The sequence below is a fragment of the Stenotrophomonas sp. 17(2023) genome (assembly GCF_030345315.1).
In the GTDB taxonomy this organism is placed as follows: Bacteria; Pseudomonadota; Gammaproteobacteria; order Xanthomonadales; family Xanthomonadaceae; genus Stenotrophomonas; species Stenotrophomonas acidaminiphila.
The window spans coordinates 57,501-171,390 of the sequence record NZ_CP128405.1 but is presented as its reverse complement, the minus strand read 5'-3'; the positions used below and the strand labels follow the sequence as shown (position 1 = coordinate 171,390).

Genomic DNA, 113,890 nt, shown 5'->3' with positions numbered 1-113,890 from the left:
CGCTACGGCAAGTCGCCGCTGCTGTACGACGCGGTGCGCCAGTCGTTCCTGGCGCGCCTGCGGCGGCGCGCGCCGCTGGCCGCCGCGCTTGCCGGCGATGCCCAGCTGCAGGCCATCGCCGACCACCTGCGCTGGCCCCTCGAACGGGTGCGGCTGGCGCTGCAACTGCCCCCGTCACGCGACGACGCCGCGCTGCGCGAACGCATCGCCCTGCTCATCCAGATGAGAAACCAGCTATGACCGACCTGCCCGCTCCGCCCGCCCTGCCCGGCGATGCCCCCACCCCGGCGCCCGCCCCCGGCAACGTCGAACTGATCGAACGCGTCGAACGCCTGCGCGACGCGGTCGGCCAGGCCTTCATCGGCCAGGCCGAGGTGCTGGACCAGATCCTGGTGGCGCTGCTGGCCGGCGGCCACGTGCTGATCGAAGGCGTGCCCGGCCTCGGCAAGACCCTGCTGGTGCGCGCGCTGGCGCAGGCGCTGGAGCTGGACTACGCACGCGTGCAGTTCACCCCCGACCTGATGCCCAGTGACGTCAGCGGCCATGCGGTGTACGACCCCAAGACCGAGAGCTTCAAGATCCGCCGCGGCCCGGTATTCACCCACCTGCTGCTGGCCGACGAGATAAACCGCGCTCCGGCCAAGACCCAGTCGGCGCTGCTGGAGGTGATGCAGGAAGGCCAGGTCACCATCGAAGGCCGCGCGTTCCCGCTCAGCCCGCCGTTCCTGACCCTGGCCACGCAGAACCCGGTGGAGCAGGAAGGCACCTACCCGCTGCCGGAAGCGCAGCTGGACCGGTTCCTGCTCAAGGTGCTGATCGACTACCCGCAGCTGGAAGACGAGAAGCGCATGGTCGCGGCGATCACCGCCGGCCGCAGCGCCAGCGATTTCGACCTGACGAAGGTGCCGCGGGTGATGAGCGGCGCCGACGTGGTGGCCCTGCAGCAGGCGGTGGCGGCGATCATCGTGGACCCGCAGGTGATCGACTACGCGGTGCGCATCGTCGCCGCTACCCGCAAATGGCCGGGCATCGCGCTGGGCGCCGGCCCGCGTGGCAGCCTGGCGCTGGTACGCGCGGCGCGCGCGCAGGCGGTGCTGGCCGGGCGCGATTTCGTCACCCCCGACGACGTACGCGAGATCGCCAGGCCGGCCCTGCGGCACCGCATCGCGCTGGCACCGGAGCTGCAGATCGAGGGGCAGTCGGCGGACGATGCGCTGACAGCGCTGCTGGCCAAGGTGGAGGCACCGCGCAAGTGAGCCTGCGTGGCGGCCAGGCGGCTTGGATCCCGGCACCTGCGTACCCGGCGCGATGGGCGGGCCCGGGGTGGGCTGCTGTTGCCGTCATTGCGGTGCATTCGCCCATTGCGGCGGCCGAACCCGCAGGAACTGCTGTTGCTGTTGCTGTTGCTGTTGCTGTTGCTGTTGCTGTTGCTGTTGCTGTTGCTGTTGCTGTTGCTGTTGCTGTTGCTGTGGCTGTGGCTGTGGCTGTAGCTGTAGCTGTAGCTGTAGCTGTGGCCGTTGCCGTTGCCGTTGCCGTTGCCCGTGATTTTGCTTTTGCCTCCCGGCTTTTGACCCTTGTCGCCGTAGAGCGGGCCGAGCACCGCAGCGGGACGAGGGGCGAAGAGGCGCACGTGTCTGAGCGGAGCGAGTTGTGCGCCGTCCCCTCGGCACGCGAGGCGCGCAGGGAACCGATGCGGCGTAGCCGCGTCGGATCGCGTCCGGCGCGTGTTTCTCTTGGTTACTTCTCTTTGCACGAGCAAAGAGAAGTAACTCGCTCCTGCGAAGCAGGAGTGAAAGCCTTGCCTTCGAGCTTCCGCTTTAGCTCCATGCCTGGGCTGCTATCGTTTTGCTTCAGGAAAGCCAAGGCAATGGCAGGGACAGAATCAAGAGCTTTCGCTCCCCTTCGGGGCGCGAGCTACTTTTCTTTGCTCGTGCAAAGAAAAGCTAGCCAAAAGAAAGCACGCCCTGCCTGCGCGCCCGACGCGCTACGCGCGCCGGGTCCACTCCACCAGCGGGATTTTTCTACGCGACATCCATGTCCCGTAGAAAAACGGCGTGCATCCCTGCACATCGCCCTTCGGGTTTTTCCCACTGGCTCCGCCGCTGCGGAAGGGGACCCCGAAAGTCAAAAACCAAAAGCAACCGCAACCGCAACCGCAACCGCAACCGCAACCGCAACCGCCAGAATCTTCGCGCCTGCGCATCTGCCTGCAGTCAACGCACCCGGCATGAGGGCCACCGCATGAGGCCCGCCCCGCTGTTGATCGCACTGCTGGCCGCATGGGGCCTGCTCGGCATCGCCGTCGCCCTGCACTGGCTGCCCACCACCGCCTGGATCGCGGCCGCCTGCGCGATCGCCGTGCCCGCCGTGGCCGACGCGCTGTGGCTGTGGCGCCGGCCCACGCCAAGCGTGCGGCGCGAACTGCCCGAGACCCTGGCGCTTGGCGTCGAGCGCGAGACCTGGCTGCAGCTGGACAGCTTTGGCCGGCAACGCGTGGACGTATTCGACCTGGTGCCCGGCGGCTGGGCCATGCGCGGGCTGCCTCGCACGCTGCGCATGGCGCGGGCCAGCGAATCGCGCTTCAGTTACCACTTCACGCCCGGCGCCCGCGGCATGTTCGATTTCGCCGGCGTGCAGCTGCGCCTGCATTCGCCGCTGCGGCTGTGGCGGCATTCACGCGTGGTCGCGCCGCAGCAGACGGTGCGGGTCTATCCGAATTTCGTGCCGTTGACCCGGCTGGCCCTGCTCAGTGCGGAAATGGCCTCGCGCCTGGTCGGCGCACACCTGAAGCGGCGGCGTGGCGAAGGCACGGATTTCCACCAGATGCGCGAGTACCGCGTCGGCGACAGCCTGCGGCAGATCGACTGGAAGGCCACCTCGCGCGCGCGCAAGCTGATCTCGCGCGAGTACCAGGACGAAAAGAACCAGCAGCTGGTGATGATGATCGACACCGGCCGGCGGATGCTGGCCGACGAGGGCGGGCTGTCGCATTTCGACCACGTGCTCAACGCGTCGCTGGTGGTGTCCTACCTGGCCCTGCGCCAGGGCGACGGCGTGGGCCTGTTCGCCAGCGGCGGCGAAAGCCGCTGGGTGGCGCCGCAGCGCGGGCTCGGCGCGATCGACACGCTGCTGCGCGCCAGCTTCGACCTGCAGCCGCAACCGGTGGCCACCGACTACCTCGCCGCGGCCACCGGGCTGTCGCTGCGGCAGTCGCGTCGCTGTCTGGTGATGCTGGTCACCAACGTGCGCGACGAGGACATCGAGGACCTGCTGGCCGCCGTGCGCCTGCTGCAGAAGCGGCACCTGGTGTGCGTGGCCAGTCTGCGCGAGCGCGAGCTGGACGATGCCCTGGCGCGCGGCGCCGATACCCTGCCCGACGCGGTGCAGGCCGGCGCCATCGCCCGCTACCTGCAGCAGCGCGCAGCCGCGCACGAGGCGCTGCGCAGCCACCGGGTGATGGTGCTGGACGTCACCGCCGAGGAACTGCCCGGGGCGCTGGTGGAACGCTACCTGGCGGTCAAGCGCGACGGGCTGCTGTAAGCGCGCGCGGGCAGCGCTGGCAGGTCCTGGTGGACCCGCCAGCCGCGGCAATCACTCGTGGATCGTGTAGGAGCCGAGCTTGCACAGGTCCTGCGTGTCTTCGGTGATGTCCAGCCCCGAATCCTCGTCGAACTCGAAGCGCATGTCGTACACGCACTGGCTGCGGCCATCGGCAATGGTGACCCGCACGGACTCGCCCGGCCCCAGTACATCGGAGCCCAGCACGTCTTCCTCCCAGTCGTCCACGCCGGCCGGCGAGGTATGGAAGTAGGTCATCACCGCGGAGGTGCCGTTCTTCAGGGTGAAGACCAGGTCCTGGGCCTGGGCCGCCGGTGCAAACGCGAGGGCCGCCAGCAGCGTGCCGGCGAAAAGCTTCTTGTCGAACATCAGGGTTCCTTCATGCAGAGGGGATGGGTGCCCTGGCACGCGGCGCCGTTCTCCCCAACGGCGCCGGTGTATTCATGAATTGGCAGCGGGATTTGAGCTTCGCGGAAGCGCGAAGTCAATCACTATATTTTTCGCGAAGCCGCGTTTTTCATGAAGTTTTCCGCCCCTGTTTTACGGTTGCGCGCGACCACGCCGCGGCCTTCCGGGGCATTCCGCGCAAGGGCGACGCCCGGCCCCGCGCGATGGCGGGGCGGGCCTGCGGCAATGCGCGGGGTCTCAGACGTAGATGCGGGTATTGCCGGCCGGGGCGTCGTCGACGATGGCGTGCGGCAGGAAACGGGCGCTGTCGCGGGTGATGCGGCTGTCGTCCTCGCGCACGCCGATGCCGCAGGCGCGGTCGCCCACCACCCAGCTGCCGACCAGCGGGTAGTTGCCGTCGAATGCCGGCAGCGGATGGAACGCCTGCACGATGCACGGCCCGGCGTAGGGGCCTTCGCTCTCCTGCCAGCGGCCATCGCTCATGTGCATGGCGACGTTGGCGCCTTCGCGCGAGTGCAGCGGCTTGCGCACCCAGCCCGCCGGCAGCGCGCTGCCGTCGTCGAAGTGCGCTTCAAGCAGGTTGGGGTGGCCGCGGTAGCGCTGCCACAGCAGCGGCAGGATGCCCTTGTTGCTCAGTACCGCCTTCCACGCCGGTTCCAGCAGGCGCACGCCGGAACCGGGCAATGCCGCGCCGAATTCCTCGCGCATCAGGTCTTCCAGCGGATACAGCTTGAACAGGCTGCCGATCACCACGTCGTCCAGGTCGGTGAAGCGGCCGTCGGCCGACAGGCCGATGTCCTCGATGGCGATGGCCGCGCCGTGCAGGCCGGCCTGCGCCGCGCAGTCGCGCAGGTAGGCCACCGTGCCCTGGTCCTCCTCGGAGGCCCCCACCGCGCTGAAATACAGCGGCGGCGGCAGCTGCGCCGACAGCTCGGCGAAGCGCTCGACCAGGGCCTCGTGCAGCGAGTTGAACTGGTCGGCCTGCTGCGGCAGCGCGCCGCGGTTGCGCTGGTCCTCCAGCCATTGCCACTGGAAGAACGACGCCTCGTACAGCGAGGTCGGGGTGTCGTAGTTCAGCTCGTACAGCCTGGCCGGGCCATTGCCGTCGTAGGCGAAGTCCAGGCGGCCGTACAGATGCGGGTCGCGGCGCCGCCAGCTCTCGGCGATCCAGTCGCGGAACGGCGCCGGGATCGCCAGCCGCTCCATCAGCTCCTCGCTGGCGACCACGTCGCCGACCAGGTCCAGCGCCATCGCGTGCAGCTCGGCGCTGGGGTCTTCCAGGTCGTTCTCGATCTGGCGCAGGGTGAAGGCGTAGTACGCGGTCTCGTCCCAGTACGGCGCGCCGTCGATGGTGTGGAAACGGAACCCCGCCTCGGCCGCGCGCGCGCGCCAGTTGGAGCGCTCGGCAATGGCTACCCGCCTCACTGCATCAACCGCCGACCGTGGTACGGCTGCCGCTGCGCGCGCCGAAGCCGCCGCGGCTGGCGGTGACGGCGCGGTTGGGCTCGCTGCTGACCGGTGCCAGCCCGGCCTTGCCGGCGCCGATGCCGCTGGCGGTGTTCATGCCGCCGGTACCGGCCGGCTTGGCCCAGCCATTGGCGTTGTCCTTGAACGCCGGCTGCGCGGCCGGCGGCGCGGCCACCGCCCCGGCGCGGCCGCCGTTGAGCATCTGCGACATGAAGAAGCCCATCATCATCGGGCCGATGAACGAGGTGCCGGCGCTGGTGTGCTGCTGCACGCACTGCTCGGCCGGGTACTCCTTGGCGCACGCTTCCTTGCTGGCGTACTTGGGCGCGGCGTCGGCGGCCTGCTGCTGCGCGGCGGCAAAGGCCGTGCGGCAGGCGGACGGATCACCGGTGGCTTCGCTGCAGGCTTCCACCGAGGTGTACAGCCCTTCCTGCACCTGCACGGATTCCTCCTTCTGGCAGGCAGTGAACAGCAGCGGCGCGGTGCTCATCAGCAGCAGCGCGGTGGTCCTGGATCGCTTCATCGTCGTAGCCCCATGAAAGTCGTCCCCGAATGATGCCCGATCCGGCCATGCAGGCGGAAATCGGCCGCGCCACCAACCTGAACGCCGTTTCAGGTAAAGGCCGGGCCGACGGGCCAGCAGCCGGGCCGGCGCAGGCCTGGCAGGCCACACGCCGGCACCGGCGTGCGCGCCGCGATGGTTGCAACAGCAACCGGGTTCTTCATGCAGAATCGATGGCATTGCGTTCCGCTGCCTTCCCCATGCCCGACTACCGCTCGAAAACCTCCACCGCCGGCCGCAACATGGCCGGCGCCCGCGCCCTGTGGCGCGCCACCGGCATGACCGATGGCGACTTCCACAAGCCGATCATCGCCGTGGCCAATTCCTTCACCCAGTTCGTGCCCGGGCACGTGCACCTGAAGGACCTCGGCCAGCTGGTGGCGCGCGAGATCGAGGCGGCCGGCGGCGTGGCCAAGGAGTTCGACACCATCGCCGTGGACGACGGCATCGCGATGGGCCACGACGGCATGCTGTACTCGCTGCCCAGCCGCGAGATCATCGCCGACTCGGTCGAGTACATGGTCAACGCGCACTGCGCCGACGCGCTGGTGTGCATCTCCAACTGCGACAAGATCACCCCCGGCATGCTGATGGCCGCACTGCGGCTGAACATCCCGGTGGTGTTCGTCTCCGGCGGGCCGATGGAAGCCGGCAAGACCCGGCTGGCAGAGCACAAGCTCGACCTGATCGACGCGATGGTCGCGGCCGGCGACGAATCGGTCAGCGATGCCCAGGTGGCCGCCATCGAGCGCAGCGCCTGCCCGACCTGCGGCTCGTGCAGCGGCATGTTCACCGCCAACTCGATGAACTGCCTGACCGAAGCGCTGGGCCTGTCGCTGCCGGGCAACGGCACCGTGGTGGCCACCCACAGCGACCGCGAGGCGCTGTTCAAGCGCGCCGGGCGGCTGGTGGTGGAACTGTGCCACCGCTGGTACGGCGGCGAGGACGCCAGCGCGCTGCCGCGCGGCATCGCCACGTTCGAGGCGTTCGAGAACGCGATGACCCTGGACATCGCCATGGGCGGCTCGACCAACACCATCCTGCACCTGCTGGCCGCCGCGCAGGAAGCGGAAGTGGCCTTCGACCTGCGCGACATCGACCGCCTGTCGCGGCGCGTGCCGCAGCTGTGCAAGGTGGCGCCGAACACGCAGAAGTACCACATCGAGGACGTGCACCGCGCCGGCGGCATCATGGCCATCCTCGGCGAACTCGCGCGCGGCGGGCTGCTGCACACCGGCGTGCCGACCGTGCACAGCCGCACCCTGGGCGACGCCATCGCGCGCTGGGACGTGACCCAGGTGCAGGACGCGGCGGTCCACCAGTTCTACAAGGCCGGCCCGGCGGGCATTCCCACCCAGGTGGCCTTCAGCCAGAGCACGCGCTGGCCGTCGCTGGACACCGACCGTGCCGACGGCTGCATCCGCGACGTCGCCCATGCCTTCTCCAGCGAAGGCGGGCTGGCGGTGCTGTACGGCAACCTCGCCGCCGACGGCTGCGTGGTCAAGACCGCCGGCGTGGACGAATCCATCCACGTGTTCGAGGGCAGCGCCCGCGTCTATGAAAGCCAGGACGCCGCGGTGAAGGGCATCCTCGGCAACGAGGTGCAGGCCGGCGACGTGGTGGTGATCCGTTACGAAGGCCCCAAGGGCGGCCCCGGCATGCAGGAAATGCTCTACCCCACCAGCTACCTGAAGTCCAAGGGCCTGGGCAAGGCCTGCGCACTGCTCACCGACGGCCGCTTCTCCGGCGGCACCTCGGGCCTGAGCATCGGCCACTGCTCGCCGGAAGCCGCCGCCGGCGGCAGCATCGGCCTGGTCCGCGACGGTGACCGCATCCGTATCGACATTCCGCAGCGTGGCATCCACCTGCTGGTGGACGACGCCGAACTCGCCCGCCGCCGCGACGAGCAGGCCGCGCGCGGCTGGAAGCCGGCACAGCCACGCCCGCGCAAGGTCAGCACCGCGTTGAAGGCGTACGCGCTGCTCGCGACCAGTGCGGACAAGGGCGCCGTACGCGACAAGGCATTGCTCGACGGCTGACGCCACGCCCGGGCCCGCTCAGATCGGCTTTACGGCACCCGGCAATCGCTCCAACGGAACCGGCAGACCGCCGGTGCCACGGCCCAGCACGTGCGTGTGGATCTGCTTGGTCGCCACTTCCCAAGGGCCGGGCAGCGCCTGCACCGTGCGGATACCGTAGGCGGCCCCAGCAAGTGCGTGGCGAACGGATACCGCAACGCGCAGTGGGTGGCGGGCTTGGCGATGCACGCACGCGCGTGCGCAACCTTGGATGGCCCACCTCGGGTTTCCCCAGCTACAGGGTGGCGCCCGGCCCGGCCAGTGCGCGGACCGACGGACACGCGCCAGAAGGGAAACAGGTACGGCCAACCCGGCCCGCCATCGGCACCGGGGTACTTGCGTGCCGACGCGTGTGGCAGGTGGACCCGGCCATTGCCGCCGGCCGGATCCTGGCCCTGCAGCACCAGCGACCGCCTGCGCTGCCGCAGCGGCGCCCACGCAGAGATTCCGGCAGGGGCACGCACCGGTCACGGCCGCCCTTGTCACTGTGCCCGCTGATTTCCCTACCGACGAAATCCACGCACTTGATTCGCAGGCGCTGGCGTTCCAGCAGGCACATGCCGGTTCGGTACCGCAGGCGCGCCATCGACTCCCGCTCCCGCTCCGGCAATGCCTGCGGCAGCCGCGCCACTTCCTCCTGCGACAACACCACTGGCAGCCGGCGGAGCCGCCTGCCACGCACCACTTCTGCCATCTGCGGCAGTTCAACCCCCCAGCACCACCCGTTAAGGAAACAGCAACGCCGACAATGCCTGGTTCCGGGTGGCCGCGGCCACATTCGACGTGGTTGCCAGCGAGGTGAGAGACGCCTCGACCTCCTTCGCTCCCAGCGCCCCCGGGCGACGCTTGCCGTTGGCGCTGATGAAACGGCGGCCCCACCCCACACAGGCCCGTCCGGTACCGGCGCTGTAATGCCATAGCCGGATCTGCTCATGCATCCGGTCGAGCAGGCGCGGTGACCCGGATTTCGATACACCGGCGGTTCGAGGGGGTAAACCATGGGCAGCATTCCTGCCCCGTAACGCTGTCATCGTGCAGGCGATACGAAGCCCTCCACCATCACGCAACCCGTTGATGCCCGTCAGGGTTTATCCGGCTCACGAGCCGGATGGAAGCCTGCCATACTTGGAAAGACGCAACTGATAGGCGGCTGAATAGGTGTTGGCTCCCATGATGGCACCCCCGAAGAAATCGTGCCTGCTCAGGCTGTGGTTCCTCGCATTGCTTGCCATATCCTTCAGTGCAAGCGCAATCGTCATTCGTGATGACGTTGATGACTCAAAGTATCGAGTCCCGTCGTCTGAGTTTTCTGCGCTGGTTGACATGCCTGGCGAGGGACACGGCGTGTTGATTGCTCCGCAATGGGTGGTTACCGCCGCCCACGCCGTCACATGGCAATCTGAAATTGCACAGGTAACCATTGCCGGTGTGCCACGAGATGTTGAACGTCTTGTGATACACCCCGGATATAAAAAGCCGCCACAAAATCTGCTTGACCAAGCGCTTGCCACTTGGGATTGGACCCTTTTCAGGGTGCTACTCTCCTCTTCGGATGACATCGCACTTCTCAAACTGGCACAACCCGTAGCTGACGTCTCTCCGGTCGCAATCAACAAGAGCGATGACGAGTTCGGTCAAATCATCAAGGTCATAGGAAAAGGTGCCACGGGCAACGGTGTCACCGGATACGAATTCAGCAGCTCCCATCGCACTGAACTTCGCCGTGCGTACAACAAAGTCACAAGCGCTGATGGTCGCTGGCTCTGCTATATGTTCGACAAACCGTCGGATGCCCTTCTCCTTGAGGGCGGGTCAGGAAGCGGCGACAGCGGCGGGCCGGCCCTGCTGCAGACTGAGAAGGAGTTGTTGTTGGCCGGGGTGACTTCTTGGTCAGATCCACAAAGCATCGACAGAACACCCGGGCGTTATGGTCAAATCACTTGCAATGTCCGCCTCAGCCATTACAAAGACTGGATTGAAAACATTATTTTCAAACGGCCGTAAGTGTCGGCTGGCAATTCGTTCAAGCCGACGCCGCTTCACGGCACGACGTGACTCAGGTGTCAGACCCCATGAACAGCTACGACCTCGCGCCTGACCCGGAAACTCTAGCAACGCTCCACCAGCTCAAGCATGGGGTCGTGTCCGCTGCCACGTGCCGAACGTTCCCGCATCTGGCGAAGTGTACGCAGCTTTTCCTGCAGTGTGCGGATGGCCGCTGGATTGAGCTAAGCGCGCGCGGCGAAGACCTGGAATTCAAGTTTGAGGTCTTCACCCTGCATGTTCGACCTGCAGAGCGCATGAACCCAACAGCGCACCATGAGCTCCTGCTCACCGGCCCAGTGGAAGTGGTTCCACTCCTTACGGAGGACTGGATCGATCCTGCAATTCCGGCCGGGTCAACTCTGGGGTCAGGCCCGGTCGTCCAATGTGCAGGAGCTCCGGGCTCGGCTTCTGCCTCCGCTAGTGCAGTCTGCCGCTACCTGGGCGGCGTTCGCTTCCGTGATGCAAAGGGCGTAGTCCTCCATGTGGCAACCTCGGGTTTCCCGTACGACTTGCACGTAACAGGCATCTCAGACGACCCCGAATTCCGCAAGGGAAATTACGTGGCAGCCAGACTTGGGTCCTGACAACTCTTCCAAGCCGACGCCGCTTCGCGGCGAGACTTCACTCAGGTGTCATGGCCCATGAGACCGACTTTGCGCTGGTTGCTGCTAGGCCCGGTCATTGCGCTCGTCGTCCTGGCGTCATGGTCGCTCTACCCGTTGGGGCGTTTTGCGGCGCTGTCGGCGTGTCCAGATTCATTACGCGTCACTGAGTCCACCACAGACTTCTCACAGCCGGACTATTCTGTGGAATCCATTGTTTGTTCCACTGGCTGGTTCCCGGTTGCAGAGGCCTCGCTCGTGATTCTGGCAATCATTGTGTCATTTCTGGCCGCTGGCGTTTCCGCTTATCGGCTTTCGCCTTCCCATCGGCGGCTGTCGGCGGCACTGTCGTCACTGATAGTCGTTGGGCTCGTAGTCGCGGCGTTTGCATATCAGCCCTAGCAACTCATTCAAGCCGATGCCATTTCGCCGGCCAGCTTGATTCAGCCATCAGGCTTCAATTGAGAGATCACGATGAAATTCAAGACGATACTCCTCGCCACCATGCTCGCGCTCTCGCCGTTCTCCATACGCGCCCAGAGCGCGGCAGAGCAGCCACCAGGGGCAGATACTCAGATCGAGATGCAGAAATTTGAGTTCGAGAAACGCATTGAGATGGAAAAGCTCCACGTAGAGCGGCAGAAAGCATGGATCAGCGGTGCGGCATTCATGGTCCCCCTGATGGTCGCAGCCATAACCTTCGCACTAGGCATCCGGAACCAGGCCGAACAATCACGGCTGCAGCGGGAGTCACAGGAGAAGTCAGCCATTGCACAGTTCGAGTTGAAGGCAGCGGAAATAGTCCTGTCAGAAAAGAACCCGACGGCCCTGAAGAACAAGGCAGCCGCACTTAAGGCTCTTTTCCCGCACAGATTGCCGAAGGATTTCGTTGCTCAATTCGATCCAAAGGACTTTGAAGGGAGTCCTCGTGGAGAGGGCGGGGTCGAACCGAAGCTCAGGTTTTTTGAGATCGCCGCAGAAAATCCAGAGAAGGCGAAAGAACTGGCGGCCCTGTGGGGTGAGTTGTTTCCAGGCGACACCTGGGTCCAACGAATCAAGGCCATGACTTGAAGCCCAACCGTTCATTCGAGTCCATCCCGCCCCACGGGTCGGATTGATTCCACAGTCAGGTACCACATCATGGCCACGAAGTCCGTCAAAGAACTCCTGGATGACGTTCGCCTGCTCGGCGACGAGCAGTTCTCATTGGTTGAGTCCGTTCGCAAGCTCGTCAGGGAGACCATTCCGTCCGTGACCGAGGAGGTCAAATACGGCGGCATTCTCTTCGCCTCAGGCGTGCAGTTCTGTGGCGTCTTCGCCTACAAGCAGCATGTCTCGGTTGAATTTGGCAGCGGCGCCAGGATCAAAGACACTGCCGGCCACCTGGAAGGCGGCGGCAAAGGCCGAAGGCATCTCAAGCTGCGCTCGGCAGATGACATCAGGGCAAAAGCGTTGGCCCATTACCTTCCGTTGGCCCTGGAGGCTGCGAGGAGTGGTGCCTGATGATTCAATCAGGTCGATACCGCTTCGCAACGGGGCTGAATTCGGGATCCAGGCCTACATGAGACTGTTCGTCGCCATGTCCATAGTTTCCCTTCTCTGCTCATGTGGACGCCATGAGCCAGTCGCCTGTCCTGGGAGTATTTCGCCCGGCAGTCGCACTGGGACTGAAGCCGCTGCCATTAGTGATGCCTTGGTACGAAGCAAAGGTCGTTGCGGCCCAAATGCCCGCAACTGCCATGTCATAGCTTCAGAGAGTAACGATGGCCAGATTCTTGTTGGCATACATTTCCTGGTGCCAAACGACAGCTCCGGAACCTGTGCGCAACGCATCGGGGACGAGATCATCTTTGTCTACACAAGGGACGGACACTACCGTGAAACCATTCCAGGGATGTAGACCCATGAGTTCATTCAAGCCGACGCCACCTTCCGGATCGGCATGACTGTGTTGATTGTCATGGGACAGAGATCACAACGTGTCCTCGAGACGGACAAGACCCTTCCCGGTGTTTTGCCGGCATTTGCAGTCGCCGCATTCTTCTTTCGCGATGGAATAGGTCCAATGGCTTTTCTAGGGCTTGCCATCGCATTGCTTGTTCAGATACTCCGGGTCGCGTTCTCGCGTGGGCGCCGCGAGGCGCTTGTCCATATTTTGGGTGTTCCCCGGTGCGCAGTACACACTCCATCCTTTTCATTCGGGCCGGCGCCAGCCAGCGGTCCGGCCTGATGCGGGTGCCTGGCACCTTGGAGAACCGTCGATGGATGCAGACACGCGGGTGGCGCTGTGGGAGGCCTTCTCCGAATTTTTCCTGGATACCGAGCTGGACGAAGCCGTGTATCAGCACGTGGCGCGCGTTGTCAGGGCGTCCGGTGTTACCCGACTGGAAGCGGAAGCGGTCTTGTGGAACGAGGTCTTTCCCGTTCTTCACCGCAATCTGCAATCGGTTGCCGGGGAGTGGGCGGGCTGGAGCCGGGAGTGGCTTGTGGCCAACATTCGCCCCTCGCAGGGCGTGGCTCGCCGAACAGGGCCAACGGTACTCGTCGAGGAAGTGCAGGGTTGCTGGGATGAGGTGCTGATGCACCTGGGCGCAAACACCTGCTAGCCCTTCGCTGCCGACACCGCCGTGCGGCGTCGTTGCCTTGGCACCTGGGTCAGGCCTGCAACCGCCGCGCATTGTGTCGTCCATCAGACGCGCATGTCCTGCGTACCCGGCTTCCTGTCCGAAAGGACCGCGACCAGCGTCTCATTGCCGGCCGGCGGATGCCCGTTGCGTTGAGCCGGCCAGTGCCGCGGTGTCGGGTGCCAGTCTGGTGCGGCGCAGGGCGTCATGGGTGAGAAGATGCGGGCCTGCATCGGCCCGACAATGACCCCGATGATCCAAAGCTGCAGGACGGGTGCAAGGCATGCGAGGATTCGTGGCGGAAGGACAGCGACCGGACGGCAGGCAATGACACTGGCGCGGCTATCCGGGTCATGTGTGGTTTCTGCTGGTCAAAGGTCTGCCTGATCCACCGCATCGCCACCTGGCAATCCACTCGAACTGGGGCCGCCAGGCACCGCAGCTCAGCCCAGGTGCCAGGGATATCGACAGGAGCGTGCCGCATGCCCAACAAGAAGCAGCCGACCACGTTTTGCAGCCCGGTCCTCGTCGCGGCGGGCCGGGCGTTCTCGTTCGCCACGGTTCCACCCGAAGTGAGCAGATCCCATCTGCGACGCGGCAGGATGACGGCCCACGTGTCCATCGGCACAAGTCATTTCGATGCGCGGATGGAGCCCGATGGCAAGCTCGGGCATTGGTTCATCGTCCCACCCGGCGTCATCAGGAAGGAAGCACTGGCGGCGGGAAGCAATGCGCTGTTCACGCTGGCCAAGCTGGATGAGCAACCCGATCCGGCACTGCCCGACTACTTCCAGGTGCTCCTGGACGGAAGTCCGTCCGCACGGGCGACCTGGGCGGGCACGACCACGCTGGCCAGGATCGACTGGGTTCACTGGATGGAATCCGCCAAGCAGGAGGCAACGCGGCACGAACGGGCCGCCAACGCGATCGACATGCTCGAGAAGGGAAAGAAGCGCGTGTGCTGCTTCGATCCATCGGGCTTCTACAGCAAGGCGCTCGCCTGCCCCGCGGAGGAGAGCGGCTAGACATCGGCGCGGGTGCCTGGCATGTCGATCAGGACCACTGTATTTTGTGGCGCCACACGGCCCATGCAGCCGTGTAGATTCCCCAGCGTCAGGACGTCCGCTTCACGCGATGCATCGCTGCAGGTCCATCCATGCGGGCATCGGTAGTCCGGCGCTGCGCGACCAATCTCCAGCAGGTAGTGTGCGTACGACACGAGATCCTCATGACCAACTACTTCGACAGCCCGTTCAAGGGCAAGTTGCTCTCCGAGCAGGTGACGAACCCGAACATCAAGGTCGGGCGATACAGCTATTACTCCGGCTACTACCACGGCCATTCGTTCGACGATTGCGCACGCTATCTGCTGCCGGATCGCGACGACGTCGACCAGCTGATCATCGGCAGCTTCTGTTCCATTGGTTCCGGTGCCTGCTTCATCATGGCTGGCAACCAGGGCCATCGGCATGACTGGGCATCTTCCTTTCCGTTTTTCTACATGAAGGAAGAGCGCGCGTTCTCGAACGCGCACGATGCGTTCCAGCGGGCAGGCGATACGGTGCTGGGCAGCGACGTCTGGGTGGGGTCCGAAGCGATGATCATGCCCGGCGTGCGGATCGGGCATGGCGCGGTGATCGGCAGCCGCGCATTGGTCACACGGGATGTCGAGCCGTATTCGATCGTGGGCGGAAACCCTTCGAAACAGATCAGGAAGCGCTTTTCCGATGCGGAGATAGCGTTGCTGCTTGAGATGAAGTGGTGGGATTGGCCGATCGACAGGATCGAGGCCGCAATGCCCCTGCTGTGCACATCCGACATTGTCGGCCTGCACGCCTACTGGCGCGGCAATTCCGCCTGAACCCCGGCCGGCGTGGATCCGCGCAGACCCACGTGTCCGCCAACAGCGGCCACGTGGCGGACCGGGCCCGCGGCGCCAGGATCGCCACGCCACGGGGCAAGGTGATCCTGCCGCTCCGTCCGAAGTGCGACTCCGCGGCACTCCCGGCCCGACCGCGCAGTGGCGCGCCACCGTGGAGACCAGGCGGGTGCGGCAGCACCATGCAATGCAGCAACCGGCGCAGGGTTTCCTGATTCACAACACCTTTGCGAGCGGCCATACTCGGCCGGTTGCCGCAACGCGCGGCTCGATACCCGCTGCGCATCCGAGGAACGACATGGCCAGACCCCAGAACCGCTCGCAGCTGATGGATCGGCTGGGTGCAGTGCAGTTGAACACCGTGTGGAGCTGGTGCGGGGTCAACGATTCCGAGCGCAAGGTGTATTTCAGCATCTGGACCGACAACAGCTGCACGCACGATGGCGCGAAGGCCTACCTCGTCCAGGGGCCGGAGTGGGGCATCAACGAGCAAGGCGGCAAGTCGCCGGCCAGGAATGACCAGGATGCGAAGCTGGCACTGGTGTTCGAGCAGGGCTACGAGCCGTGGTGCTACTTCATCGAGGCGAAGGACCGCAGTGCGCATCCGCGCGAGATCGGCAGCACCCTGACTTCGTTCGTGCTGCTCCTCAAGCTCGACAGGCGCGCGGACGGGAGCATCGTCGGCACCCCGCTCAAGCGGGTCGAAATCGGCTAGCGCACTGCGCACTTGCATGCGGCGCGATACCCGCGCGGCTGCTACCCAAGGAGAAACAGGCAATGGCGGAAACCGCCGCAATCCTGGCGTGGACCCTGGTGTCCGAATGCCCGGTCCCGAATGACGTGCATGAGCTGTTGGTCGCCGGTGAAACGGCAATCGCCGCATACAAGACCTTCCGCGACGCGGCCATCTTTACCAACAAGCGCCTGATCGTCAGGGATGCCCAGGGCTTCACCGGCAAGAAGGTGGAGATCTATTCGTTGCCGTATTCGTCCATCTACATGTGGTCGTCCGAGAACGGGCACGGCATCTTCAACTTCAACTCGGAGATCGAGTTGTGGACCAAGGCGGGCCACATCAAGGTCAATCTCAACAAGGGTATCGACGTGCGCCGGCTCGACCGGCTGATCGCCGAGGCAGTGCTTCTGGCCTGACAGGGCTGATCCGCCTGCCGGGCCGGTGCCACGTTCCACACCATCGGTCGCAGCACCCGACAACGCAGACACCCCACCATGTCGATCATCGTCCGCCCCGACGACCTGTCCTCGCCGCAGGTCCAGGCGCTCGTCACCGAGCACCTGGCCGGCATGCACGGCAATACCCCCGCAGGCCACGTCCATGCGCTGGCGCTCGACAGCCTGCGGGCCCCGGGAATCACCTTCTGGTCGGCGTGGCTGGACGGCCAGCTGTGTGGCTGCGGTGCACTGAAGGCGCTGGGCGACCACGCCAGCGAGATCAAGTCGATGCGCACGCGGCCGGCGTTCCTTCGTCGTGGCGTCGGCCAGGCGGTGCTGGACGAGATCTTCCGCGTGGCACGCGACAGGGGGCACACCCACCTGTACCTGGAAACCGGAACCGGTGCGCCGTTTGCCGCCGCCCACGCGTTGTACCTGCGCAATGGCTTTGCCTGGTGCGGCCCGTTCGGCGAGTACACGGCCACGGCGTTCAATGTCTTCATGGTCAGGCCGTTGGTTCCGCAGGACAGTACGGCCTGACTTTCCGGCCCACCGGCCGCACCGGTCTGGCGTGCACCGGCCGGTGCAGCCCGCCCCCGCTGGCGCCGCTCCGCGCGGACGCCGTTGCACGTCCACGCAATGCCGGCCACGGTCGCGGACTTCGTCGGCATCCCCGAGGGAGCGGCCTGCCTTGGATCGCATCGGCGGCAGGGTTCGAGGTCCGTGCACGCGCCCCCGGGCAGGCTCTCATCCATGGCGGCCGCAACGGCGGCGCGGCACCGGCGCATGCCGGAGATTCCCACCCGGCGGCTCCCCGGCAGACGACGATGGCGGCGGCGAGGCCCGGCGGGCCCTCATGCCGTCGGCGATGCCGATATCATCCCGATGCGCCCAGGCGTTGCACGGCGCGACGCCCACATAGGAAGGTCCCATGAGCGTATCGAAAGCATTTGCGATGTTCATGCGTGAAGCGCCTGCCGTCGCCGGCGCCTGGCGCGGGGTCGCCGACGCACTGGATGGCAGCGGCGCGCTTGACGGCAAGACCGCCGAGCTGGCCTATATCGCAGTGCTCGCCGCCACCGGCAACAGCTCCGGCATTCCGTTCCACGTACTGTCGGCAAAGGCGCAGGGGGCATCGCGCCAGGAAGTGCTCAGCGCGGTGCTCGTGGGCCTGCCCGCCGCCGGCGCGGTCGTGATCGGCGCGCTTCCGGCCGCCATGGAGGCTTACGATGGGAACGACCAACAAAGCCTGGCATGAGCACAACCGCATGCCACCCAATGCCACGTTCCAGCAGCGCGTCGCCTGGCACCTGGCGCACGCCGCGGCGTGTGGATGCCGCCCGATGCCACCTGCCATCGTCGAGTTCCTGAAGGAACACGGGCCACGCGACAGCGCCTGACGCACCGCCCCGGCCATGCGGCAGCGGCAGCGGCTACGCCCCCTGATTCCGCGCGGATTGGAACATCGCCGCCGGGTCGGTGAAAATGGGCGTTCAGCCCGTCGCCACGCCGTCGCCGGCCCCAGCCAAGAGTCCCCGCATGAATACTGAAGCCTCCTCCGCCCTTCCGCCGCGCGAAGCGATGGAGTTCGACGTGGTGATCGTCGGCGCCGGCCCGGCCGGCCTGGCCACCGCCATCCGCCTGCGCCAGCTGGCAGTGGAGAAGGGCCAGGAGCTGTCGGTGTGCGTGCTGGAGAAGGGCTCCGAGCCGGGCGCACACATCCTGTCCGGCGCGGTGATGGACCCGCGTGCGCTGGCCGAGCTGTTCCCCGACTGGCAGGCCAAGGGCGCGCCGCTGAAGCAGGCGGTGACCCGCGACGAGTTCCTGTTCCTGGACGCCACCGGCGCCAAGGCCACTCCCAACTGGCTGCTGCCCGAGTGCTTCCAGAACCACGGCAACTACATCGTCAGCCTGGGCGAGGTGACGCGCTGGCTGGCGCAGCAGGCCGAGGCGCTGGAAGTGGCGATCTTCCCCGGCTTCGCCGCCGCCGAGGTGCTGTACGACGACAACGGCGCGGTGATGGGCGTGGCCACCGGCGACATGGGCATCCACAAGGACGGCACGCCGGGCCCGAACTTCGAGCGCGGCATGGAGCTGCATGCGCGCTACACGATCTTCGCCGAAGGCGCGCGCGGCCACCTCGGCCGCCAGCTGATCAGCCGCTTCAAGCTCGATGCAGGCAAGGATCCGCAGTCCTACGGCATCGGCATCAAGGAACTGTGGCAGATCGACCCGGCCAAGCACGAGCCGGGGCTGGTGGTGCACGCGGCCGGCTGGCCGCTGGACGACGATACCTACGGCGGCGCGTTCCTGTACCACGCCGACGGCGGCAAGGTCTCGATCGGCTATGTGGTCGGGCTGGACTACCGCAACCCGTGGCTGAGCCCGTTCGAGGAGTTCCAGCGCTTCAAGACCCACCCGTCGATCCGCAAGCACCTGGAAGGCGGCAAGCGCATCGCCTACGGCGCGCGCGCGATCACCGCCGGCGGCATCCTGTCGCTGCCCAGGACCGTGTTCCCGGGCGGCGCGCTGGTCGGCTGCGAGGCCGGCTACCTCAACGTCAGCCGCATCAAGGGCAGCCACGCCGCGATCAAGACCGGCATGCTGGCCGCCGAGGCGGCGTTCGAGGCGCTGGTGGCCGGCCGCTCGCGCGACGAACTGGCCGCCTACCCGGAGGCGTTCGAGAACAGCTGGCTCAAGACCGAGCTGCTGCAGTCCAAGAACTTCAAGCAGTGGTTCAAGAAGGGCCGCACCCTGGCCACGCTGATGACCGGCATCGAGCAGTGGCTGCTGCCCAAGCTGGGCGTGCGCAACGCACCGTGGACGATCCACCGCGCCAAGGCCGACCACGAGTGCCTGGAGCCGGCCAGCAGGCACGCGAAGATCGAGTACCCGAAGCCGGACAACGTGCTGACCTTCGACCGGCTCAGCTCGGTGTTCCTGTCCTCGACCAACCACGAGGAAGACCAGCCAAGCCACCTGACGCTGAAGGACCCCACGGTGCCGGTGCGCATCAACCTGGCCGAGTACGCCGGCCCGGAAGCGCGCTACTGCCCGGCGGGCGTGTACGAATTCGTCGGCGAGGGCGCGGACACGCGCCTGCAGGTCAACGCGCAGAACTGCGTGCACTGCAAGACCTGCGACATCAAGGACCCGACCCAGAACATCGTGTGGGTGACCCCGCAGGGCGGCGGCGGACCCAACTACCCGGCGATGTGATGCGCCACGGCGGCCGGCCCCGGGGCATGGATTCCGTGGCGGCGACGCTGCGGCGCCTGTCGCTGGCGGCGGCGTGCCTGGTGCTCGGCGCCTGCGGCCAGCGCGATGCGTTCAACCACGCCGCCGACGCCACGCCGCATCAACGCGAGCTGGAGCGCGCCTTCGCCATCTGCGCGGGCTGCCACGATACCCGCGCCGACCTGGGCCACCGGGTCGGGCCCAACCTGCATGGCGTGATCGGCCGGCGGGCCGGCACCGCGCCGGGCTACGCCTACTCCGGGGCGATGCGCGCCAGCGGCATCGTCTGGGATGCGCGGACCCTGGATGCCTTCCTGGCCTCGCCGCAGAAGCAGGTGCCCGGCACCCGCATGCCCAACGCGACGTCCGACCCGCAACGCCGCAGGGCGGTGATCGAGTACCTGTCGCAACCACCGCGCTAGCCGGGCCCGCGCGACCACGCCGGAGGCGGATGGTCGCGACCGCGGCCGCGCTCAGCTCCCGATGTGCTCGCGCAAAAACTCCTCCAGCGCGCGATAGAAGGCGATGCTGTTGTCGTCGTTGTAGAAGCCGTGGCCCTCGCCCGCGACCGCCATCCAGCGCGGCGCGTTGCCCGCCGCTACCAGCGCCGCACGCATGGCGTTGGCCTGTGCGATCGGCGTGCGTTCATCGCGTTCGCCATGCACCAGCAGCACCGGCGCCTTGATGGCCGCCGCCAGGTTCGCCGGCGAGTTCGCCAGCAGCTCGTCGTCGCTGCGGCCGATCACCCGCTCCAGGTAGTTGCGCCCATAGGCGCTGTCCTTGATGTCGCCCTTCCTGTACATCATCTTCAGGTCGTAGACGCCGGCCAGGCCCACCGCGCAACGGATCCGCCCGGGTGCGCGCGCGGCCAGCATCATCGCCGAGTAGGCGCCGAAGCTCGCGCCGTACGCGCAGACCCGCTGCGGATCGGCAAGCCCGGCGGCAACCGCATGGTCCAGCCCGTCCAGCAGGTCCTGCTGGATGCGCGTGCCCCATTGCAGGTAGCCCAGGCGCTCGAACGCACGCCCGCGCCCACCGCTGCCGCGGTAGTTGACCTGGACCACCAGGTAGCCGCGGTTGGCCAGGAACTGCGCGTCGGTATCGTAGAACCAGTCGTCGCTGACCCCGTGCGGGCCGCCATGCGGCAGCACCACGACGGGAAGGCGGCGACCGTCGCCGTTGCGCGGGATCGTGAGCATCGCCTCCAGTTCGACCCCGTCGCTGGCCTTGAAGCGCACCGGGCGCCGCTCGGCCATCAGTGCCGGGTCGATCCCGTCGCGCGACTGCAGCACCTTCTCCAGCTTGTTCGTGGAGCGCTTCAACACATACCAGCTGCCGGGGTCGCGGTCGCTGGCGATGTGCACCAGCACCACCTGGCCATTGCGGCTGACATCGACGAAGGTCACGTGCTGCTGCGGCAGCAGTCCCGCCAGTGTCCTGTGCAACTCGGCCTCGGGGCGGCCCGGGTCGAAGTAGACCAGCCGCGGACGACCGCCCTGCGCCGCGGCGGCGAACGGTATCGATGGATGGCCGGTCCACTGCGTCAGGCCGACGCTCGAAAAGCCATCGCCAACGAGCACCTCCGCGTTGCCCCCATCCAGGTCGCTCAACACCAGCTGCGACGGCCCGTCGGCGTGGCTGAGCGCGCCATACACCCTGGTGTTGTCCGCCGAGAACGACATGGGCGTCCAGATGCTTCCGGCCTGCGGCGGCGCCAGCGGCTGCCAGCGCCTGCCATCATCGGACCGGTACAGCAGATGGGTGTCGTCATCATCGCGCCCCCATGCATAGCGCGCGACGCCATTGCGGTCGATCACGAACTCCAGCTGCGGCACGTTGATGTCGGCGATGAGCTTGAACGTCGGGCGCTGCGTATCGACCACGTAGAGCATGGACGAGGTCGGGTTGCGCTTGAGCTGGCGCATGTAGAAGCGGCCATCGTTGCTCTCGGCCACGCTCTCGATGTAGCCGAAGCCGCGATCCAGGCCGGCCGCGGCGTTCTGCTGCTCGTAGCCGTAGATGTAGCGCTGGTTCTGGCCATCGAAATCGCTGGCGATGATCTCGCCGGTGGGCAGCGGCTTCTCCAGCGAGCCGTACTTGCGGCCCTTGGCCACCACCAGGCGCCCGTCACCTACCCACACGATCTGGAACGGGCTTTCGTAGCGCGGCAGGCGCAGTACCGCCATCCGCTGCATGTCCGACAGGCGCAGCACCTGCACGGCGTGGTTGCCCTGGCCGAAATCGGTCGAGAGCGCCAGGTAGTCGCCGGTCGGCGACAGCCGCGGCATCGAGAACGGGCTGGCCTTGGCGAATGCCTCCACCGGCAATGCCTGGGCCTGTGCCGACGGCACCCCCGCCATGCCCGCCAACGTCCCTGCCAACAGCAACACGAGCCCGCACCATCCCCTTCCCATGACAACACTCCAGAAGCCACGTAGTGGGCGCAGCGTAGGCCAAAGACCGGTTCCCGGGAAGGGCGCGGAGGGGCTCAGGACGGTGGCGCATCGCCGGCGCCACCGAGTGCCTGGCAACGGCCACAGAAGAATGTGCGGCGCCGTGTCCTGCCCATGTAGAGCTTGCTGATCGGCCCACCACAGGCCGGGCAGGTCCGGCGGGTATGTACCTGCCAGTGCTTCTTCAGCACGAACGCGCGCTTCCAGGCGAGGAACTCGAAACTGTACCGGCGTGCCTGCGCGATCAGCTGGCCCAGCCTGCGAGGCGGCAGGTCGCCGACGCGGGTAGCCGGATGCACGCGGATGCGGAACAGCACCTCGTTCTTGATGATGTTGCCCACGCCGGAGAATATCTGCTGGTCCAGCAACGCATCGCAGACCAGTGTGGCGGGCGAGGCCTCGAGCTTGCGGCGGGCCAGGGCCGGGTCCCAGCAATCGCTCATCACGTCCGCGCGCCAGTCGTACACCTGGTCCAGCGGCTGCTCGATGAACATCACCGAGCACGCATAGACGTTGAGCTCGCCGTTGTCGAAGCGCAGCGCCACCCGGGGGGCTGCCGGCTTGCGCTGGTCGACCAGCCAGCTGCCGAACATCATCAGGTGGATGCGCAGGCTGAAGTCGTCGAATTCCAGCAGGAAGTGCTTGCCCCAGCTGCGCACGGCCCGCACCCGGCAGCCGTGCATGCGCGCCAGCGGCTGGCGGGAGTTGCCGCCGACCTCGCGCACGGTGCAGCCGGTGAACCGCCCGGCCGCCTCACGCAGCAGCACGATCGACGGCCCTTCAGGCATGGCGCCCAGCGCACGTCCGGGCAGCGGATCCGTACGCTGACGCCAGGCGCCTGCGAGGGGGTAACAGCATCAGACGGAGAGGAATGCGTGGTGACATGGGCGCTCCTGATGCGGAGCGGCTACCGTCCCATCGCGTTTGTCATGCGCCGGTGAACCGGCGTAGGTGCGGGCGTGAAGCCAGCCACTCCGACCACCACCGCCCGTGGCGCCTGTTGCGTGGGCAACGGATGCCGGCCGCGGCGCCACCGCGCGCCGCGCCGTGGGACTCAGCTGTGCTTGACCAGCCGGCGCCGGCCGGTGGCCGCCTGCGCCTTCGGGGTGAGCCTGGCCACGCCCGGGATCAGGAAGTCGGCCACGCTGCGGCCGTGCTTCGTCTTCGCCGCAAGCCAGCGTGGCATCCGGCCGCGGCCGGTCCAGGTGTTGCGGCGATTGTCGGGGTCGCGGTACTTCGGCTCGACCTTGCCGCGCTTGCGCCGGGCGCGGGCCTTGGGTTCCGGGGGCGCCGTGGCGGCGTCGGCCCCGAAGATCTCCTCGATCGCGTACCCGGCAGCGCGTGCCTGGGCCGCCAGCAGGCGCCTGACCTGGGCCGCGGGCGGGCGCTCGGTGAGGGTCGTGTGCCGCGCGCGGGCGTCACGGATCAGCGCGTCCAGTTCGCGGACGCTCAGTGGGGTCAGGTCGATAGGCATGGGGCTAGCCTCAGTTCGGGCCGCACGGGTGTCAAGGAATGATTGCACCTGCACGCAGGGCCCGCTTTGGCTCCCGCCAGGCAGGATCGGTCGCCGGGCCGGCACCGCGGCGGGCGACGCCTGCTCCACGGCGCCGCGCGGCAGCGGCATCGCGTGGGACGCGCGGTCCCGCGGATGCCTTCCTGGAAGCCCCACAGGCGGGTACCGGCCCCACTCATGCCCAACACGACGTCCGCCCCACGGTACCGCAGGGCGGTGCTCGACTACCGGTCATCGCTGCCGGGGTAATCCGCGGTGGCAGCCGCGTGCGGCTTCAATCCAGGGTCTGCACGCCACCGCCGTTGACGAACAGGATCTGCCCGCTGACCCAGCTGGAAATCGGCGCGGCGAAATACAGCACCGCCCCGGCGATGTCGTCCGGCTCGCCCAGGCGCCTGATCGGCGTGTGCGACAGCATCCGCTGCTCGATCTCCGGAGTCAGCACCGTCGCCAGCGCCGCGGTGCGCACCGCGCCGGGGCCCACCGCGTTGATGCGGATGTTGTCCGGGCCGTAGTCATGGGCCAGGTTGGCGGTCATGTGGTTGATCGCGGCCTTGGAGGCGGCATAGGCGCTGATGGCCGGGCTCTTGTTGATCGAGCTCATCGAGGACATGTTGATGATCGAGCCGTAGCCGCCCTTCTTCATGTGCGGGGCGCACAGCTGGGCCAGCCGCCACGCGCTGAACACGTTGATCTCGAACGGCCGCTCGAACTGCTGCACGGTGATCTCGAACGGGTTCTCGCGCCCGGCGCCACCGCCGCCGGCGTTGTTGACCAGGATGTGGATGCCGCCCAGCTCGGCGGCGGTGCGCTCCACGGTGCGCACCAGGTCCTCGTCCTTGAGTACGTTGCATTCCAGCGCCAGCGCCCGGCCACCGTTGGCGGTGATCTCGGCGGCCACGCTCTGGGCATCGGCCAGCTTCAGGTCGGCGATCGCCACCGCCGCACCATGGGCGGCCAGCATCAACGCACTGGCGCGGCCGATGCCGTTGCCACCGCCGGTGACGATGGCGGTTTTTCCAGTGAGATCGAACAACGGGTTCGGGTTCATGGGCGTCTCCTTGCGGGTGAGGGCGCGCGCCCGGTCAGGCCGGGCACGCCCCGCTCAGGCCGAAGCGGTGCCCGGCCCGGCCCGGTCCGGTTGCCGGGCCGGAGCGGGAGGAAATCCGGGGTGAAAGCGCCACCGGCAAGCGCCAGCGGGCCCGTTGCCGCGCACGCCGCGCAGGGGCCCGGCAGTGCCGGTGACGCTGTCCGGCAGCCCAATTGGGGGAACCGCCGGGAAGTTCCCGGCGGCGCCATCTAATTTATGTACTGGTCAGTTTGATATTCAGGGGCGATTCCGTTGGCTAACGGATAATTCACACCTGTCGACCGGCAAGCCGCATCCGCCGGATCGATCAAACCAAAATAAAAAAGGTAATCCGTAATGAAGACTTCCCTGATCGCTCTGGGCCTGCTGGCCGCCCTGCCGTTCGCTGCGTCGGCGACCGATGGCCTGTCCTACAACTACGTGGAAGGTGGTTACGTGAACACCGATGCCAAGGGCGGCGACGCCGATGGCTGGAAGGTGAAGGGTTCGGTGGCGGTGCACCCGAACTTCCATGTCTTCGGCGACTACAGCGCCCAGGAGACCGATAAGTTCAAGAATGACGTCGACCAGTGGCGCGTGGGCGTGGGCTACAACTACGGCGTGGCCCCGAACACCGACCTGCTGGCCCGCGTGGCCTACCAGCGCTTCGACCTGCAGAACGCCCCGACCCTCAACGGCTACAGCGCCGAAGTCGGCGTGCGTACCGCCTTCACCCCGATGATCGAAGGCTATGCGCTGGCCGGTTACGAGGATTACAGCAAGAAGGCCGGCTACAACCCGGACGGCGAGTTCTACGGCCGCGTCGGCGCCGCCGCCAAGTTCAACGCCAACTGGGGCGTGAGCGGCGAAGTGAAGCTGGGCAAGGGCGGCGACAAGGAGTGGTTCGTCGGCCCGCGCTTCACCTGGTAAGCCATCGCGACATCGTTTCAAGGGCGCGTGCTCTCTCTCCCCCGCGCCCCCGGAGCCCGGTCCTCCCCGACCGGGCTCTTTCTTTTGCGCCAGCGCCGCTGACGGCAGGACAGGTCCGGCGAAGCGGGGCGGAATGCGCACTTGCGTCCGGGCCTGCGGGCGCCCGCAAGATGGCAACAAAAAGCCCGGCATCGCCGGGCTTTTTTCTTCATCTTCGCCGATTTCTACTTGAACAGCGTTTCCGGGTACTCCGGCTTCTGCTCGCGTGCCAGCAACTGCTTCAGGCCCTCGGAAGGGCTCAGCTCGCCGTGCAGAACCGACTGCACCGCCTTGGAAATCGGCAGGTCGATGCCGTGGCGGCCGGCCTGGCGCATGACCTCGTCGGCGGTCTGCACCGACTCGACCACCTGGCCGATCTCCTTCACCGCCTCGGCCAGGCTCTGGCCGCGTCCCAGCGCCAGCCCCAGCCGCCGGTTGCGCGACAGGTCGCCGGTACTGGTCAGCACCAGGTCGCCCAGCCCGGCCAGGCCCATCAGGGTCTCGGGCTTGCCGCCGATGGCCGCGGCCAGCCGCAGCATTTCGTTCAGGCCACGGGTGATCAGGCCGGCGCGGGCGTTCAGGCCCAGCTGCATGCCGTCGGCCACACCGGTGGCCACCGCCAGCACGTTCTTCATGGCCCCGCCCAGCTCGGCACCGACCATGTCCTCGCCGGTATAGGCGCGGAACGCCGGGCCATGCATCGCATCGGCCACCTGCTGGGTGAAGTCGGCATCGTCGCCGTGCACGGTGATCGCCGTGGGCAGGCCCAGGGTGACCTCCTTGGCGAAGGACGGGCCGGTGACCACCGCCAGCGGCACGTCCGGGCCCAGCACCTCGCGCGCGACCTCATGCAGGAAGCGGCCGGAGCCGGGCTCGAAGCCCTTGGTCGCCCAGGCCACGCCGGCACCGGCCGGCAGCAGCGGCGCCAGCGCACGCACGGTCTCGCCGAAGGCATGCGACGGCACCACCACCAGGATCCAGCGGGCACCGGCGACGGTGCCGGCCAGGTCGGTGCTGGCGCGCAGGGAATCGGGCAGCGGAATCCCCGGCAGGTACCGGGGATTCTCGTGACGACGGTCGATCGCCTCGACCACGTTCGCGTCGCGCCCCCACAGCACGGTCGGGTGACCATGCCGTGCCAGCAGGCTGGCCAGCGCGGTGCCCCAGGAGCCCGCGCCGAGGACGGCGATCTTTTCCGCGTCGTTGGTACTCATCCGCAGGGATGGACCCGGGTCAGGCGTTGCCGGCCGGCTCGGAGTCGGCCAGCGACGCGCCGTCGGCCTGCTGCTGGCGCTGGCGCAGGGTTTCGGCGTACAGGCCTTCGAAGTTGATCGGCTGCAGGTAGAACGGCGGGAAGCCACCGGCCTGGATCAGGTCCGACACCATCGAGCGCACGTACGGGAACAGGATGTTCGGGCACTGGGTGCCGAGCAGCACGTCGATCGCCTGCGGCTCCAGGCCGATCAGGCCGAACACGCCGGCCTGCTCCACTTCGGCCACGTAGGCGGTCTTGTCGCCGGCCTTGCAGGTCAGGGTCACGCCCAGCACCACCTCGAAGGCGTTCTCGGACAGGCGCTGCACCTTCTGGTTCAGGTTCAGCTGCAGGTCCGGCTGCACGTTCTCGTTGAAGATGGTCGGCGAGTTCGGGGATTCGAAGGAAACGTCCTTGACGTAGATCTTCTCGACGGTGAACGCCGGGCCGTTGTTGGCTTCGGCCGCGACGGCGTTGTTGTGCTCTTCGGACATTTCTCTAGGACTCCAGAACGGTTCGTTCGTTGAATGGGATTGTTACCAGACCTGCGATGGGGGCGCTGCAGCCCCCACACAAGGGCTTAACCTCAAATGAAGGCTCAGCCGCGGCCCTTCACCAGGGGCAGGTCCGCGGCCTGCCAGGCCGGCAGGCCGCCGTCGAGCACGAACACCTGCTCGAAACCGGCCTTCTTCAGCACCTTGGCGGCATTGGACGAGGCGTTGCCGGTGCGGCACACCAGCACCACCGGGGACTGCCGGGCCTGGGCCAGCAGCTTGTGCGACGGGGTCAGCTGGGCCGGCTGCACGTTGCGGCTGCCGGTGATGTGGCCCTTCTCGAAGTCGCTGCCCGCCGACAGGTCGATCACCACCGTGTTGCCGCCGTTGATCAGGTGGGTCAGCTCGGCCGGCTTGATCGATTTGAAGCCGCGGAACAGCCGTGCGATCTCGGTGACGATGATGGCGATGGTCAGGCCGGCGAAGGCCAGCGACAACATCGGGTTTCGGCCAGCGAAGGCCAGCAGCTCTTCGTAATTCACTCGGGTCACGGGTAGACAAGCGGGCGGCGATTGTCGCACAAGCCGGCCGCGGGACGGCCAGCCCCTATTGGCCCTGCCACAGGTCCGGCAGCCCCTGGGCCTGCCACCAGCGCTTGGCTTCCGGGTCCCAGCGCCAGCGCTCGGTCACCATCACCGTGCGTTCGGCCAGGGTGTTGCGGTTGATCACGCCCATCTCCACCCGGCGCTCGATGGCACCGTCCGCGGCCACGCCGGTGGAGCGTTCGCGGTAGTTGGAGACCTGTACCTGGCGGTAGCGCTCGCGCTGCAGGTCGGTCAGCGGATGCGCCTGCCAGTAGGCCGGGTCGATGAACCGCTCGGCGGCCTCGAAGTCGCTCCAGCGCACCGCCGCGACGTAGGCTTCCTGGGTCTGGGTGAGCTTGTTGCGCTGGCCGCGGCTGGGGCCGGCGGCCTGGGCGGTCAGGGCCACGCCCAGCAGCGCGGCGATGGCGGACAGGATCAGTCGTCGTTGCATGGCATCTCCCCGGAACCGGACCATCCTACCCTTTGGCCAGGGCCACGAAGCGCCCTTCCAGCTCGGCCGCGCCGCCATCGATCTGCGCGCAGACGCTGATGCGCGCCCGGCCACGCTTGTCGAACAGGGCCAGGAAGCCGTCCCAGTCCTGCGCCGGGGCCGCGCATGCGCTGGCGTCGAGGTCGGCATAGACCGGCGACCGGTAGCGGATGCTGCTGTCGGCGACGTAGACCTCCGCGTCGTGCCCGGCCAGCGCCAGGCGCAGGCTCACCAGCGCCCAGCCGGCCAGGGTCATCACCGAGGCCAGGCTACCGCCGAAGGCGTTGCCCTTGTCGTTGACGTTGGCCGCCAGCGGCGCGCGCAGGCGCAGCGTGCCGTCGGCGTAGCCGGCAATGCGGATGCCCATGGCCGCGACCGGCGGCATTGCATCGAGGGTGGCCTGCAGGCGCTGCAGCAGGGCGTCGCGGTCGGGGGTATCGGACATGGGGCGTGCGGGAACAGGAAACGGAAAGCGCCCGCATAATGCATGGAATGAACAGCCGCGCCTATGTGCCGGCCGACACGGCCTGGTACCTGATCTCCCTGCGTCCTTCCGGCCAGCACGACGGACTGCGCCGCGCCGCGGCCCGCTGCGGCGCGCGCACGGTGGCGGTTTCGCCGTGGCGGCTGCGCGCCCGCGACGATGCCGCGACCCGCGACCAGCTGCGGCTGGCGCAGGCCTGCGACCGGCTGGTGTTCACCAGTCCGGCGGCGGCCGCGGCCGCGGCGCGGTTGATGCCGCTTGGGCAATTGAAGGCCGGCAGCCTGGTCGCGGTCGGCCAGGGCACCGCCCGCGCGCTGCGCCGCCGGGGCGCAGGCGTCGTGGCGGCGCCCGCGCGCATGGACAGCGAAGGGCTGCTGGCGCTGCCGGCCATGGCCGACCTGCATGGCAAACGGGTGGCGCTGGTCACCGCACCCGGCGGCCGCGGCATGATCGCCGCCCAGGTGCAGGCGCGCGGCGCGCAGCTGCTGCGCGTGGACGTGTACGAACGCGTGCCGCTGCAGGTGCCGGCCTCGCTGTGGTCGCGGCTGCAGGCGCTCGATGCCCCCAGCGTACTGGCGGTCAGCAGCGGTGAGGCGCTTGAGCGCGTGCTGCCGCAGGTACCGCCGGCATTGCGCCGCCGCTGGCAGCAGCAGCCGCTGGTCGCCGCCAGCGCGCGGCTGGCGGAACAGGCGACGGCGCTCGGATTCACCCGGGTGCAGGTGGCCGCAGGCCCGCTGCCGGGCCAACTCGCCAGCGCCGCCCGCAACGCCCTGTTCCCGCCCGACGCGCCCTGAACCGTCCGCGCGGCTTGCAGCCGCGCTGCATCGCGGGTGATGCTTGAAGCGCACCGCCGCCGCCCGCTGGGCGGCCTGCCAAGGATGCCGTACCCCCATGAACGACGATTCCTCACCTTCTTCGCGGCGCCCCATGGCGCGCTGGATCATCGCCATCCTGCTGCTGGTCACGCTGGCCGCGGCCGCCTGGTTCGGCTGGCGCAGCTGGCAGGCGGCGCAGCGCACGGCCGAGTACGCCCGCGCCACTGCCGGCCAGCAACTGACCGCGCTGCAACAGACCGTGGAGGCGCTGCGCCGCGACCAGCGCGCCAACGCCCGCGGCCTGCAGGATGTCGCCGCCACCCACCGCATCCTGCGCGACGAGGTGCTCGGCCTGGGCCAGCGCAACGCGCTGCTGGAGGAGAACGTGGCACGCCTGGCCGACCATTCGCAGCAGGGGGCGCAGGCGGTGCGCCGCGAGGAAGCCGAACTGCTGCTCAGCCAGGCCCAGCAGCGCCTGGTGTATGCCGGCGACCTGGACGGCGCCCGCCACCTGTATGGGTTGGCCGCCGGCGTACTGGAGAGCATGGACAGCCCGGGCTACCTGAACCTGCGGCAGGCGCTGCTGCAGGAACGCAGCGCGATCGATGCGCTCGGCCCCGGCGTGCGGGTACGCACCGCCGGACAGCTCGCGCAGTGGGCCGCGGCGCTGGATTCGCTGCCGGCGCAGGGCACGGAAGTGGTCGACGCGCAGCCGGCGTGGTGGCAGCAGATGCTCTCGCCGCTGGTGCAGATCCGCCCGGCCGACCCGCAGGTGCTGGTGGCCGGCTCCGAACGTGTCGCCGCAGGCGACGCGCTGCAGGTCGAACTGACCCTGGCGCGCGCCGCGCTGGAACGTGGCGACAGCGAGGGCTGGCGGCAGGCGCTGCAGCGCGTGGACGGCTGGCTGCTGCGGCTGTGGCCGGATTCACCGCAACGGCGCAGCCAGCGCCATAAGCTGGCGGAACTGCGCGGCGTCGACCTGCGCATCGCGCTGCCCGAACTGGGCAGCACCCTGCAACAACTGCGCGCCATGCGCGACGGGAAGGTGGCGCCATGAATGCATTCCGTTCGCTGTTGGTCCTGCTGCTGGTGGCCGCCATCGGCATCCTCGGCGCGCAATGGCTGGGACAGGAATCGGTACGCGGCATCGGCGAAGTGATCGTGCGCGCCGGCGGCAACGACTACATCGCCACCCTGCCGCAGGCATTGCTGGCGCTGCTGATCGCCGGCCTGCTGCTGTGGCTGCTGTGGACGCTGCTCAGCGCACCGTTCCGCAGCTGGGCGCGCTACCGCCGCCGGCAGGGCCGGGCCCGGCTGATCGACGGCCTGCAGGCGCTGGACGGGGGCCAATGGCAGCGTGCCGAGAAGCTGCTGACCAGCGCCGCAGGCGAGAAGGAAGTACGCGCGGTGGCACTGGTGGCGGCGATGCGCGCGGCCGAAGCGCGGGACGACAGCGCCAGTGCCGGCCAGTACCTGCAGCAACTGGCCGCGCAGGATGCGACCCTGCACGCACTGCACAGCGCCGAACGCTGGCTGCAGCGCGACAACCCGCAGCAGGCCATCGATGCCCTGGACCTGGCGACCATCCAGCCGCTGCCGCCGCGCGGGCTGTGGCTGCGCACCGATGCGCTGGCCCGCGCCGGCCGCGCCGAGGAGGCCTATGGCCAGCTCGGCGCGCTGCGCCAGCAGCAGGCGCTGCCCGCCGACACCCTGGCCGCGCTGGAAACCCGCCTGGCCCTGCAGATGCTCGACGAAGCCGACAACGTCAACACCCTGGCCGCACGCTGGGAAGTGCTGCCCAAGGCGCTGCGTGCGACCCCCGTGGCGGTGGCGCGCTACGCCCGCCGCGCAGTGGCGCTGAACTGGAACGACACCGCCCTGCACAGCATCGAGCAGGCCCTGGACAACCACTGGGACGACGGCCTGATCCTGCTCTACGGCGAGCTGCCGGTGGACAAGCTCGACTCGCGCCGCGCCAGTGCGCAGCGCTGGCTGCAGTCGCATGCATCGAGCCCGGCACTGCTGCTGACCCTGGGACGGCTGGCGCGGGGCCAGGGGCAATGGACCCAGGCCGAGGAGTTCCTGCACCGCGCCATCGCCCAGGGCGCCGGCGCCGAAGCCTGGGAAGAACTGGGTGAAGGGTTCGCCGCCGCGGGCGATGACGTGCTGGCGCGGCAGTGCCTGCTCAATGCGCTGCACCACCGCCACGGCCGCGCGGCGCAACCGCTGCAGCGGCGCGACCTGCGCCAGCAGATCCAGGACCAGGCGGTGGCCGAGGAACGCGACGCGCACGGCTTCCCGCGCCTGCCGGACTGAGCCCGTAGAATCCGCCGCCCGTTCCTGCCCACGCGTTCCGATGAACATACCTGCCGATATCCACGCCCGCGTCGTGGAACTGACCGACCGCATCATCGACGCCGGCCAGTCCGGCGCGGCCGACGCCGCCGAGGCCGGCTACGACGAACTGCGCCGCTACTGCGAATCGCTGGCCGCCGCCGGCCGCGACCATCCGTTCCTGTGGGAAACCCTGGCCGATTTCACCGGCGATGACCGCCTGGCCATCGCCCTGTACCTGCGCGCCCTGCCGCTGGCCACCGCCGCCGGGGCCGCCGGCTACGCCGCCTCGATCTGCCTGGCGCTGGCCGAACGCCATTCCAACCTGGACGAACTCGACGCCGCCCGCGACTACGCGCTCCAGGCCGACGCCTTCGCCCGCACCACCGACGACCTGCCGCTGCGGCGGGAGATCAGCCAGTTCCTGCTCGACCACTCGCCGGCGGCGGACACGCCCTGAGCGGCCGCGACGGGCACGTTCAGTCGCGCCGGTACGGGTAGCGCGGCAGCCGTTCCAACAGCCGTGGCGAGACACCGCCATAGACCGCCAGCTCCCGGGTGATCCGCCGCGGTTTGAGGATGCGCATCCCGATCAGGCCCCAGAACAGCATCACCAAGAACGCCAGGCTGCCCAGCAGCATCGTGGTGCCGGTCTCCAGCATGAAGCCGCCCATCAACGGCAGCGGCGACAGCCAGGCCATCAGGATGAAACGGCGGCGCTGGCCCTGGTGTGCGGCACACAGCCCGACCTGGTGCTGGCCCTGCCTGCGCACGATCAACGCGACGACCAGGTAGATGATCATCTGCAGCAGGATCAGCAGGTACAGCCAGGGCGAATGCCAGTAGAAGCTGCGCTTGCGGTAGTCCACTGCCGGTTCGCCGCACTTGACGCAGTAGCGTGGCAGGTCGGCCTGCGGCCGCGCCAGCAGGTCGGATCCGTCACGCCAGCAGTTTTCCGTGCCGCCGCTGCCCTCCAGCGCTGGCGGCAGCACCGCGCTTTGCGGTGCCGCGTACGGATTGAACGTGTTCATCCCAGGCATCTCCCTTCACCCCATGATTGACCAGGGCGCAGGCACGCCCTGTCCGAACGCTCAGCGATCCCCTTCGCCGGCCAACGCATCGGCGTTGGCCTCGCGGGCCGCGTCGGCGGCCGCGTCGGCGGCCATTGACGCCGCATCCGCAGTGGTTCCGGCCACCATTTCCACCGGCGATGCGGAAGCATCGGCCGCCGAGGCCGCGTCGGCCGCGGAACCGGGAGCCGGGCCGGCCGCGGCAGCCGCCGGCGCATTGGCATCCACCGCCATCGTCGACCGGCTGTCGCCCGCGTCGATAAGCTGCAGCTGCTGGGCGATCTCGGCGGCGTACTGCCTGGCCACCCGCTCGCGATCCGGCCCGGTCACCAGGGCCGCCACCTGCGGCAGCAGCGCGTTGAAGCGCGCCCGCGCCGGTTCGAACCGCGACAGCCGCCGCTCCCATTCGCCAAGCAGCATCTGGCAGTACAGCCACTGGCCATCGCGCGCGGCCTGGCCATCGGGGCATTGCCGGGCGAACGCGGCCGACGTGGCGGCCACGTAGCGCGGGTACTGCGCCGGTGAGGCCTGCCAGCTCGCCCGCTGCAGCGCACCGGCCTGCTCGGCGGCCGGCGCACCGATCACCCGCAGCAGCTGCGCCAGCCGCCAGTAACTGGTTTCCATGCCGCGCAGGCGTTGGTAGTCATCGCTCTGCACGTAGGCACCCAGCGCCTCAAGCTCGGTCTTGTCGAAGGCCTCGCGGAACAGCAGGAAGCCGTTGCCCGGGCACTCCACCAGCGGCCACGGCGACTGGATGGCGCCATGCGCGCGCCCGTCCAGGAAATGGCCGAACGCCGTGCCCGAGCCCATGGTGCTGGCGCTGAAGCGCTCGCCACCAATCGGGCAGACATACTCAACCGTCATGAACGTCATCGCCGCGGCTGGCGCCGCCAGCGTCGCCAACAGCACGCCCAGCCCCATCGTGATGCGCTTCATGTCCCGTCCCTGGTCTCCGCCGAAGCGCCGACGATAGCAGTCGGTCAGGGAACCCGGCAGGGGGCAGTGGGCGCGGATCAGCGGCGCGCGGCGGCGCGGCCGGACACGCCGGTGCGTCCCCGGCGAGGCGCGCCTGGCCACCAGTTCCGGTCACGCGCTGGAATGGCGGCGCCCCGCTGCCCGGGAGTTGCCTGGCTCCCCGCGCACCCGGGCGACGACAACGCCATCGGCCGGCCGTGGCGGCCGGCGTGGAACGGATTGGTACAGGCCATGGCCGCGGCACGCAGCGCGCGGAAACCGGAGCGGTCGCCAGCGCGGCACGGGGGCTTCCCGGGCGAGCAGCGCTTCGGCCGCGTCGCCGTGGAGCGCCGGCGGCGGATCAGCGCTCGATGATCGCCACCACGCCCATGCCGCCGGCGGTGCAGATCGACACCAGCGCGCGGCCGCCGCCGCGTTCGGCCAGCTCCTTGGACACGGTGGCGACGATGCGCGCGCCGGTGGCGGCGAACGGGTGGCCGGTGGCCAGCGACGAGCCCAGCAGCTGCACGTGGGGATTGATCAGTTCGAGGCCGCCGCCGATACCTGCCCACGGATCGCCTCGCAGTCGTGGCGCAGCGCCACCCGCCCGTCGAGATGGCGGGCATGGAACGGATCGGTACAGGCCACGACCCTGGCACGCGGCGCCAGCACACCGGATGGGCCGTCGGCGCAGCGCGGTGGTTCCAGTGCGGCCAGGTGCCCGGGGCCACGCCCATGTGGACGTTCGCCGGGGAAATCAGCGCTCGATGATCGCCACCACGCCCATGCCGCCGGCGGTGCAGATCGACACCAGCGCGCGGCCGCCGCCGCGTTCGGCCAGCTCCTTGGACACGGTGGCGACGATGCGCGCGCCGGTGGCGGCGAACGGGTGGCCGGTGGCCAGCGACGAGCCCAGCGGATTGATCTTCTCCGGGTCGATGCGGCCCAGCGGCGCGTCCAGGCCCAGGCGGTTGCGGCAGTAGTCCTCGCTCTCCCACGCACGCAGCGTGCACAGCACCTGCGCGGCGAAAGCCTCGTGGATTTCGTAGATGTCGAAGTCCTGCAGGGTCAGGCCGTTGCGGCGGAGCATCTCCGGCACGGCGATGGTCGGCGCCATCAGCAGGCCCTCGCCATGCACGAAATCCACCGCCGCCACCTGCGCGTCGCGCAGGTACGCCAGCGGTTCATGGCCGTGGGCGCGCGCCCATTCCTCGCTGGCCAGCAGCACCGCGGCGGCGCCGTCGGTCAGCGGCGTGGAGTTGGCCGCGGTCAGGGTGCCGCGGCCGGAAGTCTTGTCGAACGCCGGCTTCAGCGTGGCCAGTTTCTCCAGCGAGGTGTCCGGGCGCAGGATGTTGTCGCGCTCGACCCCACGGAACGGAGCGATCAGGTCGCTGAAGAAGCCGCGCTCGTAGGCGGCGGCGAGCTTGCGGTGCGAAGCCACCGCCCACTCGTCCTGCGAATCGCGCGAGATGTTCCACTCCTTGGCCATGTCCTCGCAGTGGTCGCCCATGCTCTTGCCGGTGCGCGGCTCGGCAACGCCGGGGAACTCGGGCTTGAGCTCGGACAGGCGGAACCCGGACAGCAGCGCCTTGACCTTGTCGCCGGTGGTCCTGGCGCGGTTGGCGGCCAGCAGGCGGCCGCGCAGCTTCTTGCCGTAGACGATCGGCACGTCGGAGGTGGTGTCCGAACCGCCGCCGATGCCCGAGTCGATCTGGCCCAGGGCGATCTTGTTGGCCACGGTGATGATGCTGTCCAGCGAGGTACCGCAGGCGCGCTGCAGGGTGATGCCCGGGGTCAGCGGCGACAGCCCGGAGGACAGCGCGGCCTCGCGGCCGAGGTTCCAGTCGCTGGGATGCTTGATCACCGCGCCCATCGCCACTTCGCCCAGCTGCTGGCCGTGCAGGCCGAAGCGCTCGACCAGCGCGCCGAGGGTGCGCACCGACATGCCCAGATTGCCGACGTCCGCGTAGGCGGTGTTCTGGCGGCAGAACGGAATGCGGACACCACCGAGGATGGCGACGGGACGGGCGCTGGACATGCGGTTACCTGGGCTGATGGGGGAAGGCGACGCGGACCTGCCTGCGGCAGCAGGCATAATGGACATTGAGTGTAGCTTCGAGCCTGTGACGGGCCAACCGCGAACCATGAGCAATCCCAACCCCGACATGAACGCACTGGGCGTGATGGCGCTGGAACTGGCCGGCGGCCAGCAGCCGCGGCTCGCCGCGCTGCCCTCCAGCCAGGCCGGCGAACTGGCCGCACTGGTCGGCCGCGACCTGCAGAAGCTGGTACCGCAGGCCAGCGGGCTGGACCTGGTGCTGGTCGCGGCGCATTTCGATCCGGCCGAGGTGCTGCGCCCCGGCTGGCCGGTGCACCGCCGCCTGGAAGAACTGCAGATGCGCGCCCCCGGGCGCAACCAGGGCCCGCGCCTGCTCGCCTTCGGCGCCGATGCGGCGGGCGACGTGCCGCTGCCGCTGCAGGCCGACCCGGCACTGACCGGTGGCGGCCTGCGGGTGCTGCCGTTCGTGCTGACCGGCAGCGACGCCACGCTGCTGGCCGAGACCCGCGATGCACTGGAAGACGTGCTGCTGGCCAACGGCATGGCCCAGGCCGATACCGCCCTGCTGGCGCAGGACGCCTTTGGTGCGCAGGTCGAGCACGCGCGCTATTTCACCGTCAACGACCTGGCCGCGATGATGGCCATGCAGTACGACAACCAGGGCCTGGCCGGGTTGTGGCCGCTGCTGGAGACGGCGATGTTCTCGCCGCAGCGCGAGCAGTGGCTGGACGCGGCACCCGAGCCGCTGCTGCGCTATACGGGCAGCGAAGTGCGCATGGCCCTGTTCGACCCGGCCGGGTGGTGCGCGCACTACGCCCACGACCGCAACGACTGCGACCGCCTGCAGCGCGTGTATGAGCAGTACCTGATGCGCCAGCGGCAGATGGCCGCGGTACTCGAGGCGCATGGGCTGGACGTGCTGTACGTGCACGTGGAGGCCGGCCAGGACGCGCGCGAGGTGATGGCGCACTGATCACCGGCAACCACCGGTGTGCAATGCAGAACGCCGGCTGATGCCGGCGTTCTGCGTTCATGCCGCCGATGGCGTTACTCGGCCTTGGCGATCACCGCGCAGGCCAGGCGCGCGCCGGCGTTGCCGGTGGGCTGGCTGTGGTAATCGTCCGGGTCGGCATGGACGATCAGGCCGCGGCCGATGATGTCGAAGCCATCGCCCTTGCCGGCGTTGACGTTGCTCGACACCGGGCCGTCCACGCGGGCATTGCCCTGCGCGTCGGCGACGATGTTGGGCATGTCGCCGCCATGGTGCGCGGCCGCGTCGATGCTGCCGTGCTCGGCGTTGCCCGGGTTGAAGTGGCCACCGGCGCTGCTGCCGTCCGGCGCGCTGCAGTCGCCCTTCTCGTGGATGTGGAAACCGTGCTCGCTGCCCGGCTTGAGCCCGCTGATGTCGCCGCTGGCATGCAGCCTGCCGTCAACCAGGGTGAAGCGGATGCTGCCCTTGACGGTGCTGTCCTTGGTCGGCTGCAGTTCGGCGGTGGCCACGGCGGCCTCCATCGCCGGCGGCGTGGCCGGGTCGGCGGCTGGAGCCGGGGTGCCGGCCGCAGTCTCGGGCGCGGTACCGGCCGGCGTGGCGGCCGGTTCGGCGTCCTGCTTGCAGGCGCTCAGCACCAGGGCGCTGGCGAGGAACAGGCTGGTGTGGATCAAACGCATCGTCGTACTCCCTTCGTTGAACTGGATCGGCCGGACCACCGCATTCAGCGGGTGACGCGGATCACGCCGCAGGCGACCCGGGCACCGGCGTTGCCCGCCGGCTGGCTGTGGTAGTCGTCGGCGTCGGCATGGACCACCAGGGCGCGGCCGGCGATGTCGTTGGCCGCGCCGCCGCCAAGGGTAACGCCCCGCAGGCGTACGTCCACGTGTACGACGCCTTCGGCGTTGGCCTGCAGGTTGTCCATGTCGCCGGCATGGTGCGCGCCACCGCCGGCGCGGCCGTGCGGCTGGGCCGCAGGATTGAAATGACCACCGGCGCTGCTGGCATCGACCGCGCTGCAGTCGCCCTTCTCGTGCACGTGGAACGCGACCTGGCGGCCGCGCGGCAGGCCGCCGATCACCCCGGTGATGTGCACGCCGCCGGCTTCAGGCACCAGCGCGACGCGGCCGCTGACCAGACTGGCCGATGCCGGTGCCAGGTTCGCTTCGGCCATCTGTGCGGTGCCCATCGCCGGTGGCGCCGGCGGCGCTTCCGGCCGCGCCGGTGGGCGCGTGCCGCAGGCGGCCAGCAGGGTGGTGGTGGCGAGGACCGCCAGCGGGAGGGAAAGGCGCATGTGTCACTCCTTGCAGTGTGCGGCCGGTGCGGCGCCGCTGCGCAGGCGCAGGATCGGGTGCCGGCAGGGCCGCGGTGGTGGACCGCTGCAACGATGCCCGTTCCCTCCGCCCGGGTCGAGCGCCGGTGCGCAGCCGTGTTCAGCGCGCCCCGGTTTTCGCCTGCGCGGCGGCCTCCACCTTGGCCAGGGTGTCGCGCACGTCGCGCAGCACCGCCTGGTTCTGGTCGCCGTAGACCTGGCGCATGACCCGCAGCGATTCGTTGGCGTGGCGGAGGGCTTCATCTGCCCGTCCCTGCGCCAGCACCGCCTCGGCCAGCCCGCGCAGGATCTCGGCGGTGACGTGGTGGTCGCGCCCCAGGGTACGGTCGGCGATCTCCAGGAGCGCACGCTGTTCCTGTTCCGATGCAAGGGCCTGGCCATCGGCCAGCAGCCAGTTGGCATGGTTGTGGCGGGTGATCACCGCGGAAAAGGAATCGGCGCCGTAACGGGTGGCATTCCACTCCATCGTCGCCCGATAGTAAGGGCCGGCCTCCTTCACCTTGCCCTGCTCGCGCAATGCGCTGCCGAGCATGCCCAGGGTGTTCACGGCAAGGCCGTTGTCGGCACCGTACAGGCGTGCGTAGGTGGCGGCCAGTTGCCGCAGTTCCGGCTCGGCGCCGGCAAAATCGCGCTTCTGCAGGCGCGCGACCGCCAGGTCGCGGCGTGCCGACAGGGTCAGGGGGTGCTCGCGGCCATGCAGGACGGTCTGGTGCCGGATCACCTCGGCCAGCAGTTCCATCGCGCGGGCCTGATCGCCGCTGGTGGCCAGGATTTCAGCATAGCGCTTGGCGGCGTCAAGGCGTGCCTGGTCATCGGCCGGGAGCTGCCGGGAGAGTCCGTCGAACGCTTCGCGCGCGAGCCGCATCGCCTCATCCACCCGGCCCTGCACGAACAGCACCCAGGCGCGGCGCGACTGCATGTCCAGGGCCATCCATCGGTGCGCGGCGCCGGCGCGCTGCGCGCGGACGATGCCCTCGGCGAACGTCGCGTCGGCCAGCTTGAGCTGGTCCGACGACAGGTAGGCATGGCCGAGCACCTGCATCGCGCGCAGGCCCTGGAATTCCAGCCTGTCCGGGTGCGCCGCGGCCAGCGCCCGGATCGACTGCAGGTGGGCGATGGCCCGGTCGTACTCTTCCAGGTTGGCCTGGTTGACCGCGACGATCAGTTCCACGTCGGCACGGATGTCCGGATAGGCCGCCAGCTCCCGCGCCGCCCGCTGCGAGGCGTCGTCGAGCACGCGCAGCATCAGGGTCTTGTCCAGGTCCTGCGACACCGCCGGATCGACGCTGTCCAGCACCGAGGCCAGGAACTCGGACGTCACCCTGGCCCGCGCCGCTTCCTGGCGTGCCTCGCGCAACGACCAGGTGGTGGCGGCCAGGCCCGCGACCAGCGCCACGACCACCGCCGATGCGGCCGCCACCGCCAGCCGGTTGCGGCGCACGAAGGTGCGTACGCCCAGCCAACCCACCTGGCCCGCCGCGTGCGGCGGGTAATGCGCGAGCCAGCGCCGCAGGTCGTCCAGCAGCGACGACACCGAGGCGTAGCGCGCGGCGCGTTCGGGCTGCAGCGCCTTGAGCGCGATCGCGTCGATGCCATCGCGCAGGGCGCGCCGCAGCCGGGCCGGCGTGCTGCCGCGCAGCGCGGCCAGTTCCCGTTGCCGCGGCAGCGGCTGCGCCTGCAGATGCCGCGAAGGCGGGACCACGGGATCGTCCGGTGCCGCGCCGCAGGCCAGTTCGTACAGCAGCGCGCCCAGCGAATACACGTCGCTGCGGGCGTCGGTCTCGTTGCCCGGGCGGGCCTGCTCCGGGCTCATGTAGCCGGGGGTACCGCCGCCGGGGGCCTGCTCGGCGGCGGCCGCATCCATGGCGATGCCGAAGTCGATGATCTTGGGCAGGGGCTGGCCGTCGACCGCGGCGACCAGGATGTTGCCGGGCTTCAGGTCGCGATGGATGACGCCCTTCTGGTGCGCGTGCTGCACGCCTTCGCCGGCCTTGACCAGCAGCTCGACGCGCTGGCGCAGGCCCAGCAGGTTCTGGTCGCACCAGGCGGAGATCGGCTGCCCGTGGATGTACTCCATCACCAGCCATGCGCGGCCGTCGTCATCGATGCCGGCGTCGTGGATCTGGGCGATGGCCGGGTGCTGCATCTGCGCCAGCAGGCGGCACTCGTACTCGAAGTGCGGATGGCGGCGCTGGTCCAGCGCGGTGGCGCGCACCAGCTTGAGCGCGACCTGGCGCTCATAGGCGCCATCGGCGCGCCGTGCCAGGTAGACCCGTCCCATGCCGCCGGAACCGATCATCCGCTCCACCGCCCACGGCCCGAACCGGGTTCCCGGCATCACCTCCGCCTCGCTGGCCTGGGCCGCGACCTTGACCGCCTCGCGCAGCGGGCCATGCAGACGGGTGGGGTCGGTGTCGGCGGCAAGCAGCGCCAGCAGTTCGCGCTGCAGCTCCGGATCATCCCCGGTCTGCGAATGGATGAAGCCGATCCGTTCGCTCTCGGGCAGCTGGGTGGCGCGATGGAACAGTTCGCTCAGGCGTTGCCAGGCATCGGCGTTCAACATGGGTGCGGGCGTCGACGATGGCGGGGGAGCCGCGCAGGCGGCGATATCACCGACGGCGGCGCGGCCAGGCGCTGCGCCTGGATGGCCGTGTCCGCAAGTGGCGCCCGCATCTCCATGGGGGGCCGATCATACACGGCCGGCAGCGGCCCGATCCGCCCCGTTCCGGCAGGCGCCATGCCCCCATCGCTCAGCGCTTGCGCCCCGGTCCCAGCTTGCGCGTCACCGTGTTGCGGCCCACCCCCAGCCGCGCCGCGGCATCGCCGCGATGGCCGTCGGTGGCCGCCAGCGCGGCCTCCAGCAGCACCGCGTCCATGCGCTCGCGCACCTCGGCGTGCAGGCCGCTGGCACCTTCGGCCAGGCGTTGCCGCGCCCACTGCGCCAGGGCCTGGTCCCACTGCGCCGGCGCAGTCGCGCCCGTACGGGTGCGGCCGCCCCGGGCCAGCGCCGCCTGCACGTCGGCGGCGGAAATGGTGTCGGCCACCGCCAGCGCGGCCAGCCGCCAGCACACGTTTTCCAGCTCGCGCACGTTGCCGGGCCAGTCGTGCTGGCGCAGTGCCTGGATGGCGGCGCCGGACAGGCGCTTGGGTGGCATGTCGAGCCGGCGCGCGGCGTTGCCCAGGAACGTGGCGGCCAGGGTGGCCACGTCGTCCAGGCGTTCGCGCAGCGGCGGCAGCCACAGCCGCACCATGTCCAGCCGGTGCAGCAGGTCGGCGCGGAAACGGCCCTGCTCGACCAGCGCCTCCAGGTCCTGGTGGGTGGCGGCGACCACGCGCACGTCGACATGGATCAATTCGCGCCCGCCGACGCGGAAGAACTCGCCTTCGGCCAGCACCCGCAGCAGCCGCGTCTGCAGCGGCAGCGGCATGTCGCCGATCTCGTCCAGGAACAGGGTGCCGCCATGGGCCTGCTCGAAGCGGCCGATGTGGCGCCTGGCCGCGCCGGTGAAGGCGCCGGCCTCGTGGCCGAACAGTTCGCTCTCCAGCAGTTCGGCGGGAATGGCGGCGGTGTTGAGCGCGACGAACGGGCCGCGCGCGCGCGGCGATTCGCGGTGCAGCGCGTTGGCCACCAGTTCCTTGCCGGTGCCGGTCTCGCCGTTGATCAGCACCGACAGCGGCGCCTGCGCCAGCCGCCCGATGGCGCGGAACAGCGCGCGCATGGCCGCGGTGTCGCCGATCAGCTGCGGCGCCTCGTCGCCCGGCGCGGGTGCCGCAGCCACCGCCGCGCGCGGCTCGGGCTCGGGCAGCGCGCGGCGCGCCAGTTCCACCGCGTCGTCCAGGTCGAACGGCTTGGACAGGAACTCGTGCGCGCCGCCGCGGAACGCACCGGCGGTGCTGGCCACGTCGGTGTAGGCCGACATCACGATCACCGGCAGCTGCGGATGCGCGGCCTTGAGCTTTTCCAGCAGCACCAGCCCGTCGTCGCCGGGCATGCGCACGTCGGTGAACAGCAGGTCGGGCACCGGTTGCCGCGCCAATGCGGCGAGCGCCGCCGCGGCGCTGTCGAAACCCTCCACCGCATAGCCGGCGTCGCGCAGCGCGGTGGTCAGGACGAAGCGCACCGCGCGGTCGTCGTCGACCACCCAGATCGTCGCCGCCGGGGGGGACACGTCAGGCATCGGTGGCCTCCTTTTCCTCGCCGGCCACCGGCAACGGCAGCAACAGGGTGAACACGGTATGCCCGGGGCGCGAACGGAAGCTCAGGGTGCCGCGGTGCTCGCGCGCCACCTGCTGGGCCAACGCCAGGCCGAGCCCGGTGCCTTCGGCGCGGCCGCTGACCAGCGGCAGGAACAGGTGTTCGGCCAGGTCCTCGGGCACGCCACGCCCGTCGTCTGCCACTTCCAGGCGCAGCGCCAGTGGCGAGGCGTGCTCGGAGGTGCGCACGCCATGTTCGACCCGGGTGCGCAGCACGATGCGCGTGGCGCCGGCCTGGATCGCATTGCGCACCAGGTTGAGCAGGGCCTGGGTCAGGCGGTCGGCGTCGCCGGCGAACTCGGGGATGCTGGGGTCGTAATCGCGCTGCAGCTGCAGGGTCCAGCCGGCCTCGTTCTCGGCCAGGCGCAGCACCCGTTCGAGCGCGGCATGGATGTTGAGCGGCGCGTGCGGCCGCTGCGGCGCCGGCGACAGCAGCTGCTCGAGCAGGGTGTTGAGGCGTTCGATCTCGGCACCGATCAGCTCGATCAGCTCGCCCTCTGCCGCATCGCGGTTGCCCGCGCGGCGCGCCAGCAGCTGCGCCGCGCCCTTCAGCCCGGCCAGCGGATTGCGCAGTTCATGGGCCAGGCCCTTGAGCGCCGCGCTGAAGGCGCCGGGCAGCACCTGCGCCGGATCGGGCGCGGCGAACTCGTCCACCGGGTGCGCCTCCAGCAGCCAGCCGCCGGCATCCAGCGCGGTCAGCCAGCCCTCGGCGAACCGGGCGCGATCACCGGGCAGGGCCAGCGCCAGCCGCGGCAGGCGCACGGCGTCGGCGCCGTCCCAGCCCTGCGCCAGGCGCTCGGCGAGGTCGTCGCCCTGGCTCTCAAGCGACGCCAGCGGCTGCGCCAGCAGGCGCCGCACGCTCACCCCCAGCCAGCGGCAGAACGCCGGGTTGGCGCCGGCGATGCGGCCGTCCGCCGCGGCCCATACCAGCGGCGTGGCCATCAGCTCGGCGGTGGGCGGGGGGACGGTGTCGTGCATTGCACCAATGTAGTGCAAAGCCGCCGGCTGTGCCGCCCCCGGCGGGGCCGGCGGGCAGCGCCCGCCCGGCCCGTCGCGCTCAGGCCTCGTAGGCCGATTCGCCATGGGTACTGATGTCCAGGCCGGTACGTTCGGCTTCCTCGCTCACGCGCAGCCCGACCAGCGCGCGCACCACCAGCAGGACCAGCGCGGTGACCGCCGCGCTCCACAGTACGGTGAAGCCGACGCTGACCGCCTGCACCCACAGCTGGTGGGCGATATCCAGGTCCACCTTGGTTCCGCCCAGCGACTGCGCGCTGAACACGCCGGTCAGCAGGGCGCCGACGATGCCGCCGACGCCATGCACGCCGAATACGTCGGCGGTGTCGTCCGCCCGCAGCAGGCGCTTCAGGCCGGTCACGCCCCACACGCAGAGCATGCCGGTGACCAGGCCGATCACGATGGCGCCCAGCGGCCCCACCGTGCCGCAGGCCGGGGTCACGCCGACCAGGCCGGCGACCGCGCCCGACGCCGCGCCCAGTGCCGAGGGGTGGCCCTTGGTCACCGCCTCCACCAATGTCCAGCCCAGTACCGCGGCCGCCGTGGCCAGCAGGGTGTTGATGAACGCCAGCGACGCCACGCTGTCGGCGGCCGCCGCCGAACCGGCATTGAAGCCGAACCAGCCCACCCACAGCAGCATCGCGCCGAGCCAGGTCAGCGGCAGGTTGTGCGGCTTCAACGCCACGTGGCCGTAGCCCAGGCGCTTGCCGACGAACCAGGCCGCCACCAGTCCGGCGACGCCGGCATTGATGTGCACCACGGTGCCGCCGGCGAAATCGATGGCCCCCATCGCCCCGAGCCAGCCGCCTCCCCAGACGCTGTGCGCCATGGGCAGGTAGCCCAGGGTGAACCACAGCGCCGAGAACAGCAGCACCGCGCGGAAGCGGATGCGCTCGGCGAAGGCGCCGACGATCAGCGCGGTGGTGATGCCGGCGAAGGTGGACTGGAACGCCACGAACAGGTAGTCCGGCAGGCCGGCGACGGGCGTGTTGCCCACCGAGGCCGGGGTGAAGCCCTGCAGGAAGGCGAAGCGGGTGAACGAGCCGAACAGCGCGTTGCCCTCGCTGAACACCACGCTGTAGCCGTAGCCCACCCACAACAGCAGCACCAGCGAGAACACCACCAGCACCTGGCTGAGCACCGACAGTACGTTCTTGGCGCGCACCAGCCCGCCGTAGAACAACGCCAGCCCCGGCACCACCATCATCAGCACCAGCAGTGTGGAGGTGAGCATCCAGGCCACGTCGCCGCGGTCGAACGCCGGCGCCGCGTCCTGCGCCGATGCGGCCAGGGGAAGCAGCGCCAGCGCCAGCCCGGCAAGGGTGGATGACAGGCACGGGCCACCGAACCGGGCGCGCGGCCCGGCGAGAATTTCCATTCGCATTGTCGACTCCGGTTGTGGGGGAAGCGGCCGGCGCCCTGTCCCGTGCCGGCGGCTGGCCGCCACGGCTGCGGGCGTCAGCGGGTCTTCTAGAGCGCGTCGGCGCCTGTTTCGCCGGTGCGGATGCGCACCACCTGCTCGAGCGGGGTGACGAAGATCTTGCCGTCGCCGATCTTGCCGGTGCCGGCCGCCGCCTGCAGGGTTTCGATCACCGCCTCGACGTTGTCGTCGGTGACGGCGGTTTCGATGCGGATCTTGGGGAGGAAGTCGACCACGTACTCGGCGCCGCGATACAGCTCGGTGTGGCCCTTCTGGCGGCCGAAGCCCTTGACCTCGGTAACGGTGATGCCGGACACGCCGGCCGCGCCCAGGGCCTCGCGGACCTCGTCGAGCTTGAACGGGCGGATGATGGCGGAGATCAGTTTCATGCGCGGGTCCCGATGTGGAGGAGACCGGCCGCGGAGGGCCGGCATCGTGTCATCCAGCGGCCGTGGAACGGCCGCTGGCGGTGCGCCGGATGCGCCGCGGGCCGGTGACGCGGGGGAGGAAGGCCTGGCCCGCACGGCGCGTTTCCGGGTTCTCTTGCCACTGCCTGGGTGGTGCCGGGTTTGCCGCCGGGGGCGGCGATGGCGAAAGCGGGAGGGAGGGACTTTGCCATCGCCGCCGTTGCCGGCGGCAAGAGGGTGCGGCGGCCGCGCGCAGGCGGCCGCCCGGCATCAGCTGGCGTAGTACAGCTGGTACTCCAGCGGGTGGGTGGCCGCGCGGAACGCGGTCACTTCCTTCATCTTCAGCGCGATGTAGGCATCGATGAAGTCGTCGCTCATCACGCCGCCGGCCTTGAGGAACTCGCGGTCCTTGTCCAGCGCTTCCAGCGCCTGGTCCAGCGAGGAGCAGACCTGCGGGATCAGCTTCTCTTCCTCCGGCGGCAGGTCGTACAGGTCCTTGTCGCTCGGCGCGCCCGGGTCGATCTGGTTACGGATGCCGTCCAGGCCGGCCATCATCAGCGCGGTGAAGGTCAGGTAGCCGGACTGGATCGGGTCGGGGAAGCGCATCTCGATGCGCCGCGCCTTCGGGTTGGACACCCACGGGATGCGGCACGACGCCGAGCGGTTGCGCGCCGAGTAGGCCAGCATCACGGGTGCTTCGAAACCGGGCACCAGGCGCTTGTAGCTGTTGGTGCCGGAGTTGCTGAAGGCATTGATCGCGCGGGCGTGCTTGAAGATGCCGCCGATGTACCACAGCGCCATCTGCGACAGGCCGCCGTAACCGTCGCCGGAGAACAGGTTCTTGCCCTCCTTCGCCAGCGACTGGTGCACGTGCATGCCGCTGCCGTTGTCGCCGACCAGCGGCTTGGGCATGAAGGTCACGGTCTTGCCGTTGCGGTGCGCCACGTTCTTGATGACGTGCTTCATGCGCTGCAGTTCGTCGGCCTTGGTCACCAGCGTGTTGAACTTGGCGCCGATCTCGCACTGGCCGGCGTTGGCCACCTCGTGGTGGTGCACCTCGACTTCGATGCCGACCTGGGTCAGCACCTTGCACATCTCGGCGCGGATGTCGTGCAGCGAATCGGTCGGCGGCACCGGGAAGTAGCCGCCCTTCACGGTGGGACGGTAGCCGCTGTTGGCGCCGTCATAGTGCTTGCCGGTGTTCCAGGCGCCTTCCTCGGAGTTGATCTTGAAGAAGGTGTGGCCCATGTCGTTGGCGAACTGGACCGAGTCGAAGATGAAGAATTCCGGTTCCGGGCCGAAGAACGCCAGGTCGGCGATGCCCGAGGACTTCAGGTAGGCCTCGGCGCGCTTGGCGATGCCGCGCGGGCAACGGCCATAACCCTGCATGGTGGCCGGGTCGAGCACGTCGCAGGTCAGCACCAGGGTCGGGTCGGCGTAGAACGGGTCGATGTAGGCGCTGGCCGGGTCCGGCATCAGCACCATGTCCGATTCGGCGATGCCCTTCCAGCCGGCGATCGAGCTGCCATCGAACATCTTGCCTTCCTCGAACAGCGACGGTTCGATGATCGAGACCGGGAAGGTCACGTGCTGCTCGATGCCGCGCATGTCGACGAAACGCAGATCGACGAACTCGATCTGGTTGTCCTTGATGAGCTTCTCGATATTTTCCAGGGACATCGGGCAAAACCTCGGTGGAAGTGGCGTGCGCTGTCTACAGCAACTCGCGTGCCAACTTCCGGAGGCAGGCAACCCATTGTTTTCAAAGCGCTGCACCGGCCTGTACCCGGCCGTGATGCACCAATCAGGTGCATGAACCCCAGTCACGCACCATGCAAGTGCATGCGTGGCGATGCTCTATGCTTTGCCGGTCATTCGCCCGTCCATGCTCATGTCCGACCCGATTTCCGCTTTGCTGCTTGGCATCCTCGAAGGCCTCACCGAATTCCTCCCCGTTTCCAGCACCGGCCACCTGCTGATCGCCGAACGCTGGCTGGGCCACCGCTCGGACTTCTTCAACATCGTCATCCAGGCCGGCGCCATCCTCTCCGTCGCCCTGGTGTTCCGGCAGCGGCTGTGGTCGCTGGCCACCGGCCTGCACGAACCGGGCAACCGCGATTACGTGCTCAAGCTGGCCACCGCGTTCCTGGTGACCGCGGCGGTCGGCCTGCCGGTACGCATGGCCGGCTGGCAGCTGCCGGAAACCGTCACCCCGATAGCCTGGGCGCTGGTCTTCGGCGGCGTGTGGATGCTGCTGGCCGAACGCTTCGCCGCACGCCTGCCCGACCGCGACACCGTCACCTGGAAAGTCGCCGTCGGCGTGGGCCTGGCGCAGGTGGTGGCCGGCGTGTTCCCCGGTACCTCGCGGTCGGCCGCGGCGATCTTCCTGGCCATGCTGCTGGGCCTGAGCCGGCGCTCGTCCGCCGCCGAATTCGTGTTCCTGGTCGGCATCCCGACCATGTTCGCCGCCAGCGGCTACGCATTTTTCGAGCTGGCCCGCCATGGCCAGCTCGCGCACGAGGCATGGAGCGACGTCGGCATCGCCTTCGCCGCCGCCGTGGTGACCGGCTTCGTGGTGGTGAAGTGGCTGCTGGGCTACATCAAGCACCATCGCTTCACGGGCTTCGCTGTATACAGGATGGCCCTGGGCGCCGCACTGCTGCTGTTCCTGCCTGCTGGACACTGAATGCGGAAAGCCGCCGGCAACCCCGGCGGCCGGCGCCATGCGTTTGCATCGCTGGCACGATGGCAGCATGCCGCTGCATGCGCCTGTTTCCATCCGCCCTTTCCACCCGCTTGCCAAGGAGTACCCCATGAAGCGCATCCTGCTGCTGGCCCTGCCCGTCGCCCTGATGACGGCCTGCAACAACACCCCCGCCCCGGCCCCGGCCGATGCAACACCGCCGGCCAGCACCGCGCCGGCCGCCGCCGCACCGGTCGACGGCGCGCAGCTTGGCGCCAACCACTGGGTGCTCGACACCGCCACCGACAGCGCCGGCAAGCGCATCGATGCATTGTTCGCGCGCGCCGACAAGCCGGTCACCCTGGACTTTGCCGATGGCCGCCTGGCGGTGGACAACACCTGCAACCGCATGGGCGGTGGCTATACCCTGGCCGGTGACCAGCTCAGTGTCTCGCGCATGGCATCGACGATGATGGCCTGCGCCGACCCGGCGCTGATGGCACTGGACCAGGCCGTGGGCCAGCGCCTGGAAGGCACGCTGAAGGTCAGCCAGCTCGACGCGTCCACGCTCGTCCTGGGCAATGCCGCCGGCGATGTGCTGCGCTTCCGCGGCGAACCCACCGCCGAGACCCGCTACGGCGGCCCCGGCGAGACCGTGTTCCTCGAGGTGGATGCGCAGACCAGGCCGTGCCCGCACCCGCTGATCCCCGACAAGCAGTGCCTGCAGGTGCGCGAGGTGCAGTACGACGACAAGGGCCTGGAGCAGGGCAAGCGCGGCGAGTTCGCCAACTTCTACGACGGCATCGAGGGTTACAGCCACCAGGACGGCGTGCGCAACGTGCTGCGGGTCAAGCGCTATGCGGTGAAGAACCCGCCGGCCGACGCGTCTTCGCAGGCGTACGTGCTGGACATGGTGGTCAGCTCGGAAACGGCGAAGAAGTAACCGGGCTTCGCCGCATCCCGGAAACGACGAAGGGCGCCGCGCGGCGCCCTTCTTTTTTCATCCTGCGGGGTCACGCCAGCGCCGGGTTGAGCGTGTAGGTGCCGTGCAGCGCCGCTTCGGCCAGCACATGGCCGTGCATGGCGCGGTACGCGTCGGCGGCGCTGAAGTCGCCTTCCACCGGCAGCCGTTCCACGTCCAGCGCGAACAGGCGGAAGAAGTAACGGTGCACGCGCGCGTCGTTGAACGGCGGGTACGGGCCGTCGTAGCCGCGATAGACCCCGGCCATGTCCGGGTTGCCGGCGAACCAGGCGGTGTAGTCGTTCACGCCCTGGCGGGCACCGGCCGGGCCCGGCGGCAGCTGCTTGCCGCGCGCGGTGAAGCCCTCGCTGCAGCTGCCGGCGGCGATCTCGCGCAGCGACGCGGGAATGTCCACCATCACCCAGTGGATGAAGTCACCGCGCGGCTGCGCCAGCGGGATGCTCACGTCGTCGCGGCCGACCAGTTCCGGCACGGTCGGGGCATCCGGGTCCACGCATACCAGCGCGAACGAGCGCGTGCCTTCCGGCACCTCGCTCCACGCCAGCTGCGGATTGCGGTTGCCGGCGAAGCCATCGGCGTCACCGGCGGCGAATCCGGCCGGGATCGGCCGGCCATTGTCGAAACTCTGGCTGCTCAGTTTCATTGCCTTCTCCTCAGGTGAGGCGCCGACCCGGGCCGGCGCCTGCCACTACGGGTGGATCGCGTGCTCAGGCCTGCGGATAACCCAGGCGCGCGGCGACCGGGGCCAGGTGCGCGAACTCGGCCGCCAGCACCTGCGCGTACCGGCGCCAGTGGCCGGCCTCGATGGTGGCCGGGCCGAGGCTGCGCACCGGCGGGAAGCGCAGGCCGAAGGCCTGCTCCAGCAGCTCGCCCATCGCCGCCGGGTCGTTGACCGCGTCGTCGACGCGCAGGATCAGGTGGGTATACAGATCCTGCTCGTGCAGGTCGGCCACCTGTTCCAGCGCACGCGCCAGCCAGCGCGCGGCCTCGTCGGCCGAGGTCAGCGCCAGCGGCGCCGGCGCACCCAGTGCCAGCCATTCGACCAGCATGTCGCGCGGGTCGCGCACGGCAACCACCAGGCGGCCCTCCGGCAGCTGCGGGCGCAGCGCCCACAGCAGGGCGTTGTCCCACCACAGCAGCCAGTCGATCACGTTGCCGTCGGCGATGCCGCGTCCGGGCAGGGCATCGCGCCACTGCTGCACGAACTGCGCCGGGCTCAGGGTGTCGTCGGCCAGATGCTGCAGGGTATGGAAGTTCTGGAAGGCATCGTCCGGCGGGTTCGGGCCGAAGCGGTCGCTGCGCAGCACCTGGCTGCCCGCGGCCATCACCGTCACCACGCGCTCCACGCCCGAACCCGGCGCGCCCCAGACGAACAGCGGTCGCAGCGGGTTGTCCTGGGCAACCTCGCCGAGCGCCGGCCATTGGGCCGGGGCCTTGGCCTGCGGCGGCAGCGGCAGGCGCGAGGGCGCGAGTTCGTCGTGCAGGCGCAACCAGGTGGCCAGCGCCGCGGCCGGCTCGTTGGCACGATCCTGGACCGCACCCAGCCAGACCCGCAGTTCCGGATGCGCCGCTTCCGGGGCGCTGTCGATCAGGGCCTGCACGTGGGCGATGGCCGCCGCCGGCTCACGCGCGAGCAGCGCCTCGACAATGCGCTGCTCGCCGCTGACGCGGCCCGGTTCCAGCGCGACGATGCGCCGCGCCACCGCTTCGGCGGCATCGGCTTCCTCGTTCATGTCGTGCAGGCGCATGCGCGCCTCCAGCGCCGACAGATGCCCGGGCATCGCCGCCAGCCAGCGTTCGACCACCTCCACCGCTTCCGGGCTGCCGACCGGCGCCACCGCCAGCCGTGCCAGCCACAGGTCGTGCAGCTGCGGGTGCAGGGCCAACGCCGCGTCCAGGTCGGTGCGCGCCTCGTCCTCGCGGCCCAGCCGCTGCCAGGCCACCAGCAGCATCTGCAGCGTGGCGCGGTCGCCGGGCAGCTCCGCCAGCAGCGGGTGCAGGTACTCCAGCGCCTGCAATGGCTGGCCGGAGGCCAGTTCCAGCTCGCCGGCCAGGCGGCGCATGCCCGGGCTGTCGCCTTGCGGGGTGGCCAGCACCTGCCGCATCACTTCGGCGGCGCGGTCGGCATGGCCCTGGCGCAGCGCCAGCTGCACCAGCAGGCCGCGCAGGGCGTGGTTGGACGGGCTCAGTTCGAGCACGCGCCGGAACGCCTGCTCGGCGAAGGCCAGCAGGTCCTTGGCCAGATAGGCGAAGCCCAGCGCGTAGAGCACCCGCGGGTCATCGGGCAGGCGCTGGCTGGCGGCCGACAACACCGCCAGCGCGCGGTCCGCGTCGCCGCGGCGCAGCGCGACCATGCCTTCGATGGCGCCCAGCTCCGGGCTGTCAGGCTCCACCCGCGCGGCCATGCGGCCGAGGCGCTCGGCCTCGTCGATGTCCTCGCGGGCCAACGCCAGGTGCGCCTGCATCAGGTAGGCGGAGAATTCGTTGGGATTGAGCGCGGTGGTGCGCTCCAGTGCCTGCCCGGCAGCCTCGATGCGGCGCTGGGCCAGCAGCAGGCCGGCATGCTGCAGGTGCAGGTCGGCGTCGTCCGGCGCCAGCGCCAGGGCCTGTTCCAGGCTGGCCAGGGCGGCGGCGGCATCACCCTGTTGCTGCAGGGCCAGCGCCAGCCAGCGGTGGGCCTGCGGTTGCTGCGGTTCGGCGCCAACCCATTGCCGGGCCGCGGCCACGGCTTCGTCGGTGGCGTTGCGGCGCAGGGCGTTGATGATCGTGTCTTGCATGGCAGTCCGGCGTAGGCGCAAAACGCCATTGTAGCCGGGCTCTGCCCGGCACCCGCGCCCGGTCCGCCGTCCGCAGCGTCAGGAGCCGAGCGCGGGCACGGCATCGCCCGGGGCCTGCCTCGCGCCCACCGCGGCCGCCAGCCGTTGCGCCACCCAGCGCTCGGAGAAGCCGTCACCGCGCAGGTTCTCGATGAAGCCGCAGTGGCCGCCCCAGCGCGCGATCTCCAGCCGCGCGTGCACCGGCAGGCGCCAGTGGCGGAAGGAGGTGAACGGGATCACCGGATCGTCGCGTGCCATCAGGATGTCGGCCGGCACTTGCAGCGCGGACAGGCGCTGGCCGGCGATGGAGTAGCCGTCGAAGTAGTCCTGCAGCGTGGCGAAGGCGGTATGCCGTTCGACCAGCCAGCCGGTCAGTGCGCGGATCCCCAGCCTCAACACCGCATCGTCGCAGTCGGCCAGCTCCGGGAACAGTTCGCGCTTGCGGCGCAGCGAGCCGGTCCACTTGCGGCGGAAGTACCAGTCGTACATCGCCGGGCCGCGCTCGATGCTGTCCATCGTCTGCGCCGGGTCCAGCACCGGGCACACCGAGGCCACGTGGCGCAGCGGTACGCCGGCGGCCGGCGCGTGCAGGGCCAGGCGCAGCACGAAGTTGCCACCCAGCGAATACCCCGCAGCGACCAGCGGCAGCCCCGGGAAGCGGCTGGCCAGGTCGCCGGCCGCATGCACCACCTCGCCGATGCGGCAGGAATGGAAGATCCCCGGATTGAGGTGATGGGTGTTGCCGTGGTCGCGGAAGTTCAGCCGCACCACGTCGAAGCCCTGCTCGAGCATGCGCGCGGCGGTCATGCGCATGTAGCTGGACTCGGCGCTGCCCTCCCAGCCGTGCAGCAGCAGCGCCAGGCCAACCGGTGCATTGCCCGGCAGGCGGCTGTGCCAGGCCTGCAGGCGCACGCCGTCGCCACCGTCGAGGATGAGTTCGCCGGTGACCGCGCCGCTGGACGCCAACAGCTGCTGGCCACGGCGCAGGCGCACGCCGCTGGACGCCAGCATCGACTGCAGGTGCGGGTTGCGCAGCCACGGCGGCGGCTGGTAATGGGCGACGCTCAACATGGTGCTCATGCTGCTCTCCCCCGGCGGGAGAGGGCGTGAACCGCCGCCGTGGGCCGGCAGGCGCTCACGGCTGGCCACAGCTGCGGGGCGCGCGCCACGCAAACACGCCGTTACGGGCCTTCCATCGCGGCGATGATGCGCGCGCGCGAGGTCTCGGCGATGCGCCGGCGCCCTTCAAGGTCGTGACTGGCGATCGGTTCCAGGAAGTGCACTTCGGCACGCCGCGCCGGTTCGCCCAGCAGGCGCAGGAAGTTGCCGAAGAAACTCTCGCCCGGCGCGAATGCGACCCGGGTCTGGGCGTCGCCGCGCACCCCGTAGCGCAATGCCACCGGCTGCACCGGCACGCCGGTTTCCACCGCCGCCTGGAAGATCCGCGCATGGAAGGGGCCGACCTCGTGGCCGCCGCGGGTGCGGCCTTCCGGGAACACCGCGACCGGCCGGCCCTCGCGCAGGCGCTTGGCCATCTCCTCCATCACCCCGCCCAGCGACTCGGTGTTGCCGCGCTGGTGGTAGATGGTGTGGCCACGGGTGGCGAGCCAGCCCACCAGCGGCCAGCCGGCGATCTCGCGCTTGGCCACGAAGCCGACCATCTTCTGGCTGTGGATCATGCTGATGTCGACCCAGCCGACATGGTTGGCGACAAACAGCACCGCACCCGGCAACGGCTGGCCGGTGCGCTGCAGGCGGAAGCCGAAGATCCACATCAGGCCGCCGGACCACCAGCGCACCACCTTGTGTTCGAGCGGATCGCTGGCTGCACCGAGGCGGCCGAACGGCGGCGCCATCAGCAGCAGGATCAGCGGCAGGAAAACCACGACGTGGACCAGCAGCAGCGGCACGCGGTACAGATAGCGGAACGCACGCGCCACGCTGCCCTGGCGGGCGGGACGGGGGGAAGTCATCCGCGCAAGATACCGGATGCGGTCCGGCTTCCGCCAGCACATGGCAGGGGGCCTGCCGGGCTCCTCACCCCGAGCCGCGGGCAAAGCGGTATAAATCCGCTCACGCCTACAGGGGAGCGTGGACATGGAGCGGTTATCGCGGTCGCTGGCCGGGGACATGCTGCCGCTGTTGTCGGCGGCGCTGGAGCAGGTCGACAGCGGCGTGATCGTGTTCGATGGCCAGAACCGCATCGTGTACTTCAACAAGGCCATGGAAGCCCTGTCCGGCTGGTCACGCGACGAGGTGGCGGGGCGCAACCTGGGCTTCCTGGCCCCGGAGGTCATGCGCGAACGCTACGACAGCGACCTGCATCCGGGGTCGGCCAACCGCGTGCGCGAACTGGCCAGCCAGCCGCGCGACGTGCAGATGGTGCGCAAGGACGGGCAGACCCGCTGGATCAGCGTGTCGCTGGCGCGGACCCCGGCCGTGGACGGCCAGCTGCACATGGCCTTCATCCGCGACGTGACCACCCGGCGCCAGCGCCAGGAGCGCGAGCGGCTGCTGTCGCTCGGCTTCGACGAGACCCAGAGCGCGGTGCTGATCACCGACGCGCGCGGCCGCGTGGTGCATCTGAACAAGGGCTTCTGCCGCCTGTTCGGCTTCGATGCCAGCCAGGTCCTGCGCCGCCACGTCGCCGCGCTGCTGGTGCCCGACCGCGCCCGGCGCCGCACGACGCTGGCCCAGGCCGCACGCCTGCTGGCCGGCGAGCCGGTGTGCTGCGACGAGCGCGTGGCCTGCCGCGACGGCCACCCGCTGTGGTGCGCGATCAGCATCAACCCGATCTTCGACGACTACGGCGCGCTGGCCAACCTGGTCATCGTGCTGATGGACATCACCCACACCAAGGTCCACGAGGTACTGCAGCACCGGATGCTGGATGCGCTGGTGCGCGAGGTTCCCACCAGCGAGGTGATGCAGATGATGTGCCGCGACGTCGAGCAGATCGCGCCGCAGGTGCTGTGCTCGGTGCTGCGGGTCGAGGATGGGCGGCTGCGCACGCTGGCCGCGCCCAGCCTGCCGGAGGCCTACACGCGACAGGTGGACGGCATCCCGATCGGGCCCGGCGTGGGCAGCTGCGGTACCGCCGCGCATACCGGGCAGACGGTGGTGGCGCGCGACATCACGCTGGACCCGAACTGGCAGGGCATCAGCCACATGGCGCTGGCCCACGGCCTGGCGGCGTGCTGGTCCACGCCGATCAAGGCCAGCGACGGCCGCGTGCTGGGCACGTTCGCCTTCTACTACCGCCGCCCGCACGATCCCGATGCCTTCCACCGCCGCCTGGTGGACGTCATCGTGCACCTGTGCGCGCTGGCGCTGGAGCGCGAGGAGGCCCGCAACCGCATCCGCCGGCTGGCCTTCTACGACGACCTCACCGGCCTGCCCAACCGCAACCTGCTGCATGCCCAGGCCGACCAGGCGATCGCCGCGGCCGCCGCCTCCGAACAGGCGCTGGCGGTGCTGTTCATCGACCTGGACAGGTTCAAGCAGATCAACGACTCGTTCGGCCACCCCGGGGGCGACCAGCTGCTGCGCGCGGTCTCGCACCGCCTGCAGGAAGAGGCCGGGCCGGCGGACATCGTCGGCCGCCTGTCCGGCGACGAGTTCGTGATGGTGCTCAACCCCTGCGACGCGCAATCCGCCGGCGAACGCGCCGAGCGCATCCTGCGCCGGCTGTCGTTGCCGCTGCAGCTGGACGACGTGCAGATCCGGCCGTCGGCCAGCGTCGGCATCAGCATGTTCCCGCACGACGGCCACGACACCGAGACCCTGCTGCACCACGCCGACGTAGCCATGTACCAGGCCAAGAACAGCGGCCGCAACGGCGCCCGGTTCTATTCGCGCGAGATGGACCACAACGCGCAGGAGCGGCTGGCGCTGGAAACCGCGCTGCGCGAGGCGGTCGAACAGCGCCAGCTGCACCTGCACTACCAGCCGCAGGTCGGCATCGGCGACGGCCGCCTGCGCGGGGTGGAGGCGCTGGCGCGCTGGCGGCACCCGCGGCTGGGCGACGTGCCGCCGATGCAGTTCATCCCGCTGGCCGAGGAATGCGGGCTGATCGGCGATATCGGCCACTGGGTGCTGGAGGAGGCCTGCGCGCAGCTGGCACGGTGGCGGCGTGCCGGGCTGCAGGTGCCTTCGGTGGCGGTGAACCTGTCGCCGACCGACTTCCACGACCTGGAACTGCCGCTGCGCATCGAGCAGGTGCTGCGGCACGAAGCGCTGGCGCCGGACGACCTGAAGGTGGAGATCACCGAGGACGTGCTGCTGGACACCGACCCCAGCACCCTGCGCACGCTGCATGCGGTGCACGCGCTGGGCGTGCGCCTGTCGATGGACGACTTCGGCACCGGCTATTCCAGCCTGAGCTACCTGCGCCTGCTGCCGATCAGCGAACTCAAGCTGGACCGCAGCTTCGTGCGCGGCATCGAGAACGACGAGGTGGCCAGCGCGCTGACCCGCGCCATCGCCCACATCGGCCAGAGCCTGCGGCTGACGGTGGTCGCCGAGGGCGTGGAAAGCGTCGAACAGCTGCGCATGCTCGGCGAGCAGGGCTACGGCATCGCCCAGGGCTACCACTTCACCCCGGCACTGCCCGCGCACGAACTGGAAACGTGGATCCACGAACGCCTGGCGGACACCGCGTTCGCGCACGCGTAGGCCGGCGGCATCGCGCCCGGGGGCGCGTCAGGCCGGCACCACCGCCAGGGTCAGGCGCGAGATGCACACCGGCTTGCCGGCCTCGTTCTCGATGCGGATTTCCCAGACCTGGGTGGTGCGCCCGACGTGCAGCGCGCGCGCGGTGCCGGTGACCACGCCGGTGCGGGCCGCGCGCAGGTGGTTGGCGTTGATCTCCAGCCCCACGCAGACCTGGCTGGCGGTATCCACGCACAGGTTGCCGGCGCTGCTGCCCAGGGTCTCGGCCAGCACCACCGAGGCACCGCCGTGGAGCAGCCCGTAGGGCTGGCGGGTGCGCTCGTCCACCGGCATGGTCGCCTGCAGCCAGTCCTCGCCGGCGCCGGTGAAGACGATGCCGAGGTGCTCGATCAGGGTGCCGCGACTGAGGCGGTTGAGTTCATCCAGCGAAACGGGGGCGCGGAAAGCCATGGCGATGACCGGTGTGGGATGCATGCCATTTTACGGCGCCGCGCGCCGCCCCGAGTCAGGCGAACAGATCGTCCTGCGCCGGCGGATAGCGCAGCCGGCCATCGACCACGCGCGCAGTGGCGGTGAGCACGTGTGCCGGTGCGTGGCCGGCATCGAGGATGTGTCGTACCCCGATGCCGTGCACGCTGAGCTGGTCGGCGATCAGCCGGCGGTGGCAGCGCCACCACAGCGCTTCGGCGCACATCAGCGCGGTGCGGCGGCGCACGGCCAGTTCCAGCAACCGCGCCAGCCCATTGGCGAACTCGGCGCTGTCCAGGTGATCGGCGTAGCCCTGGAAGGCGGCATTGCGCCAGCCACCGTTGGGTGAGCCGGGTTGCACGCGGCGACGCCCGCCCAGCTGCGGCAGCCACAGGTACTCCACGCCCGCCGCCGGCAGGGTCTGCGCCAGGGTCTGGCCGGCGAACCACGGATGGCGCCGCGAACCCGGGAAACGACGCACATCGGCCACGGCCTGGATGCCGTAGCCGGCCAGCAGCGCGAGGAAGTCGTCCTGGCTGCGGGTGGAGTGGCCGATGGTCCAGACGGTGACGGCGCCACTCATGTCAGCCGATCTTCTCCAGTGCCGCGCCGCGGTGCATGGCGATGTGGTCGCTGTGGTCACTGCGGATCGCGTACTGCGGGTCGTCTTCGCTGCAACGGCGCACGTGGCCCTTGTACGGCGTGTCGCGGATATGCACTCGGATGACATGGCCGGTGACGTGGCCGGCTTCGGAATTCCAGCGCACGTGGTCGCCGACCTTGAAGGCGCGGTGCATGGTCGTCCTCGGTGCAGGCAGGGGGACGCCCATTGCAACCGAAGCCGCGTCCACGCACCGTGTGCGCGCTACAGGATCGGCACCAGCCCGGCGCCGAACGCGGTCAGCATGCGCACCAGCAGCCATTTCGGGCCGACGTCGACCTCGGGAAAGTCGCCCACCGGCGCGTAGCAGCGGCGGAAATCCGGGTCGTGCCGCGACAGCGGCAGCGGGCATTCCGGTCCAGGCTGGAACGCGTAGTTGGTGGCATAGCGCCACGGCCAGACATCGAGGATAGGCAGCGCCTCGGAGGCCTTGCCCAGGCTGTAGTTCAGGCCCGACAGCACCGGCGCCTTCTCGCGCGGCGCCACTGCCCAGGCGTTGTCCGGCGAAATGTCGCGCAGGATGCTCTGCGCCAGCTGCTCGGCGAATACCGGGTCGTCGATGATCACCGCGCCCTCGGTGTTGTAGTTCTCGCTGCGCGGATCGAAGTTGTGGGTGCCGACCACGCCGATGCGGCGGTCCACCACCAGCGACTTGGCATGCAGGCCCATGCGCGCGCCGCGGCGGGTGACCGGCAGCGGGCGGTTGGCCGCCTTGCTGCCGAGGAACGAGGGCCGGGTCTCGGTGCGCAGCACTTCGCGCTCGACCTCGCTGCCGTCGGCACCGGCGCGCCGCCCGGAGCCGCTGCCGCGCACGTTGCTGCCGGCCGCGCTTGCCCCGATCAGGCGGTGCGGCGGTGGCGGTACCTGCGTGTCGTCCAGCGCCGCGGACAACAGGTTGTCCGGGGCCACCGGCGCATCCAGCGGGAATGGCTTGTACTCGTAGATGTCGAAGCCCAGCACGCGCAGGTTGCGGCGCTTGTACTTGTAGGCCATCGCATAGACGATCGGGTTGTCGGTCGCCGCCAGGCTGTTGGTGGACACCACCACGCGCGGCGGTTGCGGGCGCGCGCGCAGGTCCTTGAACAGTTGCTGCGCCGGCTCGGACAGGACCAGGTACGGGGTCTGCAGCAGCACTTCGGACTGCGCGCCCGCGATCAGCGTGTCCAGCCGCGGTTCGGTGGCGTTGGGCAGCGGGTCGCCGCGGTGCTTGCGCGGCAGGTCGGCGACATAGGCCACCGAGCGCACCGGCAGCGTGGTGTCGACGAACGCCTCGGTGACGAACGCCGGGTCAGCGGCCTCGGCCGCTGCGCGTGCCACCCGCTCCGGGCGCCGGAAATGCGCCGCGGGCATTGCCGGCACGCCGTTCCGCAGCAGGGTGCGGCCGACATCGTTGAGGCGCTCGGCCGGCACGCTGCGGGGCGCGTCCCAGAACGCCTGGAAGTTGGCGGCCATCTCGCGCGCCTCGGGCCCGGCCACCACCACGTCGCGGTCGCGGAAGTTGTACTCGCGGTCCCAGTCGTAATAGTCGTCCTGGTAGTTGCGGCCACCCACCACCCCGACCACCCCGTCGACCACCAGCAACTTGTTGTGCATGCGCTGGTTGAAGCGGCGGAAGCAGCACAGCACGCTGCCGGCGTAGTCGAAGTAATTGAGCTTGGCCTTGCCGAACGCGGGGTTGTAGATGCGCAGCTCGAAGTTGGCGTGCGCGCCGGACAGCGCGGCGAGCATCTGCACGTCGGAGATCGCCGAGAGCTGGTCGATCAGCACCCGCACCCTGACCCCGCGGCGGGCGGCGTCCAGCAGCGCATCGATGATCATGCGGGCGCTGTCGTCGGTATCGAAGATATAGGTCTGCAGGTCGATGCTGCGGCTGGCGCTGTGGATCAGGTTCAGCCGCGCCACCAGCGACAGTTCGCCCTCGTCCAGGATCGTGGCGTAGTGCCGCGGCGCGCCGGCGGCGGCGGAGTCGGCGATGGCCTGGGCGCCAAGCGCGCGCAGCGGCGACCGCAGTGCGCAGCGGTCGGGACGGTCGCAGTCCAGGGCGGTCGGGCGCGCAGATACGGCAATGCCCTGCGCGCGGTCGCGCTGCTGCGCGGACAGCGACGCGCAGCCGCCGGCCAGCAGGGCCATGCCGAGCAGCAGCAGGCGCAGCAGCAGGTTCACGGCTGGGAGGCGCCCAACAGGCGCGTACGCAATATGAAGGTCACACGGTCACCCAGGGCGAACTGCCAGCTGTCCATGCCGTAACGACCGCGCTGGACGGTACCCCGGCTTACCAGGTCGCAATCATAGCCCGGCCTGGCGCATTCAGGCTGTTCCAGGTGCAGCACCTCGCGCCGGCTGATGCCGCGGATGGTCAACCGCCCCTCCACGCTGCCACCGCGCTCGACGATGTCCGGGTCGTAGGGATCGGACTCGAATTCGACCAGCGGGTGGCGCTGCGCGTCGAAGAAATCCTCGCCACGCATCCAGCCGGTGTAGCGCGGCTTGCCGGGAATCTCGACATACTGGGTGAACATGCGCAGGCGCACCTGGTGGCGGCCGTCGGGCAGCACCGTGATCCAGCCGTCGAAGCGCGGGAACTGGCCCTCGATCCGCTGCCCGAAGCGGGTACGGATCTCGAAACCGAAGCGCGAATGGGTGGTATCGAACTGCAGCGGCTGCGGCGCCGCGACCGCCGTGCCCGTCGCCGCCAGCCAGCTCAGCAGCAGTCCGCAACGCACCCACCGCATGCGTTCAGTCCCTGTCCACGGCCCCGGGACGGCGCGCGGCCACGCACGCGCGCCCGGCCGGCTTGCGGCTCATGCCACCGGGCATGCGTCCCGCCCTGGCGGGCGTGGCGTGCCGGCACCGTCGACGCAACGGGATCATCGGCTCACGGCCACCAGAAGGCAGCCAGGCGGGCGATGCCCGGTTCGATGGCCGCGGCCATCGGCAGCGACAGCACCGCGACCGAGGCGGTGGGCATGCCGCGGTAGTCGCCGGACTGGCCGCTGTGCATCAGCGCCACCAGCCGCTCCATGCCCGGGTTGTGGCCGACCAGCAGCAGGCGCTCGACCTCGCGGTGCTCGTCCACCAGCGCGGCCAAGGTGCCGGGGGTGGCGTCGTAGATCCGCTCCTCCAGGCGCTGCTCGACGTAGCCGGTCAGCGACAGCACCGCCTCCAGCGTCTCTCGGGCGCGCCGCGCCGGCGAGCACAGCACCCGGTCCGGCACCAGCCGCTGCTCCAGCAGCCAGCGACCGGCCGCCTCGGCTTCGGCCAGGCCATGCGGGGAAAGCGGGCGATCGATATCGGCCAGGCCATTGTCGGCCGGCTCGGCATGGGCATGTCGCAGCAGGATCAGTTCACGCATGAGGATTCATTAGCTCCGGGTCAGACCTTGTTCAACCATTTCAGAAGCGGCTCCCAGTCCTGCTGGTGTTCGCGGACCTGGGCGGAGTGGTAGTCGAACAGGCTGCGGCCCAGGCCGACCATGACCACGTAACTCTGGCTGTCGCGCAGCTGCGCGACCACCTCGTAGGGCCATTGCGCCAGCATCTGCCGCGCCTGCTGCGAGGTCTGCGTCCACGGCTTGGTGCGGTTGAGCACCAGGCCCACCGGCAGCGCGCGCGAGTGCACGCGCTTGACCCTGGCCAGACTGTTCAGGAAACCGACGATGGCCTCGATGTCCAGCGCCGACGGCAACACCGGCACCACCACCGCATCGGCCACGTCCAGGAAATGCTCGAGATCGTCCGCAAGCGCACCTGCCGGGGCATCGATGATCACCTCCTCGGCGCCATCGGGGATGTGCTTCTCCCAGGACTTCCTGCGGTGGACATCCACCGGCAGCACGGCACTGTCCAGGCCGGCGCGGCGCTCCGCCCAGCGCGTGCTCGACCCCTGCGGGTCGGCATCGGCGATCACCGTCGCCCTGCCCTGCAGCGCCGCATGCGCGGCCAGGTGCGTGGCGATGGTGCTCTTGCCCACACCGCCCTTGGAACCGGCCACCAGGATCGTCTTCATGCACGCCTCGTTTTGCGCGGGACTGCCCGCAGCGTACACCGGCGCGCGACGGCCGCGGTAGTCGGCGCGTGAGGACACCCCTGCCGGGACGGGATGCTTTGCTATCGTGGCGACCCACACCGGAGCCACCATGAGCGAACTGCAGGACCTGACCGCGCTGATCCGCGCCAATACCCCGCTGATCGTCATTGAAACCGCGGACGAGGCCCGCGTGGTGGACCTGTTCCGGCAGGCGCTGATGCACGTGTGGCGGGCGTTGTACCGCTGGTCGATCACCGAGGGCCTGCGCCGCATCGACATGGACCGCGAAGACGACGCCGTCGGGCCGCCCGACGCCAGCTCGGCGCTGCGGATGATCCAGGAGGCCGAGCAGCGGGGCATTTACCTGCTGCTCGATTTCCACCCCTACCTGGGCTACGCCAGCCACCAGCGCCTTCTGCGCGACATCGTGCAGCGCCGGCACAGCCAGCCGCACGTGCTGGTGCTGGTCGGCACCAAGGTCGAGCTGCCGGCCGAACTGGAGGCGCTGGCCACCCGCTTCAATCCGCGCCTGCCCGACGCCAACGCGCTGCTGAAGATGCTGCGCGAGGAAGCGGCCGCCTACGCCGGCGACAACGGCGGCCGCCGCGTGGAGGTGGACCAGGACGCGGTGCGGCAGATCCTGCGCAACCTGCAGGGCCTGAGCCTGCCCGACGCGCGCCGCATCGCCCGCCAGCTGATCTACGCCGACGGCGCGCTGCGTGCCGACGACCTGCCGCAACTGGCCAGGCTGAAGTTCGAACTGCTCAACCGCAGCGGCCACCTGCACTACGAATACGACAGCGCGCGCTTCGGCGAGGTGGCCGGTGCCACGCGGCTCAAGCGCTGGATCGAACAGCGCAGGGCGGTGTTCGTCGCCGGCGATGCGCCGCCCGGGCTGGATCCGCCGCGCGGCATGCTGCTGCTCGGCGTGCAGGGCTGCGGCAAGTCGATGCTGGCCAAGGCCACCGCGGCGGGCTTCGGCGTGCCGCTGCTGCGCCTGGACTTCGCCACGCTGTACAACAAGTACCACGGCGAAACCGAGAAGAACCTGCGCGACGCGCTGGCCTCGGCCGAACAGCTGGCGCCGTGCGTGCTGTGGATCGACGAGGTCGAGAAGGGCCTGGCCAGCAGCGGCGAGGACGGCGGCGTCTCGCGCCGGGTGCTGGGCTACCTGCTGACCTGGATGGCCGAGCGCAAGGCGCCGGTGTTCATCGTCGCCACCGCCAACCAGGTGCACGAGCTGCCGGCCGAACTGCTGCGCAAGGGCCGCTTCGACGAGATCTTCTTCGTCGACCTGCCCACGCCCGACACCCGCGTGGAGCTGCTGCGCCTGCACCTGGACAAACGTGGACTGGACGCCGAGGGCTTCGCCCTGCCCGCCCTGGCCGCCGCTGCCGATGGCTTTTCCGGCGCCGAGATCGAACAGGCGGTGGTCGCCGGCCTGTACGCCGCGTATGCCGAGCGCAGGCCGCTGGACACCGACCTGCTGATGGCCGAGATCCGCAGCACGCGGCCGCTGTCGGTGCTGATGGCCGAGCAGGTGCAGGCGCTGCGCGACTGGGCACGCGGGCGCACGGTACCGGCCGGGTGAGCCGGGCCGCGCTCAGCGCGGCGGCGACCAGGGCACCGACCCGGCCTGGTCCAGATACCTCACGCGCGTGGCACGGCCATGCCGCAGCACCAACCCCTCGCGCGCCGGCGGCAGCAGTACGGCAGTGGCATGGGTGGTGTTGGCCTGGTAGAGCCAGGCCACGCCACCGCGCAGATCGAGCAGCTCGATCTTGCCCTCGATACGGGCGCTGCCACCCGCCACACCGGCCAGTACCAGCCAATCCTCGCCGCGGGTGAAGCCGGCCTGGTGCAGGCCCACAAGCGAACTGGAATAGACATGTTCGCGCTGCCAGCCGGCCAGGTTCCAGCGCACGGTCTCGTGCTGCAGGCCCTGGTACAGGGGCGGCACATCGTCGTGCAGCGCCTGCGCCCGCACGGGTGAGCGCTGTACCGTCACCAGCCGGGTGCCCTTGTCGAGCAACATCACCGCCAGCATGTCGTTGCGCGGCCCCGGCGCATGGGCGGCATGACGGTCCACGACCTCCAGCCGCGGGATGGCCGCGTCGCGCTGCAGGCGCAGGAGCAGCACCACGCCCTTGTCGGTGCCGGCGGCGATCAGGCCCGAGGCCTCGTCCCAGTCCAGGCAGGTCACGCCGCCATCCCCCGGCACCCGCAACGGCGCGCCGACCAGCGCGCGGCTGGCATGGTCATAGATGTGCAGTTCGTCGTAGCTGGCCAGCAGGTACAGGCCGCGCAGTGGCGTGGCCGAAGCCGCGCCCGGCTTCCAGTGCTCCTCGCGGAAGGCATGCAGCAATTCGCCACTACGGGCGTCCCAGACCTTTGGCCCGTTCTCGTACTGGACGATGTCGCCGACCTCGACGTTGCCGAAGCTGGAGCGGCTGATCACGATCCCGTCGGCAGGACCGAAGGTGATGTCCTGGGTACGCAGTTCATGGGCCTGCAGCGCGATGCGCACATCCTTCCTGCGCGCATCCCAGAGCTCCAGCCGGCCCGAGTCACGACCGACCGCCAACAGCCCCATCTGCGGCGAATACGCCGCCGACCATGCGTCGTCGTCCAATCCACGGTTGGCGTCCACGAACGATTGGGTGAATTCCGGCCGGATGCCCACCGTGCAGGCTGCCAGCAGGACCGGCAGGAAAAACATCGCCATCCGGTATCTCATCGCCCCGCTCCCTGGTCGATCCAGCACCCGTTGTACCGATCCCGATGCCCGAGTCCCGCGAGGGCGGGGACGCCCGATTGCTCGTGCGGATGCGGGCCGTGCGGGTATCCCGCCGCTCCCCGCACCCTGCCGGCGTGGCTCAGGGCCAGGCCGGCGGATTGGCAGCCCAGGCCCGCTGCACTTCGGCCAGGCGCGCGCGCTCCTCGTCCGTCCATGCCGGCAGCAACTGGGCGAAGCGCGCCGGGTCGTTCCAGAGCTGCGGCTCGGTCCGCACCGCCGCCGCGTACCACTGCACGGCTTCATCGCGGCGGCCCAGCGTCCACAGCGCCAGCGCCAGCGTTGGCGGCACCCATGCGACGTTGCCGCGGGTGGCCTGCGCGGCGGCGCTCCATTGCTGCAGCGCCGCCTCGGCATCACCGTGGCGGTACAGGCTCCAGCCCTGGTTCCAGCGGATGCCGCGGGCCTGCGACGAACTCTCCGAAACGGCGGCCAATGCCTCCTGGTAGAGCTTCTCGCCGATTTCCACCCGGTTCTCGGCATAGGCGACGCCGGCCAGCTGGATCGTGGCTTCCACGCCCTTGCGGCCGCGCTCGCGCAGTTTCATCAACTGCTCGACCAGCTCCGGCTGATCCGGCGGCAGCGCGTGCACCGGCCTGGCCGCGACATCGTCATCGAAATAGAACTCGGCGATCTTCGGCATCCCTTGTGCCCACGCCGTCGAACAGAACAGGCCGGCCAGCAGCATCAGGCCACCGGCCACGCCCCTTATCACCTGCATGTTGCAATCCCCATCATTCATGTTCCAGCAAGGTCCGATCCTAACCGCTCGGCGGCCGCTCCGCGACCCCGGCTCCCGGACCTGGCCGGCCCTGGGAGCGCCTCCAGGGGTCGGCGCAGGGCCCCCGGCAGGGTGGCAAAACCCGCGCTGGTACAATCGCCGGCCGCGTGCGCGCCGCCCTGGCGCGGCAGCCGACGCCAGCCGTTCCTGCAATGGGCCAGCCATGACCAGTACCGCCGAACTCACCTCCCCCGCCTCCGCCAACACGCCGCTGATCGGCGTGCGCGACCGCGATTACACGCTCGAGCACAAGTACACCCGCACCGACGGGCGCATCTACCTGAGCGGCGTGCAGGCGCTGGTGCGGCTGCCGTTGATGCAGCAGCAGCGCGACACCGCGGCCGGGCTGAACACCGGCGGCTTCGTCAGCGGCTACCGTGGCTCGCCGCTGGGCGGCTTCGACCTGGAGCTGTGGCGCGCCCGCCGGCACCTGGAGGCGGCCAAGGTGAAGTTCGTGCCCGGGCTCAACGAGGATCTGGGCGCCACCATGGTCTGGGGTACCCAGCAGGCAAACCTGTTCCCCGGCGCCAACGTCGATGGCGTGTTCGGCATGTGGTACGGCAAGGGCCCGGGCGTGGACCGGTGCGGCGACGTGTTCAAGCACGCCAACGCCGCCGGCACGTCCCGGCACGGCGGCGTGCTGGCCCTGGCCGCCGACGACCATGCCTGCCGCAGCTCGACCCTGCCGCACGGCAGCGAGGACGAATTCGTCAGCGCGATGATGCCGGTGCTCAACCCGGCCGGCGTGCAGGACATCCTCGACCTGGGCCTGGTCGGCTGGGCGATGAGCCGCTACACCGGGCGCTGGATCGGCTTCAAGACCATCGCCGAGACGGTCGAATCCTCGGCCTCGGTGGACGTCAACCCGTTCGCCCGCCGGATCATCCTGCCGGAGGATTTCGAGATGCCGGCGGCCGGGCTCAACATCCGCTGGCCGGATCCGCCGCTGGAGCAGGAGATGCGCCTGCACCGCTACGCGGTGAAGGCCGCGCAGGCGTTTGCACGCGCCAACGGCATCGACAGGGTGGTGATGGATTCGCCGCGCGCGCGGCTGGGCATCGTCACCACCGGCAAGAGCTACCTGGACGTGCTGCAGGCGCTGGAATACCTGGGCCTGGACGAGCGCGCCTGCGCCGAGATCGGCATCCGCGTCTACAAGGTCGGCATGACCTGGCCGCTGGAGCCGCAGGGCATCGGCGCGTTCGCGCGCGGCCTGGAAGACATCGTCGTGGTGGAGGAAAAGAAGGCCTTCATCGAGCGGCAGATGAAGGAGTACTTCTACAACTGGCCGGCCGGCTGGGGCGCGCGCCCGTCCATCGTCGGCAAGTACGACGAGCAGGGCGAGTGGATCCTGCCGTCCACCGGCGAACTCACCCCGGCCACCATCGCCGGGGTCATCGGCCGCCGCATCCAGCGTTTCTTCAACACCGAATCCATCGAACAGCGCCTGCGCTGGATGGACGAGAAGGAAGCGGAGATGGCGCTGCCGCGCGCGCAGTTCCCGCGCGTGCCGCACTACTGCTCGGGCTGCCCGCACAACACCTCCACCAACGTGCCGGAAGGGTCGCGGGCGATGGCCGGCATCGGCTGCCACTACATGGTGACGTGGATGGACCGCGACACCGACACCTTCACCCACATGGGCGGCGAAGGCGTCACCTGGGCCGGGCAGGCGGCGTTCACCGACACCGCGCACGTGTTCCAGAACCTCGGCGACGGCACCTATTTCCACAGCGGCTCGCTGGCGATCCGCCAGGCGATCGCCGCCGGCGTCAACATCACCTACAAGATCCTCTACAACGACGCGGTGGCGATGACCGGCGGACAGCCGGTGGACGGCACGCTCACCGTGCCGCAGATCGCCCAGCAGATGCGCGCCGAAGGCGTGCACACCATCGTGCTGCTGTCCGACGACATCGCCAAGTGGAAGCTGCGCCGCCACGAGTTCCCGGCCGACGTGGAGTTCCACGACCGCGCCGAGCTGGACGCGGTGCAGAAGCACCTGCGCACGGTGAAGGGCACCAGCATCCTGATCTACGAACAGACCTGCGCCACCGAGAGACGCCGCCGCCGCAAGCGCGGCAAGCTGGTCGATCCGCCCAAGCGCACGATGATCAACTCGCTGGTCTGCGAAGGCTGCGGCGACTGCGGGCAGAAGAGCTTCTGCGTGTCGGTGCTGCCGAAGGAGACCGAGTTCGGCCGCAAGCGCGACATCGACCAGTCCAACTGCAACAAGGACTTCTCCTGCACCACCGGCTTCTGCCCGAGCTTCGTCACCGTGCACGGCGGCCAGCTGCGCAAGGGCCGCAGGAGCGATGCCGCCAGCCTGCTCGACAACCTGCCAAGCCCGGCGTTCCGCAGCGACCTGTCCCAGCCCTGGAACATCCTGATCACCGGCGTCGGTGGTACCGGCGTGGTCACCATCGGCGCGCTGCTGGGCATGGCCGGGCACCTGGAGGGCAAGGGCGCGACCGTGCTCGACCAGACCGGGCTGGCGCAGAAGGGCGGCGCGGTGACCACCCACATCCGCATCGCGCGCGCGCCTTCGGACATCCATGCCGTGCGCATCGCCGCCGGCGAGGCCGACCTGGTGCTGGGCTGCGACATGGTTGTGGTCAACGACTACTGGGCGCTGTCCAAGGTGCGCGGCGAACGTTCGCAGGTGGTGCTCAACACCTATGAGGCGATGCCCGGCACCTTCACCACGCACCCGGACATGCAGTTCCCGGCCGCCGACATCATCGCCGGGGTGAAGGTGGCCCTGGGCGGGCGCGACCCGATCCTGCTCGATGCCACCCAGCTGGCCACCGCACTGCTGGGCGATGCCATCGCCTCGAACCTGTTCATCCTCGGCTTCGCCTGGCAGCAGGGGCTGGTGCCGCTGTCGCTGGAAGCGCTGATGCGCGCCATCGAACTCAACGGCGCCGCCATCGAAATGAACCAGCGCGCCTTCGCCTGGGGCCGCCTGGCCGCGATCGACCCGCAGGCGGTGCAGCAGGCCGCCGGGCTGGTGCGCAACGCACCGACCGAAGCCGAGCGCACCCCGGGCACGCTGCGCGAGCTGCCGCCGGGCGAGTGGGAAGGCAGCGAAGCCGGCGCACCGTCGGCGCCGCGCAACCCGGGCAACGAGCCGGAAGTACGCGGCCTGCCCGCCAGCGACCCGCACCCGGGCGACACACCGTTCGCGACCCTGGACGACACCCGCCTGTCGCGCTCGCTGGACGAACTGATCGCACGCCGCAGCGGCTTCCTCGTCGATTACCAGGATGCCGCCTACGCCACCCGCTACCGCCAGCTGGTGGACGCGGTGCGCAAGGCCGAGCAGCGCGTGGCGCCGGGCAGCACCGCGCTGACCGAAGCGGTGGCGCGCTACTTCTTCAAGCTGATGGCCTACAAGGACGAATACGAGGTCGCCCGCCTGTACACCAGCGGCGATTTCCTCAAGCGCGTGGCCCAGCAGCTCGAGGGCGACTACCAGGTGCGTTTCCACCTGGCGCCGCCGCTGTTCGCCAAGCGCGACGAGCAGGGCCGCCTGCAGAAGAAGGAATACGGGCCGTGGATGTTCAAGGCCTTCGGCCTGTTGGCGCGGCTCAAGGGCCTGCGCGGCAGCCGCTTCGACATCTTCGGGCATACCGCCGAGCGCCGCGGCGAACGCCAGCTGATCGCCGATTACGAGCGCACCCTGCAGGAACTGCTGGGCTCGCTCGACGCCGGCCGGCTGGCGCTGGCGGTGGAGATCGCCAGCATTCCCGAGCACATCCGCGGCTACGGCCACGTCAAGGAAGCACACCTGCACGACGCCAGGGCGCGCGAGGCGGCGCTGCTGGCCACGTGGCGCAACCCCAAGGCGCTGCATATCGTGCAGGCGGCCTGAGCACTGCGGCGGCCGCTCGGCCCGGACGCCCCGCAGCGCGGTGCGTCCGGTTGATTGCATCGGCCGGCGTGTGGCCGCGACCGGCTCAACGCCGCGGCGCGAGGATCCTGCCCAGCAGGTCGGCGCGGCCGGGGATGCGGCGCAGGTGCGGGTAGCGCAGGCCGTCGCGGTAGTCGATGCGCACGCTGCGGAAGCTGTCGGCCTGGCGCACGATCAGCTCGATCGGGGTGCCGTCGCTGGCATCGGCCACGGCCTGCTTCAGGCGCCCGCCGGTGTAGGCCAGGCCGTTGACCGCCAGCACGGTGACGTCCTTCGCCAGCCCGGCCTTGAACGCCGGGCTGTCCCAGCCCACCCATTGCAGCACGCCATCGCTGCCGGCCTTCAGGCCCAGCGAATACTGCAGGTCGACCAGGCCGCCGGCCTCGCCGTCGGCGATCACCGGGTTCGGCGTCTGGCTGTAGTAAAGCTCCCAGCCCGCGGCTTCCAGGCCATCCGGCACGCTGCCGTCGCGCGCCTCCAGGCGCTGGCCGATGAAGGCGTCCCAGGCGCCGGGCTGCACCGCTTCCAGCGCCTGCATCACGTCGCTGCGGTCGTACAGGCGGATCTCGCCCTGCGCACCGCCCTGGTGGAAGCGCCGGGCGAAGTCGTCCAGCGCCACCTTGCCCCTGGACAGCGTGCGCAGCCGCGCATCCACGCCCAGCCACAGCAGCGTGCTCTCGTTGTAGAACTCGAAGGCGCGCTGCCAGTCGGCCCAGGCCTGCGGCTTGGAATTGAAATCGAGGATGCCCTGGTGGACGGTGTCGTGCAGGTCGCGCCACTGCCGCCCCGGCTGGGTCGCATAGTTGGCCTGCAGCTGCGCCAGCATGGCCAAGGCGTAGTCCGGCGCCCACAGGCCCGAACGCGCGGCCAGCACCACCGCCCAGTACTGGGTCTGGCCTTCGTACATCCACAACTCGTCGTTGTGCATCGGCGCGTTGTAGTGCGGCACCCAGGTCGGGCGCGGCCGCCACGCCTTACCGATCCAGGCATGGGCGTATTCGTGCGGCAGCAGGTCGTTGTCGGTGTAGGGACGCTCGCCGCGCAGGTAACCGTCGTGCATGCCGTTCTCGCTGGACTGCGCATGCTCCAGGCCGATGCCGCTGAACACGTCCGACACCGCCAGCAGGAAGTCGTAGCGCGTGTACGGGCGCGCGCCGAACACCTTGTCGGCTTCATGCACCAGTGCACGGTGCGCATCGAGCACCTTCGGCTCGGCCTGCAGTCCCTGCGGGTTCTCGGCGACCACGTCCAGCCACACCGGCTGGGCGGACTTGTCGTCCAGCGCGAAGCGCCGGAACCAGCGCCCGGCGAATACCGGCGAGTCGATCAGCGTCATCAGCGACACCGGCGCATAGTGCTCGGCCGTGCCGTCGCGCCGGACCACGTCCAGCGCGGTGCCGCTGCGCCAGCCCTCGGGCAGGCGCAGGGTCGGCTTGACCTGGATGCCGCGCGCATCGTACCCGGCCGGGTACAGCACCACGCGGTGCCACTGCAGGTCGAGCAGGTTGGGCGTCATCGCCACCCGGCCCTGGTCGGCGGCGGTGGGCGACAGGTACTGGAACTCGACATCGAGCGCGTCCACGCCGGCGGGCACCTGCAGCCGGAAGGCGTACATGTCGCCGGGGTCGCGGCGCCACGGCAGCGGCTGGCCGTTGCCGCGGATCACCAGCCCGGCCATCTGGTTGATCGGCCCGGTCGGTGCATGGTTGCCGGGTATCCACTGCGGGTACCACAGGGTCAGCGGGCCGGGCGACACCGGGATGCGCTGGCGCACGCGCTGGATGCGCCGTTGCAGGTCGCTGGCATCCACCTCCAGTTCGATCACGCCCGGGTAGCTTGCCTGCACCTGCATCGCCGCCTGCCGTGCATCGCCGCCGTGCGCGTGCGCGCACGCCAGCGGCGCCAGCCCCAGCACCATCGCCAACCACCACTTGTGCGCGTACATCCGTCCCCCTGCCCCGTGTTGAAGTTTCCGCATCCTAGCCGTTCGGCAGCGGTGTCCGCTGCCACACAAGGGTGCGGTTGTTGGCCGGCATCGCCGCGTCCTCGCGCAGCTCCAGCCCCTGCGCGCGCGCAAGCGCGTCGATCGCCTCGAAATCGCGGATGCCCGAACGCGGGTCGCGTGCCTTCAGCCAGCCATCGAATACGCGGTTGCTGTCGCTGCTGAAGTCGCCACCGTAGTTGAACGGTCCGTAGGCGATGAACCGCGCCCCCGGCGCCAGCAGCGCCGGCAGCCCGGCGAACAGCGCCTGTACTTGGTCCCAGCCCATGATGTGCAGCGTATTGGCGGTGAACACGGCATCGAAACCGGCCACGCCATCGGCCACCGGCAGCGGCGGCGCCGGCTGCAGCCCGGCGCCGGCCACCGCCTGCAGTTCCAGCGCGGCCGGGGTATTGGCCAGCGCGGCCGCCTCCAGCCATTGGCCGATGCCGGGCAGGTGGTCGCGGTGATCGCTGGCCTGCCAGCGCAGCCACGGCATCGCCGCGGCGAAGTACACCGCGTGCTGGCCGGTGCCGCTGCCGATCTCAAGCACGCTGCGGGCATCGCCCAGGTGGCGCAGCAGCACCGCGAGGATCGGCTCGCGGTTGCGGTCGCAGGACGCGGCGTGGGGCTTGGCGGTCATCGCGGCGGGCGTAATGGGTGATCCGGGCGATTGTGCCGGAGTGCCGGCCCACGCCGCGCATGACCATGGTCACTTGTGCGCGCACCGCATGGCAGCCGAGATTCGGCTGTTATGCGCGGTGCGACCGCATCGCATCACCCAGGGAGTCCCGCATGCAACGCCGCCAGTTCCTCGCGCTTTCCGGCCTCGGCCTCGCCGGCATGATGCTGCCCAACGCGCGCCTGATCGCCGCCGAGGAACTGCTTGCCCCGGCCGACGTGGCGCGCAAGAAGGCACTGGCCGACACCGTGCTGGCACTGGCGCGCAGGGGCGGTGCCAGCTACTGCGACGTGCGCATCGGCCGTTACCTCAACCAGGCCATCATCACCCGCGAGGACAAGGTCCAGAACGTCACCAACAGCGAATCGGCGGGGGTGGGCATCCGCGTGATCGTCGACGGCGCCTGGGGCTTCGCCGCCAGCAACCAGTCCAGCGAACAGGGCGTGGCCGCGGCGGTGACGCAGGCGTTGGCCATCGCCCGCGCCAACGCGAAGATCCAGACCCGGCCGGTGCAGCTGGCGCCCACCCCCGGGGTGGGCGAGGTGCGCTGGCAGACGCCGATCCGCCGCAACGCCATGGCGGTTCCCGTCAAGGACAAGGTGGAACTGCTGCTGGCGGTGAACGCCGCCGCGCTCGACGCCGGTGCCAGCTTCATCAATTCACAGCTGTTCCTGGTCAACGAGCAGAAGTACTTCGCCTCCAGCGACGGCTCGTGGATCGACCAGGACGTGCACCGCATCTGGCTGCCGTTTACCGCTACCGCCATCGACAAGGCCAGCGGCAGGTTCCGCACCCGCAACGGGCTGTCGGCGCCGGCCGGCATGGGCTGGGAATTCCTCGACGGCGACGCCGTGGGCAAGTACCCGCTGCCCGGCGGCGTGATCGGTTACGGCCACTCCTATGACCCGGTGGAGGATGCCATCGCCGCGGCGAAGCAGGCGCGGCAGAAGCTCACCGCGCCGTCGGTGAAGCCGGGCAAGTACGACCTGGTGCTGGACCCGTCCAACCTGTTCCTGACCATCCACGAGAACGTCGGCCACCCGCTGGAGCTGGACCGCGTGCTCGGCTACGAGGCCAACTACGCCGGCACCAGCTTCGCCACCCTGGACAAGCGCGAGGCCGGCTTCCGCTGGGGCAGCGACATCGTCAACTTCACCGCCGACAAGACCGAGCCCTACAGCCTGGGCGCGGTGGGCTACGACGACGAGGGCGTGAAATGCCGGCGCTGGGACCTGGTCAAGGACGGCATCCTGGTCAACTACCAGGCCACCCGCGACGAGGTGCACATCCTCGGCGAGAACGCCTCGCACGGCTGCAGCTATGCCGACTCGTGGAAGAGCGTGCAGTTCCAGCGCATGGCCAACGTGTCGCTGGCACCCGGCAAGACGCCGCTGACCCCGGCGCAGATGGTCAAGGACGTGGAGAACGGCATCTACATCCACGGCCGCGGCTCCTACTCCATCGACCAGCAGCGCTACAACGCGCAGTTCGGCGGCCAGCTCTGCTACCAGATCAGGAACGGCGAGATCACCGGCATGGTCGAGGACGCCGCCTACCAGATCCGCACGCCGGAGTTCTGGAATGCCTGCTCGGCGATCTGCGACGCACGCGATTTCCGCCTGGGCGGCTCGTTCTTCGACGGCAAGGGCCAGCCGGGCCAGGTCTCGGCGGTGTCGCACGGCGCGGCGACGACCCGCTTCGACGGCGTCAACATCATCAACACCGCGCGCAGCCTGGGCTGAGCCGCGCGCGGCATGCCGGCGGGTTGCCATCGGCCGGTCGCATGGGTGCCCGGCCGTCGCACCGGTGAAAGCGGTACCGGTTCCTATGTCTAAAGTCACTACCGCGGCCAACCGCGTCCCGCAAGAATCGAACGGTTCGCGGAGCGCCGCGGAGCCACCGTCGTTCGTTGCCGTACCGCAACCGGAGAACTGCCTTGCAAAGACGTGACTTCCTCGCCCTGACCGGGCTCACCGCCGGCGGCCTGATGGTGCCGTCGTTCTTCGGCAAGGCGATCGCCGCCGAACAACTGCTCACCGCGATGGACCCGGCATTGAAGAAGCGGCTGGCCGACGATGCGATGAACGCCGCGCGCGCCGCCGGCGCCAGCTACTGCGACGTGCGCATCGGCCGCTACCTGCGCCAGTTCGTGATCACCCGCGAGGACAAGGTGCAGAACGTGGTCAACACCGAATCCACCGGTGCCGGCATCCGCGTGATCGCCAACGGCGCCTGGGGCTTCGCCGCGACCAACGACCTGAGCCCGGCCGGCGTGGTCAAGGCCGCGCAGCAGGCCGCCGCCATCGCCAAGGCCAACGCCCGGGTGCAGACCGCGCCGGTGCAGTTCGCCAAGGCGCCGGGCTTCGGCGAAGTGAGCTGGCGCACGCCGATCCGCAAGAACGCGATGGAAGTGCCGATCAAGGACAAGGCCGACCTGCTGCTGGGGGTCAACGCCGCCGCGCTTGCCGCCGGCGCCAGCTTCGTCAACTCGATGCTGTTCCTGGTCAACGAACAGAAGTACTTCGCCTCCACCGACGGCTCCTACATCGACCAGGACGTGCACCGCATCTGGGCGCCGATGTCGGTGACCGCCATCGACAAATCCACCGGCAAGTTCCGCACCCGCGACGGCCTGTCCTCGCCGATGGGCATGGGCTTCGAGTACCTGGACGGCGACGCCGGGCAGAAGTTCGTCTCGCCCAACGGCGTGGTCAACTACGGCCGCTCCTACGACATGCGCGAGGACGCCATCGCCGCGGCCCGGCAGGCGCAGGAGAAGCTCAAGGCGCCGTCGGTCAAGCCGGGCAAGTACGACCTGGTGCTGGACCCGTCGCACACCTGGCTGACCATCCACGAGTCGGTCGGCCATCCGCTGGAACTGGACCGCGTGCTCGGCTACGAGGCCAACTACGCCGGCACCAGCTTCGCCACCCTGGACAAGCGCGAGCAGCATTTCCAGTACGGCAGCGACAAGGTCGACATCTTCGCCGACAAGACCCAGCCCGGCAGCCTCGGCGCGGTGGGCTACGACGACGAAGGAGTGAAGTGCAAGAAGTGGGACCTGATCCGCGAGGGCAAGCTGGTCGACTACCAGACCATCCGCGACCAGGCGCACATCCTCGGCAAGACCGAGTCCGACGGCTGCTGCTATGCCGATTCGTGGTCGAGCGTGCAGTTCCAGCGCATGGCCAACGTGTCGCTGGCACCGGGCAAGACCCCGCTGAGCGTGGCCGACCTGATCAAGGACGTGGAAAACGGCATCTACATCATCGGCGACGGCTCGTTCTCGATCGACCAGCAGCGCTACAACGCGCAGTTCGGCGGGCAGCTGTTCTACGAGATCAAGAACGGCCAGATCACCCGCATGCTGGAGGACGTGGCCTACCAGATCCGCACGCCGGAGTTCTGGAACGCCTGCAGCGCGGTGGCCGACGAGCGCGACTACCGCCTGGGCGGCTCGTTCTTCGATGGCAAGGGCCAGCCCGGCCAGGTCTCGGCGGTGTCGCACGGCTCGTCCACCGCCCGTTTCGACGGCATCAACGTCATCAATACCGCGCGCAGCCTCGGCTGACCGTCCAAGGAGTTCCTGAGCAATGAGCATCTTCACCGAACAGCAGGCCAAGGCCATCCTGGACAAGGTCATCGCGCTGTCCAAGGCCGACGAATGCACCGCGACCCTGGCCGGCTCCATCGACGGCAACATCCGCTTCGCGCTGAACAACGTCTCCACCAGCGGCATGGTCACCAACGCCGAACTGGCCGTGCAGGTGGCCTTCGGCAAGCGCGTGGGCACCGCCTCGATCAATGAATTCGACGACGCCTCGCTGGAGCGCGTGGTGCGCCGCGCCGAGGACCTGGCGCGACTGGCGCCGGAGAACCCGGAGTTCATGCCCATCATCGGCAAGCAGGACTACAAGCCGAGCCCGACCTTCAGCGAATCCACCGCCGCCATCGACCCGGAGTTCCGCGCCAGGGTCGCCGCCGACTCCATCGCACCGTGCCGCGGCCGCGGCCTGGTCGCCGCGGGCTTCCTCGAGGACAGCCGCGGCTTCATCGCCATCGCCAACAGCAAGGGCAACTTCGGCTACCAGCGCACCACCTCGTTCGACTACACCTGCACGGTGCGTACCGAGGACGGCCGCGGCTCGGGCTGGGTCGGGCGCAACCTGAAGGACGCGGCCGATTTCCGCGCCGAGCAGGAGATCGAGATCGCCAAGCGCAAGGCGATCGAGTCGGCCGAGGCCAAGGCGCTGGAGCCGGGCAAGTACACGGTGATCCTGGAGCCGGCCGCCGCCGCCGGCCTGATCAGCTTCATGATGAATTTCTTCGACGCGCGCTCGGCCGACGAGGGCCGCAGCTTCCTGTCCAGGAAGGGCGGCGGCAACAAGCTCGGCGAGCAGGTCTACGACCCGCAGGTGAACATGTTCGCCGACCCGTGGCATCCGGACGCGCCGGTGCTGCCGTGGGACGGCGAAGGCATGCCGCGCGAGCGCATGGCCATCATCGAGAACGGCAAGGTGATGAACCTGAACTACTCGCGCTACTGGGCGCAGAAGCAGGGCAAGACCGCCAGCGCGCGACCGGGCAACCTGCTGATGAGCGGCGGCAGCAAGTCCATCGCCGACCTGGTCAAGGGCACGCAGAAGGGCATCCTGCTCACCCGCACCTGGTACATCCGCCTGGTCGACCCGCAGACCGTGCTGCTGACCGGCCTGACCCGCGACGGTACCTTCTACATCGAGAACGGCCAGATCAAGCACCCGGTGAAGAATTTCCGCTTCAACGAATCGCCGGTGATCATGCTCAACAACATCGACGAACTGGGCAAGCCGGTGCGCGTGGCCGGCGACGAATCCAGCTTCGTGATGATGATCCCGCCGATGCGGCTGCGCGACTTCACCTTCACCTCGCTGTCCGACGCGGTCTAGGCAAGCCCGCCCCTGGTTGCGCCGACGCGAAACCAGGGGTCCCGTGTTCCGGCCCTGCCGATTCCCCGCGGCCGTCGCCGCGCCCCCCTTCGCCAAAGGGGGGCTCCGTTCCCGAGATGTTCCCGCCTTTGTCACCGTCCCGGCTAACGCGTGCGCAATTCCTCCAGCTGCTGCTCGGCGGCGCGGCGGCGGCCGCGTTTCCCCGGCAGGCGCGCGCGCAGGCCAGCCGCTACGACTTCTGGTTCACCCGCCTGCGCTACGACTCCGGCGACTGGGACGTGGATGCGCGCATGCCGTCCAACCTGATCACGTCGCTGATCGACTACACCACGCTGCGCGTGGACCCGAACGAGCACGTCGTCGCCCTGTCCGACCCGAAAATGCTGCGCGCGCCGTTCTGCTACCTGGCCGGGCACAAGCTGGTGGAGTTCAACCCCGACGAGCGCCGCAATTTCGAGCGCTACGTGCGCAATGGCGGTTTCGTGCTGGTGGACGACTGCAACCACGACATCGACGGCCTGTTCGCCACTTCGTTCGAGGCGCAGATGCGTGCAATCTTCGGCGCCGGCGCGCTGAACAAGCTGCCCAACACGCATCCGCTCTACAGCAGCTTCTTCAGGTTTCCCGAAGGCCCGCCGGCGACCACGTTCGAGCTCAACGGCTGGGGCGACGACCTGGTGCACGACTACCTGAAGGGCATCGAGATCGACGGCCGCCTGGGCGTGCTCTACAGCAACAAGGACTACGGCTGCGAATGGGACTACGACTGGCGCAACAAGCGCTTCCTGGCCGAGGACAACACGAAGTTCGGCGTGAACATCGTGATGTACGCACTGACGCATTGACTCCACTGGTGACCGCATGAACACCCCCGCCCCCGATCTGGATTCCCTGCTGCCCCGCCTGGGCGACCTGCGCGCCGCGCTGGCGCAGGCCGTGGTCGGCCAGCAGGAAGTCGTCGAACAACTGCTGATCGGCCTGCTTGCCGGCGGCCACTGCCTGCTCGAAGGTGCGCCCGGACTGGGCAAGACGCTGCTGGTGCGGTCGCTCGGCCAGGCCCTGGAACTGCAGTTCCGGCGCGTGCAGTTCACCCCCGACCTGATGCCCAGCGACATCCTCGGCACCGAGCTGCTGGAGGAAGACCACGGTACCGCCAAGCGCGTGTTCCGCTTCCAGCGCGGGCCGGTGTTCACCAACCTGCTGCTGGCCGACGAGCTCAACCGTACCCCGCCCAAGACCCAGGCCGCGCTGCTGGAGGCGATGCAGGAGCACACCGTCAGCTATGCCGGCACCACCTACGCATTGCCCGCGCCGTTCTTCGTGCTGGCCACGCAGAACCCGATCGAGCAGGCCGGCACCTACCCGTTGCCGGAGGCGCAGCTGGACCGTTTCCTGCTGCACGTGCGCGTGGACTACCCCAGCGAGGCCGAGGAGCGCGACATCCTCGCGCAGACCACCGGCCGCGGCGGCGGCACGGTGCCCAAGGTGATGGATGCCGATGCGGTGCAGGCGCTGCAGGCGGCGGTGCGCGACGTCCACGTCGGCGCCGACCTGCTGACCTGGATCACCCGGCTGGTGCGCGCCAGCCGGCCGGGCGATGGCGCGCCGGCCGAGGTGGACAACTGGATCAAGTGGGGCGCCGGCCCGCGCGCCGGGCAATCGCTGGTGCTGGCGTCCAAGGCGCGTGCGCTGCTGCACGGCCGCTTCGCCGCCACCCGCGAGGACGTGCAGGCGCTGGCCGCACCGGTGATGCGCCACCGCCTGCTGCTGTCCTTCGCCGCCGAGGCCGAGCAGAAGAGCGCCGACGACGTGGTCGCCGCGCTGCTGCGCGCGGTGCCGTACCCGGCCTGAGCCAGCCCCGCGTTCGCCTTGGCCGCCGCCCCGCCCCCGCTGATTCCCGCCGACGTGCGCAGCCGCCTGCGCGGCCTGCGGCTGTTGCCGCAACGGGCCAGCGGCCGCCGCGGCATCGGCATGCACGCCAGCCGCAGCCGTGGCGCCGGGCTGGAGTTCGCGCAGTACCGCGCCTACGAGCCCGGCGACGAACCGCGGCAGATCGACTGGAAGCTCTACGCGCGCTCGGACCGCTTTTTCGTGCGCGAATCCGAGCGCGAAAGTCCGCTCACGGTGTGGCTGCTGCTCGACACCACCGCCTCGATGGCGCAGGCCGACCGGGCGCGCAGCGGCTGGACCCGCCTGCACGGCGCCTGTGCGCTGGCCGCATGCGTGGCCGAGCTGGCGCTGCAGCAGGGCGACGGCTTCGGCCTGATCGCGATCGGCGGCGACGGCGTGCGGCTGCTGTCGGCCGGGCATGGCCTGCGCCAGCGCGACCGCCTGCACCTGCAGTTGCATGCGCTGCGTGCGCACGGCCGGTGGCCGCCGCGCGAACGGCTGGCGCCGGTGTGGGAGCGCATCGCCGGCAACGACCTGGTGGTGATGATCGGCGACGGCTTCGACGACGACGCCATCTCCCTGGCCGAACGCCTGGCCAGGGCTGGCCGCGACGTCGTGCACCTGCAGCTGTTGACCGCCGAGGAGCGCGACTTCCCGTTCCGCGACGGCCACCGGTTCCGCGACCCGGAAACCGGCGACGAGCTGCTCGGCGACGGCGCCGCGGTACGCGCCGGCTACCTGGCCCGCTTCGCCGAGGCGCGGCGCACGCTCGACGCACGGCTGCAGGCCGCCGGCATCCGCCATGACACCGGCTTCCTCGACGAGGCCATCGATGCGCCGCTGCAGCGGCTGGCCGGTCGCCGTGGGGGTCACCGCGGATGAGCCTGGCATGGCTGTTCCCGGCGGGGCTGGCGGCACTGGCGAGCCTGTTGCTGCCGTTGCTGATCCACCTGGCGCGGCGCGACGAGCAGCGGCTGCTCGACTTCGCCGCGCTGCGCTGGCTGGTGGCCCGGCCGCGCCCACGCCGGCGCATCCGCTTCGACGACTGGCCGCTGCTGCTGGTACGGCTGCTGCTGCTGGCGCTGCTGGCACTGCTGCTGGCACGGCCGGCGCTGCACGGCGTGGAGGATGTCGCGCCGCGCGTCGCCGTGGCACCCGGCGTGGACATCGCCAGCGCACGCCGTGCCGTTCCCGGCGAGCAGGCGCAATGGCTGTGGCTGGCACCGGGCTTTCCCGCGCTGGATGCGCCGGCGGTGCCGGCATCGCCGCAGCCGCTGGCCAGCCTGCTGCGCGAACTCGATGCGACGCTACCACCCACCGTTCCGCTCACGGTGGTGGTGCCGCCGGTGCTGGACGGACTGGATGGGCAACAGCCACGGTTGTCGCGCAGCGTGCGCTGGCAGGTGATCGAAGCCGCGCCGGCGGCTGCCGAGCGCGGCGAACAGGCGCCACCGCGCCTGCACATCCGCCATGACCAGGCCGGTGCCGCCGCGCTGCCATGGCTGCGTGCCGTTGCCCAGGCATGGAACGCCGCCACGCCACTCGACATCGCCGGCGACGAGCAACCGTTCGCCGACGCCGATGGCATCCGCGTGTGGCTGTCGGCCAGGCCGGTTCCGGCTGCAGTGCAGGCATGGGCCGGCGCTGGCGGTCGGCTGCTGGTCGACGCGCGCACGCCGTTGCCGGCTGCCACGCAGCACCTGCCGCTGTGGCGCGACGATGGCGGCGCGGCGGTGATCGAGCAGGTCACTGGCGACGCCGGGCAATGGCTGCGCTGGGCCGCCCCCCTGCAGCCCGCGGCAATGCCGGCGCTGCTCGATGCCGGCTTTCCGCAGCACCTGCGCGGGCTGCTGCAGGCGCCGCCCGCACCGACCCGGGCATGGGCCGCGGCAATGCGGCCGGACACGGGGGCCGCCGCGTGGCCGCAGCCGGCCTATGAACCCGTGCCCTGGCTGGTCGCCGCCATCGCCCTGCTGTTCCTGCTGGAACGCTGGCTGGCCAGCGCGCGCCGGCGCCGGGGGCAGGCATGAACCCGCTGGCACTGCTGCGCGGCGCGCGGCGCCGGCTGCTGCTTATCACGCTGGCCGGTGGCGTGCCGCTGGCACTGGCGCTGGGCGTGCTGGCGCTGCGCGTGGCCGGGTTCGACGCCGGCAGCGTGGTGCTCACCCTCGCCCTGCTCGCAGTTGCCGCCTTCGCCACCTGGCGCGCACGCCGGCTGGATGCACGCTGGCTGGTCGCGCGCCTGGACCAGCAACCGCGCCTGGAGGACAGCGCCGACCTGCTGTTCGCCGCGCCGCAGGCACTGAACCCGCTGCAGCAGCGCCAGCGCGCGCGCATCGAACAACGCCTGCGCACGGCGCCACCCGACCTGCGCCCACGCTGGCCGTGGCCGCGCCTACTCGCCTGCATCGGCACGGCGCTGCTGGTCGCCGGCGGCGCGGTACTGTGGCCGCGCGCCACCGGGGTCGCACCGCCCGGCCGCAACGACGAGCGCCCGGCAGCGGCCACGGCGGCCAGGCCGCCCGCGCTGCGCGGTACCCGGCTGGAAGTGACCCCGCCGGCCTATACCGGCCAGCCCGCCCTCGCCGGCGAGATCCTCGACGCGCGCGCCCTGCAGGGCAGCCACCTGCGCTGGCAGCTGCGCCTGTCGCCGCAACCGCAGCAGGTGTGGCTGCAGTTCCACGACGGCCGCCGGCTGCCGCTGCAGCGCGAGGGCGACTACTGGCAGGCGAGCCAGACGCTGCAGCGTTCCGGCCTGTACCGGATCGTCGCCGAACCCGCGCTGGCCGGTGCCGGACGCGCCTGGCGGCTGCAGGTGGTGCCCGACCGGCCGCCACAGGTGAAGGTGATCGAGCCGGCGCAGACGCTGACCCGGGCCGCGCCACGGCAGCGCCGCTGGGCGCTGCGGTTCGAGGCCAGCGACGACTTCGGCGTCGCCGCCGACGCGGTGCTGGAACTCACCAGCGCCAAGGGCAGCGGCGAGAACATCGACTTCCAGCAGCGCCGCATCACGCTGGCCGGCAGCGGTCCCGCCAACGCCCGCCGCTTTGCCTACGACGTCGACCTGGACGCGCTGGGCGTCGGCGCCGGCGATGAAGTGGTCGCGCGCCTGGGCGTGCGCGACAACCGTGCGCCGCAGCCGCAGGAAGCACGCAGCCCCAGCCTGATCCTGCGCCTGCCCAGCGCGCAGGAAGTGCAGACCAGCGACCTGGAAGGCGCGATCAAGAAGGTGATGCCGGCCTACTTCCGCAGCCAGCGCCAGATCATCATCGACGCCGAGGCATTGCTGAAGCAGCGCGGCGCGCTCGACGCCGACACGTTCACCCGGCGGGCGGATGCCATCGGCGTGGACCAGCGCATCCTGCGCCTGCGCTATGGCCAGTTCCTCGGCGAGGAGGCCGAGGGCGGTGCCAAGCCGCCGCCCACCGCCGACGCCCCGGCCGGCGCGCACGCCGACGACGATGGCCACGATCACGACCATGGTGCCGCCGGCAACGAAGGCGATGCCGCGGCCTTCGGCAGCGCCACCGACGTGCTCGCCGAATACGGCCACACCCACGACCACGCCGAGGCCGCGACCCTGCTCGATCCGCAGACCCGGGCCATCCTCAAGGCGGCGCTCGACCAGATGTGGCAGTCCGAGGGCGCGCTGCGCCGGGGCCATCCCGACAAGGCATTGCCCTACGCCTACAAGGCGCTGGGCTTCATCAAGCAGGCGCAGCAGGCCGAGCGCGTCTACCTGGCGCGGGTCGGTCCCGAGCTGCCGCCGATCGACATGGCGCGGCGCATGGGCGGCAAGCGCGACGGCCTGGGCAACCGCGACCTGCGGCTGCCGCGGCGGGCAGCGGGCGACACCACCCCGGTCGAGGCCTGGCGGGCACTGGCGACGGCCGGGGCCGCGGTCGACCTGGACGCGGTGTCGCGCTGGCTGGAGGCGCATCCGCAGGCCGTGCCCGACCCGCTCGACATCGCCGCCGCCATCGACGCACTGCGCCAGCAACCCGATTGCGACGCCTGCCGGCAACGCCTGCGCGACCAGCTGTGGCCGGCGCTGCCGCGCGCACCGGGCCCGCCGGCACGGCGCGAGGCCGCCGACGCCATGGGCCGGCGTTATCTGGATGCGCTGGCCGCACCACAGGAAACCGCTCGATGACCGCGTGGCTGCCGCTCGTCCTCATCGCCCTGGCCGTGCTGCTCGCCAGCCTGCGCCTGTGCCTGCCGCCGCGCCCGCCGCTCGCGCGCCTGTCGCTGTTGCTGGCGCTGCAGCTGGCCGCGGCGTTGCTGCTCGGGCTGACCCTGTTCCCGCCACGGCAGCCGGTGCCCGCCGATACGCTGCTGATCGCCAGCGCCGGCACCACCGCGGCGGCGCTGGCCGCCACCCCTGCCGGCATGCGGTTGCGCCTGCCCGAAGCGCCGGCACTGGCGGACGTGGACCGGATACCGGATCTGGCCACCGCGCTGCGCCGGCATCCGGGTACCCGCGAACTGGTCGTCGTCGGCCAGGGCCTGCCGGCGCGCGACCGCGATGCCGCACTGCCGCCGCTGCGCTTCCTGCCCGCCGCCGCGCCGCGGGGACTGGTGGAGCTGCAGGCGCCGGCGCCGCTCGCCGCCGGCGCACGCTTCGAGGTCGGCACGCGCGTACAGGGCCTGGCACGGGCGCGGGTGGAGCTGCTCGACCCGGCCGGGCATCGTGTCGCCATCGGCGTGCCCGGTGGCGACGGCCGCGTCCGCCTGGCGGCCAGCGCGCGCGAAGCCGGCGACGTCGAGTTCACCCTGCGCGCGCTCGACCGCGACGGCAAGGTGCTCGACCAGTTGCCGGTGCCGGTGCGCGTGCGCCCGCTGCCGGCGCCCGCGCTGCGCCTGCTTGCCGGCGCACCCGGGCCGGAACTGAAGTACCTGCAGCGCTGGGCCACCGATGCAGGCGCGCGCGTACAGACCGGCATCGATGTCGGGGGCGGCGTGCAGCTGGGCGATGCACCGCCGGCGATCGACCCGGCCGGCCTCGCCCGGCTCGACCTGCTGCTGCTCGACGAGCGCCGCCTGGCCGCCTTGTCGGTGGCGCAGCGCGCGGCCATCACCGCGGCGATGCGCGACGGCCTCGGCGTGCTGGTGCGCATGGGCGGCGCGCTGGACGGCAATGCCCGCCGCACCCTGCGCGACTGGGGGCTGGACCTGCGTGGCGGCGGACGGACCGCAACGGTGAAGCTGCGCGACGCCGGTGCCGACATGGGCGCGGGTACGGGTGCGGATGCAGGTACTGGCGGTGAGCGCGCGCCCGCGGCGCCGGCCATCGAGCGCTTCGACCTGGCGTTCGCCGATCCCGGCGTGGTGCCGCTGCTGCGCGCCGCCGACGACAGCGCGATCGGCGGCTGGCGCGCCTTCGGGCGGGGACGCATCGGCCTGCTGCCGATCGCCGACAGCTACACCCTGGTACTCGCCGGTCATGCCGACATCCATGCCGAACTGTGGAACCAGGTGCTGGCGGTGCTGGCGCGGCCGCTGCCGGCATCGCCGCTGGCACGGCTGCCCGCCTGGGCCTGGGCCGGCGAACGCGTCGCGCTGTGCGGGCTGCCGGACGGCGCACGGGTGCAGGCGCCCGATGGCGGCACCACCGCGCTGCTGGCCGATCCACGCGCCGGCAACTGCAGCGGCTGGTGGCCGCGGCAGGCCGGTTGGCACCGGGTCGTCGTCGGCGACGCCAGCGCCGGGGTGCGGGTCATCGACCCGGCCGCCGCACGCGCCCTGCATGCCCAGGCCACGCGCGAGGCCACCGCGGCCCTGCGCGGCGGCAGCGCCCCTGCCGGTACCCGCGCGCTGCCGGTACCCGGCCCGCGCTGGCCCTGGCTGCTGGGCTTCATCGGGGTGGCCGGCCTGTTGTGGTGGCTGGAACGCCGCACCCGCCCCGCCACGTAGCGGCACGCGCATGCGCATGCGCGACGGAGCAGCCAGCAGGCGCATTGCGCGCCCGCGACGGCCGGCGCTACCGGCGATCGCCCGTTGCCGATGCAGGCGAGCGACCGCCGGCGGCGGCGGTCACTTCCTGGCGCTGAAGATCGGCGTCAGGTAGTCGGGGGTGCCTTCGATGCGCTGCAGCGACGGGTAACGCAGGCCGCCGCGGTAGTCGATGGCAAGGGTGCGGTACACGTCCATGTCCTTGACCAGCAGGCGGATCGGCTGCTTGCCGTCCTTCGCGGCACACACCGCCTCTTCCAGCTCGTCGGCGCTGTACTGCAGGTCGTTGACCGCCAGCACCTGCATGCCGCTGCCGAGGCCGGCGTTGAAGGCCGGGCTGTCCCAGCGCACCTCACCGATGCGGCCATTGCCATCCAGGGACAGGCCCAGCGAGTAGATGAAGCTGGCGCCGCGGCCCTTCATCATCGCCTTGTAGTAGGCGCTGGGCGTGTCGCCATAGACCAGCTTCCAGCCGGCCGCCTCGATGCCGCCGGTCAGGCCCACCCGGCGCTCGAGGCGGTCGCGCAGGAATTGCGCCCAGTCGCCGGTGGGCTGCACCTGTTCCAGGGTCGCGGTGACGTCCTCGAAGGTGTACGTGTCGGGCCGTTCCCACTGGCCGTCGTTCTTTCCGAAGAACGCGCGGGCGAAATCGTCCAGGCTGCGCTTGCCGCTGCTCAGCCGGCGGATGCGCACGTCCGCTTCCAGCCACAGCATCTGCCCGCCCTGGTAGTAGTCCTCGCTCATCTGGTAGCCGCGGTAGGGCTTGGGTTTGCGTCGCGCGATCACCGGGTCGTTGGTGGTGTCGCCCAGCGAGCGCCACTCCAGCCCGGGGCGGTTGTCGGCATAGGTGGCCGCGACCAGCGCCAGCGCATCGCGCGAGGCATCCAGCGGGCGGATCCCGGAGCGCGCGGTCAGCACGTTGCCCCAGTACTGGGTCTGGCCCTCGTAGACCCACAGCAGGCTGCCCTGCATCGGCACGTTGTAGTTCAGCGTGGCCAGGTCGGCCGGGCGCCGGTACTTGCCGTCCCACGAATGCGTGTACTCGTGGCCGAGCAGGTCGCTGCTGCCGACCTTGGCGTTCCAGCCGCTGAAATAGTCGCGGTCCTCGCTGTTCTCGCTGGAACGCTGGTGCTCCAGGCCGATGCCGCCGAGCTGGCTGGTCACCGCGAACAGGAAATCGTAGTGGTTGTAGTGCTCGGCGCCGAACAGCCGGCGCGCCTGGGTCACCAGCGCGCGGTGCTGCTCGATGTGCTCGGGCCTGGCCTCCAGGTCCTTGGCGCGGTCGGCGAACACGTTCAGGCGCACCGGGCGGGTGCCGGCCGGGGCCAGGTCGATGCGGCGGTGGTAACGGCCGGCGAACACCGGCGAATCGACCAGGATTTCCAGGTTGGTCGGCGCGTAATGCACGGTGTCGCCGTCGCGGCGCTCGACCTCCAGCGCGCTGGCCGCTTCCCAGCCCTGCGGGTAGCGGGCGCTGGCGCGGTAGCTGATGGCGTGCGCGGCGTGGCCGGCCGGGTACAGCACCATCGCGATCCACTGCAGGTTGAGCATGTTCGGGGTCATCACCGTGCGCCCCTGCGAGGCATCGGTGGGGCTGAGGAACTGGTAGTCCATGCGCAGCTCGGCCACGCCTTCGGGCACCTGCACGTTGAAGGTGAAGACGTCGAGCGGGTCGCGGGTCCATTCCAGGCGCTGGCCGTTGCCGGTGACGACCAGCCCGGCCAGCTTCTCGATCGCGCCACTGGCGGCATGGTTGCCCGGCAGCCAGGCCGGATAGTGGAAACGCTGCAGCCCGGGCCGCACCGGCACGGTCTGGCGCACCTTGAACACCCGCTGGCCGAGGTCGGTGGCATCCACGTCCAGCAGGATCGTGCCCGGATAGGCCGCCTCGCTGATGGCGACGCCGCGGGCGTCGGTGGTGGGCACGTCGGGGGCGGCATGCGCCAGGCCCATGGCGGCCAACAGTGCCAGTCCCAGCAGGGCGGGGCGGATCGGGTGCATCGGCGGGTCTCTCGTCGGTTCGGGTCGACGGATGATCGCCCGGGCATGCGCTCCGCCACACGGGCCGTTAGCCATGCCCCGGCCCGGGTTCGTCAGGTGCGCACGAAGATCTCGACCCTGCGGTTGAGCTGGCGGCCGCCGGGGTTGTCCCTGCCATCGACCTCGTTGGGCGCCACCGGCTGCGTCTCGCCGTAGCCGCGCGCGCTGGCATCCTGCGCCACGCCACGCTGGCGGAGCGCCGCCACCACCGCCTGCGCGCGGCGTTCGGACAGATCCTGGTTGTAGGCGTCGCTGCCCTTGGCGTCGGTATGCCCGCGGACCTCGATGGCGCGGGCGGGAACCTTGGCCAGCGCGCCGGACAGCCCGTCCAGCACCTCGCCCGCATCGGCACGCACCTGCGCCTTGTCGAAGTCGAACAGCACCTTGTCGCTGAGGGTCACCACGAAGCCGCATGGCGCGCCCGAGGGCCGGAATCTGTCCAGCAGCGGGAAGCGCCCGGCCGGCGGCAGCGGCGGCAACGGCGCCATGCGCACCTCGCGCGCGACGGCACCCACGGTGCCGGTGCCGTCGCCGCGGTTCTCGGCGATGCCTTCGGGCCCGCCGATCCAGCGCCCGGAGCCATCGGCGCGCACCTCGATGCTGCCTTCCTCACCCACCCAGAGCCCCGAGCCATCACCGTGGTTCTCGATGTTGCCGAAGTCGCCCACCCAGGTGCCGCCGCCCTTGCCGTCCAGCGCGATATGGCCGAACTCGCCGACATAGGTACCGGAGCCATCGGCCTTCACCTCGAAGGTACCGGCGCTGTTGACGATGCTGCCGCTGCCGTCCGGATTGACCCGCACCACGTCCTCGCCGGTCACCGCCAGGCCGCTGCCGTCGGCGGCCACGTCGAACACGCCCTCACTGGCGACGCGCTGCAGGTTGCCGGCGGCGTCGACGTTGGTGAAGCCGCTCTCGTTGACCAGGGCACCGTCGGTGGAGCAGTTCGCCGGGCGCACGCTGATCCCGGCCAGCGGGTCGATCAGGGCCTGCATCGACGATTCCAGCTGCCGCTGCGCCGGGCCGCTGCCGACGATGCTGGGCACCATGATCTGTGGGATCGCCGGGAACTCGAAACCGGCATCGGCCGACGCCGCATCCTGCTCCTCCGTGGCCGCGGCGCCCGCCTCCGCTTGCGCGGCGGGCGGCGGTGATGGCGGGCTGCATGCCGACAGCAGCACGCTCAGGCAGGCCAGCGACAGGGGGACGATGCGCATGCAGCAGCTCCTGGGAGGGGGAGCCGTACTTTCGACGAAGCCGCGTTCAGGCATCGTGACCGGACCACCGCGGGCTTCGTTTGGCGTCACCAGGCATTCCCCACGGGATCGGCCGCGGGCGCGAAACGCAGCGGGCCGGACAGCGCGCGCACGGCGGTGCCCCGGTCGCTCCAGCAACAGCGTGGCACGCACCGCTGGCCCCGTGCCGTGGAGGTCACGGCCGGTGCCGGCTCAGCCGTAACGCACCTTCAAGCCTTCCAGCTTCACCACGCCGGCCTGTTCCAGTCCGGCGATGATCGCCCCCACGTCCTCGGCCCCGATCTGGTTCTGGAAGTGCGCGGCGACATGTTTCTTCAATGCGGCGAGCGTTCCGGGGCGTCCGGTCTTCGTCTTCGACAGCAGGGTCTTCATCCGCGTCAGCCGTTGCGTCGCCGTCACCGACGCTGCCGATTCGCCCTGCGGTGGTGGCGCAGGGGCCTTCTCCACCACCACCGTCACCGCCTTCGCCTTCGGTTTCGGTTTCGGCTTCGTCGCGGGCACGGCGACCGCGTCCGTCGCCACCGTCTGTCTGAACAGCGGCATCCCGGCGATCGAAGCCGAACGGCAGGCACGTATCTTCCTTGCCTTCAGGTGTTCCACCAACGGGTCGAAGCCGGTGTCCCTGGAAATGATGTGGAAGAACCCATCCGGGTCGTTGCCGGACAACTGGCCGATATAGAACGCGATATGGAAGTCCAGCGCGTTGGGTCCATTACCGCAGATGCGCACATAGTCCGCGCGCTCGCGCATGGCCTGCATCTGGATCGCCAGCTCGGACGACAACTTGGCCTGGCCCGCGCCCACGAACACCCACAAGCGGATATCCGCCCGATGCAGAAGCCCCAGATCGGTAGGCTGCACGTTCTCGTGGTCGATCAACACGTAATTGATGCGGCCACTCTGGATTGGTGCCAACGCGACTGCCCCTGCCAGCATGTGCTTCACGCTCCCTGTTCCCCGGGGGCATCATGGCCCGGCAGCGGCCGATGTTCCAACGGTGCCCGCTCATACCCCGCCAGCCACCGTGTCCTGTGCGCGGCAGGGTGGAAGGTCCAGGCGACGAAACGGCTATGCTTGCTGCCCTGCGCCATCGCCACTTCACGCACGTCGAGCGCGCCGGAGCGGGCCAGCTGCCGATGGATGTCGGCCAGGTGCTCGCGCTTGGCGACCAGCGCGCTGAACCACAGCACCTGCGCCTGCACGTCCACGCTTTCGCGGATCATCCGCCGCAGGAACGAGGCCTCGCCACCGGTACACCACAGTTCGTTGGCCTGGCCGCCGAAGTTCAACAGCGGCGGCTTGCCGCGCGGCGTGCTCTTGTCGCCGCCAAGATTGCGCAGCTTGCGCTGGCTGCCCTGCGCGGCCTCCCTGGCCGAGGCGTGGAACGGCGGGTTGCACAGGGTCAGGTGGAAGCGGTCCTGTGCCTGCACCACGCCGGCGAACAGGCTGCCGCGTGCGTGCTGCAGGCGCAGTTCGATCAGCCCCTCGAGGCCGTTGCCGCGCACATTGGCGGCGGCCGACCGCAGGGCGGCGCCGTCGATGTCGCTGGCGACAAACGACCAGCCGTACTCGGCCTGCCCGAGCAGCGGGTAGATGCAGTTGGCGCCCACGCCGATATCGAGCACGCGCACCCCGGGGCCGCGCGGGATCGCGCCACCGGCATCGGCGGCAAGCAGGTCGGCCAGGCCGTGCAGGTAATCCACCCGGCCCGGCACCGGCGGGCACAGGTAGCCGGCGGGGATGTCCCAGCGGGCGATGCCGTAATCGCTGGCCAGCAGCGCGCGGTTGAGTTCGCGCACCGCCAGCGGATCGCTGAAATCGATGCTCTGCCCGCCATCCGGGGCGCGCCGCAGGTGCGTGCGCAGCGCCGGGTTGGCCGCCACCAGCCGGGCCATGTCATAGCGGCCCTGGTGGCGGTTGCGCGGATGCAGGCGCGCGGCCACCGGCGCGGGGCGCCGCGTTGCCGGGTGCGGGGGCGTCGGCATGGCGGTCGCGGGCGGTCAGCGGCCGGCGGCCGGCGCGGCGTCCTGCCCGTGGAAGCGTCGCAGCGGTCCGCCCTGCCCATCCGCGCGCCGGGCCAGCGCGGTGGCGATGGCCGCACGCGCGTCGCCCATCACCTCGGCCTCGCTGCGGCTGGCGTCGATCACCTGCTTCCCGGGGAGGTCCAGCTGCTGGAAGATCGCCCGGCAGCGCTCCAGGTTCTGCGCCGTCTCGAAATGGTTGGGCACGTCGCCGCGGGCGCGGATGCGCGCCAGCCCGGTGGCCGGCGGCAGGTCCAGCAACAGCAGCAGGTGCGGCCGCGGCGCGAAGGCGTTGAGCTGCAGCAGTTCGTCCACCGGCAGCCCGGCGGCGCCCTGGTAGGCCACCATCGACGGGAAATAGCGGTCGAGGATGACCACCGCACCGCGCGCCAGCGCCGGCACCACCAGTTCCTCGACGTGCTGGCGGCGGTCGCGCAGCAGCAGCTCCACCTCTTCCTGCGGACTCAGCCGGCCGGTCGCCGCCGAGGCCCGCAGCTGCGTGCCCCACGGCCCGTTGGTCGGCTCCTTGCTCAGCACCACCTCGGCGCCGGCCTGCTCCAGCGCATCGGCCAGCCCCCGCGCCAGCGTGGACTTGCCGGCACCGTCGATGCCCTCGATGGCGATCAACAGGCCGCCGGGAATGTGCTCTTTCGTCATCGCGCTACTGTAGCCCAAGCGGTCCGGCGGACCCACCCTTCGGGTGCCGCCGCGGCCGGCCACCCGGCCGCGGGCCAGTGACCATCGGCCCATGGCGCGCACGGTGGCGGCCGGCACACTGCCGCTACCCTGGAAGGAGCCGGCCATGCCGTCAGCCGCGATGCGCTTTTTGCTACTGGGAATGCTGTGGGTCGCCGGCAGCGCCGGCGCGACGCCACCGGACGCGGCCACCCTGCAGGCCATCGAGGCTACCGCCTACGACTACATGGACGGACAGCTGGAGGGCGACCCGGCGCGGGTGGCGCGTGCGCTGCACCCGGACCTGGCCAAGCGCAACGTCGTGGCCAGGCCCGACGAGACCTTCGGGCTGGGCCGGATGAGCGCGGACGAACTGGTCCGCCTTACCCGCGAAGGCGCGTTGAAGACCCCGCGTGAACAGTGGCAGCGCACGGTGACCGTGCTGCAGGTGGACCAGGACATCGCCACGGTGCGGCTGGAGAGCCCGTGGTTCATCGACCACCTGCAGATGGGCCGCTTCGACGGCCGCTGGGTCATCGTCAACGCGCTCTGGCACCGCAAGCCGCGTCCGCGCAGCTGACCGCGCCGGCAATGCCCGCTATCGTGTCGCGTCCCGCCTATCGCCCGCGCTCCCGATGAACCCGACCCCAGACAACACCGCCGTTGCCGAGGTTCCCGCCGTCGTCGAGGCGGCGCACGGGCATGGTGCCTGCGACAACTGCCAGGCGGCGCTGCAGGGCCATTACTGCCACCACTGCGGGCAGTCGGCGCACAACCCGCTCAAGCACGTGGGCCATGCGATCGAGGAAGTGTTCGAGTCGTTCTGGCACTTGGACGGGCGCATCTTCCGCACCCTGCGCGACCTGCTGGTGCCGGGCCGGGTCGCGCTCAATTACCTCAAGGGCCAGCGCGTGGGCTACGTGCAGCCACTGCGGCTGTTCGTGATCCTCACCCTGTTCACCTTCTTCGTCGGCAAGCTGACCCTGCATGTCGACGACATGACCCTGAACGGCGGCGACAACGCACTGTTCGCCACCGCGCAGACCGCGCAGGAAGTGGAAGCGATACGCGCGGCGCAGCAGGCCGCGATCGAGCGCCAGTTGGCGGCGTCACCCGCGGCCACGCCGGCATTCACGATGGCCATGGCCGCGCTGAACACTGCCGCCGCGCAGCGGACCGCCGAACTGGAAGGGCAGGCGCAGGGCACCACCGCCTCGGCGATGACACGTGCCGCGCAGGCGGCGGGCCAGGCCGCGGGGCGCCAGCACGGCACCTTCTTCGACTCCGACATCAACGGCAAGCCGTGGGATGCGCAGGCCAATCCGGTGGTGGTGCCGGGCATGCCGGCGTTCGCCAACCAGTGGCTCAACCGGCGCCTGGCCAACGGCCAGGCCAACGTGGAGCGCATGGGCGGCAAGACCGACCTGTACGTGCAGGCGTTCCTCACCGCGCTGCCCGGCGCGCTGTTCTTCCTGATGCCGGTGTTCGCGCTGGTGCTGCGCGTAGCCTATGCGGGCCGCCGCATCGGCTACCTGGAGCACCTGGTGGTGGCGCTGTACAGCCATGCGTGGCTGATGCTGGTGCTGCTGGCGACGTTCCTGACGCTCGGCGTCACCGGTGCCATCGGCAACACCGTCGTGAACGCCATCGGCGACTGCATCCTCGTGGCGCTGTGGCTGGCGGTCCCCGTCTACCTGCTGTGGATGCAGCAGCGCGTATACGGCGGCCGCGGGTGGGCGACGCTGGCGCGCTACGTGTTCATCGGTGGCATCTACTTCTGGCTGGTGCTCGTGGGGGTGATGTACGCGGCGCTGGCCGGGGTGTCGTCCTGAGCGGCCGGGCGCGGCCTCACACCCAGCCCTGGTCCACCAGCTCGCGCTTGACGTAGGCGTAGAACACCGGCGCCGCGACCAGGCCGGACAGGCCGAACGCCGCCTCCATCACCAGCATCGCCAGCAGCAGTTCCCAGGCATGGGCGCGGATCTCGCCGCCGACGATGCGGGCGTTGAGGAAGTACTCCAGCTTGTGGATCACCACCAGGAACAGCAGCGCGGCCACGGCGACGTAAAACGAGACCGACAGCGCGACGATGGTGATCACGGTGTTGGAGATCACGTTGCCCACCACCGGCAGCAACCCGGCGAGAAAGGTGATCAGCACCAGGGTCTTGGCCAGCGGCAGGTGCACGTCCAGCAGCGGCAGCACGCCCAGCAGGAAGATCGCCGTAAACAGGGTGTTGAGCAGCGAGATCTTGACCTGGGCGAACACCACCTGGCGGAACGCGGTGGCCAGGTGGCTGGTACGGCCGACCAGTTCCCGCGCCAGCGGTCCCATGCGTGGCAGCGGCAGTTCGTCGTACAGCGCGATCATCGCGCCGAGCACCATGCCGATCAGCATCCGTACGCCGATCTGCACCGCCGAGGTGCCGGCGACACCCAGCTGGCGGCGGTGCTCGGCGACCCATTCGTTCACCCCGGTGCGCAGCGCCTGCATGTCCTCGGGGATATACGGCTGCAGCAGCGCCGGCACCTGGTGCCGCGAGGTGTTGAGGATCTCCATCAGCTGCGCCAGCAGCGCGTCCGGGCCGCCGGTCTCGTTGCGGAAGAAGGACGCCACCGCGATGATCGCCAGGCTCAGCAGGCCGACCACCGCCACCGAAAGCACCCCTACCGCGATCGCCCGCGCCCGGCCCGGCGGCAGCCGGCCTTCGACGGTCGACGCCAGCACGTGGCTGAGGTGGAACACCAGCAGGCCGGACAGCAGGGTCACCACCAGGCCCAGCTCCAGCGCCGCCCACATGCCCAGCAGCATCAATACCCAGGCGGCGATGCGCGCCGGCGGCGGCGCGGATTTCGGGAGGAGGGGTTCGTTCACTGCGGCAGGCCCGGCGGGGAAGCGCCATGGTAGGCGATCAGGCGGGCGCGGCAGCCACGGTCAGTCGCCGGGCGGGACCTGGCAGCCTTCCTGCTGCGCGCAGAAGCGCAACGCGCGGCGGCGCTGGTCCTCGCTCAGCTCCGGCGGTGGGCGGGCGATGGCCGACTGGATCTGGTCGCGGCCGCCGGTCAGCTTGTGCAGGCCCTTGGCGGCGGCCATCAGGCCGTAGCTGATGCCCATCAGCACGTAGCCGCCGCTGCGGCTGACCTGCTCGGGCGTAGGCGGCTCGCTCCATGAACGGCTGAAGCGGTTGGGCTCGACCTTCACCGGGTTGCGGAAGCCGTACAGGTCCAGCGGCGTGTCGTCCTCGGGCTTGAGCGCGCGCACTTCCTCCAGCGTCCTCACCGCGTCCGTGGACTCCGCCGCGGAGTCGGCCGCGGGGTTGGCCGCAGGTACCGGATCCACGGCCGGTGGCGACGCCTGCTGCGCCTGCGCCGCGCCCACCAGCATCATCCCCGCCAACACCATTGCATACCATCGAGGCCTTGCCACCGTTCCTGTCCCTGCCGGTTGCCGAAGGGCGCAGCATACGGTTGCCACCTTCAGATTGCGTTCGCGGGCGCGGGCGGCGTTCAGCTTGCATGGGTCTCACAGGCTGAGACGGCGCTGTGCTTCCATGCCGGTCTTTCGATCGGCACTACCGGCATGGCGTTCTCCCTCGCTCCCCGCACCGAAGCCAGCGAACGGGCGCTGGCGACCACCGACGGCCTGCCCTCGCGCGACGGTGCGCTGCTCGGCCAGCGGCTGGCACGGCGCTATGGCGACCGGGTCACCGGCAGCTTCACCATCCCCGGCCGCGAGGGCAGCCATGCGCCTATCCCCGACGACGTGCCCGCGGCGCTGAAGGCCGCGCTCGAGGCGCGCGGCATCGAGCAGCTGTACTCGCACCAGGCCCAGGCCTGGGCCGCCACCCAGCGCGGCGAGCACGTGGCCGTCGTCACGCCCACCGCTTCGGGCAAGTCGCTGTGCTACACGCTGCCGGTGGTGAGCGCGGCCATGCAGGGCAACGCCAAGGCGCTGTACCTGTTCCCGACCAAGGCGCTGGCGCAGGACCAGGTGGCCGAACTGCTGGAACTCAACCGCGCCGGCGACCTGGGCGTGAAGGCCTTCACCTTCGACGGCGATACGCCCGGCGACGCGCGCCAGGCGATCCGCCTGCACGGCGACATCGTGGTCAGCAACCCGGACATGCTGCACCAGGCGATCCTGCCGCACCACACCAAGTGGGCGCAGTTCTTCGAGAACCTGCGCTACGTGGTGATCGACGAGATCCATACCTACCGCGGCGTGTTCGGCAGCCACGTCACCAACGTGATCCGCCGGCTCAAGCGCATCTGCGCGTTCTACGGCGTGCGCCCGCAGTTCATCCTGTGCTCGGCCACCATCGGCAACCCGCATGCGCATGCCGAAGCGCTGGTGGAAGAACAGGTGCATGCGATCACCGAGAGCGGCGCACCCAGCGGCCCCAAGCACGTGCTGCTGTGGAACCCGCCGGTGATCAACCCGGACCTGGGCCTGCGCGCGTCGGCGCGCTCGCAGGCCAACCGCATCGCCCGCATCGCCATCAAGAGCGGGCTGAAGACGCTGGTGTTCGCGCAGACCCGGCTGATGGTGGAGGTGCTGACCAAGTACCTGAAGGACATCTTCGACAACGACCCGCGCAAGCCGGCCCGGATCCGCGCCTACCGCGGCGGCTACCTGCCCACCGAACGCCGCGAGGTGGAGCGCGCCATGCGCGCCGGCGACATCGACGGCATCGTCAGCACCTCGGCGCTGGAGCTGGGCGTGGACATCGGCGCGCTCGACGTGGTGGTGCTCAACGGCTACCCCGGCAGCGTGGCGGCGACGTGGCAGCGCTTCGGCCGCGCCGGCCGCCGCCAGCAGGCCGCGCTCGGGGTGATGGTGGCCAGCAGCCAGCCGCTGGACCAGTACGTGGTGCGGCACCCGGATTTCTTCGCCAACGCCACCCCCGAGCACGCGCGCATCGCCCCGGACCAGCCGCTGATCCTGTTCGACCACATCCGTTGCGCGGCGTTCGAGTTGCCGTTCCTGAGCGGGGAGCCGTTCGGGCCGATCGACCCGCTGGTGTTCCTGCAGGCGCTGGCCGAGACCGGGGTGGTGCACCAGGAAGGCGACCGCTGGGAATGGATCGCCGACAGCTACCCGGCCAACGCGGTGAGCCTGCGCGCGGTGGCCGATGGCAACTTCGTGGTGGTGGACCGCAGCGACGGCAAGCAGCAGATCATCGCCGAGGTGGACTATTCAGCCGCCGCGCTCACCCTGTACGAAGGCGCCATCCACATGGTGCAGAGCACGCCCTACCAGGTCGAGCGGCTGGACTGGGACGGGCGCAAGGCCTACGTCACCCGCACCCACGTGGACTACTACACCGACAGCATCGACTTCACCAAGCTCAAGGTGCTGGACCGCTTCGACGGCAATGCCGCCGGACGCGGCGATTCGCACCACGGCGAGGTGCACGTGGTGCGGCGCGTGGCCGGCTACAAGAAGATCCGCTACTACACGCACGAGAACATCGGTTACGGCCCGGTCAACCTGCCCGACGAGGAGCTGCACACCACCGCGGTGTGGTGGCAGCTGCCGCAGGCCACGCTGTTGCGCAGCTTCGCGCAGAAGCAGGATGCGCTCGACGGCTTCCTCGGCGCGGCGTACGCGCTGCACATCGTCGCCACCGTGGCGGTGATGGCCGACGCGCGCGACCTGCAGAAGGCGGTGGGCAACGGCGATGGCGCGTGGTTCGCGGTGGCCGACCAGAGCGGCCGCGGCCAGCTGCGCGGCAACGAGGGCGGCGAAGGCGCGGTGGAACTGATGCAGAGCTTCGTGCCGACCGTGTACCTGTACGACAACTTCCCCGGTGGCGTGGGCCTGAGCGAGCCGCTGTGGCAGCGCCAGGGCGAACTGGTGCAGCGCGCGCTCGAACTGGTGGAACGCTGCGACTGCAGCGCCGGCTGCCCGGCGTGCGTCGGCCCGGTGCTGGCCGCACAGGAGGAAGCCCGGGGCGAGACGCCGCGCTCGCTGGCGCTGAAGGTGCTGTCGCTGCTGTCGGCCGAACGCTGCGAACAGGTGCCGGCGGTCACGGCCGATGCGGTGGACGAGGCGCTCGACCTGCTGCCATGAGCATCAGCCTGGACAAGCTGAAGGCGCTGCGCAGGCAGGCCGGGCATGCCGATGGCGCCGTTGCCGGTCCGACGGCTGCGACGACGCCCGGTGGCGCCGCGCCCCCGGCCGCCGAGCCGGCCCGGCCAGCGGCCCCGGCAATGCCCGCGCCTGCGGCTGCAGCGGGTGCTTCACCAGCGCCGGAAGCGCCATCGGCGTCGCCGCGGGTGCCGCAGTCACCCAGTCACGACGATGCGCGGAAGCCGGCATCGTTGCCACTCGGAGACTCGGTGTTCGGCTGGGTCGAGCAGATCCGGCACAAGCCCGCGGCCGTGCCACCGCGCACGCCGGACAGCGATGGCCTGCGTCGCCTGCTGGCCACGCGCGGGCGCGCGGTGGCCGCGGCGCCGCGCCTGCCGCGCAACGGCCCGGTCGATCGCGGGCTTCCGGGCACCGAGATCGCGCCCGGCCTGCATCTGATCGAGGCCTTCCTGCCGCAGCCGATTCCCGCGCAGCCACTGTCGCTGGCTTTCAGCAGACGCCCGCACGACAGCGTGCGGCCGCAGGACCTGCTGTTCTTCGACACCGAGACCACCGGCCTGGCCGGCGGCACCGGCACCCGCGCCTTCATGATCGGCGCCGCCGACTGGCATCGCGATGCGGCGCGCGGCGAAGGGCTGCGCGTGCGCCAGCTGCTGATGTCCACGATGGGCGCCGAAAGCGCGATGCTGGACGCGTTCTCCGCATGGCTGGCGCCGACCACGGTGCTGTCCAGCTACAACGGCCGCTGCTACGACGCGCCGCTGCTGAAGACGCGCTACCGGCTGGCGCGGCGCGGCGACCCGCTTTCCGCGCTGGATCACGTCGACCTGCTGTTCCCGACCCGGCGCCGTTACCGCGGCACCTGGGAGAACTGCCGGCTGGCCACCATCGAACGCCAGTTGCTGCGCATCCAGCGCGAGGACGACCTGCCCGGCTCCGAAGCACCGGGCGCCTGGCTGGACTACCTGCGCGGCGGCAGCGCGCGCAACCTGCGCCGCGTCGGCGAGCACAACCACCAGGACGTGGTGACCCTGGCGCAGTTGTTCCTGCGCCTGGTGCAGGCCGAGGCCGACGAGCGGCTGGCGCCACCGGCGCCGTAAGCGCGGGCCCCGGTCCGCGGGCGTCTCGGCAACGCCACGCCCGCGAGGCCGGCCTGCGGCTGGCGAAGGCCGCTCAACCGCGGACCGGCTGCGCCAGGCCCTCGCGGATGGCCTGCTGGATCAGGCGTTCGGCCTCGCGCTGGGCACGGACGCTGGCGTCGGCCTGCTGGCGGCCCAGCTCGGCCTGCTGCCTGCCCAGTTCCGCCTGCCGGCGTGCCAGCTCCCGCATTTCCTCGCGCATCGCCGGCGTGTCCATCTGCGCGCGCAGCTTTTCCGCCTCGCGACGTGCGGATTCGGCCTGCTCGCGGGTCAGCGCGCCCCCCTTGGCGTGCGCGGCCAGTGCCAGTTCGGCCTGGCGGGCGGCCAGTTCGCCGATACGGGTACCGATTTCACCCATGCGCTCGCCGATCTCGCCCTGGCGTTCGCCCAGCTTGCCCTGCCGCTCACCGAGGCGGCCCTGCTGTTCGCCCAGCCGCGTGGTCTCGGCGAACGCCTGCTCGAACCGCGACAGCACGCCGGCATCGCGCACCACATAGGCGCGGCCGTCGCGACGCAGCAGCAGCACGCCCTTGCCGTCGTCCAGCCGGCGCGCCTGCTCCAGATCGGCGACCGAGCCATTCATCACGTTGTGGTCGTCTTTCAACAGCACGTAGCCGTTGCTGCTCGGGCTCTGCGAAAGGTGGATCACGCCATGGGTCGAAACTGGCGGCGCCGGAGGTGCCGGCGGGGCCTTGGGTGCGGCCGGCGGCGGCGGGGCGGGCGGAGCGGGCAGCACCGGCGCGGTGCCCTTGGCCCTGATCACGGTGTGCACCACCGAGTGGTCAGCCTTCGGCACGGCGGGCGGCGCCGGCACGGCGGGTACCGCGGGGACCGCGGGCACCGGCGGTGGCGCGGGCGGCGCCGGCGGGCCCGGCATGGCCACCAGGCGCATCGGCAGCACGCCGACCAGGGCCACCGCGGCGACGATCAGGCCCGCACCCAGGCGCGGGAAGGAAGAGGTGTTCTGCAGCATGAGCAGTCTCCGCTTGAGGCTCAGGTAGGTGGGCGAGGCGCTGGCGAGGCCGGCGCCGGGCCGGGGGCTGACGCCCAGATGCAGCAGCAGGCGTCCGTAGTGCTGGCGGCAATGGCGGTTGCCGGCGACCACCGCGGCATCGACCGCGGCTTCGCGGGCAATGGCGTACTCGCGGGCCGCCAGGTGCACCAGCGGGTGGAAGAAGAACAGGTGCTGGGCCAGGGCCGGCACCAGGCCCAGCCACAGGTCGTGACGCTGCAGGTGCACCAGTTCGTGGGTCAGCGCCATGTCCAGGTCATCGTCGCCCATGCGCGGCAGGCCACGCGCCGGCAGCAGCAGTACCGGCCGCCAGGGGCCGACCAGCTGCGGCGAGTCGATGGCCGCGCTGAGCATCAGCCGCGGCGCGCGGCGCAGGCCATGCGCTTCGGCGGCCAGCTGCAGCGCTGCATCCAGGCGCCGGTCGTCGCAGGGCCGTGCCGTGCGCAGCAGCGCGCGGCTGCTGCGCCAGGCCGACGCGGTGCGCAGCGCCATCACCAGTACCCCGGCCAGCCACAGCGCCATCACCACGTGCAGCCACGACCAGCCGCTTTCCAGCGGCAGTGGCTGCATCACGATCAACGGTGCGACGGTGGCCTGCGGCTGCGCGGCAGCGGCCTGTTGCACCACGTCGACGGTGGTGTCCATCGCCGGCAGTACCGGCAGCCGCAGTGGCGCGCTCCAGACCAGGCCGACCACCGCCTGCAGCGCCACCAGCCACCACAGCCCGCACTGGGTGGCCGCCGGCAGTCGCCGCACGAAGCGGCACAACGCCCAGACCAGCGCGGTGAGCACGACGGTCTGCACGCTGGTGGCGAGCAGGCGGTTGCCCAGCAGTTCGAACAGGCTGTCCATGATCAATCCTCCCGGCGCTGCGATTGCAGCCTGCTGACCAGCGCTTCGAGTTCGGCCAGTTCGTTGTCGCTGACCTCGGCCTTTTCCGACATCCACGCCACGAACGGCGAGATCGACCCCTGCAGGGTCTTTTCGACAAAGCTGCCGACCGCGCTGCTCACCACCTCCTGCTGCTGCGCGGTGGACTGGTAGCGGTATACGCCCTGGTGCTGGGCGCGCTGCAGGTAGCCCTTGCTGCGCAGGCGCTCCATCATGGTCAGCACGGTGGAGCGGGCCAGGCCGCGCGCCTCGCCGAAGCCGGCGGCCACTTCGCCGACACTGGCCGGCTCGTTCTCCCCGATGTACTGCAGCAGGGCCAGCTCCTGGTCCCCGATGGTCTTGCGGCGCATGGTCGACTCCGTGACTACATTTGTCGCCACGGTAGCCATGACTACAAATGTAGTCAATAGCCCGATGGGCATACCGCCCTTTGTCGGGCTGAATGCTTCAGGTTGCGGTGCCGGCTCAGGACACTTGGCTGTCGATCTGCCAGCGCGCGAATTCGGCCTCGAATTCCGGCAGGTCCAACAGGCCCAGGCACGCATGCGCGCCGACCGGCAGCGGTTCGCCACGCGCCAGGCGCCGCGCCAGCAGCACCGCGGCGAAAGTAGGGATCTCCGGCCCGTGCAGCATCGGCGCGGTCAGGTCCCAGTGCACCCGGTGGGCGACCCCTTCGCGCTGGCCACGCAGGGTCACGCGCATGCCGCCCAGGTCGGTGCCGAAACGATCGAAGCAACGCCCGGCGCGGGCGAACACACCCGCCAGCACCGCCATCGGCAGTGGCAGGCCGCGGCGGCGCAGCCAGGCCAGGGCGGCCAGGCAGCGCGACAGCAGCGGCAGTTCCAGCGCGGCACGGAAACGCACCGTGGACACGCCCGGGTGGCGCTGCACCAGCAGGTCGTGGTCGGGCACGTCGCAGGGCGAGGCCAGCCGCGGCGCGATGCGCGCGAACGTGACCGGCTGCGGGTCGGCCCAGCCGACGACGGCCTGCCAGCGCCCGTCGATCCAGCAGCGGAACGGCTGCCCGCAGTACGACAGCACCGCGCGCACCGTGGCCATGCCCAGTGGCGTGGCCTGCGCCGGCGCGATCACGATGTCGATGGACTGCAGTACGTCGAAGCGGTCGCGCAGCGCATCGACCACCGCGCCGGACAAGGCCGGCAGGGTGCTGGCGCCACTGATCGCGCTGCGTCCGTGCCGGCGCGCCATGGCATCGAGCTGCGCGGGGAAATCACGCACGAAATCGCGGCCGTCGGCCAGGTCGATGTAATGCATGCCCGCCTCCAGGCACGCACGCGCGACGCCGTAGTCCTGCCCCTGGAACGGGCCGGCGGTATGGATGACCAGATCGGCACCGGTGGCGCGCAGGTCGGCGGCGAATGTCGCGGCGGCCGTATCCAGCCGCCGGCATTGCACCGGCGCCATTTCCACGCCGGGCAGGTTCGCCGCCGCGCGCTGCGGGTGGCGCCCGGCGGCGATGACGCTGATGCCCGGGGTCGCCGCCAGCGCACGCACGATGCGTGCGCCGAAATGCCCGTACCCGCCCAGCACCACGACCCGGCAGCCTTCCTGTTGCGACATCGATCCACTCCGCGCACGGTGATGCACGCATTATCGGCGGGCGCCGGTGCGGCCGTCGCGGCCGGCTTTCATCGCCTGCACACGGCGGTGGCGGCAGGCTCGTCCCATCGCCTCGACGTGGAGTCCGCCATGTACCGCAGCCTGATCCTCGCCGGCGCCGTCGTGCTGGCCACCACCGCCTGCAGCAGCGCGCCGGTCGCCGGCATCCAGCCCATCGACGGGGTCGTCTCCGGCCAATGCCACACCGACATGGTGCTCGGCGCGGCCGGGCTGGCCGCCTCGCCGGCCACGGTGGAACGCGCGCGCGTGGACAGCGACAGCCTGCACGTGCAGACAGTCCGCGACGGCACGCGACAACCGGCCACGCCGGCCAGCGCCACGTCCGGCGGCGACCGCCTCACCATCCACGTCGGCCGCAACAACGCGATCACCGCGCTGCGCTGCGGCTGAAAGCGATGCCGGCGAATGCACCGGGGATGACGCGCTGCGACGGTACACGCCCGGACCCAGGCGATATGCTTTGGTGTCTTTCACCAGCACTGGAGTTCCGATGCGAATCCCGACGATGCCGCGCGCCGTACGCCGCCCCACCGCCCTGATCGCTGCCCTTTCGCTCGTGCTCGCACTGGGTGCCTGCACGGGCCCGGCCCCGGAAGAACAGGAGCAGGCGCTGGACCAGGCCAAGCAGGCCGCCGATGCCGCCGCCACGCCGGATCCGGGCGTCGCCACCACCCCGCCGCCGGTGGGCACCTGCGACGCCAGCCAGGTCGAAGGCCTGGTCGGCCAGGTGTACACCGAGGCATTGGCCGAACAGGCACGGCAGGACGCCGGCGCGGCCAAGGTGCGCATGCTCAAGCCCAACCAACCCGTCACCATGGAGTTCCTGGGCGAGCGCCTGAACATCGAAGTGGACGACAAGAACCTCGTCAGCGGCGTGCGCTGCGGCTGATCCAAATCCGCCAGAAGCCTTGCCGCGCAAGGCTTTGGTTGCTGCCGCAACCATGCGTTGCGGCACCGCAACATCTGTGATCTAGTCGAGCACATCCGGTGGCCTCGACGCTGCACTCCAGTGACAGGCATGCCGTGCACGGGCCGGAACCACGGCCATGCATGGCCTGCCGCGGTGGAGAAGGGAGAGGTGTCGCCGCTCACCCGACATCGCCACGAGGCACAGATGACCCTCCGCAACCGCCAGGGGCTCTACGACCCGCAGGACGAACGCGACGCCTGCGGTTTCGGCATGGTCGCGCAACTGGACGACCAGCCCTCCCGGCTGCTGGTGGACACCGCGATCGCCGCGCTCTCGCGCATGACCCACCGCGGCGGCGTCGCCGCCGACGGCCTCACCGGCGACGGCTGCGGCCTGCTGCTGCGCAAGCCCACCGCGTTCCTGCGGCGGCTGGCGGAGGAAGCGGGCATCGCGCCCGGGCCCAACTTCGCCGCCGGCGTGGTGTTCCTGCCCCATGACGCGCAGGCCGCGCAGCGTTGCCGCGACGAACTCGACGCACGCCTGCGCGAAGCCGGCTGCGCGCCGCGCGGCTGGCGCGTGGTGCCCACTGACGGGGGCGTCTGCGGCGAGCTGGCACGCGCCACGCTGCCGCGCATCGAGCAGGTGTTCGTCGACGCCGGTCCCGCGCAGAGCGCCGAACAGTTCGCGCTGGCGCTGTTCCTGGCGCGCCGCCGCAGCGAGCAGGCGCTGCGCGATGTGGCCGACTACTACGTCACCACGCTCAGCGCCGAGGCCATCAGCTACAAGGGCATGGTGCTGCCGGACAAGCTGAGCACGTTCTACCCGGACCTGCAGCGCCACGAGCTGGCTTCCAGCGTGGTGGTGTTCCACCAGCGCTTTTCCACCAACACCCTGCCGCGCTGGCCGCTGGCGCACCCGTTCCGGATGCTCGCCCACAACGGCGAGATCAACACCATCGAAGGCAACCGCCACTGGGCGCAGGCGCGCAGCAGGGTATGGAAGACGCCGAAGTTCGACATCGCCGAGTTCGACCCGGTGATCTCGATGCACGGCTCGGATTCGCAGAGCATGGACAACATGCTCGAGCTGATGGTGGCCGGCGGCATGGAGCTGATCCAGGCGCTGCGCATCCTGGTACCGCCGGCGACGCAGTCGCTGGAATTCAAGGATGCCGACCTGGCCGCGTTCTACGAGTTCTACGGCCTCAACAGCGAGCCGTGGGACGGCCCGGCCGGCATCGTCGCCTGCGACGGCCGCTATGCTGCCTGCACGCTGGACCGCAACGGCCTGCGCCCGGCGCGCTGGATGCTGACCTCGGACCGCCATTTCCTGGTCGCCTCCGAGGCCGGCGTCTGGGAAGTGCCGACCGAACGCGTGGTGCAGAAGGGCAAGCTCGGGCCGGGGCAGATGATGGCCATCGACCTCAAGCGCGGCGACCTGCTCGACTCCGACGCCATCGACCGCATCAACCGCGCGCGCGCGCCGTACAAGCAATGGCTGCACCAGGGCGTGACCTACCTGCAGACCGAGCTGATCGACCCCTCGCTGGCCGAGGAACCTTTCGACGAGGCCACGCTGCTCAGCTACCACAAGCTGTTCCAGCTCACCTCCGAGGAGGTCGAGCAGGTACTGCGGCCGCTGGCCGAGACCGGCCAGGAAGCCACCGGCTCGATGGGCGACGACACCCCCATCGCCGTGCTCAGCCGCCACACCCGGCCGCTGTACGACTATTTCCGGCAGGCGTTCGCGCAGGTCACCAACCCGCCGATCGATCCATTGCGCGAAGACTGCGCGATGTCCCTGACCACCCAGCTCGGCAGGGAGACCAACATCTTCCACGCCGGCCCGGAGACGGTGAATCACGTCATCCTCAATTCGCCGGTGCTCAGCCAGCGCAAGCTGCGCCAGCTGCTGAAGATGGAGCAGTACGTCGAGCGCAACCGCCTCATCGACCTGTCCTACGACATAGAGGAAGGGCTGGCCGCCGGCATCGAGCGCATCTGCGCGCAATGCGAGCAGGCCGCGCGCGAGGGCGCGGTGATGCTGCTGCTGTCCGACCGCTACCCGGTTCCCGAGCGCCCGATGGTGCATGCGCTGCTGGCCACCAGCGCGGTGCACCACCACCTGTCGAAGCGCGGCCTGCGCTGCGACGTCAACCTGATCATCGAGACCGGCACCGCGCGCGACGCGCACCACATGGCCTGCCTGCTCGGCTTCGGCGCCACCGCGGTGTACCCGTACCTGGCGTACCAGACGCTGTTCGACATGGGCCGGCGCGGCATCCTGCTGCTGAAGAAGGGCGGCGAGGTCTCGCAGATCGGCCGCAGTTACCGCAAGGGCATCTACAAGGGCCTGAGCAAGATCATTTCCAAGATGGGCATCTGCACCGTGGCCAGTTACCGCGGCGCGCAGTTGTTCGAGATCGTCGGCCTGGACCCGGACGTGGTGCGGCTGTGCTTCCCCGATGCCACCGCGCGCATCGGCGGCGTCGGCCTGGCGCGCCTGGATGCCGAGGCCCGCGAGCTCGCCGCCCGCGCATGGAACCCGCTGGCGCCCACCGAAATCGGTGGCCTGCTCAAGTACGTGCACGACGGCGAGTACCACATGTACAACCCGGACGTGGTTCTGACCCTGCAGCGCGCCGCGCGCACCGGCAAGGCCGAGGACTGGCGCCGGTACACCGATGCGGTGCATGCGCGGCCGCCGTCGGCGCTGCGCGACCTGCTGCGGCTCAAGCCGGCGGCCACGCCGGTGCCGCTGGCCGAAGTGGAGCCGGCAGAGGCGCTGTTCAGGCGCTTCGACACCGCCGCCATCTCGCTCGGCGCGCTGTCGCCGGAAGCGCATGAAGCACTGGCCATCGCCATGAACCGCCTCGGCGGGCGCTCCAACTCCGGCGAAGGCGGCGAAGACCCGGTGCGTTACGGCACCGAGAAGCGCTCCAAGATCAAGCAGGTCGCATCCGGCCGCTTCGGCGTCACCGCCGAGTACCTGGTCAATGCCGAGGTGCTGCAGATCAAGGTCGCGCAGGGCGCCAAGCCCGGCGAGGGCGGCCAGCTGCCCGGCCACAAGGTCAACGAGCTGATCGCGCGGCTGCGCTACGCCAAACCGGGCATCGGCCTGATCTCGCCGCCGCCGCACCACGACATCTATTCGATCGAGGACCTGGCGCAGCTCATCTACGACCTCAAGCAGGTCAACCCCGAAGCGCTGGTATCGGTGAAGCTGGTATCGCATGCCGGGGTCGGCACCATCGCCGCCGGCGTGGTCAAGGCCGGCGCCGACCTGATCACCGTATCCGGCCATGACGGCGGCACCGGCGCCTCGCCGATCAGCTCGATCCGCTACGCCGGCGTGCCGTGGGAGCTGGGCGTTGCCGAATCGCACCAGGCGCTGGTCGGCAACGACCTGCGCGGTCGTACCCTGCTGCAGACCGACGGTGGCCTGAAGACCGGGCTGGACGTGGTCAAGGCCGCGCTGCTGGGCGCGGACAGCTTCGGCTTCGGCACCGGCCCGATGATCGTGCTGGGCTGCAAGTACCTGCGCATCTGCCACCTCAACAACTGCGCCACCGGCGTGGCCACCCAGGACGAGCGCCTGCGCGAAGGCCATTTCACCGGCATGCCGGAACGGGTGGAGAACTTCTTCCGGCTGCTGGCCGAGGAAGTGCGGCAGTGGCTGTCGTACCTGGGCGCGCGCTCGCTGGACGAGATCGTCGGCCGCACCGATCTGCTCGAGCAGCTGGACGTGGCGCCACGCGAAGGGGTCAAGGTCGACCTGTCGCGGCTGCTGGCGCCGGCCCGTTACGAAGGCTCGCACTGCGCGGCGCAGCGCCTGTACCAGTCGCCGGACAGCCTGGCCACCCAGCTGGACGGACTGCTGGCCGGGGCCATCGCGCACAAGCGCGGCGGCGAACACCGCTTCCTGATCCACAACACCGACCGTTCGGTGGGCACCCGCCTGGCCGGCGCCATCGCCCGCGCGCACGGCAACCATGGCATGGACGATGCGCCGCTGAACCTGCGTTTCCGCGGCACCGCCGGGCAGAGCTTCGGCGCGTTCAACGTCGGCGGCCTGAACCTGGAGGTGGAGGGCGAGGCCAACGACTACGTCGGCAAGGGCATGGCCGGCGGCCGGCTGGTGGTGCGTCCGCCGCGTGGTGCGCGCTTCGAGGCGCGCAACACCGCCATCGTCGGCAACACCTGCCTGTACGGCGCCACCGGTGGCGAGCTGTTCGCCGCAGGGCGGGCCGGCGAACGCTTCGGCGTGCGCAATTCCGGCGCGCTGGCGGTGATCGAGGGTGCCGGCGACCACTGCTGCGAATACATGACCGACGGCATCGTCGTCGTGCTCGGCAAGGTCGGCCTCAACTTCGGTGCCGGGTTCACCGGCGGACTGGCCTACGTGCTCGACGTGGACCGCGATTTCGTGGACCGCTACAACCACGAGCTGATCGACATCCACCGCATCTCCGCCGAGGGCTTCGAGAACTACCGCCAGCACCTGCACGCCCTGATCGGCCGCCACCGCGAGCTGACCGGCAGCATCTGGGCGCAGCAGATCCTGGACGAGTTCCGCGACTACGTCGGCAAGTTCTGGCTGGTCAAACCCAAGGCCGCGAGCATCGAATCGCTGGCGGCCGCGCTACGCAACGCCGCATGACGCCAGGAGTCCCCTTCCCGCACGCGGAAGGGGATGGAGGCGGGAAGGCCCTGGCCGCGTTCCCGCTCCGCCCCCTCCCCCTCTCCACGAGTCGCCCATGAGCCGCAAGCAAGCCTTCCAGTTCCTCGACATTCCCCGCACCATGCCGCGGCGCATTCCGGTGGAACTGCGCACGTCCGGCGACTGGGGCGAGCTCTACGGCAGGTTCGACAAGGCCGATGCGCAGTACCAGGCCGGCCGTTGCCTGGACTGCGGCAACCCGTACTGCAGCTGGAAGTGCCCGGTGCACAACGCCATCCCGCAGTGGCTGCAGCTGGTGCAGGAAGACCGCATCCACGAGGCCGCGACGCTGTGCCATTCGACCAACCCGCTGCCGGAAGTCTGCGGCCGCGTGTGTCCGCAGGACCGCTTGTGCGAGGGCAGCTGCACGCTGGAGGAGTTCGGCGCGGTGACCATCGGCGCGGTCGAGAAGTACATCGTCGACACCGCGCTGGCCAGCGGCTGGAAGCCGGACCTGCAGGCGGTGCAGCCCACCGGCAGGCGCGTGGCCATCGTCGGTGCCGGCCCGGCCGGGCTGGCCTGCGCCGATCGGCTGGCGCGCGCCGGCATCCAGGCGGTGGTGTTCGACCGCTACGAACAGATCGGCGGCCTGCTGCAGTTCGGCATTCCCAGCTTCAAGCTGGAGAAGAGCGTGATCGGGCGCCGTCGCGAAGTCCTCGAAGGCATGGGCGTGCAGTTCCGGCTGGGGGTGGAGATCGGCCGCGACACCACCATCGAGCAGTTGCAGGCCGACTACGACGCCGTGTTCCTCGGCACCGGCGCCTACCGCTACACCGATGGCGGGCTGGTCGGCCAGGACCTGAAGAACGTGCTGCCGGCGCTGCCGTTCCTGGTACAGAACGGGCGCATCGTCGGGGGCGGCGATCCGCAGGGCCGGCCGATCGCCGGCTGGGAAGACCAGGTCGCGCTGCCGGACCTCAACGGCAAGCGGGTGGTGGTGCTCGGCGGTGGTGACACCGGCATGGACTGCGTGCGCAGCGCGATCCGCCTGGGCGCGGCGCGGGTGACGTGCGCCTATCGCCGCGACGAGGCCAGCATGCCCGGCTCCGCGCGCGAGGTGGCCAACGCCCGCGAAGAGGGCGTGCGCTTCCTGTTCAACCGCCAGCCGCTGGCCATCGAAGCCGGCGCCGACGACGAGGTGATCGGCGTGACCGTGGTGGAGACCCGCCTGGGCGAACCGGATGCCAACGGCCGCCGCAACGCGGAGCCGGTCGAGGGCAGCGAGTCGCTGCTGGAAGCCGACGTGGTGATCATCGCGTTCGGCTTTTCGGCCACCCTGCCCGATTGGCTCGCGGCGCAGGGCGTGGAAGCGACCGGCACGGGACGCATCGTCACCGGCGGCGCCGGCCGACTGCCCTACCAGACCCACAACCCGCGCTTGTTCGCCGGCGGCGACGCCGTACGCGGTGCCGACCTGGTGGTGACGGCGGTTGCCGAAGGCCGCGACGCCGCGGCCAGCATCATCACCCTGCTGCTGCACTGAGCCATGCCTCCCGCCGGCGCGCACGGCCAGCACGGCCAGCAACCGGGAGCATCGGCCGCGGGCAGGATGGCGTGTCCATCCGCCCGCCTGGCCGTTCGCGGTACCGGTGGAATCGCGTACACGGCCAGCGCTTAAACTCGTCGTTCCCCCCCCCAGCGAGATCCCCATGCGCATCGGCCTGGCTGCCAACCGCCTGCATCACGAGCGCGCCGACGCCGCGCTGTTCCGCTGGTTGCGCGCAAGCGCCACCGGCCTGCGCGAGCTTGGCGTCGAGCTGCATGCCGTCGGCCGTACCCACGACGCGATCGTCGCCGCCCTGCCGGCTGGCAGCCTGCCCGGGCTGACCCGCTACCCGAATGGCCGCGAAGGCGGATTGATGAAACTGGTCGCCGAAGTCGTCGGCATGGGTACGCCCGAACGCACCCTGGATGGGGCGATCTACCTGATCGACCCGGTGGACCCGTCCTCGGTGTTCCCCGAGGCCATCGCCCTCAAGCGCCAGTGCGTGATCCACGGCAAGCCGTTCATCTCCACCGTCGCCAGTGCCCGCGACTGGGTCGAGATGGAACGCATCCACGCGGGCCTTCCCGCCGACCCCGGCGCCGACGATCTGCACGACTTCGGCCGCCAGACCCTGGCGCTGATCGCCCACGACGCACGCAAGCCGCAGATGCTGGCGTTCGTCGCCGAGCATTTCGACGTGCTGTCGCAGTTCCGCGAGCGGATCGGCACCGGCACCACGGGGCAACAGCTGAACGCATTGGCCTGGAGCCGCGGCTGGCCGCGTGACCAGGCGTGGGTCGAGCGTTTCCAGAGCGGGCCGCTGGGAGGCGACGCGCAGATCGCCGACCGGGTGCTGGAAGGCCACTGCCAGCGGGCGATATTTTTCGAGGACCCGCACGTGGCGCGCCAGCACGAAGCGGACATCCAGCTGTTGGAGCGTGCGGTAACCACCGTGACCGATACCGCGGTCTGCATCACCGCCCCCAACATCGCCGCCCGCTGGGCCCTGGCCGCCCGACAGCGTAATGCCGCACGCCCCCTGCGGACGCACGGTCATCGCCCAGCGACCGGCACGTAATTGCAGGGGGCCTGAACCGGATACCCGCGGCCGGGTACAAGCAGCGTGCACGAGGCGATCTTCTGCCTTCTGATGATGCGAGACGGTTTCATGGCCGGCTCAGCGAACATCGAGACGCTGGATCCACGCGCCGATGGCTTCCCGATACTCCGCCAGACGCAGGAAGCACGTCTTGAGACGGTGATGTCCAACAGCTTTGGTTTTGGTGGTACGAACGCGACGCTGGTGTTCGGCCGGGTGTAAGGCCGGGGCATCAAGGGGTTCAAGCAACGGCGCCTGGGGGCGCCGTTGTCGTATGCGCGGTGGTCGCGGATCTACGTGAGGCTCTACGTGCTGCACGCGTTCGCTTGCGAGGCTCCGTTCGGGCGCAGCCGCCAGGCCCGCCAGGCCCGTGGCCTTTCTCCCTGTCGCGCGCGGGCAGCCATCGCCGTGCTCGGCTGCAGTTCGAGGCCCCGCACGTAGCGCGCCAGCACGAGGCGGCCATGCAGCTGCTGGAGCGCGTGGTGACGACGGCTACCGCCGTGCAACGCCCCCAACAGGCGCCGTTCTGGTTTATGCGACATCCGGGTTTTGGATGCGGCAAAAAAGCAAACCCCCGCTGCGTTAGCAGCGGGGGTTTGGGGATAAAGCCCCTGGCGATGACCTACTCTCGCATGGCTTGAGCCACACTACCATCGGCGCAGCTGCGTTTCACTTCCGAGTTCGGGATGGGATCGGGTGGTTCCACAGCGCTAATTTCACCAGGGAGAGGGTTGGAGGGTCGCTATCCATTGGAGCAGGATAAAGCGCCAGCCTCTCGTAGGTCTTGTGACGTAGCGTGCACTTGGGTCTATCGACATGTCATGTCGGCCAAGGCAACTTGAGGTTATATGGTCAAGCCACACGGATCATTAGTATCAGTTAGCTCAACGCGTTGCCGCGCTTACACACCTGACCTATCAACCACGTAGTCTACATGGTTCCTTCAGGGGGCTTGTGCCCCGGGAAGTCTCATCTTGAGGCGCGCTTCCCGCTTAGATGCTTTCAGCGGTTATCGCTTCCGAACATAGCTACCCGGCAATGCCACTGGCGTGACAACCGGAACACCAGAGGTTCGTCCACTCCGGTCCTCTCGTACTAGGAGCAGCCCCTCTCAAACTTCCAACGCCCATGGCAGATAGGGACCGAACTGTCTCACGACGTTCTGAACCCAGCTCGCGTACCACTTTAAATGGCGAACAGCCATACCCTTGGGACCGACTACAGCCCCAGGATGTGATGAGCCGACATCGAGGTGCCAAACACCGCCGTCGATATGAACTCTTGGGCGGTATCAGCCTGTTATCCCCGGAGTACCTTTTATCCGTTGAGCGATGGCCCTTCCATACAGAACCACCGGATCACTAAGTCCTACTTTCGTACCTGCTTGATCCGTCGATCTTGCAGTCAAGCACGCTTATGCCTTTGCACACAGTGCGCGATGTCCGACCGCGCTGAGCGTACCTTCGAGCTCCTCCGTTACTCTTTAGGAGGAGACCGCCCCAGTCAAACTACCCACCATACACGGTCCCCGACCCGGATAACGGGCCTAGGTTAGAACGTCAAGCACGACAGGGTGGTATTTCAAGGATGGCTCCACTGCAGCTGGCGCCACAGTTTCATAGCCTCCCACCTATCCTACACAGACGAACTCAACGTTCAGTGTAAAGCTATAGTAAAGGTTCACGGGGTCTTTCCGTCTTGCCACGGGAACGCTGCATCTTCACAGCGATTTCAATTTCACTGAGTCTCGGGTGGAGACAGCGCCGCTGTCGTTACGCCATTCGTGCAGGTCGGAACTTACCCGACAAGGAATTTCGCTACCTTAGGACCGTTATAGTTACGGCCGCCGTTTACTGGGGCTTCGATCAAGAGCTTCGCCTTGCGGCTGACCCCATCAATTAACCTTCCAGCACCGGGCAGGCGTCACACCCTATACGTCCACTTTCGTGTTTGCAGAGTGCTGTGTTTTTGATAAACAGTCGCAGCGGCCTGGTCACTTCGACCATCACCAGCTATAGCCCGCATGGGCCACCGGCAATGGTGCACCTTCTCCCGAAGTTACGGTGCCATGTTGCCTAGTTCCTTCACCCGAGTTCTCTCAAGCGCCTGAGAATTCTCATCCTACCCACCTGTGTCGGTTTACGGTACGGTCTGCGTAAGCTGAAGCTTAGGAGCTTTTCCTGGAAGCGTGGTATCAGTGACTTCGTCTTAAAGACTCGTCTCGGTGCTCGGTCTTAAAGGATCCCGGATTTGCCAAAGATCCAAACCTACCGCCTTTCCCCAGGACAACCAACGCCTGGTACACCTAACCTTCTCCGTCCCTCCATCGCACTTACGCGAGGTGCAGGAATATTAACCTGCTTCCCATCGACTACGCATTTCTGCCTCGCCTTAGGGGCCGACTCACCCTGCGCCGATTAACGTTGCGCAAGGAAACCTTGGGCTTTCGGCGTGCGGGTTTTTCACCCGCATTATCGTTACTCATGTCAGCATTCGCACTTCCGATACCTCCAGCAGACTTCTCAATCCACCTTCGCAGGCTTACGGAACGCTCCTCTACCGCGCATAACAAAGTTATGCACCCCAAGCTTCGGTTCTGTGCTTAGCCCCGTTAAATCTTCCCCGCAGACCGACTCGACCAGTGAGCTATTACGCTTTCTTTAAAGGGTGGCTGCTTCTAAGCCAACCTCCTGGCTGTCTGTGCCTTTCCACATGGTTTTCCACTTAGCACAAAATTTGGGACCTTAGCTGTGGGTCTGGGTTGTTTCCCTTTTCACGACGGACGTTAGCACCCGCCGTGTGTCTCCCATACAGTCCGTCTCGGTATTCGGAGTTTGCAATGGTTTGGTAAGTCGCGATGACCCCCTAGCCATAACAGTGCTCTACCCCCGAGAGGATACATATGAGGCGCTACCTAAATAGCTTTCGAGGAGAACCAGCTATCTCCGGGTTCGATTAGCTTTTCACTCCTAATCACACCTCATCCCCTACCTTTGCAACGGGAGTGGGTTCGGGCCTCCAGTGCGTGTTACCGCACCTTCACCCTGGGCATGACTAGATCACCCGGTTTCGGGTCTACTGCCCGCGACTATGCGCCCTTATCAGACTCGGTTTCCCTTCGCCTCCCCTATACGGTTAAGCTTGCCACGAACAGTAAGTCGCTGACCCATTATACAAAAGGTACGCAGTCACTCTTTCGAGCTCCTACTGCTTGTACGCACACGGTTTCAGGTTCTATTTCACTCCCCTCTCCGGGGTTCTTTTCGCCTTTCCCTCACGGTACTGGTTCACTATCGGTCGGTCAGTAGTATTTAGCCTTGGAGGATGGTCCCCCCATGTTCAGACAGGGTTTCACGTGCCCCGCCCTACTCGTCTTCACTGGAATGGCCCTTTCAAATACAGGGCTATCACCTTCTATGGCCGGCCTTTCCAGACCGTTTTTCTAGAACCATACCAGCTTAAGGGCTGTTCCCCGTTCGCTCGTCGCTACTCAGGGAATCTCGGTTGATTTCTTTTCCTCTGGTTACTTAGATATTTCAGTTCACCAGGTTCGCTTCCAGCAGCTATGTATTCACTGCAGGATACCGCCGGAGCGGTGGGTTTCCCCATTCGGACATTACCGGATCAAAGCTTGTTGCCAGCTCCCCGATACTTTTCGCAGGCTGCCACGTCCTTCATCGCCTCTGACCGCCAAGGCATCCACCGTGTGCGCTTATTCGCTTGACCATATAACCGCAAGTTGCCTTGGGTTACATGCGCATGGGGGTACAAAGCCCACGCACGAATATAACGACTCAATTAATAAAGAGACTTGCGTCTCTCGCCTTAGCCTCACGACACGTCAAGATAGACATCTCAAACGCTCGCTACGTCACAAGTTTTAAAAGAACAGGAAACGGCCACAATGCCGTACCCATCAATTCTTTCGTATGCGCCAATCATTCAGAGTGGTGGGTCTGGGAGGACTCGAACCACCGACCTCACCCTTATCAGGGGTGCGCTCTAACCACCTGAGCTACAGACCCAAGTTCTGTCGAAGCTTAGTGGTGGAGCCTGTCGGGATCGAACCGACGACCCCCTGCTTGCA

The 113,890-nt window shown here is 69.6% G+C and carries 96 protein-coding genes, 2 tRNA genes, 2 rRNA genes and 3 pseudogenes (2 of these 103 only partly in view); 48 read left to right on the top strand and 55 right to left on the bottom strand.

What is annotated here, in order from left to right; all coding sequences use genetic code 11:
• From QQA12_RS00740 to QQA12_RS00730, 3 genes are all read left to right on the top strand, one after another.
• Positions 1-240, top strand: the end of a protein-coding gene (locus tag QQA12_RS00740; protein WP_226050783.1) for a DUF4350 domain-containing protein. Its footprint begins 906 nt before the window's first position; 240 of the gene's 1,146 nt are visible here — the last part of the coding sequence; its start codon lies off the left edge, out of view; its stop codon occupies positions 238-240.
• The gene (locus QQA12_RS00735; protein WP_226050784.1) at positions 237-1,256 is read left to right on the top strand and encodes a MoxR family ATPase; all 1,020 of its coding nucleotides are present in this window, start codon (positions 237-239) and stop codon (positions 1,254-1,256) included. The genes QQA12_RS00740 and QQA12_RS00735 overlap by 4 nt, the downstream gene beginning before the upstream one ends.
• A 985-nt stretch (positions 1,257-2,241) precedes the next feature.
• Positions 2,242-3,540, top strand: coding sequence for a DUF58 domain-containing protein (locus tag QQA12_RS00730; RefSeq protein ID WP_226050785.1), 1,299 nt, complete (start codon positions 2,242-2,244; stop codon positions 3,538-3,540).
• A gap of 51 nt (positions 3,541-3,591) precedes the next feature.
• Here the strand turns inward: QQA12_RS00730 and QQA12_RS00725 are convergent, their stop codons facing one another.
• The 3 genes from QQA12_RS00725 to QQA12_RS00715 form a co-directional block, all read right to left on the bottom strand.
• Entirely contained in the window at positions 3,592-3,927 is a 336-nt protein-coding gene (locus tag QQA12_RS00725) for a hypothetical protein (RefSeq protein ID WP_226050786.1), read from the bottom strand.
• Between the two features lie 276 nt (positions 3,928-4,203).
• The gene (locus QQA12_RS00720; RefSeq protein ID WP_056932850.1) at positions 4,204-5,391 is read right to left on the bottom strand and encodes a glutathionylspermidine synthase family protein; all 1,188 of its coding nucleotides are present in this window, start codon (positions 5,389-5,391) and stop codon (positions 4,204-4,206) included.
• A gap of 4 nt (positions 5,392-5,395) precedes the next feature.
• The gene (locus QQA12_RS00715; RefSeq protein WP_182335837.1) at positions 5,396-5,956 is read right to left on the bottom strand and encodes a DUF1190 domain-containing protein; all 561 of its coding nucleotides are present in this window, start codon (positions 5,954-5,956) and stop codon (positions 5,396-5,398) included.
• A gap of 239 nt (positions 5,957-6,195) precedes the next feature.
• Here QQA12_RS00715 and ilvD point away from each other — a divergent pair, with 239 nt between their 5' ends.
• On the top strand, positions 6,196-8,034 hold the full coding sequence (gene ilvD, locus QQA12_RS00710; protein WP_226050838.1) for a dihydroxy-acid dehydratase: 1,839 nt from the start codon (positions 6,196-6,198) through the stop codon (positions 8,032-8,034).
• A 764-nt stretch (positions 8,035-8,798) separates the two neighbouring features.
• Here the strand turns inward: ilvD and QQA12_RS16460 are convergent.
• The gene (locus tag QQA12_RS16460) at positions 8,799-9,011 is read right to left on the bottom strand and encodes a phage integrase N-terminal SAM-like domain-containing protein (RefSeq protein WP_343238626.1); all 213 of its coding nucleotides are present in this window, start codon (positions 9,009-9,011) and stop codon (positions 8,799-8,801) included.
• Positions 9,012-9,243: 232 nt separating this feature from the next.
• Here QQA12_RS16460 and QQA12_RS00700 point away from each other — a divergent pair, with 232 nt between their 5' ends.
• The 14 genes from QQA12_RS00700 to QQA12_RS00635 all read left to right on the top strand — a co-directional run bounded on the left by QQA12_RS00700 (position 9,244) and on the right by QQA12_RS00635 (position 20,056).
• Entirely contained in the window at positions 9,244-10,077 is an 834-nt protein-coding gene (locus QQA12_RS00700; RefSeq protein WP_226050787.1) for a trypsin-like serine protease, read from the top strand.
• Positions 10,078-10,145: 68 nt separating this feature from the next.
• Positions 10,146-10,703: a hypothetical protein gene (locus QQA12_RS00695; RefSeq protein ID WP_226050788.1), complete on the top strand. Its 558-nt coding sequence runs from the start codon at positions 10,146-10,148 to the stop codon at positions 10,701-10,703.
• A 492-nt stretch (positions 10,704-11,195) separates the two neighbouring features.
• Entirely contained in the window at positions 11,196-11,792 is a 597-nt protein-coding gene (locus QQA12_RS00690; RefSeq protein ID WP_226050789.1) for a hypothetical protein, read from the top strand.
• A gap of 69 nt (positions 11,793-11,861) precedes the next feature.
• Positions 11,862-12,224 (top strand): DUF1801 domain-containing protein, encoded by a 363-nt coding sequence (locus tag QQA12_RS00685; RefSeq protein WP_054662300.1) that lies wholly within the window; start codon positions 11,862-11,864, stop codon positions 12,222-12,224.
• Between the two features lie 758 nt (positions 12,225-12,982).
• Positions 12,983-13,327: a hypothetical protein gene (locus QQA12_RS00680; RefSeq protein ID WP_226050790.1), complete on the top strand. Its 345-nt coding sequence runs from the start codon at positions 12,983-12,985 to the stop codon at positions 13,325-13,327.
• Positions 13,328-13,827: 500 nt separating this feature from the next.
• A complete protein-coding gene (locus QQA12_RS00675; RefSeq protein WP_162486335.1) occupies positions 13,828-14,370 on the top strand; it encodes a YdeI/OmpD-associated family protein in 543 nt (180 codons plus the stop codon).
• Between the two features lie 203 nt (positions 14,371-14,573).
• The gene (gene catB, locus QQA12_RS00670) at positions 14,574-15,206 is read left to right on the top strand and encodes a type B chloramphenicol O-acetyltransferase (RefSeq protein WP_054662291.1); all 633 of its coding nucleotides are present in this window, start codon (positions 14,574-14,576) and stop codon (positions 15,204-15,206) included.
• Positions 15,207-15,522: 316 nt separating this feature from the next.
• A complete protein-coding gene (locus QQA12_RS00665; RefSeq protein WP_226050791.1) occupies positions 15,523-15,939 on the top strand; it encodes a hypothetical protein in 417 nt (138 codons plus the stop codon).
• A gap of 62 nt (positions 15,940-16,001) precedes the next feature.
• Positions 16,002-16,376, top strand: a complete 375-nt coding sequence (locus QQA12_RS00660) for a PH domain-containing protein (protein WP_054662284.1) — start codon at positions 16,002-16,004, stop codon at positions 16,374-16,376.
• 78 nt (positions 16,377-16,454) lie between these two features.
• The gene (locus QQA12_RS00655; RefSeq protein WP_226050792.1) at positions 16,455-16,937 is read left to right on the top strand and encodes a GNAT family N-acetyltransferase; all 483 of its coding nucleotides are present in this window, start codon (positions 16,455-16,457) and stop codon (positions 16,935-16,937) included.
• Positions 16,938-17,328: 391 nt separating this feature from the next.
• Positions 17,329-17,655, top strand: coding sequence for a carboxymuconolactone decarboxylase family protein (locus tag QQA12_RS00650; protein ID WP_056932080.1), 327 nt, complete (start codon positions 17,329-17,331; stop codon positions 17,653-17,655).
• A gap of 10 nt (positions 17,656-17,665) precedes the next feature.
• On the top strand, positions 17,666-17,797 hold the full coding sequence (locus tag QQA12_RS00645) for a hypothetical protein (RefSeq protein ID WP_263863269.1): 132 nt from the start codon (positions 17,666-17,668) through the stop codon (positions 17,795-17,797).
• Positions 17,798-17,936: 139 nt separating this feature from the next.
• Entirely contained in the window at positions 17,937-19,616 is a 1,680-nt protein-coding gene (locus QQA12_RS00640) for an electron transfer flavoprotein-ubiquinone oxidoreductase (protein WP_182335822.1), read from the top strand.
• Between the two features lie 26 nt (positions 19,617-19,642).
• Positions 19,643-20,056 (top strand): c-type cytochrome, encoded by a 414-nt coding sequence (locus QQA12_RS00635; RefSeq protein WP_226050793.1) that lies wholly within the window; start codon positions 19,643-19,645, stop codon positions 20,054-20,056.
• A gap of 51 nt (positions 20,057-20,107) precedes the next feature.
• Here the strand turns inward: QQA12_RS00635 and QQA12_RS00630 are convergent, their stop codons facing one another.
• From QQA12_RS00630 to QQA12_RS00615, 4 genes are all read right to left on the bottom strand, one after another.
• Positions 20,108-21,994: an alpha/beta fold hydrolase gene (locus QQA12_RS00630; protein WP_267914020.1), complete on the bottom strand. Its 1,887-nt coding sequence runs from the start codon at positions 21,992-21,994 to the stop codon at positions 20,108-20,110.
• A 128-nt stretch (positions 21,995-22,122) separates the two neighbouring features.
• Positions 22,123-22,875, bottom strand: a complete 753-nt coding sequence (locus tag QQA12_RS00625) for a DNA-formamidopyrimidine glycosylase family protein (protein WP_226050795.1) — start codon at positions 22,873-22,875, stop codon at positions 22,123-22,125.
• A gap of 266 nt (positions 22,876-23,141) precedes the next feature.
• A complete protein-coding gene (locus QQA12_RS00620) occupies positions 23,142-23,561 on the bottom strand; it encodes an H-NS histone family protein (RefSeq protein ID WP_226050796.1) in 420 nt (139 codons plus the stop codon).
• A 313-nt stretch (positions 23,562-23,874) separates the two neighbouring features.
• Positions 23,875-24,651, bottom strand: a complete 777-nt coding sequence (locus QQA12_RS00615; protein ID WP_226050797.1) for a glucose 1-dehydrogenase — start codon at positions 24,649-24,651, stop codon at positions 23,875-23,877.
• A 375-nt stretch (positions 24,652-25,026) separates the two neighbouring features.
• Between QQA12_RS00615 and QQA12_RS00610 the strand changes: the two genes are divergently transcribed.
• The gene (locus QQA12_RS00610) at positions 25,027-25,599 is read left to right on the top strand and encodes an Ax21 family protein (protein WP_182335818.1); all 573 of its coding nucleotides are present in this window, start codon (positions 25,027-25,029) and stop codon (positions 25,597-25,599) included.
• Positions 25,600-25,823: 224 nt separating this feature from the next.
• On the opposite strand, the gene QQA12_RS00605 is transcribed toward QQA12_RS00610, so the two are convergent.
• The 5 genes from QQA12_RS00605 to QQA12_RS00585 form a co-directional block, all read right to left on the bottom strand.
• Positions 25,824-26,852, bottom strand: a complete 1,029-nt coding sequence (locus QQA12_RS00605) for an NAD(P)H-dependent glycerol-3-phosphate dehydrogenase (RefSeq protein WP_054662261.1) — start codon at positions 26,850-26,852, stop codon at positions 25,824-25,826.
• Positions 26,853-26,871: 19 nt separating this feature from the next.
• A complete protein-coding gene (secB, locus tag QQA12_RS00600) occupies positions 26,872-27,384 on the bottom strand; it encodes a protein-export chaperone SecB (RefSeq protein ID WP_104937701.1) in 513 nt (170 codons plus the stop codon).
• Positions 27,385-27,488: 104 nt separating this feature from the next.
• Positions 27,489-27,926, bottom strand: a complete 438-nt coding sequence (locus QQA12_RS00595) for a rhodanese-like domain-containing protein (RefSeq protein WP_054662255.1) — start codon at positions 27,924-27,926, stop codon at positions 27,489-27,491.
• A 64-nt stretch (positions 27,927-27,990) separates the two neighbouring features.
• Positions 27,991-28,419: a hypothetical protein gene (locus tag QQA12_RS00590; RefSeq protein ID WP_182335817.1), complete on the bottom strand. Its 429-nt coding sequence runs from the start codon at positions 28,417-28,419 to the stop codon at positions 27,991-27,993.
• Positions 28,420-28,444: 25 nt separating this feature from the next.
• Positions 28,445-28,903, bottom strand: a complete 459-nt coding sequence (locus tag QQA12_RS00585) for a YiiD C-terminal domain-containing protein (RefSeq protein ID WP_182335816.1) — start codon at positions 28,901-28,903, stop codon at positions 28,445-28,447.
• A gap of 47 nt (positions 28,904-28,950) precedes the next feature.
• Here QQA12_RS00585 and QQA12_RS00580 point away from each other — a divergent pair, with 47 nt between their 5' ends.
• The 4 genes from QQA12_RS00580 (at position 28,951) to QQA12_RS00565 (ending at position 32,551) form a co-directional block, all read left to right on the top strand.
• Entirely contained in the window at positions 28,951-29,736 is a 786-nt protein-coding gene (locus tag QQA12_RS00580) for a uroporphyrinogen-III synthase (protein ID WP_226050798.1), read from the top strand.
• Positions 29,737-29,833: 97 nt separating this feature from the next.
• Entirely contained in the window at positions 29,834-30,814 is a 981-nt protein-coding gene (locus QQA12_RS00575; protein ID WP_226050799.1) for a uroporphyrinogen-III C-methyltransferase, read from the top strand.
• A complete protein-coding gene (locus tag QQA12_RS00570) occupies positions 30,811-32,073 on the top strand; it encodes a heme biosynthesis HemY N-terminal domain-containing protein (RefSeq protein ID WP_343238625.1) in 1,263 nt (420 codons plus the stop codon). The genes QQA12_RS00575 and QQA12_RS00570 overlap by 4 nt, the downstream gene beginning before the upstream one ends.
• A 40-nt stretch (positions 32,074-32,113) precedes the next feature.
• Positions 32,114-32,551: a hypothetical protein gene (locus tag QQA12_RS00565; protein WP_056932556.1), complete on the top strand. Its 438-nt coding sequence runs from the start codon at positions 32,114-32,116 to the stop codon at positions 32,549-32,551.
• 19 nt (positions 32,552-32,570) lie between these two features.
• Here the strand turns inward: QQA12_RS00565 and QQA12_RS00560 are convergent, their stop codons facing one another.
• The 5 genes and pseudogenes from QQA12_RS00560 to QQA12_RS00540 form a co-directional block, all read right to left on the bottom strand.
• Entirely contained in the window at positions 32,571-33,122 is a 552-nt protein-coding gene (locus QQA12_RS00560; RefSeq protein ID WP_182212641.1) for a hypothetical protein, read from the bottom strand.
• A gap of 60 nt (positions 33,123-33,182) precedes the next feature.
• Positions 33,183-34,097 (bottom strand): hypothetical protein, encoded by a 915-nt coding sequence (locus QQA12_RS00555; protein ID WP_056932554.1) that lies wholly within the window; start codon positions 34,095-34,097, stop codon positions 33,183-33,185.
• A 379-nt stretch (positions 34,098-34,476) separates the two neighbouring features.
• Positions 34,477-34,635: pseudogene (locus tag QQA12_RS00550) on the bottom strand (acetyl-CoA C-acyltransferase); the annotation flags it as partial.
• 20 nt (positions 34,636-34,655) lie between these two features.
• Complete coding sequence (locus QQA12_RS00545; protein WP_289211194.1) at positions 34,656-34,787, bottom strand: hypothetical protein; 132 nt, start codon at positions 34,785-34,787, stop codon at positions 34,656-34,658.
• Between the two features lie 85 nt (positions 34,788-34,872).
• Positions 34,873-36,153: an acetyl-CoA C-acetyltransferase gene (locus QQA12_RS00540; RefSeq protein WP_226050800.1), complete on the bottom strand. Its 1,281-nt coding sequence runs from the start codon at positions 36,151-36,153 to the stop codon at positions 34,873-34,875.
• Between the two features lie 106 nt (positions 36,154-36,259).
• On the opposite strand from QQA12_RS00540, the gene QQA12_RS00535 reads away from it, so the two are divergent.
• On the top strand, positions 36,260-37,147 hold the full coding sequence (locus QQA12_RS00535) for a hypothetical protein (protein WP_226050801.1): 888 nt from the start codon (positions 36,260-36,262) through the stop codon (positions 37,145-37,147).
• Between the two features lie 74 nt (positions 37,148-37,221).
• Here QQA12_RS00535 and QQA12_RS00530 read toward each other — a convergent pair whose 3' ends face one another.
• The 8 genes from QQA12_RS00530 to glnA all read right to left on the bottom strand — a co-directional run bounded on the left by QQA12_RS00530 (position 37,222) and on the right by glnA (position 47,273).
• Positions 37,222-37,842: a superoxide dismutase family protein gene (locus QQA12_RS00530; protein ID WP_226050802.1), complete on the bottom strand. Its 621-nt coding sequence runs from the start codon at positions 37,840-37,842 to the stop codon at positions 37,222-37,224.
• 44 nt (positions 37,843-37,886) lie between these two features.
• Positions 37,887-38,456, bottom strand: a complete 570-nt coding sequence (locus QQA12_RS00525) for a superoxide dismutase family protein (RefSeq protein ID WP_226050803.1) — start codon at positions 38,454-38,456, stop codon at positions 37,887-37,889.
• A gap of 139 nt (positions 38,457-38,595) precedes the next feature.
• Positions 38,596-41,058, bottom strand: coding sequence for a protein kinase (locus QQA12_RS00520; RefSeq protein ID WP_226050804.1), 2,463 nt, complete (start codon positions 41,056-41,058; stop codon positions 38,596-38,598).
• A gap of 187 nt (positions 41,059-41,245) precedes the next feature.
• Complete coding sequence (ntrC, locus tag QQA12_RS00515; RefSeq protein WP_226050805.1) at positions 41,246-42,673, bottom strand: nitrogen regulation protein NR(I); 1,428 nt, start codon at positions 42,671-42,673, stop codon at positions 41,246-41,248.
• The gene (locus QQA12_RS00510) at positions 42,666-43,727 is read right to left on the bottom strand and encodes an ATP-binding protein (protein ID WP_056932550.1); all 1,062 of its coding nucleotides are present in this window, start codon (positions 43,725-43,727) and stop codon (positions 42,666-42,668) included. Before QQA12_RS00510 ends, ntrC begins: the two co-directional genes overlap by 8 nt.
• A 79-nt stretch (positions 43,728-43,806) precedes the next feature.
• Positions 43,807-45,150 (bottom strand): ammonium transporter, encoded by a 1,344-nt coding sequence (amt, locus tag QQA12_RS00505; RefSeq protein ID WP_226050806.1) that lies wholly within the window; start codon positions 45,148-45,150, stop codon positions 43,807-43,809.
• Positions 45,151-45,236: 86 nt separating this feature from the next.
• Positions 45,237-45,575, bottom strand: coding sequence for a P-II family nitrogen regulator (locus tag QQA12_RS00500; protein WP_056932548.1), 339 nt, complete (start codon positions 45,573-45,575; stop codon positions 45,237-45,239).
• A gap of 288 nt (positions 45,576-45,863) precedes the next feature.
• Positions 45,864-47,273: a type I glutamate--ammonia ligase gene (gene glnA, locus QQA12_RS00495; protein ID WP_054662198.1), complete on the bottom strand. Its 1,410-nt coding sequence runs from the start codon at positions 47,271-47,273 to the stop codon at positions 45,864-45,866.
• Between the two features lie 211 nt (positions 47,274-47,484).
• Between glnA and QQA12_RS00490 the strand changes: the two genes are divergently transcribed.
• Together QQA12_RS00490 and QQA12_RS00485 are read left to right on the top strand one after the other, a co-directional pair.
• The gene (locus QQA12_RS00490) at positions 47,485-48,279 is read left to right on the top strand and encodes an undecaprenyl-diphosphate phosphatase (protein WP_054668555.1); all 795 of its coding nucleotides are present in this window, start codon (positions 47,485-47,487) and stop codon (positions 48,277-48,279) included.
• Positions 48,280-48,406: 127 nt separating this feature from the next.
• On the top strand, positions 48,407-49,219 hold the full coding sequence (locus tag QQA12_RS00485) for an META and DUF4377 domain-containing protein (RefSeq protein ID WP_226050807.1): 813 nt from the start codon (positions 48,407-48,409) through the stop codon (positions 49,217-49,219).
• 70 nt (positions 49,220-49,289) lie between these two features.
• On the opposite strand, the gene QQA12_RS00480 is transcribed toward QQA12_RS00485, so the two are convergent.
• The 4 genes from QQA12_RS00480 to QQA12_RS00465 form a co-directional block, all read right to left on the bottom strand.
• Positions 49,290-49,901, bottom strand: a complete 612-nt coding sequence (locus QQA12_RS00480) for a YbhB/YbcL family Raf kinase inhibitor-like protein (RefSeq protein ID WP_226050808.1) — start codon at positions 49,899-49,901, stop codon at positions 49,290-49,292.
• Between the two features lie 64 nt (positions 49,902-49,965).
• Positions 49,966-52,035, bottom strand: a complete 2,070-nt coding sequence (locus tag QQA12_RS00475) for a tetratricopeptide repeat protein (protein ID WP_226050809.1) — start codon at positions 52,033-52,035, stop codon at positions 49,966-49,968.
• A gap of 78 nt (positions 52,036-52,113) precedes the next feature.
• The gene (locus QQA12_RS00470) at positions 52,114-53,142 is read right to left on the bottom strand and encodes an alpha/beta fold hydrolase (protein ID WP_182212887.1); all 1,029 of its coding nucleotides are present in this window, start codon (positions 53,140-53,142) and stop codon (positions 52,114-52,116) included.
• Positions 53,143-53,255: 113 nt separating this feature from the next.
• Positions 53,256-54,047 (bottom strand): lysophospholipid acyltransferase family protein, encoded by a 792-nt coding sequence (locus QQA12_RS00465; protein ID WP_056932544.1) that lies wholly within the window; start codon positions 54,045-54,047, stop codon positions 53,256-53,258.
• A gap of 124 nt (positions 54,048-54,171) precedes the next feature.
• On the opposite strand from QQA12_RS00465, the gene QQA12_RS00460 reads away from it, so the two are divergent.
• A complete protein-coding gene (locus tag QQA12_RS00460) occupies positions 54,172-56,748 on the top strand; it encodes an EAL domain-containing protein (protein WP_226050810.1) in 2,577 nt (858 codons plus the stop codon).
• 27 nt (positions 56,749-56,775) lie between these two features.
• Here the strand turns inward: QQA12_RS00460 and QQA12_RS00455 are convergent, their stop codons facing one another.
• The 7 genes from QQA12_RS00455 to QQA12_RS00425 form a co-directional block, all read right to left on the bottom strand.
• Positions 56,776-57,195 carry a hotdog fold thioesterase gene (locus QQA12_RS00455; protein WP_056932542.1) on the bottom strand — a complete coding sequence of 140 codons (420 nt, stop codon included), beginning with the start codon at positions 57,193-57,195 and terminating at the stop codon, positions 56,776-56,778.
• 55 nt (positions 57,196-57,250) lie between these two features.
• Complete coding sequence (locus QQA12_RS00450; RefSeq protein ID WP_226050811.1) at positions 57,251-57,796, bottom strand: DUF488 domain-containing protein; 546 nt, start codon at positions 57,794-57,796, stop codon at positions 57,251-57,253.
• 1 nt (position 57,797) lies between these two features.
• Complete coding sequence (locus QQA12_RS00445; protein WP_226050812.1) at positions 57,798-58,010, bottom strand: DUF2945 domain-containing protein; 213 nt, start codon at positions 58,008-58,010, stop codon at positions 57,798-57,800.
• 68 nt (positions 58,011-58,078) lie between these two features.
• Positions 58,079-60,037: a phospholipase D family protein gene (locus QQA12_RS00440; protein ID WP_226050813.1), complete on the bottom strand. Its 1,959-nt coding sequence runs from the start codon at positions 60,035-60,037 to the stop codon at positions 58,079-58,081.
• Positions 60,034-60,606 (bottom strand): YceI family protein, encoded by a 573-nt coding sequence (locus QQA12_RS00435; protein WP_082595107.1) that lies wholly within the window; start codon positions 60,604-60,606, stop codon positions 60,034-60,036. Before QQA12_RS00435 ends, QQA12_RS00440 begins: the two co-directional genes overlap by 4 nt.
• Positions 60,607-60,749: 143 nt before the next feature.
• The gene (locus tag QQA12_RS00430; protein WP_054662172.1) at positions 60,750-61,226 is read right to left on the bottom strand and encodes a histidine phosphatase family protein; all 477 of its coding nucleotides are present in this window, start codon (positions 61,224-61,226) and stop codon (positions 60,750-60,752) included.
• Between the two features lie 20 nt (positions 61,227-61,246).
• Positions 61,247-61,879 carry a ParA family protein gene (locus QQA12_RS00425; protein WP_054668550.1) on the bottom strand — a complete coding sequence of 211 codons (633 nt, stop codon included), beginning with the start codon at positions 61,877-61,879 and terminating at the stop codon, positions 61,247-61,249.
• Positions 61,880-62,009: 130 nt separating this feature from the next.
• On the opposite strand from QQA12_RS00425, the gene QQA12_RS00420 reads away from it, so the two are divergent.
• A complete protein-coding gene (locus QQA12_RS00420; protein WP_056932538.1) occupies positions 62,010-63,491 on the top strand; it encodes an AAA family ATPase in 1,482 nt (493 codons plus the stop codon).
• Between the two features lie 12 nt (positions 63,492-63,503).
• On the opposite strand, the gene QQA12_RS00415 is transcribed toward QQA12_RS00420, so the two are convergent.
• Positions 63,504-64,625 carry a hypothetical protein gene (locus QQA12_RS00415; protein ID WP_233324889.1) on the bottom strand — a complete coding sequence of 374 codons (1,122 nt, stop codon included), beginning with the start codon at positions 64,623-64,625 and terminating at the stop codon, positions 63,504-63,506.
• A gap of 151 nt (positions 64,626-64,776) precedes the next feature.
• Positions 64,777-65,415 carry a tetratricopeptide repeat protein gene (locus QQA12_RS00410; protein ID WP_054662163.1) on the bottom strand — a complete coding sequence of 213 codons (639 nt, stop codon included), beginning with the start codon at positions 65,413-65,415 and terminating at the stop codon, positions 64,777-64,779.
• Positions 65,416-65,638: 223 nt separating this feature from the next.
• On the opposite strand from QQA12_RS00410, the gene QQA12_RS00405 reads away from it, so the two are divergent.
• A complete protein-coding gene (locus QQA12_RS00405) occupies positions 65,639-69,349 on the top strand; it encodes an indolepyruvate ferredoxin oxidoreductase family protein (RefSeq protein ID WP_226050815.1) in 3,711 nt (1,236 codons plus the stop codon).
• A gap of 85 nt (positions 69,350-69,434) precedes the next feature.
• On the opposite strand, the gene QQA12_RS00400 is transcribed toward QQA12_RS00405, so the two are convergent.
• Together QQA12_RS00400 and QQA12_RS00395 are read right to left on the bottom strand one after the other, a co-directional pair.
• Entirely contained in the window at positions 69,435-71,333 is a 1,899-nt protein-coding gene (locus QQA12_RS00400; protein ID WP_226050816.1) for a peptidase M61, read from the bottom strand.
• 34 nt (positions 71,334-71,367) lie between these two features.
• Positions 71,368-72,012 carry a DUF938 domain-containing protein gene (locus tag QQA12_RS00395; protein ID WP_056932535.1) on the bottom strand — a complete coding sequence of 215 codons (645 nt, stop codon included), beginning with the start codon at positions 72,010-72,012 and terminating at the stop codon, positions 71,368-71,370.
• 152 nt (positions 72,013-72,164) lie between these two features.
• Between QQA12_RS00395 and QQA12_RS00390 the strand changes: the two genes are divergently transcribed.
• The 9 genes from QQA12_RS00390 to QQA12_RS00350 all read left to right on the top strand — a co-directional run bounded on the left by QQA12_RS00390 (position 72,165) and on the right by QQA12_RS00350 (position 84,782).
• Entirely contained in the window at positions 72,165-73,793 is a 1,629-nt protein-coding gene (locus QQA12_RS00390) for a TldD/PmbA family protein (protein WP_056932534.1), read from the top strand.
• 194 nt (positions 73,794-73,987) lie between these two features.
• Positions 73,988-75,622, top strand: a complete 1,635-nt coding sequence (locus QQA12_RS00385; protein WP_226050817.1) for a TldD/PmbA family protein — start codon at positions 73,988-73,990, stop codon at positions 75,620-75,622.
• Positions 75,623-75,644: 22 nt separating this feature from the next.
• A complete protein-coding gene (locus tag QQA12_RS00380) occupies positions 75,645-76,979 on the top strand; it encodes a TldD/PmbA family protein (protein ID WP_226050818.1) in 1,335 nt (444 codons plus the stop codon).
• Positions 76,980-77,107: 128 nt separating this feature from the next.
• A complete protein-coding gene (locus QQA12_RS00375; protein WP_226050819.1) occupies positions 77,108-77,824 on the top strand; it encodes a DUF4159 domain-containing protein in 717 nt (238 codons plus the stop codon).
• Between the two features lie 16 nt (positions 77,825-77,840).
• Entirely contained in the window at positions 77,841-78,830 is a 990-nt protein-coding gene (locus tag QQA12_RS00370) for a MoxR family ATPase (RefSeq protein ID WP_226050820.1), read from the top strand.
• Positions 78,831-78,848: 18 nt separating this feature from the next.
• Positions 78,849-79,751 carry a DUF58 domain-containing protein gene (locus tag QQA12_RS00365; RefSeq protein ID WP_226050821.1) on the top strand — a complete coding sequence of 301 codons (903 nt, stop codon included), beginning with the start codon at positions 78,849-78,851 and terminating at the stop codon, positions 79,749-79,751.
• Positions 79,748-80,899, top strand: coding sequence for a BatA domain-containing protein (locus tag QQA12_RS00360; protein ID WP_226050822.1), 1,152 nt, complete (start codon positions 79,748-79,750; stop codon positions 80,897-80,899). The genes QQA12_RS00365 and QQA12_RS00360 overlap by 4 nt, the downstream gene beginning before the upstream one ends.
• On the top strand, positions 80,896-83,022 hold the full coding sequence (locus QQA12_RS00355; protein WP_226050823.1) for a DUF4175 domain-containing protein: 2,127 nt from the start codon (positions 80,896-80,898) through the stop codon (positions 83,020-83,022). Before QQA12_RS00360 ends, QQA12_RS00355 begins: the two co-directional genes overlap by 4 nt.
• Entirely contained in the window at positions 83,019-84,782 is a 1,764-nt protein-coding gene (locus QQA12_RS00350) for a hypothetical protein (RefSeq protein WP_226050824.1), read from the top strand. Before QQA12_RS00355 ends, QQA12_RS00350 begins: the two co-directional genes overlap by 4 nt.
• 120 nt (positions 84,783-84,902) lie before the next feature.
• Here QQA12_RS00350 and QQA12_RS00345 read toward each other — a convergent pair whose 3' ends face one another.
• The 5 genes and pseudogenes from QQA12_RS00345 to tmk all read right to left on the bottom strand — a co-directional run.
• Positions 84,903-86,822 (bottom strand): peptidase M61, encoded by a 1,920-nt coding sequence (locus QQA12_RS00345; RefSeq protein ID WP_226050825.1) that lies wholly within the window; start codon positions 86,820-86,822, stop codon positions 84,903-84,905.
• 92 nt (positions 86,823-86,914) lie between these two features.
• The gene (locus QQA12_RS00340) at positions 86,915-88,078 is read right to left on the bottom strand and encodes an OmpA family protein (protein WP_226050826.1); all 1,164 of its coding nucleotides are present in this window, start codon (positions 88,076-88,078) and stop codon (positions 86,915-86,917) included.
• A gap of 231 nt (positions 88,079-88,309) precedes the next feature.
• Positions 88,310-89,053: a PIN domain-containing protein gene (locus tag QQA12_RS00335; protein ID WP_226050839.1), complete on the bottom strand. Its 744-nt coding sequence runs from the start codon at positions 89,051-89,053 to the stop codon at positions 88,310-88,312.
• Positions 89,054-89,058: 5 nt separating this feature from the next.
• The gene (rlmF, locus tag QQA12_RS00330; protein ID WP_226050827.1) at positions 89,059-90,102 is read right to left on the bottom strand and encodes a 23S rRNA (adenine(1618)-N(6))-methyltransferase RlmF; all 1,044 of its coding nucleotides are present in this window, start codon (positions 90,100-90,102) and stop codon (positions 89,059-89,061) included.
• Positions 90,103-90,249: 147 nt separating this feature from the next.
• Positions 90,250-90,795 (bottom strand): annotated as a pseudogene (tmk, locus tag QQA12_RS00325) (dTMP kinase); the annotation flags it as partial.
• Positions 90,796-90,955: 160 nt separating this feature from the next.
• On the opposite strand from tmk, the gene QQA12_RS00320 reads away from it, so the two are divergent.
• Positions 90,956-91,393: a nuclear transport factor 2 family protein gene (locus tag QQA12_RS00320; protein ID WP_152985102.1), complete on the top strand. Its 438-nt coding sequence runs from the start codon at positions 90,956-90,958 to the stop codon at positions 91,391-91,393.
• Positions 91,394-91,448: 55 nt separating this feature from the next.
• Positions 91,449-92,645 (top strand): DUF3667 domain-containing protein, encoded by a 1,197-nt coding sequence (locus QQA12_RS00315; RefSeq protein ID WP_054662118.1) that lies wholly within the window; start codon positions 91,449-91,451, stop codon positions 92,643-92,645.
• Positions 92,646-92,661: 16 nt separating this feature from the next.
• On the opposite strand, the gene QQA12_RS00310 is transcribed toward QQA12_RS00315, so the two are convergent.
• Positions 92,662-93,627, bottom strand: coding sequence for an AI-2E family transporter (locus tag QQA12_RS00310; protein WP_054668547.1), 966 nt, complete (start codon positions 93,625-93,627; stop codon positions 92,662-92,664).
• Positions 93,628-93,747: 120 nt separating this feature from the next.
• Positions 93,748-94,215, bottom strand: coding sequence for a hypothetical protein (locus QQA12_RS00305; RefSeq protein ID WP_226050828.1), 468 nt, complete (start codon positions 94,213-94,215; stop codon positions 93,748-93,750).
• Between the two features lie 177 nt (positions 94,216-94,392).
• On the opposite strand from QQA12_RS00305, the gene QQA12_RS00300 reads away from it, so the two are divergent.
• Complete coding sequence (locus QQA12_RS00300) at positions 94,393-96,885, top strand: DEAD/DEAH box helicase (protein ID WP_226050829.1); 2,493 nt, start codon at positions 94,393-94,395, stop codon at positions 96,883-96,885.
• On the top strand, positions 96,882-98,006 hold the full coding sequence (locus QQA12_RS00295; RefSeq protein ID WP_226050830.1) for a ribonuclease H-like domain-containing protein: 1,125 nt from the start codon (positions 96,882-96,884) through the stop codon (positions 98,004-98,006). The genes QQA12_RS00300 and QQA12_RS00295 overlap by 4 nt, the downstream gene beginning before the upstream one ends.
• A gap of 73 nt (positions 98,007-98,079) precedes the next feature.
• On the opposite strand, the gene QQA12_RS00290 is transcribed toward QQA12_RS00295, so the two are convergent.
• The 3 genes from QQA12_RS00290 to QQA12_RS00280 form a co-directional block, all read right to left on the bottom strand.
• On the bottom strand, positions 98,080-99,909 hold the full coding sequence (locus QQA12_RS00290; RefSeq protein ID WP_226050831.1) for a M56 family metallopeptidase: 1,830 nt from the start codon (positions 99,907-99,909) through the stop codon (positions 98,080-98,082).
• A gap of 2 nt (positions 99,910-99,911) precedes the next feature.
• A complete protein-coding gene (locus QQA12_RS00285) occupies positions 99,912-100,298 on the bottom strand; it encodes a BlaI/MecI/CopY family transcriptional regulator (RefSeq protein ID WP_056932520.1) in 387 nt (128 codons plus the stop codon).
• A 115-nt stretch (positions 100,299-100,413) separates the two neighbouring features.
• On the bottom strand, positions 100,414-101,529 hold the full coding sequence (locus tag QQA12_RS00280; RefSeq protein ID WP_226050832.1) for a saccharopine dehydrogenase NADP-binding domain-containing protein: 1,116 nt from the start codon (positions 101,527-101,529) through the stop codon (positions 100,414-100,416).
• Between the two features lie 129 nt (positions 101,530-101,658).
• On the opposite strand from QQA12_RS00280, the gene QQA12_RS00275 reads away from it, so the two are divergent.
• The 6 genes and pseudogenes from QQA12_RS00275 to QQA12_RS00250 all read left to right on the top strand — a co-directional run.
• Positions 101,659-101,979, top strand: a complete 321-nt coding sequence (locus tag QQA12_RS00275; protein WP_054668546.1) for a hypothetical protein — start codon at positions 101,659-101,661, stop codon at positions 101,977-101,979.
• Between the two features lie 115 nt (positions 101,980-102,094).
• The gene (locus QQA12_RS00270; RefSeq protein ID WP_226050840.1) at positions 102,095-102,478 is read left to right on the top strand and encodes an I78 family peptidase inhibitor; all 384 of its coding nucleotides are present in this window, start codon (positions 102,095-102,097) and stop codon (positions 102,476-102,478) included.
• Positions 102,479-102,703: 225 nt separating this feature from the next.
• The gene (gene gltB / locus QQA12_RS00265) at positions 102,704-107,158 is read left to right on the top strand and encodes a glutamate synthase large subunit (protein ID WP_226050833.1); all 4,455 of its coding nucleotides are present in this window, start codon (positions 102,704-102,706) and stop codon (positions 107,156-107,158) included.
• A gap of 97 nt (positions 107,159-107,255) precedes the next feature.
• Entirely contained in the window at positions 107,256-108,701 is a 1,446-nt protein-coding gene (locus tag QQA12_RS00260; RefSeq protein WP_226050834.1) for an FAD-dependent oxidoreductase, read from the top strand.
• A 166-nt stretch (positions 108,702-108,867) separates the two neighbouring features.
• Positions 108,868-109,782, top strand: coding sequence for a methylglyoxal synthase (locus tag QQA12_RS00255; protein ID WP_226050835.1), 915 nt, complete (start codon positions 108,868-108,870; stop codon positions 109,780-109,782).
• Between the two features lie 39 nt (positions 109,783-109,821).
• Positions 109,822-110,025: pseudogene (locus QQA12_RS00250) on the top strand (beta-ketoacyl-ACP synthase I); the annotation flags it as partial.
• 387 nt (positions 110,026-110,412) lie between these two features.
• On the opposite strand, the gene rrf reads toward QQA12_RS00250, so the two are convergent.
• The 4 genes from rrf to QQA12_RS00230 all read right to left on the bottom strand — a co-directional run.
• Positions 110,413-110,527 (bottom strand): 5S ribosomal RNA (rrf, locus tag QQA12_RS00245).
• Between the two features lie 124 nt (positions 110,528-110,651).
• A 23S ribosomal RNA gene (locus QQA12_RS00240) occupies positions 110,652-113,529 on the bottom strand.
• Between the two features lie 222 nt (positions 113,530-113,751).
• Positions 113,752-113,828 (bottom strand) — tRNA-Ile (locus QQA12_RS00235).
• Between the two features lie 19 nt (positions 113,829-113,847).
• Positions 113,848-113,890, bottom strand: a tRNA-Ala gene (locus tag QQA12_RS00230) (it continues 33 nt past the right edge of the window).

What these genes read in the sequence shown, in the direction of transcription:
- QQA12_RS00585 (WP_182335816.1), bottom strand. Translation starts at nt 28,903, where the DNA reads ATGTCCGATACCCCCGACCGCGACGCCCTGCTGCAGCGCCTGCAGGCC.
- QQA12_RS00615 (WP_226050797.1), bottom strand. Translation starts at nt 24,651, where the DNA reads ATGAACCCGAACCCGTTGTTCGATCTCACTGGAAAAACCGCCATCGTC.
- QQA12_RS00285 (WP_056932520.1), bottom strand. Translation starts at nt 100,298, where the DNA reads ATGCGCCGCAAGACCATCGGGGACCAGGAGCTGGCCCTGCTGCAGTAC.
- QQA12_RS00390 (WP_056932534.1), top strand. Translation starts at nt 72,165, where the DNA reads ATGCAACGCCGCCAGTTCCTCGCGCTTTCCGGCCTCGGCCTCGCCGGC.
- QQA12_RS00610 (WP_182335818.1), top strand. Translation starts at nt 25,027, where the DNA reads ATGAAGACTTCCCTGATCGCTCTGGGCCTGCTGGCCGCCCTGCCGTTC.
- QQA12_RS00555 (WP_056932554.1), bottom strand. Translation starts at nt 34,097, where the DNA reads ATGAAGCGCATCACGATGGGGCTGGGCGTGCTGTTGGCGACGCTGGCG.
- QQA12_RS00410 (WP_054662163.1), bottom strand. Translation starts at nt 65,415, where the DNA reads ATGCAGGTGATAAGGGGCGTGGCCGGTGGCCTGATGCTGCTGGCCGGC.
- ilvD (WP_226050838.1), top strand. Translation starts at nt 6,196, where the DNA reads ATGCCCGACTACCGCTCGAAAACCTCCACCGCCGGCCGCAACATGGCC.
- QQA12_RS00475 (WP_226050809.1), bottom strand. Translation starts at nt 52,035, where the DNA reads ATGCAAGACACGATCATCAACGCCCTGCGCCGCAACGCCACCGACGAA.
- QQA12_RS00430 (WP_054662172.1), bottom strand. Translation starts at nt 61,226, where the DNA reads ATGCGTGAACTGATCCTGCTGCGACATGCCCATGCCGAGCCGGCCGAC.
- QQA12_RS00305 (WP_226050828.1), bottom strand. Translation starts at nt 94,215, where the DNA reads ATGGTGTTGGCGGGGATGATGCTGGTGGGCGCGGCGCAGGCGCAGCAG.
- QQA12_RS00695 (WP_226050788.1), top strand. Translation starts at nt 10,146, where the DNA reads ATGAACAGCTACGACCTCGCGCCTGACCCGGAAACTCTAGCAACGCTC.
- QQA12_RS00455 (WP_056932542.1), bottom strand. Translation starts at nt 57,195, where the DNA reads ATGGCTTTCCGCGCCCCCGTTTCGCTGGATGAACTCAACCGCCTCAGT.
- QQA12_RS00490 (WP_054668555.1), top strand. Translation starts at nt 47,485, where the DNA reads ATGTCCGACCCGATTTCCGCTTTGCTGCTTGGCATCCTCGAAGGCCTC.
- QQA12_RS00370 (WP_226050820.1), top strand. Translation starts at nt 77,841, where the DNA reads ATGAACACCCCCGCCCCCGATCTGGATTCCCTGCTGCCCCGCCTGGGC.
- QQA12_RS00565 (WP_056932556.1), top strand. Translation starts at nt 32,114, where the DNA reads ATGAACATACCTGCCGATATCCACGCCCGCGTCGTGGAACTGACCGAC.
- QQA12_RS00645 (WP_263863269.1), top strand. Translation starts at nt 17,666, where the DNA reads ATGCCACCCAATGCCACGTTCCAGCAGCGCGTCGCCTGGCACCTGGCG.
- QQA12_RS00485 (WP_226050807.1), top strand. Translation starts at nt 48,407, where the DNA reads ATGAAGCGCATCCTGCTGCTGGCCCTGCCCGTCGCCCTGATGACGGCC.
- QQA12_RS00280 (WP_226050832.1), bottom strand. Translation starts at nt 101,529, where the DNA reads ATGTCGCAACAGGAAGGCTGCCGGGTCGTGGTGCTGGGCGGGTACGGG.
- QQA12_RS00360 (WP_226050822.1), top strand. Translation starts at nt 79,748, where the DNA reads ATGAGCCTGGCATGGCTGTTCCCGGCGGGGCTGGCGGCACTGGCGAGC.
- secB (WP_104937701.1), bottom strand. Translation starts at nt 27,384, where the DNA reads ATGTCCGAAGAGCACAACAACGCCGTCGCGGCCGAAGCCAACAACGGC.
- QQA12_RS00295 (WP_226050830.1), top strand. Translation starts at nt 96,882, where the DNA reads ATGAGCATCAGCCTGGACAAGCTGAAGGCGCTGCGCAGGCAGGCCGGG.
- QQA12_RS00380 (WP_226050818.1), top strand. Translation starts at nt 75,645, where the DNA reads ATGAGCATCTTCACCGAACAGCAGGCCAAGGCCATCCTGGACAAGGTC.
- glnA (WP_054662198.1), bottom strand. Translation starts at nt 47,273, where the DNA reads ATGTCCCTGGAAAATATCGAGAAGCTCATCAAGGACAACCAGATCGAG.
- QQA12_RS00520 (WP_226050804.1), bottom strand. Translation starts at nt 41,058, where the DNA reads ATGTTGAACGCCGATGCCTGGCAACGCCTGAGCGAACTGTTCCATCGC.
- QQA12_RS00315 (WP_054662118.1), top strand. Translation starts at nt 91,449, where the DNA reads ATGAACCCGACCCCAGACAACACCGCCGTTGCCGAGGTTCCCGCCGTC.
- amt (WP_226050806.1), bottom strand. Translation starts at nt 45,150, where the DNA reads ATGCGAATGGAAATTCTCGCCGGGCCGCGCGCCCGGTTCGGTGGCCCG.
- QQA12_RS00400 (WP_226050816.1), bottom strand. Translation starts at nt 71,333, where the DNA reads ATGTACGCGCACAAGTGGTGGTTGGCGATGGTGCTGGGGCTGGCGCCG.
- QQA12_RS00255 (WP_226050835.1), top strand. Translation starts at nt 108,868, where the DNA reads ATGCGCATCGGCCTGGCTGCCAACCGCCTGCATCACGAGCGCGCCGAC.
- rlmF (WP_226050827.1), bottom strand. Translation starts at nt 90,102, where the DNA reads ATGCCGACGCCCCCGCACCCGGCAACGCGGCGCCCCGCGCCGGTGGCC.
- QQA12_RS00680 (WP_226050790.1), top strand. Translation starts at nt 12,983, where the DNA reads ATGGATGCAGACACGCGGGTGGCGCTGTGGGAGGCCTTCTCCGAATTT.
- QQA12_RS00625 (WP_226050795.1), bottom strand. Translation starts at nt 22,875, where the DNA reads ATGCCTGAAGGGCCGTCGATCGTGCTGCTGCGTGAGGCGGCCGGGCGG.
- QQA12_RS00335 (WP_226050839.1), bottom strand. Translation starts at nt 89,053, where the DNA reads ATGCTGGCAGGGGCAGTCGCGTTGGCACCAATCCAGAGTGGCCGCATC.
- QQA12_RS00260 (WP_226050834.1), top strand. Translation starts at nt 107,256, where the DNA reads ATGAGCCGCAAGCAAGCCTTCCAGTTCCTCGACATTCCCCGCACCATG.
- QQA12_RS00350 (WP_226050824.1), top strand. Translation starts at nt 83,019, where the DNA reads ATGACCGCGTGGCTGCCGCTCGTCCTCATCGCCCTGGCCGTGCTGCTC.
- catB (WP_054662291.1), top strand. Translation starts at nt 14,574, where the DNA reads ATGACCAACTACTTCGACAGCCCGTTCAAGGGCAAGTTGCTCTCCGAG.
- QQA12_RS00560 (WP_182212641.1), bottom strand. Translation starts at nt 33,122, where the DNA reads ATGAACACGTTCAATCCGTACGCGGCACCGCAAAGCGCGGTGCTGCCG.
- QQA12_RS00530 (WP_226050802.1), bottom strand. Translation starts at nt 37,842, where the DNA reads ATGCGTTTGATCCACACCAGCCTGTTCCTCGCCAGCGCCCTGGTGCTG.
- QQA12_RS00675 (WP_162486335.1), top strand. Translation starts at nt 13,828, where the DNA reads ATGCCCAACAAGAAGCAGCCGACCACGTTTTGCAGCCCGGTCCTCGTC.
- QQA12_RS00650 (WP_056932080.1), top strand. Translation starts at nt 17,329, where the DNA reads ATGAGCGTATCGAAAGCATTTGCGATGTTCATGCGTGAAGCGCCTGCC.
- QQA12_RS00275 (WP_054668546.1), top strand. Translation starts at nt 101,659, where the DNA reads ATGTACCGCAGCCTGATCCTCGCCGGCGCCGTCGTGCTGGCCACCACC.
- gltB (WP_226050833.1), top strand. Translation starts at nt 102,704, where the DNA reads ATGACCCTCCGCAACCGCCAGGGGCTCTACGACCCGCAGGACGAACGC.
- QQA12_RS00700 (WP_226050787.1), top strand. Translation starts at nt 9,244, where the DNA reads ATGATGGCACCCCCGAAGAAATCGTGCCTGCTCAGGCTGTGGTTCCTC.
- QQA12_RS16460 (WP_343238626.1), bottom strand. Translation starts at nt 9,011, where the DNA reads ATGCATGAGCAGATCCGGCTATGGCATTACAGCGCCGGTACCGGACGG.
- QQA12_RS00715 (WP_182335837.1), bottom strand. Translation starts at nt 5,956, where the DNA reads ATGAAGCGATCCAGGACCACCGCGCTGCTGCTGATGAGCACCGCGCCG.
- QQA12_RS00355 (WP_226050823.1), top strand. Translation starts at nt 80,896, where the DNA reads ATGAACCCGCTGGCACTGCTGCGCGGCGCGCGGCGCCGGCTGCTGCTT.
- QQA12_RS00690 (WP_226050789.1), top strand. Translation starts at nt 11,196, where the DNA reads ATGAAATTCAAGACGATACTCCTCGCCACCATGCTCGCGCTCTCGCCG.
- QQA12_RS00290 (WP_226050831.1), bottom strand. Translation starts at nt 99,909, where the DNA reads ATGGACAGCCTGTTCGAACTGCTGGGCAACCGCCTGCTCGCCACCAGC.
- QQA12_RS00460 (WP_226050810.1), top strand. Translation starts at nt 54,172, where the DNA reads ATGGAGCGGTTATCGCGGTCGCTGGCCGGGGACATGCTGCCGCTGTTG.
- QQA12_RS00685 (WP_054662300.1), top strand. Translation starts at nt 11,862, where the DNA reads ATGGCCACGAAGTCCGTCAAAGAACTCCTGGATGACGTTCGCCTGCTC.
- QQA12_RS00575 (WP_226050799.1), top strand. Translation starts at nt 29,834, where the DNA reads ATGAACGACGATTCCTCACCTTCTTCGCGGCGCCCCATGGCGCGCTGG.
- QQA12_RS00535 (WP_226050801.1), top strand. Translation starts at nt 36,260, where the DNA reads ATGAGCAATCCCAACCCCGACATGAACGCACTGGGCGTGATGGCGCTG.
- QQA12_RS00540 (WP_226050800.1), bottom strand. Translation starts at nt 36,153, where the DNA reads ATGTCCAGCGCCCGTCCCGTCGCCATCCTCGGTGGTGTCCGCATTCCG.
- QQA12_RS00510 (WP_056932550.1), bottom strand. Translation starts at nt 43,727, where the DNA reads ATGCACGACACCGTCCCCCCGCCCACCGCCGAGCTGATGGCCACGCCG.
- QQA12_RS00725 (WP_226050786.1), bottom strand. Translation starts at nt 3,927, where the DNA reads ATGTTCGACAAGAAGCTTTTCGCCGGCACGCTGCTGGCGGCCCTCGCG.
- QQA12_RS00480 (WP_226050808.1), bottom strand. Translation starts at nt 49,901, where the DNA reads ATGAAACTGAGCAGCCAGAGTTTCGACAATGGCCGGCCGATCCCGGCC.
- QQA12_RS00640 (WP_182335822.1), top strand. Translation starts at nt 17,937, where the DNA reads ATGAATACTGAAGCCTCCTCCGCCCTTCCGCCGCGCGAAGCGATGGAG.
- QQA12_RS00450 (WP_226050811.1), bottom strand. Translation starts at nt 57,796, where the DNA reads ATGAGTGGCGCCGTCACCGTCTGGACCATCGGCCACTCCACCCGCAGC.
- QQA12_RS00735 (WP_226050784.1), top strand. Translation starts at nt 237, where the DNA reads ATGACCGACCTGCCCGCTCCGCCCGCCCTGCCCGGCGATGCCCCCACC.
- QQA12_RS00395 (WP_056932535.1), bottom strand. Translation starts at nt 72,012, where the DNA reads ATGACCGCCAAGCCCCACGCCGCGTCCTGCGACCGCAACCGCGAGCCG.
- QQA12_RS00525 (WP_226050803.1), bottom strand. Translation starts at nt 38,456, where the DNA reads ATGCGCCTTTCCCTCCCGCTGGCGGTCCTCGCCACCACCACCCTGCTG.
- QQA12_RS00445 (WP_226050812.1), bottom strand. Translation starts at nt 58,010, where the DNA reads ATGCACCGCGCCTTCAAGGTCGGCGACCACGTGCGCTGGAATTCCGAA.
- QQA12_RS00270 (WP_226050840.1), top strand. Translation starts at nt 102,095, where the DNA reads ATGCCGCGCGCCGTACGCCGCCCCACCGCCCTGATCGCTGCCCTTTCG.
- QQA12_RS00405 (WP_226050815.1), top strand. Translation starts at nt 65,639, where the DNA reads ATGACCAGTACCGCCGAACTCACCTCCCCCGCCTCCGCCAACACGCCG.
- QQA12_RS00730 (WP_226050785.1), top strand. Translation starts at nt 2,242, where the DNA reads ATGAGGCCCGCCCCGCTGTTGATCGCACTGCTGGCCGCATGGGGCCTG.
- QQA12_RS00465 (WP_056932544.1), bottom strand. Translation starts at nt 54,047, where the DNA reads ATGACTTCCCCCCGTCCCGCCCGCCAGGGCAGCGTGGCGCGTGCGTTC.
- QQA12_RS00345 (WP_226050825.1), bottom strand. Translation starts at nt 86,822, where the DNA reads ATGCACCCGATCCGCCCCGCCCTGCTGGGACTGGCACTGTTGGCCGCC.
- QQA12_RS00660 (WP_054662284.1), top strand. Translation starts at nt 16,002, where the DNA reads ATGGCGGAAACCGCCGCAATCCTGGCGTGGACCCTGGTGTCCGAATGC.
- QQA12_RS00300 (WP_226050829.1), top strand. Translation starts at nt 94,393, where the DNA reads ATGGCGTTCTCCCTCGCTCCCCGCACCGAAGCCAGCGAACGGGCGCTG.
- QQA12_RS00340 (WP_226050826.1), bottom strand. Translation starts at nt 88,078, where the DNA reads ATGCGCATCGTCCCCCTGTCGCTGGCCTGCCTGAGCGTGCTGCTGTCG.
- QQA12_RS00620 (WP_226050796.1), bottom strand. Translation starts at nt 23,561, where the DNA reads ATGCCTATCGACCTGACCCCACTGAGCGTCCGCGAACTGGACGCGCTG.
- QQA12_RS00655 (WP_226050792.1), top strand. Translation starts at nt 16,455, where the DNA reads ATGTCGATCATCGTCCGCCCCGACGACCTGTCCTCGCCGCAGGTCCAG.
- QQA12_RS00665 (WP_226050791.1), top strand. Translation starts at nt 15,523, where the DNA reads ATGGCCAGACCCCAGAACCGCTCGCAGCTGATGGATCGGCTGGGTGCA.
- QQA12_RS00500 (WP_056932548.1), bottom strand. Translation starts at nt 45,575, where the DNA reads ATGAAACTGATCTCCGCCATCATCCGCCCGTTCAAGCTCGACGAGGTC.
- QQA12_RS00570 (WP_343238625.1), top strand. Translation starts at nt 30,811, where the DNA reads ATGAATGCATTCCGTTCGCTGTTGGTCCTGCTGCTGGTGGCCGCCATC.
- QQA12_RS00425 (WP_054668550.1), bottom strand. Translation starts at nt 61,879, where the DNA reads ATGAAGACGATCCTGGTGGCCGGTTCCAAGGGCGGTGTGGGCAAGAGC.
- QQA12_RS00415 (WP_233324889.1), bottom strand. Translation starts at nt 64,625, where the DNA reads ATGGCGATGTTTTTCCTGCCGGTCCTGCTGGCAGCCTGCACGGTGGGC.
- QQA12_RS00605 (WP_054662261.1), bottom strand. Translation starts at nt 26,852, where the DNA reads ATGAGTACCAACGACGCGGAAAAGATCGCCGTCCTCGGCGCGGGCTCC.
- QQA12_RS00580 (WP_226050798.1), top strand. Translation starts at nt 28,951, where the DNA reads ATGAACAGCCGCGCCTATGTGCCGGCCGACACGGCCTGGTACCTGATC.
- ntrC (WP_226050805.1), bottom strand. Translation starts at nt 42,673, where the DNA reads ATGCCTGACGTGTCCCCCCCGGCGGCGACGATCTGGGTGGTCGACGAC.
- QQA12_RS00630 (WP_267914020.1), bottom strand. Translation starts at nt 21,994, where the DNA reads ATGGCGGGGGTGCCGTCGGCACAGGCCCAGGCATTGCCGGTGGAGGCA.
- QQA12_RS00320 (WP_152985102.1), top strand. Translation starts at nt 90,956, where the DNA reads ATGCGCTTTTTGCTACTGGGAATGCTGTGGGTCGCCGGCAGCGCCGGC.
- QQA12_RS00590 (WP_182335817.1), bottom strand. Translation starts at nt 28,419, where the DNA reads ATGCAACGACGACTGATCCTGTCCGCCATCGCCGCGCTGCTGGGCGTG.
- QQA12_RS00420 (WP_056932538.1), top strand. Translation starts at nt 62,010, where the DNA reads ATGAGCGAACTGCAGGACCTGACCGCGCTGATCCGCGCCAATACCCCG.
- QQA12_RS00435 (WP_082595107.1), bottom strand. Translation starts at nt 60,606, where the DNA reads ATGCGGTGGGTGCGTTGCGGACTGCTGCTGAGCTGGCTGGCGGCGACG.
- QQA12_RS00635 (WP_226050793.1), top strand. Translation starts at nt 19,643, where the DNA reads ATGGATTCCGTGGCGGCGACGCTGCGGCGCCTGTCGCTGGCGGCGGCG.